Consider the following 115343-nt stretch of genomic DNA (forward strand, 5'->3'; position numbering starts at 1 on the left):
CCGTCCCGAACACGTCCACGTACGCGCTGACCAACGTCACGCTGCGCTACGCGGTTTCACTGGCCAACCTCGGCGTCCAGGCCGCGTTTGAGCGCAACGCCGCCCTCGCCGCCGGCCTGAACATCGCTGCCGGCCAGGTCGCGCACCGCTCGGTGTCCGAGGCGCACAAGCTGCCTCTCGTCGCCGACTGGCACCAGCTGGTCTCCGCCTAACATCTAATCCGCAACCACATTAAGCGCCGAGAAGGGAACCAACGTGAAGAACCGCAACCGACTACAGCAGGCCCGGCTTGCCGACAACGGAAGGTCGCAGAATCCGCAGACAGGAGACCATTGCCCCGTCAACGGATGGTGGGCACCCCTCAACGACGAGGAAGAAACGCAATTCATAGCCGAGGGGAGCACTATGCCTTCCGTTAGCGGTAGGCGGGGGACATGGACGCTGGCGGGCAGGGGCCACCTCGATGCACGCAGTCGCGACATTCTCCCGAGGCGAGTCCCGGTGGACACTATTTGAGGGCCGCCCGAAACCACGTGTAGGCACCAGACAAATCACGTCCCTTATGGTCCCTCCCACTGGCAGCGAAGCGACGAATGGTGTTCCTTTGGATGACTAGACCGGTCGATCACGAGCTATCGACCGGTCAGCTGTCAACGGCAGCTGGAGCGTCTACGGCGGGAAAACGCGCAGTTGCGGATGGATGCGATTTCCTGGGAGAAGCCGCATCTTTCTTCGCGTCCAAGCAGCAGAATCGGAATGGTGCGAGCTGATGGAGGCCGAGAATGCTAACGACCCGGTCCTGCGAATGGCCCCGCTTTTAAGAGTGTCCCGGCCGGGTTCTGCCCCTGGAGCCGTAGAGGCTTTCGGATTCCCCGGCGCGTGCGGTGGTGCGGGCAGAGCTGGATGCAGAGGTCCGGAGCGTTCATGCGGACTAGCTCATGCGGACTAGCTCATGCGGACTAGCTCATGCGGTCGATCCTAACGATGTGAGGCGTCCGGACCGGCCGGTGCTGGGAACCGGCAGGGTCAGCGGCTGGGGCCGTTCCTTGATTTCTGCGCATCCAGGGCGGCAGCCGACGTTGACTTCCTTGGCTTAGCCGGACCATTGCCAAGTGCGAGAGCGGTGCTGGGGTGTGTGCCCTCACTGCGGGCAGCGGCCAGTCGGCCCTGCACTTGGTTTTCGCTGGCGGTTCCGGCAAGCGATGCGGCGAACGCCTGGTGATGGTCAGCAGACCCGTACTCTGCAGCCGAGCCGGTCATCGCTTCTTCGACCTGGTCTTTCAAACTGTTGCTGGCATCGCCGGTGACTCGATTCTCCAGCTCACGTCCCATGCCTTCGATGCGGGCGAACAGTTCCGCTTCGAAGCGTTCGTAGCGCTGTTCCAGCGGCTGATCCTGGGAGCCGTGGAAGCCGCCCTCGGCGAGGAGCTTCGCTTCGTGCCATTCCTTGGCGGCCTCCACAAACGAGGCGTCCTTGAAGTGGTCCGCTTCGGCACCGTTGAAGTTCGCTGTGGTTTCGTCCCGCAGCTGGTCGATGGTGGGACCGCTCAGACCGTCTTTCCCGATCAAATACAGGCGTTCCTTGACGGCTGTGTCGGCGGCTTCTATGGCCGCCGGCGTTCTGGCGTCGTGGACGCCCTGCAGTGCCTCGGACAGGGCCGGGTTAGTCAGGTGCTCGATGGGGACCTGGTGCCGTTCCATTTCCGGGGCAAGCGTCCGGGCTTTGGCGCGAAGCTCTTCGGCCTGTGCCGCGGCGATGAGTGCCATACCTTTCTGGTGCTCTGCGACAGCGGAACGGCGTGCCTGTTCAGCGCTAATCGTTTCGATGCCGGATTCCAGGTACTCGGCGTCCGCACCGACATCCCGGGTGTCGATCCCATAGCGCCGCTGGACCTCGGTCCGGATCCGCGTCGATGCGGCCAAAGCAGCCGGGTCGTGGTCCTTCCACCCATCGGCGAGGGCGTGAACCCGGGCGATGTCATCGGGCTGTGCGTGGTCCCACCACTGGTCCTTATGGACCGGTGCGAGAGCACCCTGCACGGCGGTCCGTTCGGCGGTAGAGCGGACGCGCGCTTCGTGGGCGGTTTGGGTGTCTTGCTGCTCGCGTTGGCGCAGGGATTCCTGCCGGCTCCGGGCGATAGTCTCGGCAAGCCGTGAGGCTGCCATCAGGGACTGCCTGAGGCTGCCGTCCACTACTTCGTCAATGCCGTCTGCTTCGGTCATGGGTCGGTACTCCCCCTCGTAGGTGTTCTGATCTCGTACAGGTTTTAGCGGTCCAGGCCCGGCCCGTTCTCGGGGCCGGTGCGCTGGCGGGTCTTGGCCTTTTCGGCTGCGGAGGGCACCACGGAACCTGGGCGGACCGGGGCCATGCCCCGGCGTCCGATGTCCGCAGCGGTGGTCGCTGCACCGACACCCGGCGCCGGGGCCGCACTGGCGCCGACCAGGGCGGGTTTGGGCATGGTGGCAGTGAATGGTGCGAGTTGCTGGGTGACCACGTCGCGGATGCGCTGGGCCTCCCGGGTGCGGCCGGCCTGGGCGTGCATTTCATACACGGCGAACGCGGTGTTGATCAGCTGCACCATCAGTGCGGTCTGCGCCGCGGTTTTGTCCTTACTGGCAGCCGCCATGAAGAGCATCGCGGTTCCCGCGATGGAGGGCAGCGGGACCGGTTTCCCGTGCGCCCTGGGGGCGCGCAACTGTGCTGTCCGGGACAGTTCAGCAGCGGTTGCGGCCAGCGGCCCGGGAACAGCTTCGATGCGGTGGGACCATGCCGCGAACGCACCGGACGCGTCACGGGCGGCCTTCGCCCAGGTCGCGTGATCGTCCTTCGGCAAGGCGCGCAGACGCTCCGCCAGTTCGGTGGCGTTGCGCGTGTACTCGACCCACACCTCGGGACCGGGAACGGCGTTCTCCGGACCGGTCGTTGTGACCTTGCGCTTGTTCCTCGCTGCGGCATTCCATTCGGCTGCAGCGTCCATCGCGGACTGCGGTGAGTCCGTCCATTCCTGCCTGAGCGCACCGAGCTTCAGGTCGGAGGCGAGGGTTCCGCCGCCGAACCAGACGGGCCGTTCCCCGCGCGCCGGGCGTTCCGCTACGGAGTAACCCACGACGACGTCGGTGGTGTTCTTCGCATAGCGCGGCCGCACCAGCAGTCCGGTGTCCCGTGCCCGGCGGACGAACTCCGCTTCACTCACCGACGCGCTGGCGCTGGCGCGCACCTTCCGGGCCAACGAGGAACGGTGCATCTCGCGGTCATCCCGGATCGCGGTGGCCTTCTCGGCACGTTCGTAGCCGCGGGTCGCGTGCACAGAAGAGAGCTCTTCCAAACTGTACTTGGTCTCCAGGGCGCGGCAGATTTTCTGCGCCCGCTGGTAGTCGCCGTGAGTGGACGCCTTCGTGCCGTCATCGCGGACCAGGGACACGGCCAGGTGGATATGGTGGTTGCCGTTCTCGGATGTTCCGTGGTTGATCGCGGCCCAGCGGCACTGTGCCTTGCCGCTCGCTTCCGTGAAGCCCATCCCGTCGACGAAGTCGTTCGCGATGTCACCCCACTGCTGATCCGTCAGCGCTCCTTCCTCGGCGCGCAGACTCAGCGAGCAATGCCACACATCGGCCTGTTTGTGACCGTTCGGCACCCGTTCCTTCCGGACCGGATCCCAGCGGAAATCCTTCTGCACCACCTCAACACCGAAGCCCTTGCGGGGCTGATCCAAATGTCTGGCAATAGCCATCGCGTCGTCGCGGTCCAGAACCCCGTCGTCGTACCACGCCATGACCGCCGCGTCCCCGGCAACCAGGTGCGGATCGCTGTGCACGTTCTTCGTCTTATCAGTGTCGGTGGAGGCCAGGTACAGGATCAGACCCGTCATGCGGGATCCGCGGGTGATGTTCGGAATCATCCCTACATCAGCCCCTCGATCGTGCGGTCAATCCGCATCGCCACGTCACGCACATATGCCAACGCCGCCTTCGCATCCAGCGGGAACTCATCCCCGGCGTTGGCGTGCCGGGCGATCTGGTTCACGTTGTTCGACACCCGCGCCAACAAGGTGTGGATCGCCATCAGTTCAGCCATCGCCGCCTTCCGCTGTGTCGGCGTCTCGGACTCCTCACTAAGGGCCGCGGTAAGAAGCAGGTTCGGCACGGTCACCTTCTCCCGGGCAGCCCGGGCAACCAGAGCCGCTTCCTCCGCCGCGGTGACCCACACATCCCTGCGCTTCTTCGTCCCCGCCGGAGAGTTCGCCCGGCGCCGCCTGCTGATCGGGGAACGCGCCTCACTCGATTCGCCCACCGCTCCCCCAATCCCCGCAAACAGCCCAGCGCAGCGACCCCGGAACCGGGGACCACACGACCAGTGTGCCAAGCAAACAACCACAGGGCCGTGAGCGACACACCCATTTACACCCGTGTAAATGTATAGCTTGCTCCGCTCCGTCGGTCTCTGTTTGATTGCTTTTCAACGCTTTTGCCTCTTCCGGCGATTCCGATTGGGGCAGCACTGCGCGTCGTTGCCCCAAAATAGGCGAGGCCTGTGGTTACGGTGGGTGCATGCCAACCATTGATATCGAACAGACACGCAACCAGGCCCGGGCGCTCTTGGACTCCCGTATCGAGTCCGTCACGAACCTGGTCACCACCAGGCAGCGGATCACCGACCTCCGCGAACAGCTCGCCGCCGCCGAACGCGACGACAAACGCGCCTACGTCCGCGCCACCAAAGACGGCTGGAGCCCCGAAGAACTCAAGAAACTCGGACTCGAATCCAGCACCGCAACGCGCCGCCGGAAATATGCAGGCATCCGCCCCACAGACGAGGGCTCCGCGGCCTCGCAGAGTGAGGCTGCCGGGGCCCAGTAAGCTTGCCCCTCGCCCACCCGGGCACGGCAAAAGCTAAACCTCCGGGCTTTTCCCGCACCCACGTGGACGACCGGACCCAACCAACCGGCTGCACACCATCGCCGGCTCACCGCAGGCGTGTATCTCACCGCAGGGACCGGCGATCCTGCACAGCCTCCCCTGACCGTGGTACAGAACAAATCCCAGGGCTGGCGCCGGAGAAGCTGGTACGTCCTTTCGACGACGCGGCCTACGATCACCTTCTGCATGGACGGCTGGAATCCGTGGCAGGTCCGTGCGCCGTAGGGGATGGCCCGTAGACTCGCCTTCGAACGGAAACCGGTGACGACAGACAATGACCCACAACGCAACTCCTCGTCTTTTGGGCGCTCTCCATCCTCCCGGCAGCCGCGTTTATTGTGCGGTGTTCTCATCCACAGACTGTCATCCCGCCCACATCGGATGACCCGCCATCTCTTCAACAGAGTTGGCGGATCGATTCTTTACGCAATGCTCGCCGGCGTCCTCGCCGCACGGATATTGCCGCCGCCGTTCGACCCTTACTTCTCCTCAGGGCGGGGACTCGATCTGCGTGGAGTCGGTTTCGTCCTGGGCGGGCTTTGCCGGCGGAGCCTCAGGAGCCACCACAGCGTTTATTGCCTTCGTCACCTCAAAGACAATGACATGGCACCAGCGACGCAAAGAGCCCCATTGCCGGGCGACGCCGTCACCCGGCAATGATGAACCCCTCTACCCGCGCTCAACACACCTCTGGATCATCCACGCCCCATGGCAGCCGGGCGCCGAATGTCCGGTAGGGTCCACACCGAACAACCCACCAACAGAAACGAGAACCACCCCATGGCAGCCGACTACGACGAAGTGAGACCCGACGTCGCCGAATCCCGCAACGCCTCCATCGACGCCCTCAAAGAGGCCAACTCCCCCGATGCCCGCAGCGTAGGGCTCGAACTCGACGAAACAGACACCGTCGACGGCGTCGAACTCCCCGGAGCAGACCTCTCCGGCGAAGAACTCATCATCCACGTCATCCCCCAAGCCCCGGACGAATTCACCTGCTATTCCTGTTTCCTCGTCCGCCACAACTCCCAAATCGCACGAACCAAAAACGGACACAACTACTGCATCGACTGCGAAGCCTGAATCGCAACCACGCCACCGGCCATGCGATCTACGTCGCGGGACCTGCATCAGGGGACGGGGTGGAAATCCTTCTTCTACGTCCTCTACGGAGTCGTCAGAGCCGTCGTTCAAGACGGCAAGTCCAGGCGCAGGAACGCCGCAGCACAATGAAACAATCAGCCGGCTGAACGGAATCACCCTCTGCCGTGACTATGCAGCACAACTGCACCAGAATCGACGCCGGACTACTCCCCGGAAACAAGATAGGTTGCAAGGTTCCCGGCTGAAGCACGGGCAGGCGGGCGGGTGGGAACCAGAGTGCTGTGGCCTCGGTCGATGAGGTCTAAGACCAGGGTCTTTCGAGTCCTCGCCGTCTACGCTGCCGGGTTTCGTGCCTTTTACATTGTTCCGGCATTACATCGGTGCCGTGCAGGCTTTTCTCATCGGGGCAGTTGCCGCAGCGGCCGCCGCAGCGATCGTTCGCCGGCTGGAAGCGAAGTCCGGCGAACCCCGCTAGCGGCATGGGCGGCCAACCGTGTTCCGCCGTTTCGCGTCCTGCACCTTTAGCCACCAATTCTCAACTCATGCTTGCTCCAGCACCTTGGACGGACGTCTCAGATACGACAGTCATCAAGGACTTATCCCGGCGGGGCAAACCGCCGGGTACCTTTGAGAAGTTGCCGAAAGGTTCGGCAACCCATTCAGGAGGCGACGTGGTCGTAGCACCGAAGACCGTGGACGGCGGAAAAGGCAGCGTCGAACTGCGCGAGGACGGCTTCGTCCACTTGCAGTGGTTGTCCGGGATCAACATTGAGGTTGAGGACGCCAGGGCCGCAATGGCGAAAGTCAACGAGGTATGCCAAGGTGTGGCCCACCCGATGCTGGTCGACATGGCTACTGTCGCTTCGGTCAGCCGGGAAGCCAGGGGCATCTGGTCCATTCCCTGCGATGCCTCCCGTATCGCCCTGTTGGGGCGGTCCCCGGTAGACCGGGTACTGGCGAACTTTTTTCTCGGCGTACACATACCTCCCTGCCCGACCCGGTTCTTCACCTCCCGCAGCGAGGCAACGGACTGGCTCGATGCCGTCCGGTAGGCGCCGGGATCTATCTGGTAGGACGGAGTCCCCGACGAGCACTTCACGGCGCCCACCGGTAGTGCGGGACGCATGAATCCAGGGGAAGGCGTTGAGGACCCGCGCCTGGAACAGCTGGTTGACGGCATTGTCCGGCTGGCCGCCGGAGAGCTGAACGCACGCATCGAGCCCTCGGAACAAGGCGATGCCATTGACGCGGTCATTACCGGAGTTAACCTCCTGGCAGAGGAGCTCGGGCATATTTACGCGGATCTTGAGGAACGCGTGGCCGTCCGAACGGCCACGTTGCGTCGAACGCAAGTGGAGCTGGAACGCATGGCCAAAACGGACGCCCTAACCGGTCTGGCCAATAGGATCATGCTCAACGAGCGGATCCACGACGCCATCCGGACCGGCACAGACAACGGACATGCCCCGGCCGTGCTCATTCTGGACCTGGATTCCTTCAAAGCTATCAACGACACTCTGGGCCACAGCGCCGGCGATGCCGTGCTGGTCGAGGTTTCCTGTCGCCTCCGCTCCGTCGTCCAGGCCTCGGACACTGTGGCCCGCCTCGGCGGAGATGAATTCGCAGTCCTCATCACCGGAGCGAGCGATGACGAAGTCATGCTCATTGCACACCGTTCGTGGGAAGCCCTGCAGGAAGGCGTGGAGATCGGGGCAGAAACGGTCTGGGCCACGGGCAGCATCGGAATTTGCCTCCACGACCCGGGACAGTCAGCAGAGGAACTGGTCCGTGATGCCGATATCGCCATGTACCAGGCCAAGGCCCAGGGCCGGAACAGGGTCCAACTTTTCCACCCGGATATGCTCAACGTCGTTCAGGAACGATCCCGAATCACCGGCGAATTGCGAATGGCAGCTTCCAGCGGTCAGCTGGCGTTGCACTACCAGCCGGTCATTGAATTGGCATCCGGCAAAGTCACCGGCATCGAAGCGCTCCTCCGATGGCACCACCCCGTCCGCGGAACCATCATGCCGGACAGCTTTATCGGCCTTGCGGAAGAGACAGGCCTGATCCTGGAACTTGGACGGTGGGTCCTGAACGAGGGGATAGCTCAGCTGGGCCGGTGGAAACAAGAGGCCCCCCAGCTAACGGAGTTCCGCTTGCACATCAATCTCTCGGCAGCCGAACTCCTTCGCAGCGATCTACTCGCAGACGTCAACGAGACCCTGACTAAAAACGATATTGAGCCCGCCCGCTTGGTGCTGGAGATCACCGAGAGCGTCCTGATGTCCCGCAGGACGGGGGAACAACAGGTACTTGAAAAGCTCCGCGCCCTGGGCGTCGGACTACATATCGACGACTTCGGGACCGGCTATTCATCCATCAGCTATCTGCGGGCGCTTCCCGCTGACACTGTCAAAGTCGACCGTTCCCTGATCAAGAACCTCGAAACCGACCCCCGGCAACAGAAATTCGTCTCTGCCATCCTCCAGCTAATCTCAGCAGCCGAACTCGAAGCAATCGTCGAGGGCATCGAAACCGCCGAACAGGCCGCCCGGCTCCAAGCTATGGGCTGCCTCTACGGGCAGGGCTACTACTTCGGGCGCCCTGCCCCCGCCGCGGCAATTCTCGACCGAATCAGAGGCTCCGAACCCCGGTTGTAAGGTGTGATTATGTCTAAACTATGGGACCGGATGCTGCTCGTCCCAACAGTTGTGCGCCTTACCTCCCACGCGCCACGAAACCCGCATGCCGCCTGGGAAAGATACTGGAACGGCATACAAACTACCGGTCATGACGGAGACGTGCTCTGGGACTCCGACTCCCCGGCCGAGCGCAAACAGTACACAGACCTGGTTCTCGCGCACTTTGATCCGTCCCTTCCCGTCATTGACATCGGCTGCGGCAACGGCACCTACACCCGGTGGCTTGCCACCTTGTTTCCGACGGTTCTCGGGATCGACGTTTCCGCTGGCGCCGTAGCAAGGGCCACCCGGGAAGCCAGGGACATCCAAAATTGCTCCTTCACAGTCCTGGACGCCACAAAGGCGGACGCCGGGGACCTCCTCCTGGAGCAGATGGGACCCGCGAACGTCTTCGTCCGCGGAGTGTTCCACGTCCTGAAACCAGGCAAACAGGCTGCGCTGGCGGCAAACCTCAAAACAGTAGTCGGAAAGACCGGGCGCGTGTTTCTAGCAGAAACCAATTTTCCCGGAAACAGCCTCGACTACCTGGCCGGTCTTGGCGCAACAAGTGACCATGTGCCCAGTCAGCTGCAGCGGGCCCTGGAAAATCTACCCCGCCCGGGGCGTTTCGGCGCCCGGGAACGACGCAGTGTCTTTTCCGAAACGGACTGGCGCGTCATCGCTGACGGACCGGTCAACATCGACGTCGTCCCAATGAACCCCGCCGGCCAACTGCAACGGGTACCAGGTTACTTCGCCCTCATGGCCGGGGCCCACCTCCCAACGGCCGAACCTAACCTCACGCACAACCATCCACCCCTTCACTGATCGGTTGGCCCCCAAGGGTTCCGCAGGCCCCTCGGTGAGCGCCCGGATCAACAAAAGCGGGCCGGCAGCGAAGTCCCGCGAACCCAGTGAGCAGCCGACGCGAAGCACCGCATAGGCCCCTCATGTCGTTCCTCGCGTACTGCGCCGCGCTTCACCAGCTCTCGACACATGCATGGTTAGAGTGGTGGTCATGACGTTGGGGGACGCGGCGGAGCCGCTTGTACACATCAAAGACTTCCGGATGGACTTCGGGGACACGACCGTCATCAAGGACCTGTCCTTCGATGTCCGGGCCGGGGAAACCTTCGGGTTCCTCGGCAGCAACGGTTCCGGGAAGACCACCACGCTCCGGGCGCTGCTGGGGATCTACCAGCCCACCGCCGGGACCCTCCACATCGGCGGTAAGCCCTTCACCCCGGCGGACGGGGCACGGCTCGGCTACCTCCCCGAGGAACGCGGCCTCTACAAAAAAGAAGCCGTCCTGGATGTGATGGTCTACTTCGGCCGGCTCAAAGGCCTGGACAAAGCCCGCGCGAAAACCTGGTCCCGGGAGTACCTGGAACGCGTGGACCTTGCCGACAAAGCCACCACGCGGATGGATAAGCTCTCCGGCGGGCAGCAGCAGAAAATCCAGCTCGGGGTGACGATCATGAACGACCCCGAACTACTGATCCTGGACGAACCCACCAAGGGCTTTGACCCGGTCAACCGGCGCCTGCTGATGGACATCATCGACGAACAAAAGCTCGCCGGCGCGACCGTCGTCATGGTCACCCACCAGATGGAAGAAGTCGAACGCCTCTGCGACCGGGTCATCCTGCTCAAAGACGGCACCGCCCGCGCCTACGGCACCATCGCCGACGTCCAGGAACAATTCGGCGGGACCCTCTACCGCCTCACCTACACCGGCACCCTCCCGCCCTCGGCCCTGTTCGACGTCGTTACCGACGCCGGCGGCAACGCCGAGCTCTCCCCCCGCCCCGGCGCGGACGAAACCACGGTCCTGCGCGAACTCATCACCCACGGCCTCGCCGTCCGGTCCTTTACCACCGCCAGGACATCCCTCGACGAGATCTTCATCAAGGTCTACGGCGAAACCCACAATATGGCGGAGGCATAAAACCCCATGACACAACGCACCAGCACACAACTCCCCTCCCCCGCGGGCCCGGCCACCCCGCCGCCGGCCCCGAAGCGCCCCTTCGCGCAGCACAACCTCCGCACCGTCGTCGGGTTCGAATTCACCCGCACCATGAAAAAACGCAGCTTCTGGATCGCGACCCTCGCCATCCCCGTCGTCATGGCCATCGTGTTCGCCCTCGTCTACCTCAGTAACTCCTCCACCGCAGCCAGCGCGGATGCCCAAAAGACCGCGACCATGGCCTTCACCTACACCGACGACTCCGGACTCATCGCCCCGCAGATCGCAACGGCGATGGGCGGGAAAAAGGTAACCGACCCCGCCCAAGCCCTGCAGGACGTGAAAAAAGGCCTCACCGACGCGTACTTCGCCTACCCCGCCAAGCCAGCCACGCAGCCGGTCAAGGTCTACGGGGCGGACAAGGGGATCTTCGAAAACGGCAAATACGACGCCGTCGCCAAACAACTCCTCACCGCCTCAGCCCAGGCCACGATCGGGTCCCCGCAGCTCACGGCCGCGGCCAGCGGCACCGTCAAAACCGAAGCCACAACCTTCAAAGACGGCCAACCATCCGGAGGCTTCGGCGCCGCGATCCCGCCGCTGATGTTCCTGCTGATCTTCTACGTCTCGATCATTCTGCTCTCCAGCCAGATGCTCAACAGCACCCTGGAAGAGAAAGAAAACCGGGTCACCGAAATGATCCTCACCACCCTGAACCCCACCACCCTGATCATCGGCAAAGTCATCGCCCTGTTCATGGTCGGCCTCCTCCAGATCCTGGTCTTCCTCACCCCCATCGCCATCGGATACCTCTTCTTCCGAGACAAACTCGCCCTCCCCGACCTGGACCTGTCCACCCTCAGCTTCGAACCCGGAACCATGCTCGTCGGGGCGCTCCTGCTCCTGGGCGGTTTCACCGTCTTCACCGGCGTCCTCGTCGCGATCGGCGCGATCATGCCCACCGCCAAAGACGCCGGCACCATCTTCGGGCCCCTCATGGCCCTGATCTTCGTCCCGTTCTACGCGATCAGCCTGATCATCTCCGACCCGCACGCCCCCATCGTGCAGATCTTCACGTACTTCCCCCTCTCAGCCCCCGTCACCGCCCTGCTCCGCAACGGCTTCGGCACCCTCACACCGCTCGAGGCAACCATCGTCATCGCCGAACTGTTCATTGTCGGGTTCCTCATCCTCCGCCTCGCCGTCCACCTCTTCCGCTACGGATCCATCCAATACTCCGGCAGACTCTCCATCGCCGGCACCTTCCGCAAACGCACCCCGCCCGCAGGCAAATGACCCCGCGGCCAGGCCGCGATGGCCCTCGGCCAGACCCAAAGGGCATCGCAACCTGCGGCGGCAAAGGAATGAAAGGCCAGAGGAACCAGGGCCGAAGACGAACCAGGGACCTCACCCCATCAAGGCCGGGGCGTTCACCGGGATCGGCACCGCCGTACCCGTGATGATCCCCTCCGTGTACCGGGCGGCAACGGGGCTACCGGATCGGCGCGACGCGGCGCTGATCACTTCCACCCCCCGCGCTCGTAGCGGCCCACTCCTTCATGTACCGGATGGCATCGGCATTACTTACGCCCGCCGCGGCACGAACGGTCGACACGGTCGGACGCCGCTCCGCACTGATCTTCTCGGCGGCGGCGTACACGCGGTCTTTCACACTCTGCGTCATCATTCCTACCGTCCGGAACAAGAAAAGTAGCGGGAGTACTACTCCTACTAAGACTTTTTCCGCCGCAATAGTTCCAGAACTTCAGGCCCACCCAGCTGCCACCCCCGCACAGAGCCGCAAGGACAACAGCGAGAAAATGCCCTGAAGCACACAGGGCCAAGGGGTCCGGAACTCTGCGACGTCGCTCCCTGGACCCCGACCGCCGGCCGCGGCAGCGGACGCCCGACGAGGGTGCGAGCCCCTGCGAGCACGAACTCCTCACGGCCCGTTGGCGGGAACGGGCGGTCCGCTGCCAGTAACCACCCACCACCCCGGCCACCCGCGGCGGATCGCCCGGAGTGGCCAGCCACCGGATCGGTCTAGCTGGCGAGCACTTCGGTCAGTTCGGCCGTTCGGCTTTCCAGTAACAAGGAATTCAGCGGCCCTAGGGCGTGCCGTTCGTCGAAGCCCCAGTCCAGACAGTTTCCGATGATCACCGCGCCCTTAGAACGGTGGCGCCACACGGGCTCCTCCGCGCGCCCGTGAACGTCCGACGCCCGTGCTTTCGGTTCAGGAACTGTTATCGCCGATTGCCTGGAGTGGTCCGGGTCGTCTCGAGGTAATGCTCCAGTGAGGAGAGCCGCGGCTGTGAGGAAGCATCTCTTACGGCGTCGGAGCCTACCGCGTTTGCCGCCGCGAGGGCCCGGTGGTAGTCATGTCCTGTGCGCAGTGCCAGGACCAGCGCCGAACAGAAGGCGTCGCCGGCCCCGACGGTATTCACGACGCGGGTGGGGAGAGCGGCTGCGCGAGCGACCAACGTGCCGTATTCGTATATGGCAGAGCCTCTTTCGCCGTAGGTCACGGCCACGAGCCGTGCGTTCGATAGCTCGGGGAGCAGTGCGAATTCGGTTTCATTGACGATCACGAGGTCGCACCGTGTCACGAGCTCATCGGGGAGGGATTCGGCTGGGGCGGCATTGAGTGCAAAGTAGCCCCGGTGCTGGCGGCTGGCTTCAAGCACCACATCGACTCCGTTCTCCAGTTGGCAAAGGACGCTTTCGTCATCGGCGAAACTTATGCCTTCGAGTGACAGCTGGGAGTTGGCGCCGGGGCAGACGACAATTTGGTTCTCCCCAAAGCGGTCAACGACAATCAGGGCGGTCCCGGTCGGTTGGCTGCTGAGCAATATGTCAGCGACGTTGACGCCTGACGCTGCGAGCGTACCGAGTAGTTGTCTGCCGGCTTCGTCGTTCCCGATCGATCCGATTAGCCGCACACCTCCACCGAGCCGAGCCGCGGCCGTTGCCTGGTTGGCGCCCTTTCCGCCAGCCTGCCGGTGTAGCAGTCCGCGGCCGACGGTCTCGCCCGCGGCGGGCAGTCGGTCAGTGGAGGCGATCAGGTCAAGATTGATGCTGCCGATCACTGTGAGAGGTGGCAGGAGTGGCTGGTTCATGAGAATCCTTGTTCCGGCAGGCCCTGTGCTGCGTGGATGGGAAATGGATGGGACAAGAGAGGTGCCTGACAAAACCCCTCGTACTGCAGCCCGTGATGGGGGCCTATTTGCTCAGGCGGCCATGCGCTGGGGGCTGAGGGGTTCCTGGAGTTGAGCGTGGGCGAGGAGTCCGTGTTCGAGGACGAGCTCGGCGACGCCTTTGCCGGTGGCGAGGGCTTCCTGGGCGGTGGCGGTGGCCACAGCACGGGGTCACTGGCGGTTTGCCGTTGTTCGGCAGTAGGCGGCCCAACACGGGCGGTCTACTGCCGGACAGCTGTTGCGAGATCGATTGTCGGATCGGAGTGAGCGCGCGGGAAAATTGAAACTTGATTACCCAAGCATTCAGAAGCGTCGGCGGTTACTACGCCCTGCCGACGGATAGGACCTCGGACTGGAACTTTTTTTCCAAGGCATCAAGTTCGGTGAGGAATCGGGCCCGCAATTCTGCCTTTTCACGCTCGGGTAGCCAGCAGGCGTCCACTCCGTTCAGCGAGATTTCGCGCATGGTCTCGCGATCCAGTCCCAGCTGGAAAGCCGCGATCCTATACTCGCTTGCGAGTGTGGTGGGGAACATGCCGGGGTCGTCGGAGGCGATGACCATCTTCAGGCCGGCGTCGAGCATTGCCTTGAATGACGCACGGCGCCACGGACGCCAGGAGCGGCGTGAGGTGGTGAAGACACCTGTGAAAGGCACTTGTTGTTCGCGGAGCCGGGCCAGGACTTCGTCGTCTTCGAGCACGAAGTACCCGTGATCGATTCTGTCGCAACCAAGTAGATCCAGGCACGTGATGGTGTTCTGCGCCACCGGCGCGTGCTCAGACGAGTGTGCGGTGCGCTTGAGTCCGTGAAGTCCCGCAAGTTTGTAAGCAGTTTCGAAGCGCTCAGGCGGCCCCGACGTCTCAAGGTTGTCCAAGCCGATGCCCACCACGTAAGAGTGCGGATTATCCACCATAGTCTGCACCAGTGAGAGGGCGTGTTGGGCCGACTTGCTGCGGTCTATGCCAGCAATCAGTCGACCCGTCATACCAAAGTCGGCCTCGGCGCGGCGGATACCCTCGGCCATCGCCTCGACGTATCCGGCGTATCCCAGATTCGCCGCGTTCGGTGGCAGCTCATCGAAGAACAGCTCCAAGTGTCGGGTGGCGCTGGAGTGTGCGTCTTCGAAGGCTTCGTAGACGATTCTAGTGAAATCCTCTGAGGAGCGCAGGCAACTCAGCACCCATTCGGAGGCCTGAAAGAGCGAGTAAGAAACCTCGGGCTCATCGGCGGACGGTCCCTGGGTCACCGGGATGCGCGTGGATCTGTAGAGCGCCGGGTCCGGGGGGCGGGAGTTGATGTTCTTGAAAATCGTCAATGGATCGTCCGGGAGCTGCAGGCCCTCTCGGGCCGCAAGCTCGGCGAAGGTTGCGGCCCGCACGGTTCCGGTCAGGTGGACATGAAGGTCGGTCTTCGGCATCTGGTCCAAGTAGTCGCCGTAAGCGAGGCTGTTGGTCATGAAGTTGTTGCTTTCTCTATGGTCTGGCACAGGCCGCTGAGATGTTCAGTCAGCATTTCCAGGAAGGGCCCCACCAGCACGTCCGACCCGTAACGCAGGTTCACCGGCCGTCCGGAGACGCCACGGACGTCCGCGACAACGGCGCCGCGGGTCAGTGTCCCGTCAAGTTCCACCGTGGCGGTGGCGTCTTGCCAGATGATAAGTCCGGGGTCCATGACGGCGGCGGCGGCAAGGGCGTCATGCATGACCGCAACATCCGGACGGCCGCGGCTGACCATGTTGTCGCACATGTTAACGAGCATGGACCCGAAGACGCCCGTGGGTGCTGGCATCCCGGCGAGCTCTGTCGCCATGGCCCGACTCACGGCAGTCTTCCGGGTTACGTCGACCGGAACGAGATCGATCCGCTGGCCTTGCTCCAGCACCTGCGCGGCGGCCTCCGGGTCCGCGTAGAAGTTGAACTCGGCGCTGAGGGTGTAGTTTCCTTGACTGAATACGGCCCCGCCCATGATGACGAGGCGGTGGATCGCCGCAATGGTCTCCGGGTAGTCGGTGAACATACGGGCGACGTCGGTCAGCGGCCCTAGCGCGAGCACGGTAATTTCCCCGGGTCGGGAGAGGATGAGTCGGGCCAGGTGTTCCACAGCTCCCGGTTCCACGCTGCGCGTGGACGGGGGAAGCCGGACGCCGCCGAGCCCGCCCTTGCCGTGGACGGGCTCGTCCGGGACCCGGATGCCGCCAGCCAGCGGGCCGACGGAACCCAGGTACACCGGGAATTCCGGCGATACTCCTAGCAGGTCAAGCAGGGCCGTTGCATTCGCGGAAGCCACCTCCAAGGAAACATTGCCCGCGGTGGCCGCGACGGCCAGAACATCCAGCTTGGGCGAGCCGAAGGCCAAAGCCAACGCCACGGCGTCGTCGATCCCGGGGTCGCAACTAATGATGACTGGAACCGTCATTTGGACGACACCTCCCGGGCGTAGCGCTCAACCCACTTGGAGCGGTTCTCCACGATCGGCGCCGGGTCCAGGGCTGTGAAGCCGGCCGCGACCGGGTCCTTGGCGGCCGGGCCGGAAATCTTGGTCAGGAGTTCGGGAAAGGTGGCCGCCGGGTTGACCGGCTTGTCGCCGAGAGCCTGGGCCGATGCGGATTGCGCTTCGGACGAAAGCAGGTAGTCAATGAACTTCGCTGCGTTGGTCGGATGCTGTGTGCCCTTAACCACCATGGCACGGTTAGTGGTCATGTATTTGCCGGTTGCTGGGGGTGTCCATGCAACGGGGGCGCCGGAGCGGACAAGATTGTATGCAAATCCATCCAGCGCGGGGGCAAGCACGATTTCCTTCTGCTGGATCAGGTTGGTGACCTCAGTGGATGCCGTGTAGAACTTCAGGGTCGACGGCGCCAGCGCGCCGAGTTTGGCAAAGCCTTTGTCCACGTCGAAGGGACCGGAACCATAGGTGGCGGACACGCCTGACAGAGTCAGCTGACCCGATGACGCGGCGAGGTCGGGCAGTGCGACCTTGCGTGCATTGGCTGGGTCAGCCAGCGTTTCCCATTTGGCGGCTTTGTCCGCGCCCATGACGTCGGTGCGGTACATCATGCCGTTGAGCTGGAACGTATATGCCGGGCCGTTGAACTTTTCGTCAGAAGCGAAAGGGGAAATCTTGGCCATGTTCGGAATCTTGGAGGCGTCGACCTTGGCAAAGAGGTCCTTGGCCTGACCGAGTGCTGCGTAGTAGTCCGCAATCAGCATGACGTCGATTCCGGAATTCTTATTCAGCTCCAGTTTGGACAGGCGGTCCGCGTTGGAGCCGCTCTCGATCTCTACCTCGATGCCAGTGGCTTTGGTGAAGGGCTCGATGACGGACTTCTTGAGGTCGTCGACGCCAAAAGCGAAGGAGCTCAGCACGAGCTTCTTCTCTTCTTCGCCGCCCGGGCTGCCGGACTGGCCGCTTCCGCAGGCCGTCATGGTCAGCGCTGCGGCGACGAGAGCGGCCCCAAACGCGAGGCCTTTCATTCGGTTGATCTTTTGCATGGGTTCACTTTCGGGGAGGGATGTACGGGAGTTTGTCAGGAGGATTATCGTCAGCCGGCCAGCGGCACAAGATCAACGGCCCGGATTCCGGCTGTGATCTGCTCACCAGGCTGGAGTCGGAGTCCGGGCTGTGCCGCAGAGTCCCCTCTGATGGCGGCCAGCAGGTTCACGTCTTTGCCGGAGGAGTCGGTGCCGGTTGCCCGTACCATGAGGTCGACGCCGCGGTATGCCACCTGGGTGATGACGGCAGGAAAGTTGTCAGCGCCACTGTTGAGGTTCTGTCCACGCGGCAGGAGCTTAAGGTTTTCGGGACGCACAGTGGCGTGGTCGTGTGCGGTCGTGGAAAAGAAGTTCTCGTATCCCATGAACTCCGCCACAAAACGGTTGGCGGGGTGTTGGAAAACTTCCAACGGCGAGCCCTTCTGCATGATCCTGCCGGCGCGCATGAGCACCATGATGTCGCTCATTTCCAATGCCTCTTCCTGGTCGTGTGTCACCAGCACCACCGTGAGGCCCGTCTCCTGTTGGATGCGGCGGATCTCGGCGCGCATCTGGATGCGTAGGCGGGCATCCAGGTTGGAGAGGGGCTCGTCGAGGAGCAGGATGTCCGGTCGAATGGCGATAGCGCGCGCCAGAGCAACACGCTGCTGCTGGCCGCCTGACAGTGCCTTTGGCTTACGGTCAGCGAGGTGGCCAAGGCCCACCATCTCCAAGGCCTCGGTGACGCGCTGCTTGCGCTCCTGTGTGGGCACCTTGCGCAGCTTCAGGCCGTAGCCGACGTTGTCGCCGACTGTCATGTGCGGGAAGAGTGCGTAGCTTTGGAAGACCATGCCGAGGTTCCGCTTTTCCGGGGGGAGCTTGGTGGCATCCTTGCCGGCGATCTCGATGGTTCCTGCCGTCGGCCGCGAGTAGCCGGCGATCATGCGCAGGGTGGTGGTCTTGCCGCAGCCGCTGGGACCCAGCAGGGTGGTCAGCTTGCCTGCTTGGATGTCTAGATTGATGCCGTCTACTGCGGTGAAATCGCCAAAGATCTGGCTGACGCCGCGAAGTTGGGCTGCAGTGTTCATTTGTTGATACCTCCGAAGATTTTGGCGAAACCGACGGTGCGTTCGGCTACCAGTGCAAAGACGATGGTTACGGCCAGAATGAGCGTTGACATAGCGGCGATCATCGGGTCGTAGGATTTCTGCACGTAGTCCAGCATGGAGACGGGCAAAGTGTTGAAGGTGCGCCCCTGCAGCAGCAGGGAGAGCGGCACATTGTTGAAGGAGGTGACAAAACTGAGCAGCGCAGCCGAGACGATCCCCGGCCTCAGCAACGGCAAGGTCACCGAAATGAAGACCTTGGCCGGTCCTGCGCCCAGGCCGCGGGCGGCTTCCTCTACAAAAGGATCGGCCAGAGCCAGCGAGGCTCCGGTAACGCGGACTGCGTAGGGGATCAGCAGCGCGGTATGCCCCAGTAACAGGGTGAGGAAGGTCGAGACACCGAGGCCGGCTATCAGTTGCTGGTATAAGGCCAGGCCAACGACAAGTTCAGGAATGACCAGCGGGGAGAGGAAAAGGCCCTGGATCCACGATTTGCCGGGGAATCTTCCCCTCTGTAGCCCGATCGCTGCCGGGACACCGATCAACAGTGACAAGAGCGTGGCCAGGACGGCTAGTTCTGCGCTGGAGAGAAGCGCCGTCATGAAGGGCTTGTAGGAAGCGGCTGCGCCAAACCACTTCAGAGAGAAGCTTTCGGGGGGAAATTTCAGGCTGTCGCCGCCGGAAAAGGCGGCTACAACGACGAACATGATCGGCACGATCATGACGATGTAGCCAAGAACAGCCAGTGACGTCATGATAGGACCGCGGTTAGGGTTTCCCTTCATTGTGGGCAGAATCGAGATGATTGTCCGGGTGCTCATGAGATGCTCCCCTTTCGAGAACCGATGGCACTCGACACGGCCGACACCAGGAACACCAGCACGGTCATGACTATCGCGACGGCGGAAGCGGCGGCCCAGTCGATGCTGACGGTGGCGTAGTTGAACAGCTGCGTGGCCAGCGTTCGATGGGTACTGCCGCCAAGAAGGTAGGGCGTGGTGTATGCCGTGATGGACCCGGCGAAGACGAGCGTCGCGGCGACGACCACTCCGGGGAGGGAGAGCGGGAGGGTCACGGTCCACAGGACGCGCGTGCGCGAAGCACCCAGACCCTGCGCGGCTTCATCGAGGCCGGCATCAACCTGGGCGACGGCCGAATAGCAGGAGATGACCGCCAGGGGCAAGAACAACTGGAGCAAGCCCAGTATGATCGCGGTCTCGGTGTACAGCAGTTGCGGTGCAGGCAGCCCGAAGGACGAGAAGATCTGGCCGATCACGCCGTTCTGGCCTAGCAGCACGAGCCAGCCATAAGTACGCACGACGTTGCTTAGCAACAGCGGGAAGATCGCCAGTGCCAGCAGTAGGCCGGACCAGCGCGACGTCGAGCGGGCCAGCAGAAGAGCTATGGGGAAGCCGAGCAGCAAGGATAGCGCCGTGACGAGCAAACCCAGTCCCACCGTGCGCCCGATGATGGCCAAGTCATAAGGATCCTGAAGAAGTCGCAGCATCCTGTCAAAAACCTGCCCCGTAGTGACGCCCGGCGGCGCCAGAAGCATTGTCAGCGCAGGCAGGCAAAACCCCGCAACGATGAAAATCAGTCCTGGCGCTAACAGGAATAGCGTCGATTTCTTGGAAAGCATCCGAAAAGTCTCCACATCCGGTAGCAAAATCAGTACGATGAAACCGTGTGTACAACCGGTTTCATCTGAATTATCTGTACGATACATCACAAACGCTCTACGAGGGAGGTCCCGGCAAAATGATTACGTTGGCAGATGTCGCAGCCAAGGCGGGAGTCTCCAAAGCAACTGCGTCCCGTGCTTTGAATCAACCGCAACTGCTCGCACCCGAGACGCGCGACCGGGTCATTGCAGCAGCCTCAGCACTCGGGTTCTCTGTAAACCGGGCGGCCAGAGCACTGGCTAAGGGGTCCACAGGGATTGTCTCCATCGTCGTCCCAACCTTGGAAAATACGTTCTTCACGCCCATTATTAAGGGGGCGCAGCGCGCGGCAGAAGAGGGCGACCTCCACGCAACGATCACCGTCCTGGCCGGGGATACTGAGGCCGATCAAAGCCGCCTCATGTGGCTGGCCGAGCAAGTGGACGGCTTTGTCCTGGCGTCTCCACGGGCTCCCGGGGCCTTCCTGAAACAACTCGCGCAACGCAAGCCGCTCGTGACCATCGATCGGCAGGTGGAGGGAATCCCGTCCGTCATAGCTGACACCCCCAGATCCCTGGGAGAACTTGTCTCAGGACTCATGGCAGCGGGTCACCGCCGGCTGACTTATGTCGGCGGGCCGGAAGGCTCCTGGATGGACCAGCGCCGGCTCAAAGCCATCCAGACTGCCGCAGGAGAAGGATGCGCAGTGAGCGTCATCGGACCACTTCCGCCGGCGTTCGCCTCGGGAGCGAGCATTGCCCGGGAAATCGCCGATTCCGAAACTAAAGCCGTAGTCGCTTACGCCAGTGAAATCGCACTAGGTCTCTACTTCGAACTTCAGCGGCTTGACCCAAGCAGCCGCGGCGCCATCACGATGGCAAGTGCCGATGATTTAGCTGTTGGTCCCCTGGCCGGGCTCGACATAACAGCCTTGCAGGTAGACGGCGATGCCGTCGGCGAATCGGCGATGGCGACATTGGTCAAGATGCTGAGAAACGGTCAGGACACGTCCCCACTCCGTCGCCGGGTACCGGTTCCAATTCGCTGGGCATCCAATGGAGCGATAAATGTCCCTGCTAGCGCCGCGCCTCCCTAAGGCAACAAACACTACGTTCGATGGTGTCTCCGTTCTTCCTGCACCAGGTATCCGGAGACGTCCACCGTTTCCCCGGCGCCAGCCAACGTATCTGCAGCCAGGGGGCCGCTGGCTGCCCGGGAAAGCGTTATGACCCGCATCTGGCGGGCCCCATCACCGACCACACATTTCACTCGCCTGGAGGCTTTTATGCAATGGCCGCTAACAATGACCGACGCCACCGTAAGTGAAACGGCCGGCAGAACCGAGACCGCGCCGCCCGCAACATGTCAGAGTGCACAGGAGATCATTAGTCTCAGGCGATCTATCCACCGGCACCCGGAACCTGCCTTCGTTGAAATTCGGACTGCAGCCTTGATCCTGGGTTATCTTGAACGACTCCCATGCCGGATCTCCATGGGTGAAAGGGTCTTGAGCGCCACGTCAGTCCCGGACTACCCGTCCAAGGGCCAGCTCGATGCAGCTGTCGATGCTGCAGTCGCTGCAGGAATCGACCCCGGCGAGGCCGCCCGAATCGCCGAGGCCGGAACAGCCCTCGTCGCCGAAATCGACGGCAACCGTCCCGGTCCCGCTTGGGCATTTCGATTCGACATGGATGCTCTACCAATTCGAGAAAGTCAGGATCCAGGACACCGGCCCTTTGAACAAGGTTTCGCGAGTGTGAACGGCAACATGCATGCGTGCGCACATGACGGCCACGTCGCCGTCGGGGTGGCGCTGGCGACGCGGTTATCTGACGGGAATTTCGCCGGCAGCGTCAAGATCGTATTTCAGCCCGCCGAAGAGGGATGCCGTGGAGCGGCTGGGATGATCGCGGCCGGAGTGGGATTGGGCATCGACAGGTTCGTCGGCCTGCATCTTGGCAACTCGATGCCTGCGGGATCGGTGGCAGGCAGCGCCTATGGCCTGCTTGCCACAACCAAGTTGAGGATCCGTTTTGAAGGCCTGTCCGCTCACGCCGGATCGGCGCCCTCCCATGGACGAAATGCCTTGCTGGCGGCCGCCACAGCCACGCTCAACCTTCATGCAATATCCCGCTTTGCCGGGCACGAAACAAGGATCAACGTCGGCAGACTGACCGCCGGTGATGCTGCCAATGTGATAGCCGGCAGTGCGGAAATGAGCATGGAAGTCCGGGCCGACGACGGGGATGTCAACGACGAACTGGTACGACGGACGAGGCGAATTGTTGAATCCGCTGCCGAGATGCATGAGGTCTCGGCCACCGTTTTTGTTGTCGGATCCGCCACATCGTTCTGCCCGGATGATGAGATCGTGGATGAAGTCGTAGCAGCCGCCCAAGCTCTCGGCGTCCAGGACAGACGGAGTCGGCACCTACTCACTTCCAGTGACGACTTCTCCCTCTGGGGTCAGAAAGTGCAGCAAAATGGCGGTCGGGCGGCCTTCGTCCTGGTCGGTGGAGGAAATACGTTGCCGCACCACCACCCGGAATTCGACATCGACGAGTCCTGCCTCCCAATTGCCGCGGACGTCCTCGAACGCTTGGTGCGCAGATAGGAACAAGGCCACGCAAGCCACCCGACAGGAAACCGGAAGGGTCGTCTTCCGGACGCCTGGGGCGCCGGTGACACCGCGATGCGCCGGCTCACGGCAGCGCAGCTGGCGGACCAGAAGTCCGGCACTATGAACGATATTTCCGCCGCGATCGGTGTTGAACCCTCTATGGCGGTGGCGCAGGCAGTTCGGCGAAGCCGGAGTGACCGGGCTCGCCGGAGACAAGCCCGGGCCCAAAGGGCTCAAAGATCCTGACGGAAACGGTCACGGCCGAGATCCACCGGCGCCGTAAGGCCGTCCAGTCCTTACGGAGCATCGGTGCTGCCGTGGGATGTCGGCCTCCCGCTTCAGCAGGGCCCTGACGGCCCGCACCGGCAAGGGCGGGACGGAACAACCGCCCGGGCAGGGCGGCTCGATTGCGCCGCCCCGGTCTTGGCCCCGGCCGCTCGGGTGCCCCTGGCCGGATTGTTGCTGGCTTTCCCGGCACTTCAGAGCAGGGGTCTGCACTCCTGTGCGAAGAAGATTTTCGGGGTCCTGCCCCAAGGGTTATACGATCTGGAAATCATGCTCAGCGAGTACGCGGTTCGGGCCCTGGCCGGGGAAGCGCGCGCCGAAGGGCCCCCCGGATCGATTAGGCTGCCCCGGGGCAGGGTCCTGGGCCTGGTTCGCGCCCCGGTAGTGAAGACCATCCGCTGCAAGCTCGGGATCCTTGCCGGATCGGGCCAAGGCACCGGATGAGTATTCGTTCTTGAGGGGTCCATGTATGGTGCGGGTTGGCGCCGGGGTCCGGGCCCACGTTTTGCGCTGGTCAGCGCCGGTGTTGGTGTGGTTGAGCCCCACCTGAAGTACTCCTTCCATCGCGTGGGGGCCACGTGGTGGAAGGAGTACCGGTAATGTTCACCGGACCATGATCCCGGCGGGTCACTGGCCGCGGTGCTCGATGTTCAGCAGGGTGCGGAGTTGCCTTGACCTGCCATGCGGGCTGAAGGCTGCCAGTGGGATTATCAGCGGATCCACACCGGGCAGACGGAGAGCGGCGTCGCCAATGGCCTGCTGGACCAGCACCACGAGATCCCGACGCCATGGCGGTCTCGGACACGGCCCGGCCTGAGTCGATGACCGCATCCAGTTCGGTCTCACGCAACCGCCGTGTCGACCGTGCCCGGCTCGGGACCTACGGCGTCGCCTCACAGAACGATTTCCGCTCACACAAGTATTCGTCACAGAACCAGCGCCGCTTGTCCCAGAGGAGCACCACCGCGCCGGCAACCGGGATGTCCGGCAGCCGCTGGCACCGGCGTTCCTTCACCCGCGAAGCGATGACCCCACAGCTCGGACAGCCCGGCGGGAAAGTGGACTCCACCGTGACGTGGCGTGCGCCGCCCGGAGCGCGACGGTGCCGGTGCCGGTAATCGGGCAGGTTGAAGATCATGCTGGCAGCATCATGGCCAGCCCCAGTAGGCTCTAACAAGCCTCGTGGTTCCTGTTCAGGTTGGATGCGTAGTAAGACTCACCCCAGCAGGACCACGAGTCCTCCGCTAGCTACAACACGAACCTATTTCCCCGGAAACCTTAAAGAGCCGTGCTTAACGGGGTGAGGCCGGCCCCCGTAGGGGTCGGCCTCGGTTTTCCCTCAGCAAAAAGGAAACTTGTGTTGCAGCGTGGTCGCTGCGGGAGTTATTGGTTCAGCGGGGATTTTTCCCAGGACATGTCCACGACGGAACTCCCGCGTCCCATGGTGAGCAGGGACAGTTCCAGCACGTCCTGGGTGTGGGTAGCGCCGGCGGGTGCGTCGTCGTCGTCCGTGAGGATGAAGTCCTGGCTCATGGTGCTGCTCCCTGGCGTGAGTGGTGTCCGTTGTCCTCTGACTGTAGCCCGGCGGAAGGTTCTCGCCCCTGGTGTGGTGCTGCGCCCGCGGCAGCGTTGACCGGCGGCCGGAGGAGCGCCAGCGGGGGAGGCCGCCGCCGCACCCGGGGGGCCGGAACCGTTGCCGGTCCGGCCCCTGCGTGGTTTAGCGGTTCCGCTTGTGGGCGGTGTTCTGGTCCTGCGCGACTGGGGCGATGGTGCCCCGGTTCACCAGCTGTTCCATGAGTTCAGCGAGCCGGTAGCCGGGTGTGTCGGTAACGGCGGCGGTGAAGTGATCCGCGGCCACTGAGGACTGGCCTTTGAGGTACGCCAGCCAACCGATCAGGGTCAGCAGGGGCGCACGGTAGCCTTCGGGCGCGGCGCCGATCAGGGCCCGGGCCGTTTCCTGCGCCCGGTCTACCCGGTCCCAGTCCGGGGTGATGCCCGTACCCGTCAGCAGGTCCCCGCTTCCCTCGGCGTCGGGCCGGTCCGGATCGATCACGTTGCAGAACAGCACGTCGCGCAGGTCCGGGCGTTGGAAGCATGCCAGCAGCTCTACCGTCGTCTTCGGGTCTGTCCGGCCGCCCCGGGTCAGGGCCTCGGCCCATAGTTCCCGCCCGGTGTGCAGCTCTCCGGCGAGCACTCCGGGCAGCGCCTGACGGATGCGCTCCGCGGTGTCCGCCCGGCCGGTGAACGGCGGGTAGGTGGTGCCGGGCTGGTCTTGGTAACTGCTGCCCCGGAAGACCATTTCCGCGTTCAGGTGCCCGTCGGTGATGGATTCCAGTGGTTCGGGCGGGCAGCATCCGGCGTCGTTGTCGCACAGCAGGTTCTGCCAGTGGTCCGGGGTGACCAGCCACGCATCTTTCAGCGGGGTTCCCGCGCCCTCGAGCGCGTCAATCACGGCTTCTACGTGGTCGTGGAACGGCCGCGGTGCCCCGGCGGCCGGGGCTTCGGCGGTGTAGACGGCCAGCAGCACCGCGGTGGCCTGCGTGTCGACCGCGAGGTAGTCCACCATGGATGCGGCGAATCCGGTCGGGGCCCCGACCGTGGGGGCGTCGACGCGGAGCGTGGCGCCGAGAGCGTTCTCCCGCAGGGTCAGGAACACGAAGGACTCACGCGGGACGAACCCGAGCGCGTGCGGGATGAAGCCGAGGATATCGGCGGGGCTGGAAATACGGATTGCGTCATTCATGGTTCAAAGTCCTTTGCTGAGGATCCGGCGGCCGGGGCGGCTCAGGTGACCGGCCAGCGTCCCCACTCCCCCGACGCTTCTATGTCTGTCAAGCGGTGGAAACGGGTGCGGGCGCGGACCAATTGTTTTGCCGGTGGCGGGGCGGCTCATGGTGACCGGCCAGCTCCCCTTCTCCCCCGTTGTTTTGGCTGCTGGCGAAGCTTGCGGAGCTGTGGCCGACGGAGGCCTGTCTACCCCTTAAGGGCAAGGGGCGGGAAATTCCCGGAGGAAATCAGCGACGAAGGAGCGCCGCAGGGAAATTCCCGGACCGCAGGCTCCGACGAAGGAGGGGCTAGACGGGCCGGAGCGGACACGTACAATCCGTCAGGACAGCAGCTAAAACGTCGTAGACAGAACAGGGCCAGGGGGTCCGGAGCTCTGCGACGGTGCGCCCTGGACTTAACAGCCGGCCGCGCCAGCGGACGCCCTTTCCTGATGAGCCCTGCGAACCTTCGATCAGACTTCGGCGGCCGCGCGCCCCCGGTCGCCGGCACCGAGTTTGCGAATGGCGGTCCGCCGCTGCCGACCCACCGCGCAAGCCGGCCACGACGGCGGACCGCCCGCGGTGACCGCCCCGGCAACGGGACGGCCACCTGAAGGGACTAGTCTGCGAGGAGTTCGGCCAGTTCGGCCGTATCGGACACCAGCACCGACGCGCCTTCTTTCAGGAGCCGGTGACATCCTGCGGAGTTGGCGCTGTGGATGCTGTCGGGGATCAGCGCGGCCGTGAGGCGGCCCGCGCCAGGTACTCAAAGTGAGGCGTGGCGCGCTGGCGGCACGGCGGCCCGCTGGCCGGACCATAACGCCGCGCGACCGTAGCGGCGATCTACCGCCGCTGGCCTTGGCACCGGTCCCGGCTACGCCCGCTGATGCCCTTGCCCTGGCTATCACCTGGGCGGACGATCACGCCGAGCACGGCGCGGAGCGCGCCCTGGTGAAGGTAGCGTTCCGAGCGATCCTGGGCGCGGTCCCGGCGGTCCAACGGGCCGACGTCGTCGCCCGTTCGGCGGGGACGGACGTCCTAGGCGCTCACCCGCTCGTTCCGCTGACAATTAGTAGTTCCAGATATCCTGGCTGGATTCTGGGTCGGGCGGCGTCGCTATCGACGGCCGCCCGACCCAATAGTCCGCGCATCGTTCCTCGCGTGAACCGTGGCCTCTTCATTCACCTGGCGCAGAACGCAACCACCTGGAGGCCTTTTCGCAGACTTTAGGCCTTGATGCCAACTGCCTTGGCGAAAGATTCTCCGAAATCCGTGGGCCTGATAAACCCTTTGTCGAAGTCGATAGTGTGACCGCCGTGCGGACCGAACGCGCTCTGGTGTCGTGCAACTTCGGGCCGTCCAGCCATCCAGTCGTAGGCGCCTTCGCGGGTGAGGTAGTCGCCATAGTTGACCTCTACGAGCCCCAGGCGAATCCAGTTGTCGATGAAGGTGCCAAGCTGAGAGTTCTCGACCGGCTCCTGTGTGCTGACATTGACGAGGGGCAGAATGTGTTTCTGCAGCAGGACCGCTCCTTCCTGCCCCTCGGTCACTCGCTTTATGGTTGAGATTGGCGAAGGAATCCCCCCATTCAAGATGTCGTTCAATAGGCCAAGTTCGGCAGAACTCAGTTGCTTGATTACCTCGACAAACGACGGGTGGGCAGTATCTTTCTTGCGATCATCCGAGGCGGTCGCCAACAAGGAAAGATACATCTCTTTCAGATCAGGTTCGTCTAGGCTGAAGCCCAATTGCTGCATGGCGGGGGCCGCCACTGATGGCTTGGGCGAGACAACGTGTTCGTCGGGAACGTCTTTCAGCTTCTCGGCCATGTCCCGGCCAAAATCATCCTCGAAGTACTGATTGGCCACCCCGAAAAGCCGGGCAATGGGCAAGTACATCTTTGTGAGGATGGCTTGCTTGATCGCTATGCGCTTTGCGTAGTTCGATGCCCCATCCGCCATGTAGGGCGAATCCTTCGCTGCCGACAGCAGTTCCTCGTTCACAGACTTTTTATCTTCCGCCATCTGCTCACCTGCATGCTTGACGACTTCTCCGACCAGTGCGGCGACCGCAACTTCCCCGCCCGTCACCGCTTGTTGTCCCTTCCTGCGCCGTTGCGGGTCGGATCCACCGGCACGTAGCCCTGTCCCGACTTCGGCGTGGGGGGCAGCGTGCGTCCCCGTATCGCAGTTCGTTCGTCGCCAGTGCGTCCGCCTCGCGGGCCGACGATCTCGTACTGGCCGGACAACGGGGCGTCCCGCCCCGGTTTCAAATTAGCCACTTTTGAGCCTCCTTGCTTATAAGGTGGCACCAACTGGACGGGCGGCGAGGCCACTTGCTTCGCTCCGCCGCTCGCGTTGTAGACTCGTATCCTCTTGCCAGAGAAAAATGCCTCAGTCGGTACCTGCGTAACTCAGCGCTTGTGCCCTGAGGTTTTTTCTATGTCGATTGGACATACCAGATACTACATGTAGTGCAAGAGCCCGACGAGGACCCCAAGATGATGTATTACAAGGTTGTCATTTAGTGCACACGTAGTCCTAGGCGGCGGCACCCGAAATAGCCGGAATTGCGCAGCTAATCGACCCACTATCCACAGCCTGTGGAGTACTTAGCCACGAAAAGTCGCGGGGCGTGTCGTGAATCCCTTGGCGTGTCGCAGGGCGCCGGGCTTCTTTGCAGTTACCGTTACGCCTCTAGCCCTGGGCGGTGTATGTTTGGCCGCCAGGGGCCGCCGGATCGCGCAGAGTGTCCAGCATGAAATCGCACCAAGTGCGGGCGGCCTCGAAACGGACAGTGCGGCCGAGATCTTGACGTCATACTTGCATTTTGCAAGTATGAGCCGCATGAGCCTTTTCATCACCTGCCCGGTCGAGAGCGCGACCGCCTTCTATACCGCCCTCGGCTGGACCCTCAACGCCAAGATGTCCGATCACAACGTGTCATGCTTCGCGATCGCGCCCGAGCAGTACGTCATGCTCGGCAGCCGCGAAATGTACGCGAGCGTCGGCGGCGCCGAGGAGCTGGTCGGCGGACCCGACACCCCCTCGAAGGTCACGGTTTCATTCGACCTCGGCAGCCGAGAGGCGGTCGACGAGATCACCGAACGCGCCCGCGCCGCTGGCGGGCGGATCGGTGACACCGACGATTACCCCTTCATGTACCAGCGCCAATTCGACGACCCCGACGGCTACCACTACTCGCCGTTTTGGATGAAACCGGACACCGATCCGACCGCGTGAGCAACCTCGCCGCGGCCCTCGACATCGTTGGAGCACGGTGGGCCCTGCTCATCGTGGAGCGGCTGCTCGACGGGCCACAGCGCTACGGCGATCTGCAGCGCGACCTTGGAGTGCCGACTAACATGCTCGCGAACCGCCTGCGCGAGCTCGAAGCGGCGGGGGTACTGTCCCGTCTCCCCTTCCGGCACAACGCCCGGGCCTATGCGCTGACCGATCGCGGGCTCGCCTTGCGCGAGGCGATCATCGCGCTAGCACGCTGGGGCAGCGATGAGGCCTAGGCGTGGCGCGCTATCGCGATATGCTGCGACGAGTTGGCTGGGCTCTGCCCCTGCAACACGTGGGCGGGCTGGATCCGTAGAGGCGTAAAGGGAGTTGAGTTGGCGGTAGAGGGTTCGGGCGATGTAGCGCTTGAGGGATCTGCGGATTTCGCGGTAGCTGCGGCCTTCTTGGGTGCGTTTGGTGACGTAGTCCCGCGTTCCGGGGTCATGGACCATCCGGGTCATGGTGATGGTGTGCAAGGCTCGGTTGAGGCGTCTATCACCGCCCCTGTTGAGCCGGTGACGGACAGTGTTACCGCTTGAGGCTGGCAAGGGACTCACCCCTGCCAGTGAGGCGAAGGCGGCTTCGCTGCGAACCCTTCCTGGATGCGACCAGGCTGTCAGGACAGCATCGACTGTGACAGCCCCGGCGCCGACCATCTCCAACAGCGGCGCCGCGGGGCTTTGCTGGATCAGCTCTGTCATGCGCTTGTGGTTCGCAGCCAGCTGGGTGGTCACTTCGAGAACGCGGCGCGCCAACCGAACTGCTTCCCCGCGCGCGATCGATAGTTCGATCTGCTCCTGTCGTTCCCGCCATCTGGTAATCGTGGCGATCTGGGCTGGAACCAGAGGTTTACGAGCGTCGATTCCCAGATCATGTGACCGGAGGAGGGCGATGAGTGCATCGATGTTCATTGTTCGGTCCCGGGTCAACTGATCCCGGGCTGCGCTCAGGATTCTGAGTCCGGCACGGGTTCCTTCATCCCGGCGCGGGGCTCGAAGCTGGGACTCCTCTATGGCCAGGACTGCGGTTCCGATGGCGGCGGCGTCCAGCGGGTCGGATTTGCCGATTCCTCGGCGCCCGCGGGCGTTCATTCGTGGTGCTTCGGCGACGTCATAGCCGGCGTCGGTTACAGCCCTGGCCAGACGTGCCCCGTAAGAGCCGATACCCTCAACGGCCCATAGAAAGGCCATATCGCCGTCTGCCCGTCGGCCTACCCAGGCAAGTGCGCGGGAAATCCCTGCCGAGCTGGTCGGGAACTGCTCGCACGCAATCTGTCGCGTGGTGCTGGCCTCGATGATGGCGTTGGTGTGGGTGCGGGCGTGGCAGTCCACGCCGATGACGAATGGGCGGGTCTGCGCAACGATAGTCAACGCGGCCACCCTCCTTCCCTTCGAACGGGCAAGACTGGTCGCATCACGACCGGCACTGGACCTGGGAGGAGTCACTTCGAGGCAATACTGTGATGAGCCACAACCCCAAAGGGGCTGGGCAAGCTTCTAATCAAGCCACCGTCGTGGGACAGGTCAACGCCGGCCGCTCCACCCAGCGCGGACAAGTCGGGGGAAATGCACCCTCAAGGGGGCAATTGTTTTTTCGAGTCACGCGCCAGGCAGAACGACCGGCATCAACACTGCCAGCTAGTCCCAGACCAGCCACTGCAAGACTCACAGTTGATGCTCCTATAGTCGTCAAATCCCGATTTGGTGTTGACCCTCCTGGTTTAGCTGCTCGCTCGGTCAACCATTGGCGGAAGGGCGTGTGTCATCGCGGAGGAGTCCTCGTTCCAGGAGGGAAATCTTGGAGGGCCACGGACCAAGTCCACGGGCTGCGAGGTGGTGATGGTGACGCCGAGTTTGGTGCCATTGGGCGCAGGTCAGTGTTGTTGGGGGCTGGCTGGGGGTTGATGATCTGGCGGTAGTTCTCCCGAGCTGCGTAGCGTTTGAGGCAGCGTATCGTGTCCCGTTTGCTCTTGCCCTCCGCGGTGCGCTTGTTTGGGGTGCTCCAGTGTGTCCGGCTCATGCCCCACGACATGATGACTACCGCGGCGTGCATATGGATTCACACGCTGTGTACCTCACGTTTGCGTGAGTAGGCGCGTGCCGCGCGGACTCGGTCGCCGCAACGGGTTGAGCACCATTGCCGTCGCGCGTGGGTGCGGAGGAAGAATCGCTGGCACGAGTCCGCTTCGCAGGACGCTAGAAGTGATGCCTGGTCGCCGCTCAGTAGTGAGGCGGCATCTTCGGCGATGACTGCCATGACGTGCTCGACGACCTGTGTCACGGGATGGTCGGCGCTACGGGTGAAGCCCACCGTCGGGTCGAACCTTAACAGCAGCGCGCCGGGGGCGCGGGTCAGCGCACGGTTAACAGCCTGCACTGCCTCTATTGTGGGGAGGTCTCCGGTGGTGTGCGCGGTCAAGAGGTCGCGAAGATCTGCGCGGAGCGCTGCGAGCCTGCCCCGGCAGTGTTCGTGCAGCACGGACTCCCGTGCAATGAGATCGCGTGCTAGTAGCCACGCCGCCGCAGCCTCAGGGCTGCTCAATTCGTCGTAGCGTTTGCCTGCGGGCAGTTCGCTCGCGCTGTTGACCAGCGCGAGGCAGGGATGCTCCTCGGCACCTGGTGCGGCAGTTAGCAGTGTGTCCAACATGGTTCTCATGGTATCAGTTTCATTTAACCGTGAGGTAACTGATACGCTCCAATCACGGCAAAAAGCACATGTTTCCATGAGGAGTTTGTATGCAGTTCGGAAGACCATCCGGCACGGCCCCGTTCACGCTGTCCGTGCTCTCCGCGGGCGGCACCGGTGTCGGAACGACCGCTGAGGAGGGGCTCGCGGGTACTATCTCGCTGGCGCGGACGGCGGACCGGTGGGGTTATCACCGGTTCTGGATGTCTGAGCATCATGCGATGGGAGCAACCTCGGTGTCTTCACCACAGCTGATGATCGCCCGCCTCATCAGTGAGACGACGCGCATCCGCCTTGGCACCGGAGGGGTAATGCTGCCTAACCACTCCCCGTTGCTGATCGCCGAGCAGTTCGGGATGCTGGAGGCTTTGGCCCCTGGCCGGATCGATCTCGGGCTAGGACGCGCCCCGGGCACTGATGGGGCGACTGCTGCGGCTTTGCGGCGGGGCGCGGATGCCAACGATGGATTCCCACAGCAGGTGCTCGAGTTGCTCGGGTTCCTGGGCGACGAGTTCCCTCCCGGACACCCATACCGGCACGTCCACGCGGTGCCCGGCCCCTGGCAAGCAATGGAAAACCGGGTGCCTGCGCCCTCGACCGCTCCGGAGGCGTGGGTGCTGGGCTCCTCGCCGTACTCAGCGCAGCTGGCCGGGCAGCTCGGCCGACCGTATGCGTTCGCGTTGCAGTTCGGCGACGCTGACATCGACACGGCCATGCGTCTCTACCGTGAGAGCTTCCAGCCCTCCGAGGTGCTCGCCGAGCCACACACCCTCGTCAGCGTGCCCGTGGCGATCAGCGACGACCCTGCCGAGGCGAAACGGCAGGCGGCAACGTCGGCGATGGCGATGCTGCGCATGTTCAAAAACGAGGGCTACCTGCTCCTGCCTCCGGACGAGGTCGAGGCCTACCAAGCCACGACGCAGGAACGGCAGATCCTCGACGCCTACACAAGCCGCAGCTTCCTCGGCACCGCCACTACTGTCGCCGACCGTCTCGAAGCCCTGCATAAGCGCACGGGCGCCGACGAGGTGATGCTCGTCGTCGGCGGCCACTCGGCAACCCTCGACCAGCGCGGGATTACCCTGATCGCCGATCACTACGCACTGCCCCACCTGGAGTCACCGCTTTCGCCCGCCCTGCAGTAGCACCCATACCAACTTCGCACACGTTCACAACCACCCCTTGAAGGAGAACCCCATGACCGCACCGCACCGAGCCCTGATCGTCATCGACGCCCAACAGGAATACTTCGACGGACTCCTCCCGATTCAATACCCGGCCCGGGATGAATCAATCGCCAGCATCCAGACCGCGATCAACACTGCCCAGCAAACCGGAACGCCTGTCGTGCTCGTCCAGCACGAACTCCCGGCAGAAGCCCCGGTCTTCGCGTCCGGATCGGCGACCTGGCAGAACCACCCCGAAGTAGCCGCCCACGAGAACGCCGCAACCAAGCGCATCAGCAAGCAGTTTTCCAGCATCTTCGCCGGCACCGAACTTGAAGCCTGGCTGCGGGAAGAAGGCATCGACACGATCACCCTCGTTGGCTACATGACAAACAACTGTGTGATCGCCTCCGCCGCGGCCGCCGAGCCCTTCGGCTTCGCCGTCGAAGTCCTCTCAGACGCGACCGGAGCAATCGACCTCGCTAACGACGCCGGCACCGCGCCTGCACGCCTGGTCCACGAGACCCTCATGGCGCTGCTGCACTCGAACTGGGCCGCCGTCACCGACACCGCGACTTGGACCGAAGCCTTGCGTACGAGCGTTGCGCTGCCCAAGAGCGACCTCATCACCTCCGCCGCGCAAGGCCGCAGCTCCCGATAGAACACCCGCCCGCCCTCCCGGGACGAGTAGCTTTCCGGACTCTTCGCACTCGCCCGGTCCAATCTGCCTCAAACCGGAATTTTGGCTGTTTCCTTGGCCAGCCATTCGCGGTAACTCGTGGCAAGTGCATCGTTACGGACAAGGCCTCGTTCCAGACTGGAAATTTTGGAAGGCCAATGACCGAGCTCGCGGGCTGCGGTCGTAATAGTGAAACCGAGCTTGGTGCGCATCTGGCGCAGGTCGGCGTTGTTTGGTGCTGGCTGAGGGTTGGTGATCTGGCGGTAGAGTTCCCGGGCTGCGTAGCGTTTGAGACACCGCATTGTTTCTCGTTTGCTCTTGCCCTCCGCGGCGCTTGGACACGTAGTCCTTAGTCCGCTGGCACGAGCCCATGCGGACCAGTACCACCTGATGCAGGGCACGGTTGGCATTGCGGTCACCGCCTCTGCTGAGCCGGTGACGGGTCGTTTTGCCCGAGGAGGCGGGTATGGGCGCGACCCCGACGAGGGCGGCGAACTGGGCCTCGTTCCCAAGACGGTCCGGGTTGTCCCCAACGGTGACCAGGAGCTGGCTGGCTACTTCCGTTCCCACACCTGGAAGGTCACAGAGCATCGGCGCGTAGGTATCAAGGATTTCCCGGAGCGCGGCGTCCGCGGCAGCTATTTCTGCCGCCAGGGACTGGCAGCGTGCGGCCAGTGCCTTTAACGTCAGCAGGCATACGTACTCAGGGTCAGCAATATGGCCCGAAGGTCTGGAGCGCTGGAGGGCCGTGATCATCGCTGCCCCTCCCATCCCTCGGTATTTCGCCCGGAGGTTATTCGGGGCCGACACGAGAAGGCCCTTGATCTGATTAATGGCTGCGGTACGGGCCTTCACTGCCGATGTGCGCCCGGCACGCAGGATACGCAGGCATTCCACGGGACCATCCTTGGCCTTCGGGATCGATTTGGCCCGGCCGTCGAGTACCGATTGAGCGGCCTGGTAGGCGTCCAACGGATCGGATTTGCCCTTAAGCCGGCGCGCGGCCCGGTTCGGGCGGTTCACCTCCAGCACACACAGACCTTCACCGCGCAGGGTCCTGGCGATTTCTGCGCCATAAGAACCTGTCCCTTCGACCCCTACGGCGGCGACAGGGCCGTAGCTGGTGATGAACTCCACGATCTTCCGATACCCGGAACCCACGGCCAGGAATTCCCTGTCCGCAATGGGCTTGCCATATTCGTTGATGACAGCCACATGGTGCGTGTCGGCATGGGTGTCGACACCTGCGATGACTTTGGTTGTTTCGTTTGCCAAGATGGAAAGGTGCCCCTGAGTCGAGTGTTCAATGCTGACGGAATGGGGTGCGGGCCAGGTGGGCAGACAGAACGGTAATGGGACTGGTCGAATCAGGCTCCTATGAAGTCATGTCCGCATGGCTCAACACCCCTTTGGTGCACCTTGAACCGGCGGACAGATCAACAGCAAGACAGCGCCCGAAGGCACGTCAGTTTTTTGGGGAGTCACACCGGCCCAAGAGCGTTTCCAGTATTACCGTTTTTTGGTTGCTGGCAAGCTCGCTTGCTCGGCGGCCGACGGAGCCCTGTCTACCCGCAGGGCAAGGTGCAGGAAATTCCCTCAAGGAAATCAGCGACGCAGGAGCGCCGGAGGGACATTTCCTGCACCGCAGGCCCCGACGAAGGAGGGGCTAGACGGGGTGGAGCGGACGCCTAGAATCCGAAGGACAGCAACCAAAAGACGTCGTAGACAAGACAGGGCAAGGGCGGGCCGGAGCCCTGCGACGGACAGCACTGGACCCCACAGCCGGCCGCGCCAGCGGACGCCCGTTCTGATCTTTGGCCTAGGCTGGGCGCATGAATAACACCATGAGAGCAACGCTCATTTGGTCGCTGGGGGCAGTTATTTTCTCTCTCATCGGCGTCTACACCGCACTGGCTTCCGACGGCGTTTGGTACCTGATCGGGTCCGCCGTCGTTCTCCTTCTTGCCGGTGTTGTCTTCGGGTCCAAAGCAATCCTTTCCGCGCGAACTGCCGGCCTGTCCGGCCGGCAATAGCGGGCCCATGCTGCCCCGCAAAGTTCTGCTGTTCCTCGCTGTGGTGTTCACGGTCGCCGCAGCGGGGGCGCTGGCGCTGGTGGTCCTCGATCTCGTGATCGCCCGGCCGCCTGCGGGCGATGTCTTCATTACAGTCCTCAATGCCCTGGCGGCGTTGCTGTTGTGGCGCCGGGTGTTGGCACAAACCCGGGCATGAGGAAAGGCCGGCACCGAAGTGCCGGCCTTTCGCCGTTTCCCTCTGCAAAGGAAATCTGGGTGGGCAGCGTTTCGCTGCCTGGTGGTCAGAGGTTGTGGTGTTCCTGGGCCCACCCGATGTTCGCGGGCCCGGTTGGTTCGCCGGCGGTGAGCAGACGAATTTCGATGACGTCTTCAGCCAGGCTGGGGTCGGCCGCCGGCTTGTCATCGTCGGTCAGGATGTATTCGGTTCCCATGCTCACGCTTCCTGGTCGGTGCAGTGTTCCTGGGGTTCACTGTAGCCGTGGTTTCTACACGCCAGCTGGGTTTCCGGGCTGCGCCCGCGCGAGCGTCAGGCGGCCGGCGGAGCGAAGCGGGGGAGGCCGCCCCGCCACCGGCAAAAAGGGCCGGGCCGGGATCTCATAGTGATCCCGGCCCTGTCCGTTTAGTTGTTGTGGCGCTGGTAGGAGGTTTCCGGGTCGCGGGCGACGTCTGCGACTGAGCCGCGGTTGATCAGTTCCAGCAGCAGCCCTGCCAGCCGGAACCCGGGGGCGTCCGTGTCCGCGTGCTGGAGGTACCGGCCTGCCTGGGTGCCGTTGCCTTTGAGCCATTCCAGCCACCCCATCAGGGTCAGCACCGGTGCGCGCTGGCCTGCCGGGACTGCCTTCATCAGCTCGAACGCGATGGCCTGGGCCCGGTCCACCCGGTTCCAGTCCGGGACTCCGGTGAAGGTCCCGAGGATGACGTCGGCGAAGTTGCCGTTCTGGGTGGTGATGGTCTCGCGGAACAGGAAGTCCCGGACCATCTTGTGCTGGAACGCTCCCGCGATGTTCCGGGCCGTTTCGTGGTCGGGGGTCCCGGTGCTGTCCAGCACGGCCGCCCACGCGGCGCAGGCTTCCTCAATGTCTGCTTCGGTGCCCTCCGGTGCTTGCACGGGCATGGCCCAGGCGCCCAGAAGGGCGGGGTTGTAGACGTCGATGTCCGTGGCGCTGCCGAAGAAGGTAAACGTCGCGTTGGCGTGGCTGTCGGTGATCTGCTCCAGCGGGTGCTCCTCGTCCGTGCCGAACTCCGTCCAGTGAGTGGAGGTCACGAGCCAGACGTTCCGCACGGGCATCCGGGCTGCGGCCAGCTCGGACACCAGCGCGGCGACGTGCGCGGCGTAGGGGTAGCTGTCCTGGTTCTCGTCGGTGTAGACGACGAGGTAGGACGCCGTGGCCTTCTCATCGTTGGCGGCGTGGCTGGTCAGCGTCTGCGCGTAGTTGACCGGCTCGACGTGTTCGGGGGCGTCCACGCGCAGGGTCGCGCCGAGGGCACCGGCCCGGGCGGTGAGGACCACGAAGGACTCCGAGGGTGTGATGCCCAGCAGGTGCGGGATGGTCGCCAGCAGGTCAGCGGGACCGGTGAGGTTGATCTTTTCAATCATGGTGGTGCTCCTTTTGCAGAGGATTCCGGTGGGTGGGGCGGCTCAGGTGACCGGCCAGCTTCCCCTTTCCCCCCGTTGTTTTTTGGTTGCTGGCAAGCTCGCTTGCTCGGCGGCCGACGGAGTCCTGTCTACCCGCAGGGCAAGGAACGCGGAATCTGCGGAGGAAATAAGCGACGCAGGAGCGCCGCAGCTGATTCTGCGGGCCGCAGGCCCCGACGAAGGAGGGGCTAGACGGGGTGGAGCGGACGCCTAGAATCCGAAGGACAGCAACCAGAAAACGTCGAAGACGTAAGACAAGGGCCAGGGCGGGCCGGAGCCCTGCGACGGACAGCACTGGACCTAACAGCCGGCCGCGCCAGCGGACGCCCGAAGGGGTGCGAGCCCTGCGAGCATGCCCTTCCTACTGGGGAGGGTGAGGCCATGAGTGATCGACCACCGCGTTCCGGCCGCCCACACCGTGCGCCGCACGGTGCCGGGTTGGAGTCTCCGCGGGTCCTGAATGCCCAGGCGGCATTCGTGTTGTGACGCTAGATTTCCGAACAAGCGCGGACATGAGGAAAGGCCGGCACGTGGCCGGGCCTACCTGGTAGGCAGGCCCGGCCGGACCGGCCTAGGTGTTGTGGCTGCGCCGGGTCTTGGAGAGGGCGCGGTAGGTGGTGAGGAAGGGCCTCGAACGGTCCGGGAGCTCGGGTAGGGGCCCTCCCGCCCAGCTCAACGCCCGGGGTTCCGCTACTGGCTCGCTCGGCCCTGGCCGTTCTTGTCCGGGGTTTCCGGCACGATGCGCTGCAGGAGCGCGTCGTGGGCCGTCTGCAGGGTCTCTGCCCGGGCCTCGGCCGCGGCCACCCTGGCCGCCGCGTCGGCTGCGGTGTTGCTGGCCTGCTGCTCGGCCGCCCGTGCCTGCTCCAGCTGCGCCTGGATCGCCGCGGCCTGAGTATCCATTGCGGTGACCCGGGCGGTGAGTTCAGTGACGGCGGCGTCTTTCTCGGCAGTGACCTTGTCCAGGTCCGCGACGAGCTCGGAGATCTCCAGACCCAGATCCTTCTTCTCCTGCGCCCAGACCGCTTCCGCAGCGGCGTGCCGCTCATCCGCCACAGTGGACGCCTCGGCCCAGCAGGCCCCTGCCAGACGCGCGGCCTGTTCCAGCACCGCTGCCGGCGTCGCGGCGAGACGGCCTCCCGCGGCCTGCTTCTCCTCGACCCACTCCTTCAGATAGCGCGTGGCGTCGGCGTTGCTCACACCCGCAGCCGCCCGCACCGTCGAGACGGTAGGCCGGCGCTCGGCACTGATCTGCTCCGCAGCAGCAAACACACGGTCTTTCACACTCAACGCCACGGCGACAACCTCAAAAATAGTAGGAGTAGTAGTAACAAAACTACTACTCCTACTACTTTCTGACAATACCGCCGCCGAATTCCCATGGCCCGGCGGCTCTCTCCGCTCCGCCAGGAGCTCCGGGGGGCCCGGCGGTCGCCCGGCTGCGCCGCCACGTCGCCGGCCTGCCTGGCGGGGTGGTCGTGGCAGGATGGGCTCCATCATGGACAGGCGGTTAAGGCGCGCTCCGGACGCGGAATGGGTGTTGATGTACCGGCTCGGACTGAGCCGGCAACGCATCGCTGACCTCGTGCGCGCCGAGCCGGCCACCGTCGGGTATCACCTGGTCATCGCCCGTCGCCAGGACCCGGGACTCGAGACCGCACACCACGCCGCTGTCGTGACCAGGGCCGGCGGACCCTCCCCCGCGGACCTTGCCCGCATGGAGGAGATCATCGCCTGGATTAGGGCCGAGGGCCGATTGCCCCGTGACCGCTCGCAGGATAAACGTGAACGGTCGATGGCGCGGTGGCTCTCGGATCGCCGGCGCGAAGCAGCCGACGGCACCCTCGACCCGGCATACCGGGCCGGCCTCGCCCGGGTCCCCGGGTGGGAAGGAAACCCCAGGGCAGCAGCGGATGAGTCCCGGTGGCATGACCGCCTCGCCCAGCTGGTGGACTTCCGCGCCGAAGGCAACAACTGGCCCCGCCACCACCACTACGCCTCAGAACGGGAACACACCCTCGGCGTGTGGATCCACGCCCAGCGGTACAAACACCACCGAGGCGACCTCACCCCTGACAAAGTCAGCCTCCTGGACGCCGCCGTGCCCGGCTGGCAGACCGGCCGGACCCGCGGCCGCCGCCCCCGGGTGTGACCGGAAGCTCCCGGTTCCCAGCAGCGTGACGGCCAGGGTGGCCAGTAGAATTGCCTTGGTTCTCCAGTCCCCCAGCTTGGAGAACCGGGAGCCTCCACGTTTGAGTCCTTGATTCGCGCGGAGGCTTCCTTATGCCCCACCAACAACGGTTCCGCGTCCCGACTTTCCCTCCGTACAGCGTGCCGCGCGGGCCGGGTTGTGCCCATTGGGGTCAGGTGGAGCCCTCCGCACAGCTCAAGCTGTCCCCGCTGGCGTGCAAACCGGCCCCCGCCACAGGCCCGACCTGGCGGGCGGCGGTACTTTCTGTCGGTCCCAGGAGCTAGACTAATTCGAACATATATTCGAATAAAAGGTGTGTTGTGGGCGTTCTTATTGGTCCCCGTGTGATAGATGCGGGTGCGTCGTTGTTGTCGGTGCTGATCTCTCCGGTCGCTGTCGCGGCCGGGTATCCCTCGCCCGCGCAGGACTACTTCGACGGGCGGATCGACCTGAATGAGCACCTGATCAAGGACGTCACGTCCACCTATGTGGTACGGGTGTCCGGGGACTCCATGACCGGCGCCGGGATCAGCGACGGCGACGAACTGATCGTCAACCGCGCCCTGGAACCGGTGGACGGGTCCGTGGTCGTCGCGGTCCTGGACGGGGAACTGACCATCAAACGCCTCCGGATCACGGCCACCGGGGTCGTGCTGCAGGCAGAGAACCCCGCGTACCCGGACATCCGGGTCCCGTCCCTGTCCGATCTCGTGGTGTGGGGCATCGCCACCCGATGCCTCCACCACCTCTAAGGACCCGGCCGTGTCGAAGCCTGCGGCCATGCGGCAGTTGCCGCAGATCGCGCACGTGGACGTGAACTGCTTCTACGCCAGCGCCGAGCGGGCGTTCAACCCCGCCCTGGAGGGCCGGCCCGTCATCGTCCTGTCCAACAACGATGGCTGCGCCGTCACCCGCTCCCCCGAAGCCAAAGCCCTGGGTATCGCCATGGGTGAGCCGTGGTTCAAACTCGCCCCCCGCGCCAAGGAATGGGGACTCGTTGCCCTCTCGAGTAACTACGAGCTCTACGGCGACATCAGCGCCCGCGTCATGGAACTCCTGGGCCGGTACTCCGCATGGCTCGAGGTCTACAGCATCGACGAGGCCTTCCTCGGCGTCAAAGGCACCCCGGACGAACTCCTGGCCCTCGGCCGGGACATGAAAGCCACCGTGCGGCGCAACGTCGGCGTGCCCGTCTGCGTCGGGATCGCACCCACCAAGACCCTGGCGAAACTGGCCAACAAATGGGCCAAGAACAACCCGGCCTTCGACGGCGTCTGCCACTGGGACTCCGTCCCCACCCCCGAAAGAGAAGGTCTAATGCGGCGCCTGTCCGTCATCGATATCTGGGGTGTCGCCACCCGGCTGACCAAACGCCTCAACGCCCTGGGGATCCATTCCATCCTTGACCTGTCCCGGGCGGATCCGGTGATGATCCGGGACCGCTTCTCCGTGGTCATGATGCGCACCGTGCTGGAACTGCAGGGAACCCCCTGCATCCCCATGGAGGAAGAACGTATCGGCCGGGACCAGCTCATCTTCTCCCGATCCTTCGCCACCCCCATCACCACCGCTACCGGGATCCGGCAGGTCATGAGCGTCTATGGCCAGCAGGCCTCGGCGCGGCTGGGCAAACACGGCCTCCAGGCCAAAGTCCTCACCGCGTTCGCCGGGACCTCACACTTCAACCCGAAAGACACCTCCTACCCCTCGGTCTGCGTGCCGCTCCCGATGCCCACCGCAGACCCGGTCCTGCTCACCAAGGCCGCCCACGCTCTCCTGCCCCGCATCTGCGAGGGCATCCGGTACGCCCGGGCCGGGATCATGGTCACCGACCTGCGGCCCACCGGCAACCAGGCACCCCTGGCCCTGTTCGAAAACCCGCACGAGGAACGCCACGTGGGCACACTCCTGGAAGACATCACCCGCCGGTACGGGCGCGGCTCCATCGGCCTTGGCCACGGCGGCATCCGCGGCGGGCCGGACTGGACCATGAAAGGAGACATGCTCTCCCCCCGCTACACCACCCACTGGAACGAACTCCCCCTCGTCAAAGCCGCCTAAACCACCCGCACGACAGCACCACGAAAGAACACCAACTCCATGAGCACCATCGCCGAAGCCGCCCCGCAGACCCACGACACACTGGTCCGACTCGACGCGGCAGGCAAACCCCTGGCCATCCGCCACGACGGCCAAATCTGGCTCGTCGATCCCGACACCGACTCCCAACACTGGTACGGACGGGACGCGTGGTGGGACACCCGCCGCACCGCCGCCGTCGGCAGCGGCGACCTGGTCAGCATCGAATACTGGCGCCTCCAGGTCCGTCTTGACTCGACCTCAGCCCTTCGGACTGTCACGCTGCGCCGGGACCCGCTTTCGACCCAGTGGCTGCTGGAAGACATCAGCGACGGCGGAGAGACAGCCCAAAATTGAACCGCCAAACCATCAACGACCAGACGTGGGAAGCGATCAGGGCAGAATTCACGCTGCCGACCCTGCAACAGGTATACCGCCGGCTCTCCGAACTGATGGAGGACCCGGAACCGGTCATGCGTCAGCTCGTGCGCGTCTTCATTGACGACGGGACCTTCTGCCCGGGCTTCCAGTTCCTCCCCGACGGGCAGCTCCAGACAACCGTCACGGCCCTCTTCCGACGGGCCATGGAGCTGGAGATCCCGCACAACTACTTCACCCTCTGGATGATCACCCCGTCCCGGCCCCTGGCCGGGACCCGCCCCGTCGATCACCTGAAGAAGGACCCCGCTCCCCTGCTCCGGGCGCTGGAATCCTACCGCTGGCGCTAGCGTGGCTCTTGACGGAACCAATGGGGTGCGTAGCGTGGGGCCATGGGACTCATCTACGACAACCCAGACCTGGCAGCCCTGACACTGACGCGGCTCGCCGCGGAAGAATCCGAAGGTCCCGGCGCCCTGGAAGGGCGCATGCGGAACTACCTCGACGGCCTCGTACAGCGCAACGGCACCGCGTACCTCGAACTGGTGGCCATCACCCTCGCCCGGGTCCACTTCAAATCCCTGGACGACCTGGCCCGGACCACCGGGGCCGCCGCCGAGGCACTTCTCGACGCCGCGGAAGTCGAGGCGCTAGAGGGCTCCTAGGCGCCACCCGGCATACAGTGTTCAGGTGGAAATTACCGGCACGATCCAGGCACCCGACGGCCGTCACACACCCTCCCCCCGCATTGAATTTGGGCGGGTATCTTCAGCCGTGGAGACCAGGGATTGAGGGCACGCAGCGAAGGCCGGCACCTTTTCGAGTGCCAGCCTTCACTGTTTCAGGAGCTGTTGATCAGTCTTTCGCGGCTACGGCGACTTCCGGGATCTGTGCTGAAGCAATGCATTCAGCGGCTCCTGCAAAAGGCGCGTCAGTTGGCTTCCCACTCGGCCGTCTTAGCCTCCAGCTCCACGAACCTGGCCGCCATTGTCGCGTTGCCTCGTGTGAGCTTCCTAATTGTGAGGTCTTCGGCCTTGGCGTTCGCAAGCCGCAAGTTGTTGGCCGACTTGTGCAGGGCCTCTTTCGTCTTCTCCAAGTCTTTGATCGCTTCGTCGATGCGCTTGATTGCCTCCACGAAACCGTCGGAGGCGAGCCGCCAGTTGCGGCCGAACGCGTCCTTGAAGTCATCGATCTGCTGCTCGAAGTTCGTGATATCGAGGTTCTGCGCCTTAACCAGCGCGAGCTCGGTTTTGTACTTGAGTGAGTTAATCGCGGCGTTCCGCAGCAGCGTGATCAACTGGATGAAGAACTGTGGCCGGATGACGTACATTTTCGGGTAGCGGTGAGAGACGTCAACGATCCCGGTGTTGTAGAGCTCGCTGTCGGGCTCGAGCAGAGAGACGAGCACGGCGTACTCGCAACCCTTCTCGGTGCGGTCTTTGTCGAGCTCCTTCAGGAAGTCTTCGTTCTTGTGCTTTGTCGCGGTGCCGTCGTTCTCGTTCTTCATCTCGAACATGACCGAGACAATCTCAGTACCAGCACTGTCGGAGTCACGGAATATGTAGTCGCCCTTGCTACCGGCCCGGGCATCGTTGTCCTTCTCGAAGTAGGAGAGCGGGAAGGCTGTGGCACGTATGCGGTTGAACTCGATTTCGCAGTGCTGTTCAAGGGTTTCACCGACCATCTTGGTCGACAGCTTCGCCTTCAGGTCCCGCAGTCGCTCAATCTGTTCTTCACGGTCCTTGATCTGGGTTTCGTACTTGTCCTTCAGGGACGCCTCGCCGAGCTGTTTCGCAAGTTCGGCTCGTTCGAGACCACTCTTGAATTCGTCCCGCTCCTTTTCGACAGTGCTGACTGCCTCGGTGATCGCAAGTTTCTGCACGATCTCCATGGCCTCGAGCTTCGCCGTGAGGTCTTGGATCGCGGTGTCCTTCGTCGAGGCGGCCTTCTGAAGTTCGTTGACGAGCTTCGCTTCGGCCAGCTCCACCGATGACTGTCTCTCCTGCTTCGTCTGTTCGAGCTCGTTCACGAGCGCGTCGCGCTGCTTTTCGACGGCACTAAGCGCCTCTGCTACAGCGAGCTTCTGTGTGACCTCATGGGCATCGAGCTTCGCCTTCAGCTCCTGGATCGCGGCATCCTTGGCCGCCGCAGTCTTCTGAAGTTCACTGGCGGCCTTCGTCTCCGCGAGTTCGAGGGCCGTGGCCTTGTCTTGCTCGGCCAACTCGAGCCGGTCGTGGAGCTGCTGTTCGAACTCAGCATCGCGAACCTGCTTGACGATGTCGGCGTAGCCGGCCTCATCGATAGTGAATGTTCGTCCGCAGTGCGGGCACTTGATTTCATGCATAGCTGGAACCCCAATCAGGCTATGTCGGCCTCGAAAGGCCGCACTTGTGTGCCCCTCTGGTCTTTCAGAGGGGAGAAAAATTGTCGAGATACGCCGGTCTCCGGCCTCCTGGCGGCATGCGAACCGACTGCCGGAGCGAATAGCAGCGTGCTGGGCTTGTTACGGCGCGGCGCCGAGTTGCCCGTAAGTCATTGACCCCCAAACCATCCCCCAGGGTGGCACCGTTGCGCCTTGCGTTCGCGGGGCCGGAGTCCTCCCGAGAGATTTCTAACACCTGATGTACATGTCTGTCGAGAAATTTGAGAATCGTTCCGCCCCCGAGGCGATGGAAAATCCTTTACCCGACAAAGCCGACGTTCGGCCCACACACTGGTGATGTCTCGGGAGCTGCAAACCGTCACCAGCCCCATAGGTTTTACCCAGGTATCTGGATCCGTGCGGATTCCTGCATGAGCGTGTTGGAGATCATCACCGTTGATGCGCCGGGAGCGATGTCGAAGGCGATGAAGCCCCGTGCTTTGTCACCGGGCAGGACGTCTCCGGAGGGGAGCTGGTTGTCCGCGAAGAGATCGAGATCGGCTTTGCGCCCGTTGGTGTCCTTGGCGGAGAAGTAGAAGGGATTGGAGCTGGTTTTGCCTGACTCGGTTTCCCAGAGTAGGTCCAGGAGCAGATAGCTTCCGTTCTTCGCCGGAGTGGCGAACGCGGTGGTGCTTACGCTGGCCGTCCGGACGGCGGAAAGGATCGTGATCTTGGCGATGTTGCCGTTGCTCATCTTGACACTGAACGGAACACCGACGACGGGTGCGGCAGCCGGAGGTGCGCTGGCCGGCGCGGGAGCTGCCGGAGCCGGGGCTGCGGATGAAGCCGCTGACGATGCGGCGGCGGATGACGGCGCAGCGGGGCTCACGTCACTGGCCTGCTTGGTGCCCCCCGAGCAGGAGCCCAGGGCGATGCCCAGCACCAGGACACCGGCCGGGATCAGGAATCGCTTCTTCTTGAAGAACGGCCGCCGCTGGGGCGCTGCAGTCGTGCCTGCAAAGGGCTGTTCGGAATTCTCGTGGGACATGTTGTGCCTTTCAATCGTGAATGAATGATGGGAATGCTGGCAGTTACTGTTTTTCCCATTTGCCGCACTGGGTGGACTTGAAGTCCTGCCCGCTGTTCAGTGCCACGGTGGGCCGTCCACCGCCGGGGAGGTCGTTTTCGATGATGTTGCTGCCGTTGCTTCCGGTCGCGTAGATGCCCCAGTAGCAGGAGGATCCGACGTCTGCTGCCGCCCTATAGGTACCGGCCTCGATGTCCTTGCCGACCGTCCAGGTGCCGTCACCGATGGTGTTGGCGGCTTTGGTCTTCTCGGCGCCGGTGACTGCGTCCTCGCGCACCTTGACTGCGGCTTCGGCTGTCTTCACGGCTGCATCAGCCTTCCCGACCTCTGTTTCGCGGGCCGTGACCTTGGCTTCGCGGTCCGTAATGCCGTTCTGCAACGTGTCGTACTTCGATTTCATCGACTCGTAGCTGGACTTGGCTGAGTCGCGCTCGGACTCCACGGATGCCTTCTCCCCCGCCAGCGCCGCATAGGCTTCGCTGGACGTCGGGTCCGGCAGCGTGGTGCCGACGGCGGCCGCTCCAGCGAGCAGGGCCAGGCCCGCAACTGCAGCGACAATCCGCCGTTTCCGCCCCGGCTTTGCCATTTTGCTGGCCGGTTGCGTCTCCTCCGGTAGGTCATCGGTCGGCATTCGCGCCGGTTCGTCGGTCTCGGTGTTCAACATCGTGTCTTCCTCTGTTCAGGGATGGCTGCTGAGCGGCGGCGGGATACCAGTCCCCCAATGCGTGGTTCCCCGCCGCCGTCGCAGCTCCGGAGGAATCCTTCGACGCTGCAGAACGAAGCTATGGCTTCGCAACGATTTGATGACCAAAGACGCTGATAACCCCTATTATCAGCACCTGACCAGGAAAAGCGCCCCACACAACTAGGCTGAGGGTCGACGTCGTAAGGAGGCGCAAAGTGAACGAAGCAGAAGCCCTGCGCATGACCCTTTCGGACGTTGCCGCCCTCGCGCAGGTCCAGCGCCCGGTCGTTTCCATGTGGCGCAAACGCAGCGCCGGGTCTGCCCACCCATTTCCGGAGCCTGCAGCGCTCGACGGCGGGCGGGAACTCTTCGACGCCGACCACATCGCCGCCTGGCTGACCGTCACTGGCCGGGGCAATAACCCGGAGGCCGTCAACGATGTCGCCGCCTTCGCCCGGATGCCCGGCCCCGCTGCCGGTACCGGTGGCGGTGGCGGTGGCGGTGGCGGCCAAGGAAACACGTTCGACGCTCTCACGGCTCTATTGACCCTCAAGGCAATGACCGGCAAGACGCTTGGGTCACTGAGCCCGGACGAACTGCTGGACATTGCAGACGAGTGCGATCCCGATGATCTGTCCCTGTATTCGGAGCTGGAGGTCCTGGGACCGGCGCTTGCTTCCACGGCAGCATTCGCGGACCGGTTGGTGGACAGTGCCTACAACGCAGCCGCCGCCTTCGAACAACTACTGGCTGCACGCTTCCGGGCAGGGCTCCGGGAGCATTCGGATACCGCCCTCGCTGAATCCGCCGTGGGCCTGATTGCCGGGGCTGCCGTCGAGCTGGCCGCGACGCTGAGTGAGAACTCCGTGTTTGCTGATTCCACCCGCGGCGGCAGCGACCTTCTGATGGGCGTCGTGCGCGCTTCCGGTGAGAGTGCTTCCTTCACCTTTCTGACATCCGACGACGGCGGCGGCGCAGGCCGCCTGGTTCGTCGCCGCCTGCGCGTCCACGGCGTGGACGGCGGACAGATCCGGGTCAACCCCAGCGGCGAGTTCGCCGTCCAAGGACCCGTGGTCCATGTGGCACAGTATCCGTCCCCCGGCGCACCGGTCAGGGACGCGACGCAGATCCTCTCAGCTGTGGAACACCTTGCCCTGCAGATGGACGACCAGCAGCGGGCAATCATCATCGCCCCGGCGCGGGTTCTCTGCGATGCGCCGCTGGCCGGCGGGGCCGCGGACCTGCGTTCCGGGCTGCTGCGGACCGGCCGGGTACGCGCCATCGTCCGGCTGCCCCAGGGCCTGCTGCGCTCCAAGCCCCGCGAAGCCCAGGCACTCTGGGTGCTGGGACCGTCTTTCGCCGAGGTTCCCATCGCCGAACGCTGGACCATGGTGGCGGACCTCAGCACCCAGGACCACACAGAAGACGTCACGCAGGACCTGGTCGGCGACATCGCCGCGTCCATGGGAAACCGCGCCACGGTGCGCGCGCACTCCTTCCGCTTCGCCCGCCTGGTGCAAACCAGCGCACTGCTCGCCAGCAGGGGTTCCCTAGTGTCCATTCAATCCCGTGGTCCGGTCCGGAGTTCCAGCGCCGCGGAGGCAGCCCTGCGCGTGGAGGAACTCCTGCGCCTGCTCCGTAACGGCAGCCAAGAACCACCCGGGGATGTTGTCGTAGGCCCGCGAGATCCGAGCACGAAGGCGCAACCTGCCTCCGTCCAGGAACTGATCACGGCCGGCACCCTCAGCTACATCAAAGGGAACCGGCTCCATGACACCGATCTGACGTCAAGGACCGGGACCCCCGTCATCGGCCCCGCCGAACTGCTCCACCCGCACACCGCAACGCCCCGGCACATCAGCCTGCTGGACTTCGCAGCCAAGTACCCCTCCGGCCGCCTCACCCGGCCCGGCGACGTCGTCTTCTGCACCAGCCCCCGCCCCGCCGCGATGGTCGACGCCGACGGCGGCTCCATCGTCGTTTTCCCCGCCCGGGTCCTGCGGATCGACGCCGGGGACCCCGGCGGCCTGCTTGCCGACGTCGTCGCCGCGGACATCAACGCGCTGCCCGGCCGCGACAAGAACTGGCGCCAGTGGCGCTTGCGCCGCACACCGGATGCCCAGCGCCATCCGCTGGCCGCCGCACTGGCACACCTGCAACACGAACGCCAGGCAACCCGCGAACGCCTCAACCACCTCGAAGAACTCGCTAATCTGATTCTGGACGGCGTAGCGGGCGGAAGCCTCACCCTGATGGAACCCAGCAGTATGCCCGCCGCCTCACCAACCGAAGGAACCCGCTAATGCCCCCGAAGACGAAGTCTGCCCTCAAGGCAGACACAGTCCCGTCCACCATGAAGGAACTCAAGGACACGCTGTGGAAGGCCGCGGACAAGCTCCGCGGCTCCATGGACGCCTCCCAGTACAAGGACGTCATCCTTGGCCTGGTGTTCCTGAAGTACGTCTCGGACGCCTTCGAGGAGCGCCGCGCCCAGATCGTCACGGAACTGGAGGCCGACGGCCTCAACGAGGACCAGATCGCCCAGCTGATCGACGACGCCGACGAGTACACCGGCCGCGGCGTCTTCTGGGTCTCGGCCCGCGCCCGCTGGGACTACCTCGCGGAAAACGGTAAGGGCCTCGCCGCGGAAGCCGGCGAAGCCCCGAAGAGCATCGGCGAACTCATCGACGAAGCCATGGAGCTCATCATGGCCGCCAACCCGAGCCTGGCCGCCACGCTCCCCCGCATCTTCAACCGGGACAACGTGGACCAGCGCCGCCTCGGCGAGCTGCTGGACCTGCTGAACTCGGCCCGCTTCACCGGCCAGGGCGTCAGCAAGGCCCGTGACCTGCTCGGTGAGGTCTACGAATACTTCCTGGAGAAGTTCGCCCGAGCTGAGGGCAAGCGCGGCGGCGAGTTCTACACCCCCGCCGGCGTCGTCCGCGTGCTCGTGGAGGTCCTGGAACCCAACCGCGGGCGCGTTTACGACCCCTGCTGCGGCTCCGGCGGCATGTTCGTCCAGACCGAGAAGTTCCTCGAGGCCCACAGCGAGGAGGGCTCGGACATCTCGGTCTACGGCCAGGAGCTCAACGAGCGCACCTGGCGGATGGCTAAGATGAACCTCGCCATCCACGGCCTCAACGCCAACCTCGCCTCCCGCTGGGGCGACACCTTCGCCCGCGACCAGCACCCGGAGCTCACGGGCAATAACGGCGCGGACTTCATCATGGCCAACCCGCCCTTCAACATCAAAGACTGGGCCCGATCCGAGTCCGACCCCCGCTGGAAGTACGGCATCCCGCCGGCCGGGAACGCCAACTACGCCTGGATCCAGCACATCATCTCCAAGCTGGCCCCCGGCGGCAGCGCCGGCGTGGTCATGGCGAACGGCTCCATGTCCTCCAACTCCGGCGGCGAGGGCGAGATCCGCGCCCAGCTCGTGGAGGCCGACCTCGTCTCCTGCATGGTTGCGCTGCCCACCCAGCTCTTCCGCAGCACCGGCATCCCTGTGTGCACGTGGTTCTTCGCCAAGGACAAGACAGCCGGTTCCCGCGGGTCCATAGACCGGACCGGCCAGGTGCTGTTCATCGACGCCCGGAACCTGGGCTACATGGTGGACCGCGCCGAGCGCGCTTTGTCTGATGAGGACATCGCCAAGATCGCCGGGACCTACCACGCCTGGCGCGGCACTTCCTCTGCGGTTGAGGCAGGTCTGACGTACGACGACGAACCCGGCTTCTGCTACTCGGCCAGCCTGGCCGAGGTCAAGGCTGCTGACTACGCGCTGACGCCCGGCCGGTACGTCGGGGCGGCCGACGTGGACGACGACGGCGAGCCGATCGAGGAGAAAATCGCCAGGTTGTCCAAGGAACTGTTCGAGCAGTTCGAGGAATCCGAGCAGCTGGCACAGGTCGTGCGCGAGCAGCTGGGGAGGGTTTCATGACCACACCATTGGGGTGGCAAATGAAGCCGCTCTCTGAAGTTGTTTCGCTACAGCGAGGGTTCGACCTACCGCATCATGCACGACAGCACGGCGCCTTTCCGGTGCTTACGTCCGGCGAAACAGGCGGCTTCCACGACGAAGGTCCGATCAAAGGACCTGGCGTCACCATAGGGCGAGCGACGAACCTTGGCCAGCCCAAGTGGTCAGATGGGGATTTCTGGCCCCACAACACCACAATGTTCGTAACAGACTTCATGGGAAACCTGCCCCGATGGGTCTTTCACTTCTTTGAGAACACCGACCTCGCCGGATATGATTCCGGCTCGGTGCAGCCTATGTTGAACCGAAACTACATCGCGCAGGTTCCTGTGCTTGTGCCCCCACTAGACGAACAGCAGGCGATTGCGGAGGTGCTGGCGGCGCTCGACGACAAGATCGCTGCCAACATCACACTCGCAGAAACCGCAGACAAACTTGCGTCAGCCGAGTTCCACCAGCGAGCTAGGAACCTCCCATTTGCCGAACAATCGTTTGGCGACGTTGCAAAGGTAAGCGGTGGCGGGACTCCGAGTACCTCGGTCCTCGAATTCTGGAACGGAAATGTGTTGTGGGCGACCCCAACCGATGTGACGGGGCTTCAGGGACCCTACTTGTCCGCTACCTCACGTCGAATTTCGGAGGCCGGCCTACAGGCCTGCGCCTCCGAACTCTATCCATCAGGCGCAATTCTCATGACCTCGAGAGCAACCATTGGGGCGTTCGCTCTGGCGCGGGAACCGATGGCCGTCAATCAGGGGTTCATCGTTGTTCAGCCTCAAGACCCTGATCTGCGTTTTTGGCTCTTTCATGAAATGCGGAGTCGTGTTGGCGAGTTTATTTCCTTGGCAAACGGGGCAACCTTTCTTGAATTGAGCCGCGGCAACTTCAAGAAATTTAAAGTCCGGCTTGCCGAGGCACAGGTGATGAAGGAATTTGCCGGTTTGGCGGAACCTCTTCACGCCGCAGCCGCGCACGCGCTGTTGGAAAACTCGATGCTGGCGGCCACCCGCGACACCCTCCTCCCCCAGCTGATGTCCGGCAAGCTTCGAGTCAAAGAAGCAAATAAGTTTCTGGAGGAAGCCGGCGTATGAATCCGGACCAGGGTGCCATCGAACCGGGAACACGGAAACACGCCGCTGCGTCATTTCCCGGCACTCCGGCGCGCAGCTCCATGCCGGAGTGGTACCCCGAACTGCTCGCCTCCGTTACCCGGCAGGTCGACACGGGCCGCTCGAAAGCCATCACCGCAGCAAACCAGGAGCTGCTGGCTTCCTACTGGGCGATTGGGCGGGAGCTCGCCGAGCGCGAAACCGAACAAGGCTGGGGATCCAAGGTCGTCACCCGGCTGGCGGCCGACGTCCGGTCCGCTTTCCCGGCCGCCACCGGATTCTCACCCCGGAACCTGCGCTACATGAAGAGCTTCGCCCAGTCCTGGCCGGACTTCCCAATGTTGCAACAGGCTGTTGCAACATTGCCGTGGGGCCACAACGTGATCCTCCTGGACAAGCTAAGGGACATCGAATCCCGCCGTTGGTACGCCGCGGCCGCCGTCGAGAACGGCTGGTCGCGGGCGGTATTGGTCCACCACATCGAGACGAAACTCCACGAACGCAGCGGCAAGGCGATCACCAACTTTTCGGCGACCCTGCCGCCGTCGGACTCCGACCTTGCCCAGCAGTCCTTCAAGGATCCGTACGTCTTCGACTTCCTGTCCCTGACAGAGAAGCGCAACGAACGCGAGCTCGAAACGCAGCTGGTCCAGCACATCGAGAAGTTCCTGCTGGAGCTGGGCCAGGGCTTCGCCTTTGTCGGCGAGCAGGTCCGGCTGGAGATCAACGGGGACGAGTTCTTTGCGGACCTGCTCTTCTACCACCTCAAACTCCGCTGCTACCTGGTCATCGAGCTGAAAGCCGTCAAATTCGAACCGGGCTTCCTCAGCCAACTGGGCATGTACATGGCCGCCGTAGACGATCTGCTGGCCCATGCCGATGACAAACCGACCATCGGACTACTGCTTTGCAAGTCCAAAAACAACCTGGTGGCCGAGTACGCGCTGCGCACCACGTCGATGCCCATCGGCGTCTCGGAGTGGAAGGCCGAGATCGTCGAGTCACTCCCCGAGGAGTTCGCCTCCAGCCTGCCCAGCATCAGCGAACTCGAAGCCGAACTTTCACACGAAATTTCAGAATGACATCCGGTCAACCAGGGGGAACCACCGTGACAGCAGCACCCGCAGTAGCCTTTTCCGAAGCCGACTGGGAGGGCATGGCCCTGGAGCTCCTGGCCGAGCCGCTCGGCTGGCGTCCCGCAGCCGGGCAGGAGATCGCCCCCGGCACGGGCGAGCGGGACTCCTGGGATGAGCTGCTGATCCGGCCCCGGCTCCTGGCCGCGCTGCAGCGTTTCAACCCGGCTGTTCCCGTCCAGTACCTGCAGCAGGCCCTCGCCGAGATCGCCTCGCCCAAGTCCAACGACGCCATCACCGAGAACCACCGCATCCACAGCTACCTGGTGGACGGCTACCGGCTCAGCTACATCGACTCCGACGGAAACGAGACGAACCCGACCATCCGGCTGCTCAGCACGGACCCGGACCAGAACGACTGGCTCGCCGTCAACCAGGTCACAGTGGTGCAGGGCGACTACAAACGCCGCTTCGACCTCGTGCTCTACTGCAACGGCATGCCGGTGAGCATCATCGAGCTCAAGAAGGCCGGCAGCTCGCACGCCGACGTCGCCGCCGCGCACGCTCAGCTGCAGACCTACCTGCGCGAGTTCCCGATGGCGTTCCGCTTCTGCGTTTTCACACTCGCCTCAGACGGGATCCAGGCCAAGTACGGGACGCCGTTCACTCCCCTGAACCACTTCTCGCCGTGGAACGTGGACGACGACGGCCTGCCCGTCGCGCCCGGGTACATGGTGGACGGCGAGGCCGTGACCGCCTTGGAGACCGCGCTCCATGGCCTGTACAACCAGTTGCGCTTCCTGCAGTTGACACACAGTTTCACCGCGTTCGACGGCGGCGCCGACGGTCTCACCAAGCGCATCGCCAAGCCGCACCAGTATTTCGCGGTGACCAAGGCCGTGGGCAGCACCATCGATGCGGTACACAGTAACGGTAAGGCCGGCGTCGTCTGGCACACGCAGGGCTCGGGCAAGTCCATGGAAATGGAGCTCTACGCCAACCTCGTGGCCCGCAGCCCCCAGCTCAAGAACCCGACCATCGTTGTCATCACGGACCGCAACGAACTCGACGGCCAGCTGTTCGAGGGCTTTGACCGCAGCCTGCTGCTGGCCGAGTCACCCAAGCAGATCAAGAAGCGCTCCGAACTCCGGGAAGAATTGAGCAACCGGACAACCGGCGGCATCTACTTCACCACCTTGCAGAAGTTCGGCCGCAGCAAGTCCGAGAAGGACGCCGGCGCCGAGCATCCGCTTCTCTCGGACCGCCGCAATATCATCGTGGTGGTGGACGAGGCGCACCGTTCCCACTACGACGATCTCGACGGCTACGCAAGGCACCTCCGCGATGCGCTGCCGCACGCGACGCTGATCGCGTTCACCGGCACGCCGATTTCCTTCGATGACCGCAACACCCAGGACGTGTTCGGTGAGTACATTGACGTCTACGACCTCTCCCGGGCGGTGGAGGACGGCGCCACGGTCCCGGTGTACTTCGAGCCGCGGCTGATCAAGGTGGGGCTGGCCTCGGCTATCACGGAGGAGATCCTGGACAAGGCCGCCGACGAGGCCACGCTGGGCCTGGACGACACGGAGCGGGCGCGCATCGAGGCGAGCGTTGCCGTCGTCAACGCCGTCTACGGTGCGCCGCAGCGGATCGCGGCGCTGGCCGCGGACCTGGTGGCGCACTGGGAGAACCGCCGCGCGCGGATGGGCAAGTTCATCGAGGCGCCGGGCAAGGCCATGATTGTCGGCGGGACGCGGGAAATCTGCGCGAAGCTGTACGCGGCCATTGTTCAGCTGCGGCCCGAGTGGCATTCCGATGACATGGGCAAGGGCAAGATCAAGGTGGTCTACTCCGGCACCGCATCGGACGTGCCCCCGGTTTCCGACCATGTGCGCCGGGATTCCTTGAACGCCACGGTAAAGGAACGGCTCAAAGACGTGGACGACGAGCTGGAGCTTGTGATCGTCAAAGACATGATGCTCACCGGCTACGACTCCCCTCCCCTGCACACCCTGTACCTGGACCGGCCGCTCAAGGGGGCGCTGCTGATGCAGACCCTGGCCCGGGTGAACCGCACGTTCCGCGGCAAGGAGGACGGGTTGCTGGTGGCGTACGCGCCGCTGGCGGAGAACCTTGCCAAGGCGCTGGGCGAGTACACCCAGTCCGACCGGACGAACAAGCCGGTGGGGAGGAACATCGACGAGGCCGTCGGTGTGACGCTTTCGCTGGTGGACTCCCTGCGGGAGCTGCTGACCGGGTACGACTGGAAGGCCGTGCTGATGAAGGGCGGACCCAAAGCATTCCTGAACGCCGTCACCGGTGCAGTCAGTTACCTGCGGAGCCCCGGCACGCCCGGGAGCCAGCCCGCCGACGGCGAAGAGACCCTGGCCGCGAAGTACCGCAGGTTCTCCAGCCAGCTGTCCCGGGCCTGGGCCCTTTGCTCAGGGTCCGAAACGCTGGCCGAGCTGCGGCCCGAGATCCAGGTGTACGAGGAGATCCGCGTTTGGATGGCAAAGTACGACGCGGCCGACCGGCAGGCCAGCGGCGAGCCGGTGCCGGAGGAAATCCAGCGTTTGCTGGGAGAGCTGATTGCCTCCGCAACTTCGTCCGGTGACGTGTTGGATATCTACGAGGCGGCGGGCATGCCCAAGCCGTCGCTGGATGACCTGACGCCGGAATTCATCGCCACGACCCAGCAGGCGCGAAATCCGCAGCTGGCCATCGAGGCGCTGCGGAAGCTAATCGCTGACGAGTCCGCCAAGACGACACGGAATAACGTGATCCGCCAGCGGGCTTTTTCCGAGCGGATCAGCGAGCTGATGAAGAAATACACGAACCAGCAGCTCACGTCCGCGGAAGTGATAGCGGAGCTGGTGGAGCTGGCCCGCGAAGTGGCGGCCGAGGGGCAGCGCGGTGCCCAGTTCACTCCCCCACTGAACTCCGATGAGCTGGCGTTTTACGACGCGGTGGCCCAGAACGAGTCCGCGGTGGAGGTCCAGGGAGAAGGGAAGCTGGCCGAGATCGCTCGGCAGCTCGTCGGCGTCATGCAGCGCGATGTGCGCACCGACTGGACGGTTCGGGACGACGTCCGGGCGAAACTTCGCGCGTCGATCAAACGGCTTCTGGTGATCAACGGGTACCCACCGGACAAGCAGCCCGAGGCAATCAAGCTGGTCATGGAACAAATGGAATCGATGGCGCCGCGGTTTGCAGAGGCCCGGCTTTAGCTCAACACTGGCACCCTGCCACGACTTACCTTGGGGGAAAATTGAACGTACTGGGCATTCAATGCGAAAAAAACCGAATCATTTGGGCGGTAGCGTCCGGTTCAACACGCGCCTCGGCCAACCTTTTGGGGGCCGGAAGCTCGGGGCCGCCCTCGGACGTCCGGTCAGAGCAGCTCCTGTGGGTTTACAAGGAAATCAGCGAGATGATTGCGACGCACGCTCCGGACGTGATTCACCTCAGCGAGGCTGAGGCCGGTCAGAGCATGAAAGCTTCGACGCTGGAACGGGCCCAAGTCGATGGCATCGTACTCGCCGCGGCCGCTCAGTCGAGAACACCGATACACACCTTCAAGTGGGCAACATTGCGAGCACGGTTCAAGGTGGGTGCGAAGGAACAGATGTTGGCCTACGTCGCCGAACTCGCCGTCGCGGGGGGTATTCCCAAAAGTCGCCTAACGCCGGTCGTTGCAGCTATAGCGACCATGGACGCGTGAGCCCGTGGCGTATCAGCGAATCAGGACCTTAGGGCGCGGCCATTTCGGTGTTGTTGAACTCGAGAGGGACCTGAGTCTGGATCGGCTTTGTGCGGTGAAGTACATACGCGCTGATGCTCTGTCCGGAGGTGTTTACGACCATAAAGAAGCAAAAGCCATGCTGCTGGCTAAGAACGAGCACGTAGTGGACGTCTTTGCAGCCGACGTCGTCAAGGGCCAGTCAGTGATCAGAATGGAATACCTGCCTGATGGCAGCGTGGAATCCAGGTACTCCGGGGCTGCGGTTCCGGTCCAGACTGCCATTCAAATAGTCGAGGACGCCTGCCGCGGAGTACAACATCTCCACACACAGGGGTTGCTTCACAGAGACATCAAACCTGCCAATCTTCTCTTCGACGCATTCGGGCGCGTAAAGGTCAGCGACTTCGGCCTTTCAGGGATGGCCAACGACCCGGAAACTCTTCCCAACATGGGCTACCTGAAGCTACTCCCGCCGGAGGCCTGGACGAGTGGCTCGTTCATCGACACTGTCGCAGGCGACATCTATGCCTTAGGTGGCACGGCCTACAGACTGCTAAATGGCGATGAAATGATGCACAGTTCGATCCCTGGAGACGGGAACATAGGTCAAGCGACTCAGATGGGCACATTCCCGAATCGGAAGCTCTGGCAACCATACGTTCATCTGCGCCTACGGAAGGCGATCATCTCGGCCATGAACGTTGATCCAAGAAGACGACCGGGGACGGCGACGCTCCTAAGGAACACGCTGGAAAAGGCCCGGCCAGTTGTGTCTTGGGCGGAGCACCCTGGCGTGCCCGACCGTTGGATAGGACGAGGCCCCAATCAAACCCACTGGGATGCAGCCATTGAAGGCGTTCACACCGAGTTCAGTTTCACCGTTAGACGCGGAAAAAACGAGCTGGCATTGCGCGAAGTCCGCGGCGACCGCATAAAGACCTCAAATATCCAGGATGCCCTGAAGCATGCCGGCCGGGTCCTTCAACGGATTGCACAGGATGGCGTGTAACCCACGGCAGAAGCAGCTTCGCAAAACGATCCGTTTGTGAGACTGAAGTGTGTCAAGGAATTCAGGTCGTTGGAAGGCCACTGACCACCTTTGTCAGCAGAGCGGGTTAGCCTGCTGGTAGGGCAGAAAAAGGAGATCTAATGTCCGCAGTAGAAAGCAATGCACGTCGGTTGCGCCTCGTTATCGAACTGCTTGCGGGTCATCCTGACGGCCTGCCGAAGACATCCGTCTTTCCAGAGGTCTTCTCCCGGATCCCACAGGATGAATCTGAGGCCGAACTGGTCAAGAGCGGCCTCTCACGCGCTGAGGCCTACATGACGTGGACGACCGTGGACCTGGTCAAGGCCGGTTGGCTCGAAAAGAGCGGCACGGGCCAGTGGAAGATCACACCTGAGGGCCGGAAGGCACTGGAGGACTATCCCGATGCGACGGACTTTGCGGCGGAGGCCCGTAACCGCTACAACGCGTGGAGCGCCCTGAGTAACGAACAAAAGCAGGAGCAGCTCAGCACCACCATCATCGCTGTGGACAAGGACGAGGAAGCGATCCGTCTGGCCGCGCTGCCCTTTGTTGAACGCGGACTGCAGGATGGTGATTCTGTGTTTGCCCCCGGCCGGGCAGTCTGGGGACAGGGCCCGGTGGATGAGCTTCGCTCAGTTTTCGTTGATGCCCCCGACCCCGAGACGGGGAACTTCGTGGACAAGCTTAAGGTCCAGATGACCGAGGTATCCGACGACGCCCGCCTGCTGATGGCTGAGCTGGTGTGTTGGCAGCTACTTCCAATCAGCGCCGGAACGATCGGCGAACGTGCCAAAAAAGAGCGCATCCAGACCCTCCTTAGTTACATGGATCATCCTGTCCAGATACCCGTGGAGGTCGCCAAAGCATTCAAGTCCGGCAGCTTCAATCCCGGACTCGCCATGAACAACAACCTCTACCCTGCGCTCGTGCTGATCATCCGACTGCTGGACGCCTGGCTCAAGAAAACCGAGACTGACAAGGAGTTGCTGCTGGGGGACGCATGGGCCTGGCGAGATTTCGTGAACGGCTTGCCTGGCCATAGTTTTCCCACGCAACGGAACTCACTGGCTTACATCGTCCACCCGCAGCTCATCACGTCGATTGTTTCCGAAAAGCATAAGCTCGCGATCCGGACGGCGTTTGTCGGTGAGATCGGTGAAAGCTCCTCGGACGTCGACCGTGACCTCCTGGCAATTATTCTGAAACTTCAGCAGAAGACCGGCCGTTCAGTGAATTTCTACGAGGAACCGTTCGCCCACGAGTGGAAGCAGCAGCCCGAAGTCGCCGCTGACCTGGACCCCCAGCCGGATGTCGAGACCGCAGATCCTGCCCAGGTGGGGTCCAGCCAACGACGCCGCTTTCGTCCGGTCGACGCCCAACTTGCCGACTCGCTGTTCTTCGATCAGGACTGGCTGCAAAAGCAGCTAGATCTGCTTGAACGCCGCGGACAGATCATCCTCTACGGTCCACCAGGGACCGGTAAGACCTTTGTAGCGATGAAACTCGCACAACAAATCGCTGGCGATGACAACTACACGGAAATCGTCCAGTTCCATCCGAGCTACTCGTACGAGGACTTCTTCCAGGGGTACCGTCCCGTCACCTCAGCTTCAGGGTCACTTTCATACGAACTCAAGGACGGACCGCTGCGCCGGATTGTGGACCAGGCCGTCAAGAATCCAGAGTTCAACTATGTCCTGGTCATCGACGAAATCAACAGGGGTAATCTGGCCAAGATCTTCGGCGAGTTGTACTTCCTGCTGGAATACCGCGACCAGCCCATCAAACTGCAGTACAGCAAGGACGACGAAGATTTTTTTGTTCTGCCGGCCAACCTCTTCCTCATCGGCACGATGAACACCAGCGACCGATCCATTGCATTGCTCGACGCCGCTATGCGCCGGCGTTTTTCATTCGTCGAACTCCACCCGGACAAACACCCCACCAAAACCGTACTCACGCGGTGGCTGGACCGCCACGGGCTGGACAACGAACCGGCCGCCCTGCTGGCAGCGGTCAACGGCAAGATCAGTAACACGGACTTCAGGATCGGACCGAGCTACCTGATGCCCAATGACTGCCAGTTCCATCCGGGCCAGCTGGAGGACATCTGGGAATACGATATCCTGCCCCTCCTCAGCGAGCATCACTACGGCGAACGAGTTGACATCGAAAAGGTCTACGGTCTCCAGACCCTCCGTAACCAGCTGAAGACCCCTCCGCCGGCCCCGACGGACCCCGTGGATTCACCGGCTGGCTAGCAAGATGAGATGGCTACAACTGCGTGAAAGCAGCATTCCCGAACGCCACAGCATTCCCCACGATGTCGCCACGGCCCTCAACCAGCTCGACATCGCTACCGTCACTCCGGCTGGCGGCGGCGACTGGACGATAGCCAACATCCGCAAAGTAGGAGTAGTCCAGGTGGCTGACTTCCAGATCGTCATCCACCCCAAAGTGCCGGTCGCCAGGCTCTTTTTCATGATGAGCTATTCTCTGGACCGTGAATTCTGGCGTGACGAGGACATCACCATCAGCAGCGACCCTGACAGCGATTTGGTGACCACCATCGCTGCCATGTTCCTCCAACATGCCGCCCGAGCAACGAGACAGGGACTCCTCCAAGGCTATGAATCCTACGAAGAATCCCTGCCCATCGTGCGCGGCCGCCTCAACATCCCCGCCCAAATTGGCCGCCGCGGCGGCCTAGCCTTCCCTGCGCAAGTGGTCTTCGACGAATTCACCGTCGACATAGCCGAAAACCGGCTGCTCCTGACGGCAGCCCGCCGACTGCTGAATCTGACGACGCTGCCACATCAGATCAGGACAGACTTACGTAAAATGACGCAGTCACTGGACGGGGTCACCACTCTGACCAGCGGCCACGAGCGGCCTCACATCCATTTCACGAGACTCAACTCCAGGTACAGGTCGGCCCTCGTCATTGCAGAGATCATCCTCAAAAACTCCTCTCTCGAACAAGACCGCGGAGAGATCACTACCACCGCATTCCTGTTTGACATGTGGAGGATCTTTGAAGACTTCGTCACCACCACCCTGGCCCAGAGTCTGGAGCACAGAGGAGGAACAGCCCAGTCCCAAGCGACCGGGACATATCTCGATGTTGGTTCAAAGGTGGCCCTCCGACCCGACCTTCTGTGGCACGACGGCGATCTTCCACGGGCGGTCATCGACGCCAAATACAAAGCCACGAAATTCGCCAACTACCCCAATGCAGATTTCTACCAGATGTTGGCCTACTGCGTGCGCTTCGACCTCGACACCGGGCACCTCGTCTACGCCAAGGGTGAGGAAGAACCCCAGATCCACGAAGTCCTAGGAAGCACAGTGTCTATCCACTGTCACGCGGTCGACCTCAACCAGCACCCGCCCGCCCTCCTGGAACAAATGTCACGGTTGGCCGAAAAAATCGCCGAACATGGCATGACAACACCCATCCGCTAAGTGTTGCAATCACCGCAAGAACCCAAGGTGCCCGAAACGCGACACCCAAATGTCTTCAAACCTATACGTTATGAGGCACTTTAGTTATGAGACGCTTCCTCGGCGATTTTCGGGCTGTTTGTCTCATCCTCCGCGGGGGCTGGATGATTGCCAGTCGCAGGGGCTGCCAGTTGGTTGGCTGACAGTAGTTACGGCCTGACGGAGTTCCGGCTGCCACCGCAGCAGATGGCAAGAAAGTCCTCCACCCGTCGGATCGGGTCACTGAGTGCCTCCCGCAACTTGTCATCCAACGCGCGGTCAAAGCCCGCTACATCTTCCCCCCAGGTATAACCGGCAAATGCCTCAAAGGCGAGGCGTGATCGATGGTCATTCAGCAGCTTTGTTGCATTGGCATATTCAACTCTGAGAAACTCCGTTGCCGCCGACTGGATGGTGATCAGGTCCCGGGCAGCGTTTCTTGCACCATGCCGGTCCCAGGGATCCTTGTAGGTCTCAAGCAGGCCCTGCTCAAGTCCTTCCTCTGTTGTCCAGAAACCGTTGAGAAAGAGGTCGTTCTGTAGCGGGGCCCCGCTCGCAATGTAGGCAACCTCAGTCTCCTGTCCGAATCGGTACCCGAAAGAAACACGAGGGAGCCAATTGAAACCGAAATCGATGTCGGGGAAAAGGTCCTTGTAGTCCGGGAATGCAACAAGGATGGTGTCCGCAAACGGCCGGCGACGTTCGCAGGCATCCGTGAAGACTTGGAACGTTGCTTCCGCGGCATCCTCGCCGGGCGAGGATTCTTCAACGGTGACCTTGTCGCAGAGTTGGGTCATATGTTCGCCCTGGCTGAGCTCCTCATAATGCAGAGCTGTTGAGATCGCGGCGTTTATGGTTGCGTAGAGGTCCAGAAAGGCTGCCAGAGCAGCGTCCCAAAAATTGTCGTCCATCTCGCTGCCGACAATCTCCATGAAATCATTGATGCTGGTTCCAGGCGCCGCGGACATCCACTCGTCAATGTCCACGTACGCGCCCTCCATGTCTTGGGCGCGGCCGTCCACGACTTCAACAAAGGTGAAGTCGTCAGGCCCGGATGCGCCGAGCAGCATGAGGTAGAACGCCCGGCCGCTCAGCGGATCCACTGCAAAGGCCCGGACCATGCGGGTCTGCCCTTCGACGAAGAAATCTGACAAACCCTTCAGCTTGCACTCCAGCACCTTAGCCGAGACGTCATCGGCGTCGGTGTCACCCATGTAGCCCATCGCTGGTTCTCCTGCTCGAACGGAATTTCTGTACAAACCATACTGGCGAGGACAGACTGTGAACCGCGTTGCGACTACCAATTGGGTCTCATTGTGCCGGTGAAGGCAGCGGGTGACGACACCCAGATGCTCAGCTCGGCCAGTTCGGGGACGACGATGTCTGGATAGTCAGGGTTTTCGGCTCGCAGCCTGACGCGTCCATGTTCGAGCCGGAGACGCTCGATGGTCAACTCCCCGTCCACGATTGCGACCACGACATTGTCGCCCGCGGGTGTGTGCAGTCAGCTGAGGATCAGAGCTACTCCGCCAAACCGATGCCAGGACGCGATCTCGCTACCGGCACTCGCGACCGTCTCGATGGCCATTTGCGCAGTCGCCACAACGTCTTGTATCCCTTGGGATGTGAGACGGTCCGGTGAGACAACAGTGCTGTCAGTTTCAGAAGTCGCCTGCACTGGATCCCGCGGAAGTACGGGGCGAGTGCAGAGGACTGTTGACATCGGGTTGTCAGAAGTCCCGTGCACTGTCATCCAAATCTTCAGAAGTCCCGTGCGCCAACCGCAGCAGCTACGGAGTTGAAACCTTGGCGGTACTTGTTGCCGGGACCCAGCGGTAGAGGGTAGGTACAGAGACTCCGAGGTTCTTGGCGACTTCCGTGGGCGGCGTGCCCTCGCTGAGGAGCTTTCGTGCGGAGCGGATTTTGGAGTCCGTCATGACGCGTTTGCGGCCACCGACCCTGCCTTGTTCCCTCGCCGCCCGCAGGCCGGCTTGGGTACGTTCGACCATGAGCTCCCGCTCCATCTGGGCCAGGGAGGCCATCACATTGAAGAAGAAGCGCCCGGAAGCGGTCGTGGTGTCGATCGCGTCGGTCAGGCTGATAAAACCAATGCCGCTGTCGCTTAACCCGCCGGCGAAGTCCAGCAGGTCTTTCACGCTCCGCCCGAGACGGTCCAGCTTCCATACGATGAGGGTGTCACCATTGCGTAGTTGGTCCAGTGCCTGGGCGAGTCCGGGGCGCGTGGCTTTGGTTCCGCTGATGGTGTCCTCATAGATGCGGTCGCATCCTGCAGCCCGCAGCGCATCGCGCTGGAGGTCAAGGTTCTGGTCCCGTGTGGAGACTCTGGCGTATCCGATGCGGTGAGTAGTCATGCGGGGCGGTTCTCTTTTCTCAAAACTCGATCCAGCCTTCATGCTCGACTGTACAGTTTCGAGAACTATTTATGAGAACAACGGTCCATGGTCGGCGATTGCCGTCGCAAGGACGGTTTCCCACGGAACGGCGCCGGTGTGCAGCAGTGCGGGGCAGGCACCACCATTCTCGAATCAACCTGTTCTTGAAATCCTTCGTTATCAAGAAGGCCGAGGGATGCTCCTCTCCGCGGTCGCCCCGGTGCGGGTGCGCTCCTTGGGCCTGGGGAATTCAGTCGAGAACTTGCGTTGGCCTGGGTTCTGGTTAGAGGTAGCTGCAGATGCGTTCGGGGTCGCAGGCGGCGGGGTCCCCGGCGGCTGCGGCGTCATGGAATTCGGCGACGGTTGCCCGCAGCGCCGTGAGTTCTGCGATCCGGGCGTCGAGGTCGCGGAGCTGTTTGGCCAGCAGGTCGCGGACGTGTATGCAGGGGGCCTCGCCGATGTCCCGGACGGAGAGGATGTCTCCGATCTGGGCCAGGGTCAGTCCGGCGGTGCGGCCGCGGCGGATGAATTCCAGCCTGCTGACCGTTTCCTGGGCGTAGTCGCGGTATCCGTTCGGTGCCCTGTCGGCGGCCGGGAGCAGGCCCCGGTCCTCGTAGAACCGCAGTGTCTTGGCCGTCATGCCGGCGGCTGCGGCCGTTTCGCCAATACGCATCATGCACCTCTTGTCCCGGGGAGCTCCCGCTTGACCTTCCAGTTTAGTGGAAGGTCACGAACGGATACAGGAAACCGTGCGTGCCGGCTTGGGACAGGGAACGCCGACCTTTTCCGGGTGGTCTTGAGTCCGGTGAGGACTCCACGGTTTCCTGTACCGGGGGGGCATGGGACTCTTGACCTTCCCCCACGGTGGAAGGTGCAGACTGGGGACGAACCCATACACGAGGCACTGTTTGCGGGTATTGCGGGACGGCGCTGCTGTACGACTTTGGAGGATTTCATGTCTGAACCAACACCTGATTTTGATCTGGCCGTCATCGGCTCAGGCGGCGGAGCGTTCGCCGCCGCGATCCGGGCGACCAGCCTGGGTAAACGCGTCCTGATGGTCGAGCGTTCCACCGTCGGCGGGACCTGCGTGAACACCGGCTGCGTGCCGTCCAAGGCACTCCTCGCGGCGGCAGAGGCCAGGCATGTTGCCCTGGACGCATCCGGCCGGTTCCCCGGCATCAGCACTTCAGCCGGGGAAGTGGACATGACCGGGCTGATCGGCGGGAAGCGTTCCCTGGTGGAAACGATGCGTTCGGATAAATATGTGGATCTGATCGCGGACTACGGCTGGGAGCTGCGTCAGGGCAATGCCGTGTTCGCCGGCACCCAGGACGATCCTGTCCTGGAAATCACCGGAGGCGACGGGGCCCGGGAATCCGTGAGGGCCGCGCATTATCTGGTGGCCACCGGCTCCGCCCCGTGGGCGCCCCCGATCGAGGGGCTGCAGGACACGGACTACCTGACCTCGACCACGGCGATGGAACTCGAGGAGATCCCCGACTCCCTGCTGGTCATCGGCGGCGGGTACGTGGCCCTGGAACAGGCCCAGCTCTTCGCCCGGCTCGGGTCCAAGGTGACCATGCTGGTCCGCTCCCGCCTGGCCTCGGCCGAGGAACCCGAGGCCTCGCGCGCCCTCATGGGTGTCTTCGCCGGCGAGGGTATCCGTGTCGTCCGCCGGGCGTCCGTGTCCTCGGTGCGCACGGACCCGGCCACCGGCGGGATCGTGGCGACCGCGGCCATCTCCGGCGGGCAGCAGGAATTCCGGGCCGCCAGGGTGCTGGTCGCCACGGGCCGACGGCCGGTCACCGAGGGCCTGAACCTGGCCGCGGTCGGCGTCAAGACCGGGGACGGCGGCGAGATCCTGGTCAACAGCCATCTGGCCAGCTCCAACGCACGGATCTGGGCCGCCGGGGACGTGACCGGTCACCGCGAATTCGTCTACGTCGCTGCTTCCCATGGTTCCCTGGTGGTGGAGAACGCTTTCAACCAGGCCGGCCGTGAGGTCGACTACCGGCACCTGCCCCGGGTCACCTTTACCAGCCCGGCCCTGGCCGCGGTCGGGATGACGGACAAGGAAGCCAACGAGGCCGGCATCCGGTGCGAGTGCCGGGTCCTGCCTCTGGAGTATGTGCCCAGGGCCCTGGTGAACCGGGATACCCGCGGCTTCATCAAGATCGTCGCCGACGCCGGCACCGGACGGATTCTGGGAATCACCGCCGTCGCCAAGGACGCCGGTGACCTGGCCGCCGCCGGGGTCTACATCCTGGAAGCCGGGATGACCGTGGAGCAGGTGGCAAACCTGTGGAGCCCGTACCTGACCATGGCCGAAGGAATCAAGATCGCCGCCCAGTCCTTCACCACGGACATCTCCAAACTCTCCTGCTGCGCCTCCTGACCCCCTACCCCCTCCACACCGGAAGAAGACCCACCATGAACACGAACTTCATCGACCTCACCGACCGTCTGACCTCACCGGACACCGGCATCGAACCCGCCCTCTGGCTGCCCCTGCTCCATCTGCTCTCGCTGGGCGATCCCGTGGCCATCGCGGACCTCGCCGCCGTCACCGGCCGCACCGTACCGGAGATCAGTGCCGCGCTGGCCGCGGTCCCGGACACCGAGTACGACGGAGACGGACGCATCATCGGGCAGGGCCTGACTCTGCGCCCCACCCCGCACCGGCTGGAACTCGGCGGCGAACAGCTCTACACCTGGTGTGCCCTGGACACCCTGATCTTCCCGGCCCTGCTCGGCACCACCGCACGGATCGAATCAACCTGCCACGCCACCGGGACCCCGGTCCGGCTCAGAATCGGCGCCTCCGGCGCGGCCGGCGTGGAGCCGGCCACGGCCGTGGTCTCCCTGGTCAACCCCGAGGACATGAGTTCGGTACGGTCGGCGTTCTGCAACCAGGTCCACTTCTTCGCCTCACCCGAGGCGGCACAGCCCTGGCTCGCCGCCCACCCGGGCGGCTCCGTCGTTCCCGTCGCCGAAGCCCACCGGATCGGCACGGCCATGGCCGGGGCCCTGCTCGATGAAACCCTGCCCGCACAGCCTGCCGCCCCCGGAAAGGGAGCACACCGCTGCGCCTGCTAAGGACCCGGCCGGCCTCTGACCCGGAACGGACACCTCAGGACGCCTGCATGCCGGCCCCGGGGCGTCCGCGGCCCGAACCACGGTTTGAGGAACAGCACCCGAAATAACATCCGAGATCAAGGGGAGAGTTATGAGCGAACATTTTGACGTGGCAGTGCTGGGCATGGGACCCGGCGGGGAAGTCGCCGCGGGCCGTCTGCTGAAAGCCGGGAAGAAAGTCGCGGTCATCGAGCGCGAGCTCATCGGCGGGGAATGCGCGTACTGGGCCTGTGTGCCGTCCAAAACCGTGCTCAGGCCACCCGAGGCCCGGACGGAAGTCCAACGCGCGGCCGGGGTGTCCGGTGCGGAGCTGGACTGGGCGGAAACCAGCGACTACCGCGACTACATGATCCGGCATCTGGATGACAAGGACCAGATCGACGGGTACGCACGCCACGGGGCGGTGGTGGTCAAAGAGGAGGCCCGGATCATCGGCCCCGGACGGATCCTGGCCGGAGACCGGGAACTGAGCGCGGAACACATCATCATCGCCACCGGCTCCGAACCGGTCATCCCGGCCCTGCAGGGCCTGGATCAGATCACGGCCTGGACGAACCGGGAAACCTACACGGCCACGACCCTCCCGGAGCGCGCCGTCGTCGTAGGTGGGAGCGCCGTCGGGATTGAGACGGCCACGTTCCTGGCCCGTTTCGGAGTCAAAGTCACCCTGATTCACCGCGGGGACCGGCTCCTGGAACGTGAAGAACCCCGGGCCGGTGAATTGGCCGGCAAATACCTGCCCGAAGCCGGGATCGACATCCGTCTCGGCGTCAGCGCCCGTCGGGGCCGGCGGGCAGGGGGGCAGAGCGTCCTTGACCTCGACGACGGTACCGAGGTAGCGGGCGACGTCGTCATCTTCGCCACCGGCCGCACCCCGCTCACCCAGGACCTGGGGTTCGAGCAGGCAGGCGTGGTCCTGGGTGACCGCGGGCAGGTACACGTCGATGAACACTGCCGCGCCGCCGGCAACGTGTGGGCGATCGGGGACGTCACCGGCATCATGGCCTTCACCCACGTCGCGAAATACCAGGGCCGGATCGCGGCCGACGCTATTCTGGGCAAACCCCGGAAGGCCTTCTACGAGGGTATTCCCCGTGTCGTGTTCGCCGACCCGGAAATCGCCGCCGCCGGCCTCACCCGGGACCAGGCCGGACAGCAGGGCCTGAATACAGCTGCGACGGAGATCGAACTCGCCGCAGCCATTACCCGACCCTGGACCTACGAACGGGATCCCCGCGGGCACCTGGGCCTGCTGGCCGATACCGACCGCAAGGTCCTGATCGGGGCCTGGGCGGTGGCTCCGATGGCCGGGGAATGGATCCACCAGGCCTCCCTGGCCATCCGCGCAAAGATCCCCATCGACACCCTGCGGGACCAGGTCGCCCAATACCCGACCTACAACGAGGCCTACCAGGCTGCCCTGGACAAACTCGACATCTAGCCGGCCGCACGCAGCCCCGGGACGCCGGTGGTCCCGGGGGAATCATGCATTACGGGCTCGCGCTGAGCTGGTCACCCCTGTATGTGCTGCTGCGCCGCAGGACAGGCATGGGAGTGGTCGGCGCCGGCCTGCTCACCGGGACGGCGATGTCGCTGATCGCGGATGAAACCATGACACCTCTGGCCGGGTTCAGCGCCCCCAACGGCGCCTACCCGCTGGTGACCCATCTACGCGGTTTTGCCGCCCACCAGGTGTTCGGGCTCGCCGTCGCGGTTACCTGCGAAGCGGTCTGGGCGCTGCGCGGACGCCGCCCATGAACCCTCTAACGATCTCAAGCACCCCAGGGCGCAGCTGAGCGCTGGCCGGTGCATCGACGGCGCCGGGGCCGGGGCCTGTTCATCAACGCAACGACCCGGCGCCCGCTGAATCCGGCCTCACGCCGGCGGGACATCGTGTGAGACGGGCGGGGTCGTGCGGTTCAGTTCGGCGTCGGTGTCGGAGCGGGTGGCGTCGGCCGCGTGCAGTCCGGTTGCGGGTGCGCAGCAGTCGTCTTCAGGCTCCTTCCGCATCGGCCCGGCCGTACGCCGGCGCGTCCAGAGGGCCGCCAGCAGCACGGCCGCGGCGAGGGAGATGGCGAGAACAGCGATGACGGCGGTATTGGCTCCGATGAACCCGGTCGCTGCCGAAGATAAGATGTTCATCCCTCCGGCGATGCCCTGGTTGGGCTGGCCGGTGACCAGCGCCGGCGCCCAGTACGCGACAAGATAAGCCCCGGAAAGCACGAGCACGGCTCCGCCGACACGGGGCAGGTAGCGCGATGCCCGGTGCAGTCCTTTGGCCAGGGCGCCGCTGGCCAGTGCCGAGGAGAGCGCCAACAGGATCAGGACCATGCTCGCCCCGGCGGCGTAGGCCACAAACACCGAAACCAGGGCAGTGATGCTGTTCGCCGCCAGGGCCTGGGCGATGACCGCGAGCAGCACCGCCAGCGTGCAGGAGAGCGAGGCAACGGCGTAGGCGGCCCCGAAGGCAACCATCGAGCCCGGCCCGCGCCCCGGGCGGTTCATCCGGTTCGAGTTCAGGCTCAGACCCACGCGGCGGCCGGCGAGCATCGCGATACCGACCCCGGCGAGCAGGACCCCGATCAAGACGGCCACCCACGGTACGGCGCCGATGATGCTGCGCAGCCCAAACGCAACGAGCAGGCCCGTCACGGTGAAGATCCCGGCGAATCCGAGGCTGACCAGCAGCCCAGCGCCAAGGCCGCTGAGTGCCCGGCGGAGCAGCCCCGGACCTCCGGAGCCGGGGGCCGTGTCGTCACGACCGATGTAGTAAGCAAGGAAAGCCGGAAGCATGGCAAATCCGCACGGGTTCACGGTCGAAAGCATGCCGGCACCGAAAGCGAAGGCGAGTGTTCCTGTCATGCGGCGGTCCCTCCTAAGAGCCGGCGGCCGCGATGGCCTTGGCAGTTTCGTCGGCCGAAGGATCCACGCCGCGGTAGATCTCCTTGCCTGAAGAGCTCAGGACGACCGTCGTCCCGAGGGAATCGACGCTGAAGTGTTTCAACAGGGTTCCGTCATCCCGCACCAGCGTTACCGGCGGGTTGCCGACAGAGACGATGAACTGGTTCAGAACCTCGGTCGGCTCGCTGGGATCAAGATCGACGGTAATGACCTGCGCGCCCGGGGCGGCCCTGGCCAGGCCCGAGGCAACATTCTTGACCCCGGCGGCGCATGGCCCGCAGGAGGCTGTGAAGAAATAGATGACGGTCGGGTGACCCGTCGGAAGCGTCAGCAACGAGCCGTTAAGGGTCTTCACCGTGACGGACGCAACCGAGGACCCCGAACCGGCACTGGCGGGGTCGGCGCTTGACGAAGCCGCGGCACCCGGCGGCGCGCCGGTACCGGTAGTGGAGCTGCAGCCGGCCAGCAGTATTGCGGCCAGCACGGCGCCCATCAGCGCGGCAGCCCGCATGGCCGGTCGGTGGCGGAGGTAGCGCCGTGTCGGACGGGCTGCTGACGGTGCTTTGGGAACGGTCATGGTCGGCCGTTTCTTCCGTTCGCGGATGAAGTGCCCCGGCCCCCCGGTTGCTGCCCGGAACCATTGGCCCCGGTCTTCTCCGGGCCGCAGCAGTCAGCCATCTTCGGGGAAGGACCTTCAGCAGCGGATAACCCGCCGTCGGAGTGCCCGTTCAGTACTTCACTTGCCCGCGCACGGGCGCGACGGCGGCGGCCCACAGTAAACGCCACGGCTCCTGCAACAATGAGCGCGCCGAGCCCAAGGACGACAGGATTGCCAAGCACCCCGCCCGCCAGGGCGAGACCACCCCCGGCGATCAGAAGCGGGCCGGCACAACAGATGACGGCCAGGGCCACGGCCCCGACAGCAACCAGAATTCCACCTGTTCCCCCCGAAGGGGCTGACGGACGATCAGACATACGGTTTCTCCTCAAGACGGAAAACAATTCCCCAACACCAGTGTCGACCTTCCACCAGAGGGGAAGGTCAACCCCTTTGCGGGGCGAGCACTCCAGCGAACCAGCGAATCCGTGGCTTCCCGAACGCAACGAGCCGGAGTTAATAACCACCAGCCGCCCCTTTACGACGGCCTGACACGAAGCAGCAATCAAAGCTGCGGGACGCTTGTGTCATCGGGCTCCGCGAGTCACGCTCCTGACAACGGCTTTGTTTCGTCCTGGTCCCTGCGCACGTGCTGGGGTGTTGCCGTTTGGACGAGCAGTTCAGACGACTTCGGATATTCCGTGCAGTCGTCTTCTGAAACTGACAAACGCATTCCCCCGGCAGCACGCACGCAACCGCACTGCCGGGCATGGCTGCCGGTTTCCGATTCGAACCATCCTTGGAATCCTTCGTTTCCAAGAACGATGACGGCGCCGTTGTGCCAACGAAGCTACCAGTGGACCTCGGCCTGTCGGGGCGGGGACAATACATGCATGAGACTAGAGCTGCTCCATATTGATGAGTGTCCCAATGCGGTCAAAGCGCACGAGCGACTTGAAGCAGCTTTGACCGCCTTGGGTCGCACCGATGTTGAAGTTCTGATGCAACTTCTAGAGTCCGAATCAGATATTGAGGGCACCGGATTTGCGGGTTCGCCGACGATCACTGTCGACGGATCCGATATCTTCCCGGATGGAGCATCCACCAACGATTTGCCTGCCGTATCTACATGACTCCCAGTGGCTATGCCGGCCTGCCCACGATTGAGCAGCTAACGAAAGCCCTCAGGGATCGTGGACTCTGATTCCGCCACTTGCTCGTGCTGCGGCAGAGTGCTGCAGCGCCGGAAATTGCATGCCCTTGGGTCTGAGCCTTCCTACATATGCCGGCGGTGTGGCCTGTGGGTTGCCATCCGGCTCCATCGGGATAGCCCCGGGCAACACTGAATACGACGCTGCACTGGCCGGGTAGCCACTCCACATCGGGCAAGATGCCGGCGTCCGGCTGCGGTAGCGACCGGCAGGCGATGATGGATCCATGACGATCGCAAAATCCGTACTGCTTTTCATTCTTGCCGCTGCTGCCGAGATTGGCGGGGCATGGCTCGTATGGCAGGCCGTGCGGGAGGGCAAGCCATGGTGGTGGGCAGGGTTCGGGGTGATCGCCCTGGGCGTATATGGATTTGTTGCCACGCTGCAGCCTGACGCCCATTTTGGCCGGATCTTGGCCGCCTACGGTGGAGTGTTCGTGGCAGGGTCTCTTGCCTGGGGCATGGTTTTTGACGGTTTCCGCCCCGACCGCTGGGATTTAATCGGTGCCGTAGTCTGCCTGGCAGGTGTCGCCATCATCATGTTCGCACCCCGGAACGCCAGCTGAATTCGAGGAGCCGCTGGACAGCGCCTCCCTTGTCCGAAGATGGCACAGGCTCAAGGCACCGTCCGGTGAAATACCTGACCAGCCGCCTGTCTCGGTGCAGCTCCAGCTGCGAAGGGTAGGTCATGTATATCGCTAGATAAAGGGGATCCCTATACCGACTTGCCCGGCTATCGGATCGGTTGGTTGAGGCTTAGCTGCCGGGCCTGGAAGTCGAAGTGAAGTGTGGGGTATGCGTAGACGTTATTGAGTGTCATGGTCGGGGCGAAGAACGGGTCCCATCTGTCCGGAAACGGCATTGCCCGGGTCAGGGACCTGGTGCTCTCCCGTTCGAGCCGGCGGGTGATGGCGGCGATGGTCTTGTCGAGTTTCCGGCCCATCCGATGCTTGTTGTAGACGAGGGCTGCGGCCCGGGAGCCCCAGTAATTCACGGCGTCGAACGGGCGCGTTCCCGCGTTGAGGACGGCGGCGAAGGCCTTACCGACGGGCGTGGGGAGCCTGCTGATGACATGGACCATCGGCAGCAGGGCGCGGACGATCATGTATCCGAAAACCATGTGGAAGAGCAGTTCTTCGTTGGTTCACCGGGTTCCGTTGCTCCTGCGTCGAAGATCCGCGGCCGTCGCGCTCTCCAGCCAGGCGTCGAGGGCGTGGAGGGCGCGGCTGTATCCGGCCAGGATTTCTGCCTTGGTTGGTTCCACGTCGTGCCGTCCCCTTCGTCAGGCCGGGATCCGGATGAGGTCCGGTAGGTCCAAAATACGTTGTCTCTGGCCTCATTATGGGTCGTGACAGGGCGACGCCGGAGCGTTTGACAGCAATAAGGGCATAGACGGTAGCCGGCGGGTGCAGACGACTTCTGACATTCCGTGCAGACGACTTCTGAAACTGACAAGTGCGGCTAGGAACTCCGGCGGCTCCGAGTGTCTTGCCACCGTGTATCGCAGCCTCCTGCTAGTTTTGCTGACATGAGCATTGGTTGCAAGACACTTGCGGGGTTTACATGGGAAAACTGATCGGATACGTCCGCGTCTCGACCAGGGCACAGGACTTCGACCGGCAGGTTCGGGACCTGCTCGCAGCCGGTGTGCGACGTGATGACCTCTACACCGACCACGGGGTCAGCGGCGCCCGGGCATCGAGGCCGGCATTCAAGAGGGCGCTGGAAGCACTGCACGAGGGGGACACGCTGGTGATCACCACGTTGGACCGGCTGGGAAGGTCCACGGTGAACATGCTCGGCCTTGCCGAAGAGCTGCGGGCCAGGGGCATCAACCTTCGGGTGCTGAACCTGGGCGGCGGGAACGTGGACACCGGCACCCCGATGGGATCCATGGTCTTCACCGTCATGGCGGCCCTGGCCCAGATGGAACTCGAGATTAAGCGCGAACGCATCAACGACTCCGTCTCCAAACGCCGGGCCGCGGGGAAGGATCTGGGCGGGCGGCGGCAGCAGTTCAGCGACAGCCAGATCAGCAACGCCCGCCGCCTCATCGACGCCGGAGAGGCAGCCACCCACGTCGCCCGTGACCTGGGCATGTCGCGGGCGACCCTGTACCGGCGGATCGGAGAGCTGGATGCCCGGCAATGGATCACCTCTCAGACGCCCTGAGGCAGACCGGCACCGTGGCCCCCGCACCGGCCGGCTCACCCTTTCGGCCCTTTCGGCCCCAGCTGATGCCAAGCCGCCACGGCGCCTTCCGCATTTGAAGCCAACTGTTGCCCCTGCCAACGATCGCCCATAGGCTCATCCATGTGAGTGGCGGGGACGGTATTCCGAGAAGCGGAACCGCCCAGCGACCCGTGAAGGAAATCAAGCATGGCAACAGGTACTGTCAAGTGGTTCAACTCCGAAAAGGGCTTCGGTTTCATTGCCCCTGACGACGGAAGCGCTGACGTGTTCGCACACTATTCGGCAATCGCATCCAGCGGTTACAAGTCCCTGGACGAGAACCAGAAGGTTCAGTTCGACATCACACAGGGCCCCAAGGGCCCCCAGGCTGAGAACATCCAGCCGCTCTAGCAGTCCCCGAGAGACTGGTCAGCCCTTGCGGCCGGCCAGTCTCTTGCTGTGTCCGGGGGCGAGAGTAAAACATCTGGCACGATGACGTTAATCCGGGCGATAACCGCCGCACAGCCTTTGGACCCGTTGCGACAAATCAGGCGACACTAGGCTGATTCCGGAGAATCGTCATTCAGCGCCTCATCCTCGAGCTGCTGGAAGGTCCGGCCCGTGGCAGTCTTCCAGGTAATCCTTCCGTTGATGCTGCCGCCTAAAACCACCGCGCCAGCGGTGCTAGGACTGCTGAACAGCTGGTCCTTAACGAAGACGTAATCGTCACCGCGAATATCGACCACGCCCTGCTCAACTAGGTCAAGGCGCCGGCGCAGGAGAGAGGCCGGCAGCGAGGGGCGAGCCACAGCCTTGCCCGCCGACCCGGCGAGAACAAGGAGACCTTCCGTAGTTGGCCTTGCTCGGGCTTCAGTCCCGCCTTCCCGGAAGATCAGCGTCTCGACCGCATCGTTGCCGCCGCCGCTGGGGCCGGCCAACCGGATCTCCCGGACAGGCTCAAGAATTGGGTAGCCGAGGGTTGTTAGGAGGACGGAGATGGTCTCCAGATACTCGCGGCAGTCCGATTCGAGAGGCGCCGGCGTATGCGGGTTTGAGGCGTCATTGGCGTTGTGCAGTTCGTAGCGCCCGGCTTCCGTGGCCCTTCTTATGGCTTGCCATTCCATGTATCCCGTGTGTGTGTTCGTCCAGGCATTGGTGAGAGACACAGCAACCAGGGCGTGGTCCCAAAAATCCTTTTTGTCCGAGTGCTGCTTTAGCCTGTCGCCGATGTTTCCGCTCTGGCCTATGTAGCAGGATGGCCTGCCCGAGGGCGATGACCCAAACAGGAAGTAGACGCCCACCTGCTTGGATTCAGGCATTTCCCGGAAATCGCGGAGCAGAGGGCGCGGCACCTCGAATACGCGCACCGTTCGCGTGGTGATCTCAGCCATGCGGATGCCGGCAGGGTCACCCTGCGGCAGGTAGATCTGAATTGTCTGGGGTAGCGCCCTATTCCGAAGCATGCGTAGATCCTTCCACAGCGGGAGTAAGGAAGCTGTTCGTTCGTGGTGCGGGTGCCGTCATTTCGACACGAAAGATCGACCGCTGGTTTAGGCGGCTCCGGACACGGAGGCACTCGATGTCGTCAATATCGGCCGTCGTTTTGACCGAAGTCGCCTGCCCCAGGCGTCATGTTATGCCGTCCCAGACTTCTATTTATCCCGCAAGATTTGTCGATTGGAGACTACTTGTTGTTGGACGGGGTTTTGAGACAGCAAGGGTACGTGTTGATCCGCGAGTTCCTCGGCCCTCCCGACGCCACCTCAAAAGGGGCCCAACTGTCTAAGTAATGGATCGTTTTTGAGAAATGCATCGCGGTGTATCCGTGCCCGCGACAGCGACCGATTCGGACCTTTTACGCACGTCGAGGTCCCTCGACAGTACGGATGCCTCCGTTTGGATGCGTCACACCAGACACAATCAACTGCGGATAGTCGGTCCTACTGTGTAGATTGACCTTGTGGCAAGAGTCTCTATCAATCCGAACGTTTTACGTTGGGCAATAGCGGACGCCGGTGTGGAACTCGCCGAGATTTCCGAGGAGACGCACAAGCCCTTGTCCCTGGTGGAGGGGTGGCTTTCGGGAGAGGTAGAGCCTCACGGCGGCGACCTCAAGGTAATCGCCCAAGTTGTGGGCCGATCACCATTGTTTTTCTCCCTAAAGAATCCCCCTATTCGTTCCCTCCCATCCGCTTCGTTCCGCAAGCCAATTGGCAGGGATGCCCACGAACGACCGCTAAGCAGCGTGGAACAAAAATTTCTGCGATTGGCCGAGCGACAGCAAAAAATTGCTGTCTGGGCCGCCGAGAAGCAGGGTGAAGACCTCCTCAAACTCCCTCCACTTCACCTGTCAGATGAGGAGACCGCCGAGGCAGCACGAATTTGGCTGCAGTGGTCCCCAGATGAACAAGTCCGCGCTTCATCCAAAGCAGGTGCGTTCTCGGCCCTGAGGAACCGGGTCGAAAGTCGCGGCGTGATGGTGAGTCTCCAGGACATGGGGACCGATTCCTGTCGAGGTTTCTCTATACCCAGCTCCCTCATCCCGATGATCGTTGTGAACAAGAGCTTCAAGCTAGGTTCGGTCAGAAGCTATACGCTGCTTCACGAACTCGCGCACCTCATACGGGGTGAGGAGGCGGTCTGCGACTCTCCGGATGACCGCACTGAAAAATGGTGCGACAAGTTCGCTGCCGTATTTCTCATGCCTGAGGACCATCTGCGCAGGTACAGCGACAAGTGGCTGAAGAAGAGCTGGTTCGAAGCGAACGATATCGACAGCGTCCGAAGAATCTCCAAGAGGTACAAGGCCAGCTATCACGCTGTTGCCATACGTCTCAAAGAGCTGGGGATGGCGGGACAGGACCTAGTTGACGCAGTGCGTCGGGGCCAACTGGAGCTTCCGGAGTCCGGCGGTGGAGGTGGCGAACCGCAGACGACGCCCGTAATTCGTCTTCGTCAATATGGGGCAGTTTTCACTCGTCTGATCACCACCAGCGTCGAGCACGGCGATATTAACCCGTTGGATGGCCAGAAGTACCTTGACGTGGCACGAAGCGAGTTCCTGGAGATGTCCTCGCGCGTTAGGCGGGCCGAGTGACCCACCGCTTCATCATTGATACACATGCCCTCCGATATCTAAGCAACGCTGCAGGATCAAATCTTGCCTTCTTCGAACCCCTGACGGACCTCGTGGACGCCCACCGGCTCTCGTTTCCCCACGCTGTGGTCAAGGATTGTAAGAAGTTCTGCAGAGATGAAACCCTCTGGGTTTGGGTCAACGTGGCAGAAAAATTGCGTGTGAACAACGGCGATGTCAAGCAGTCATACACGGAACAGGTTCTGGACAAGTGCTTGAACCTTTTTGACGAGGACGACTTGAGCGAAGACCAGGCACCCGTAAGAGCAGCGGCGATGGGTCTTCATTTTCAGGATCTTTATGGTGCGGACAACGTCACCGTAGTAACTGAAGATCGGCTAGATCATCCGTTGCGCATGAACCTACCTGCAGCCTGCAAAGTACTAGGACTCGCGACCTTCAGCGCAACCGAGTTCCTCGCGGAGCTGACTTAGCGTCTCTCCAGTGGTGCCCAGGGAGTATCCGATGCCAAGACGTGCTGTCTTTGTCAGGTAGTGCGATATCCAACTGCCATCAGCGGCCTCGCTCGTTGCCAATCGTCGCAAGAGAGTCTCGCAAAAAAGGAGTAGTGCCCGGGAAGGTTCCGCGACAACTCTCTCTGAGGTCTGCTTCCCAATCCTCGTAACTGGGTACCCCACGTTATCCCGCAGCGCTACCGGGGGGCGATCGTCCGCTTTGGCGTAATCCCATCCATCATTCAGATGCCGTGGGGTCAGCCCAATGCTTAGCCGGTCCCCGCCTATCTCTTGTTCGCCGAAAATTCCAGGATCCACAACGGCGAGAAAATCCGGACGTAGATCCCTTTCAAGTTCGAGAAAATATCGGCTCGTAGTCATTGGCAACGCGCCACTGCCGTATCCGAAGAATGCCAGCGGAGGAACAGGTTTGCCGGAGCGGAGGGCTAGATGGTTATGGGCTGCCTTCTTCTCCGCGAAGTCCGCAACATCCCGTTCAGCCACGGTCGACTTGACCTCAATGGCAAGCAAGACAGTCTCTACAGGATGTAACACCTCGATGGTTTGGGCAAGGAGGGCAGGCTGTTTTCCAGTGTGACTAATGATCAGATCAGTCTGGTTTGACTCGTTGCCATACGAGTCAATAATGATCCCAGTCCCCACGGACACTGAGGTTGGGAGCATACGGCTGAGTAGTGCTGACAGTGCCAGTTCATTTTGCCGTCCCTTTTCACCGTTATGTTGTACCAACCGGCTAAACGAATCGACTTCGATTTGAAGTCGCCTCGAAACCCCAGACCAGTACTTTTCCACTACATCACTCAATCGAATCTCCTGCTCCTAGATTCGACCAAGCTATCTCAGTGATGCCTGATTCGCCTGCTGCGGTCATTGCACTTAAGCCAAGACGGTGACTGTGGCAGTTTGAGGGATGATCATCCCGGCCACATCGACCTCGAATGCCCGGGGTCAAAACCCGAATGAGTCCCTCGACGAGGACGATCTAAGTTGGCGCGGGTTCCCGTCTTTTGAGTGCAGGTCACGCATTGTCCGGGTGCAAAGACTTGCAATTGCGTCGAAGTCAGCGCCGTATCCAAGGCCTCGCAGGTGGGACGGTTTAACGCCCGAGGTTTGATGTATCTTGTTTGGCAAAGGGTATCCATCGCTGTCGTACAGGGGCGACCCGTCATCCCAAGTGCTGTACCCGAGATGCGCCCCGGTATCCGGCGTTTCTGTGGTTATCACGTCAGACTCCACGGCAAGCACAACCGCCGCCCGGCATCGGTGAGAGATCCCACTTGGATAGTCGGGGTCAGGCTGGAGCGGCCCCCGTGGCTTAACACGGTAGAGCGCGGCGGGACCGAGCTTCGCATTCAAAATCGAGTAGTCCAACGCCAGATTGCGATCGATGGTGATGTAAACAAAATCGGGTCGTTGTTGAGCAAAAATCTCGGAAGTCATTTCATCCACGCCGTGGCTAATGCCTGGTGCTTCAGTCCCAGGAATCAGTAGATCCCCAACCGCGCGGCCAGCCGGCCCACCATGCCAATACTCGACTGCCAGATCCTTCTTGTTGGTTCGTTTCTGCTTACCCATGCTGCTGCCTCCTAATGGCCGTCAGTAGAAGTTTGGTGGTTTCACTCCGGGCAACCAGAGAAGGACCTGCACTTAGCACTGCGTGTCGACACTTCCCTTCTTCTCGGACTCAGATCTTGGTATCGCCTCAACAGCATCGTGATACCGGCCTTATATGCCCTGCACAGCCAAGCTGTGCAGGGCTCTCGTGCGTTCGGGACGAGGCCTTAGCGCCCGTATTCGGGTTGTTGCTGGCGGCGCTGTTCCGGCGTCCGCGGTTGGGCGGCTGTGGTGGTGGTGGCCGCCGCGCCTGGTTGTGGCGGGAATGAGGCGTTCATGAGCCGTTGCATCTTTTCCATGCGGCGGTCGATGTCGGCCGGGGGCTCGGGCTGTGCCGGTTCTTCCGTTTTCGCGGCGTCGGCCATGAGCTGGTTGATCCGTGCCGAGTCCGCTTGGGCGGCTTTGAGCGTGTCGGCGTGCTTGAAGGGTTCCGCCAGGGCCTTCTCTGCTTGTTCGACGTGGGTGAGTGCTTCCTGCCGTCGTGCTTCGACGTCGGCTGCCAGCTTTGGGAGCGATGAGACCCTGTTTTCAAGTTGCCTTACGGTGCCAAGGTCGGCGGACAGGAGGCTGCGGCGGGCTATTTGTGTGGTTGCCCTGGGCACTCCTTCGATGCGTACTTCGACGGTTGCCCGGTCCAGGTCCCGGGCCGGCATGAGCCGGGCGCGGAGTTCGTGACCGCCGAGGGTGGCGATGGTTCCGAGCTCGTCGTAGCCGTAGAGATTCATGAGCCGGTGGCCGTGCCTGCCGGCCCACGCCCGGAGCGCTTCGGCCGCGTCCCCGCGGTTCTCGAGGGACTTGCCGTCGATGGTGGCGTTGAAGGCATCCGCTGTGGTGTCGGTAGTCCGCGCCGCTGCTGCCTGGATCAGGGGCAGGTCCTGGGCGGCGGCGTCCGCTGCGGATTGTTCGCCGCGTTTGGTGTGGGCGACAGCAACCATGTTGCGGTTGTAGGCCCGGTCCAGGCGGCTCAGGCGGGCCAGTTTCTGGTCGGCGACGGCTTTCTCCAGGACCAACGGGTTACCGCTGGTGATGGCTTTCGCCTGGGCGAAGTTCAGGGTGTTGTCCCCGATGTCCTCGATTTCGCGCACGTCCAGGCGCCCGCGCATGATCTGGTTGATGAACCGGGACTTTCGTTCGAGCCCTTGCCACATGAAGGAATCGAAGGATTCCTTGGTGACCACCTGGGAGATGCGGACCTCGGGGTTCTGGTTGCCTTGGCGCAGAATGCGGCCGTGGCGTTGCTCGACGTCGGAGGGCCGCCAGGGGGCGTCCATGTCGACCAGGTGCACGGCGCGTTTTTGAATGTTGGTGCCGACACCCATTTTTGAGGTCGATCCCATGAGCACGGCGATCTGGCCGGAGCGTGCGGCGGCGAAGAGCCGGCCTTTCTCGGTGTCGTTCTTGGCGTCGTGGATGAACCGGACCATGTGTTCGGGCACGCCGCGGCGGCGTAGCTGGTCTTTGAGTTCGCCGTAGACGTTCCACCGGTCAGAGGGTGTGCCGAAGTCGCAGAACACCAGTTGCAGGGCTCCGGGCACGGGGTCCGGTTCGCCGGTTTTCGGGTCGGTGTAGATGCGGTCCTTGTGCTCTTCGTACACGCTGGCCAGCAGGTCAACGGTGGCGCTGATCTTGGTCGGTCCCTGCTGGGTCAGTGCGGGATCAACGAGTCTCATGTCCAGGGCGGCTTTGCGGCCGTCTGAGGAGACTTTGAGCATGTTGTCTTCCTCGGCGTCCACGAGCTTTTGCTGGATGCGGTCCACCCGCTGGCCGATGTCCTGGATGTACTCGCGCAGTTCGGGGCTGGGTTCCACGGTGAGCATGTTCGGCTGCCGCAGCCCGTCCCCGGCCCGTGCGGCGAGGGCCGGGACGGGGAGCTTCAGGTCTTCGGCGGTCTTCACGTCCGCGAAGGTGTGGAACATTTTCAGCAGCTCGGGGACGTTCTGGAATTTCGCGAACCGGCTCTTGAGCTTGAACCGGTCACCGCCGGCGACGGAGAGTTCCATTTCCTCGACAACCTGCCCGAAGGTCGCCGCCCAGGTGTTGAAGTCCTGGATTCCTGCAGCCTGGAGCAGGTCCGGGCGCAGGTAGCGCTGCATGACGTACATTTCCGTGACGGAGTTGGCGATGGGTGTTGCTGTGGCTCCGGTGATCACGCGCCGGCCTTCGCGTTGGCGCAGGAACTCTGTCTTCATGTGCAGGTCCGATGCACGGTTGGAGCCCTGGATTCCGGCGCCGGGGATGTTGCTGGGCGTCTCCAGGTTCTTGTAGTCGTGCAGCTCGTCCACCACCAGGTAGTCAATGCCGGTTTCCTCGAAACTGATTCCCTGATCGGCGGGGGTATCGAGCTTGGCTTTGAGGCGTTCTTCCCGTCCCAGGACCACCTTTTCGAGCCGTTTGACGATACTCGCGCTGGACTGTCCGTTCTCCTGGCGGCTGTCCCTGACTGCTTCCAGCTCGGTCCGCGCCTGGGCGACTTCGGCCCTCATGTACGAGGCTTCAGCTTCGGGGCTGAGGCTCACGCGCTGGAACGCGGTGCGGGTCATGACCACGGCGTCCCACTCGTTGGCGGCCGCGCGGGCCACGAACTGCCGACGCTTATCCCCGGCAAGGTCACTCGAGGACGCCGCGAGGATGCGGGCCTGAGGGTAGATCTGGAGCCATTCGCGGGCGAACTGTTCGAGCATGTGGTTGGGGATCACGACGGCGGGCTTGTTGACCATACCCAGACGGCGCAGTTCCATCACGCCCATGACCATCTCGGCGGTCTTTCCCGCCCCGACCTGGTGGAACAGTCCCACGGCAGGCTCGGAGAGCATCCGGGCCACGGCCGCGCGCTGGTGCGGGCGCGGGGAGAAGTCCTTGGCCATACCGGGCAGGGTCAGCCGCTCCCCCTCGGTGCTGTAGTCGCGCAGCACGATGGAATTGAAGCGGCGGTTGTACTCGTCAATAAGACGGGTGGCCCGTTCGGGTTCTTCCCACACCCATTCGCTGAATCGCTCCTGCAACAGCTGGGCTTTTTCCTGGGCCGCAGCGGTTTCTATGGGGTTCAGGATGCGACGCTTGTCCTCGCCTTCGTCCGTGACCCGCACGGGCCGCTGTTCCAGGACCTGTTTGAGGACATCGGAGGCCGACATCCGCTGCGTGCCCCAGTTGCTGGTGGCGGCCAGGGTGTGGCGGTTGGCTTTGACATCCCACATGGAGCCGGCGGCGTTGGAGACGGTGGCGTAGGGATCGTTCAGGATTTCCCGGACAAACTCCTGGTGCGTGCCGGCCTCGATCCAGACCGCACCGAGGCGGGCTTCCACCTCATCCATGCGCAGCGGTTCCGGCATGGCCGAGGCGAGGGCCCGGACGTTGACGGCGAACCGGTCATCGGAGAGCGCGGCCGCCTGGGCCACTTCAAGCTTCTCCCGCACGTTCCCGGACAGGTATTCGGCCCGGGTCTGGAAAGTCTCCTCGGCGCCGGGGATCCGGTAGATGCTCTCCCCCAGGGCGGCCCGGGCGTCGTCAGGGCTGATGCCCAACAGGGATGCGGCGTAGTCCAGGTCAACCTCGCCTACGGTGTCGAGGGTGACGGTGAGGGCTTCTTCTGCCGTGTCCACGCCAAGGACCGGTCGGCGCGGTTGGACCTGACGGGTCGAAAGCAGGGCAGCCGGTGAAGCTGTCTGCGTGGCTTCATCAAAGTTCTCCAACGCCATCACCAGAGGACCGAACGGGTCACGGGAGACGATAGTGACTGCCTTGGGCGTCATGCGGGCCTGGATGGGCTCCTGCGTCTCTTCATCCACGCGCCCTGTGTTCCGGAGCGTGTAGCGGTTGATCGGCCCGTAGGTTTCCGCGTACTGGCCGTAGGCACCCTTCAGGTGCTCACGGAGTCCATCAATGCCGGCGGTGTCCTCGCGACTTTCGGCCTCGGCGGTGAGCAACTGCCGGGCACTGTCGCGCAGCCCCAGCAGGGCCCGGAGTTCAGCGGCCTGCGTCTTGGGCACGGCGAGTTCGGTGTGTGAGCCTTTTTCGACAACGGTGAAGCCGTTGTCGGCGGCGCTGATGTGGCCGTCCCACTCGTGGGCGGCCGCCGGAACATAGGCCGCCCGCTGGCGCTCCTGGTCCGTCGTCCGCTCGGTCATCACCATTCCGGCGGTCCGGGCCTCGCGTACGACGTCGGCCAGGGCTGCGTTCAGCCGGTCCGGGACGGTCGAAAGATCATCGGTGGTCAGCTGCAGGGTTTCGGCCCCGTACATGCCGTGGCTGACGTGCAGCTCGCCCAGGAGCCGTTCGGGGTATTCGTCGAAGTAGGAGTTCAGGCGGTTGATGGTTCCGTCGATCTGCCGGGCGGTGACGGTTTCCCAGAGGGTGGAGGCCGGTTCTTTTCCGGGTTCCCGGCGGCGGAAGATCAGCAGGTCCGTCATGGCATCGGTGCCGGCTGCCTTGCGGTGTGAGCCGGTGGGCAGCCGGACGGCTCCCACGAGGTCGGCCAGCTGGTTCATTTCCCGGCGGGCTGACGGGTTCGTTCCGTCGAGGGTGAAGCTGGACGTCAGCACGGCGACCATGCCGCCGGGGCGGGTTAGTTCCAGGGACTTGAGGATGAAGTGGTTATGAATCGAGTGGCCCCCGGCGTTATGGCGGGGATCGTGCAGGGTGACGTTCGCGAAGGGCACATTGCCGATAGCCAGGTCGAAGTGCCCGGCCGGCAGCTTGGTATCGGCAAAAGACTCGGCCCGGACGGTGGCCGCGGGGTAGAGGGCCTGGGAGATGGCCGCGGTGGTCGGATCCAGTTCCACACCGGTCATCTCGGCGGCGTCCGGGGCAAAGCCCATGAACGTACCCACACCGGATCCCGGTTCAAGGACCGTGCCCCCGGTGAAGCCCAGCTCCTGGACGGCGGACCACATGGCCCGCACGTAAGCGGCGTCCGTGTAGTGGGCGTTGATCGTGGTCCGGCGGGCCGCGTCGTACTCGGCCTCGCTCAGGAGGCTGCGAAGATGCTCGCGGTCCCCGGCATATTCCTCGCGGGTCTCATCGAAAATTTGGAAGACGCCTTGCGCTCCCCAACTCCCCCACCGCGCCAGTGACGCTTTCTCAGCCTCCGTGGCCGGACGCTCCTCGCCGTGCAGCGTCCGCAGCACGTCGAGGGCTGCAAGGTTCGCCCGAATGCGGCTCCGGGCACCCGATGGTGCAAGGTCGTCTTGGGATGAGGGGCGGAACCTGTGGGGATCGGTGTCTAGAGTTGTTCCCTGAGCTTCTGCACCTCGGCCATAAACTCCAGGTGTTCCTGGATACTCGGGTTCACGTACTCGTCCGCCTCGTCCTCCGTCTCCGGTGGCGAGAGCAGGTCGTAGCGGACGATCTCCTCTGCCTGGTTCCGTGCCACGTTCAATCGGCCGACCTTCTCCAGATATCCCTCGTCCTGCGGGTCCGGTCCTGCGATCTTCAGCAGCAGCCCGTCCACCTGTTCCTGGGCTTCCTCCCCCAGCTTGGTAAAGAAGTCCTCCGGGTCCTGGATCTGGCTGTAGCGCGTCGGGCTTGCTGTCTTCCAGGCTTCCTGAGCCTGCCTGCCGTATTTGTTCATCACGATCCTCCTCTGGTGCCGCCCACAGAGCCTCAAAGCTCAACTGGCCATCTACTTGCTTCTCTCTTCCTCCCACGGTTCCACTCTACTGAAACATTTTCAGTAGAGTGGAACCCTGGCCTCAAACAGCGCCGGCAGTCCGTGAGTCTGTCAGTCCGCGACTCCGTGAGTCTGTCAGTCCGCGACTCCAAAAGTACGTCTGTCTAGAACTCACAGAGTACGAGCATCCCGCCAAACGCCGCGAACATACAGACTCCGCGACTCACCGACTCACAGACGCCGAATGGCCCGCAATGCACCAGGCACCCCTGCACCCCGTAAAGCAGCAACTCCCGAAATCCCGGAGTCGGAGTCGGAGTCTGTTAGTCCCCGACTCCGGAACTCTGTCAGGCTGGGAACTCACAGAGTACGAGCATCCCGCCAAACACCGCGAACAGACAGACTCCGCGACTCACCGACTCACAGACTCCGAATGGCCCACAATGCACCAGGCACCCCTGCACCCCGTAAAGCAGCAACTCCCGAAATCCCGGAGTCCGTTAGTCCCTGACTCCGGAACTCTGTTAGTCGACGAACTCACATTGTGCGAGCACGCCGCCCCAACGCCGCAAAACAGACAGACTCCGAGACTCACCGACTCACAGACTCACAGACTCCGAACGGCCCACAATGCACCAGGCACCCCTGCACCCCGTAAAGCAGCAACTCCCGAAATCCCGGAGTCGGAGTCGGAGTCTGTTAGTCCATGACTCGGGAACTCTGTTAGTCGACGAACTCACATTGTGCGAGCACGCCGCCCCCAATGCCGCAAAACAGACAGACTCCGAGACTTACAGACCAACAGACTCCGAATGGCCCGCGATTCACCTGGCACCCCTGCACCCCCATAAAGCAGCAACTCCCGAAGTTCCGGAGTCCGTTAGTCCCCGACTCCGGAACTCTGTTAGTCGACGAACTCACAGAGTACGAACACACTGCTCCCAAACGCCACCTATAGGCAGCTCCCACCGCAACCACGCCACCGACAACTCGTGTCGATCGTCGGGGATTCGGTGACTAACAGAGTCACAGAGAAACGCACTCAGTGACTCTGTGCCTTTACGGCGATTCTTCCGTCGATGGGGGAGTAGTGCTGGTATTTTTGGCGTAGCGCTTGCCGGCGACTGGAGACGGACGTTTGTTCCGTTATTTGCTGACCCTCGTGGTCCTGCAGTATTGAAGATCTCTTCTACCCGGCGTCGGTCCGAGCGCTCTCAAATCCGATATTAAGGAAGCGATCATGCGGGTTGTAGCAGTCGTCAATCAAAAAGGCGGCGCGGGGAAAACCACTACCGTGATGAATCTTGCCGCCGTTGCCGCGCAGAGCTCGAAAGTTCTCGTCGTCGATGCCGACCCTCAGGGCTCGGTGACGATGTGGGCCACGAATGCAGAAGAACTTCCGGAAAAGGACCAGTTGCAGTTCGACGTCGCAACGGAAACAGATCCTGAAGCGCTCACACAAATGCGTGATCTCGACTACGACACGGTCTTCGTCGATACGCCAGGCAACTTGGAAAACATTCAGGTACTCAAGGCCATTGTTAGCCAGTCTGACTTCATCGTAATGCCGACTGAAGCAACTCCATTGGCACTGCTGCCTCTCGTCTACACATTCGAGAAGATAGTTCAGCCCTCCGGGCTGGACTACAGGGTAGTGGTTACAAAGGCCGATTCGCGTTCCCCACAAGATGCATTGGACGCACAGGAAATGTTGCGAGAGCAAGGGATACTCGTCTGTAACTCCTTCGTTCGTGCATACAAGGCACACGAGCGGGCACCAATGTACGGGACCGTGGTTACCTCCTACGAGAAGAGCCGCAACTCCGAGAAAGCAACTATGGATTACAAAGACGTCGCCCTCGAACTGTTCAGTCTCTGGGCCAAGACCAGGAAGGGCTGACCTCGATGGCTCTCAAAGGTGGATTCAAGAACTTTGCCAACCAGACTCGTGAGATAAAAGACGCTCCTCCAATTGACCTCGGTGTGGAGGCTCCCGCTCTCCATATTGTTCATGAGGCCGCGGCACTGCACGGTGGCTCTAAATCACACTCGCCGACGCAAGTTGCGCCGGCTGCTGAACCTGCACCGCTCGAGGTTAACGGGGGAGTGGAGTCCGAGTCCGAGCAGAAGCTAAAAGACGCGGATGAGGACCCTTTATCACGCCAATCCGCACAAAAGGGCACGGAACCCGTTGTGTCGAGCCATACCCATTACACCGATCTAGTCCGCAAGGAACTAAGGCTGCACACAGACCAGGCCGACCAGCTGACGGTGCTCGCTTCCAAGGTTCAACGCGCCCGCAGGCAAAAGGGGGAGCGAATCACCGACAACACGCTGATCCGTGTTGCCGTAGATCTACTGCTGGAGCGCCAAAAGGAACTTGTGGGTTCCACAGAAGATGAGCTTCGTCTTGCATTGGGCCTAAAACAACGTGCGTAAGTCGAGTTGATGGCTCCTAAGTTATTTAGGCGCACCCGACCTCAGCGAAAGACTGAATCACGTAGTCTGTGAGTCTGTTACTAACGAGCTCACAGACTACGGTACTACCAGGCTACCCATGCTCATTTCGACCAATCATCGTGTGAAAGCCGCGTCACTGAGGGCCCAGTCATCCGGTGGGCCCTCAAATGCTTCCCAGGGATAGTCCTCGCCGGGGGAGAGGAGCTCCGCGACGGTGTTGACGTTTTTGGCCAGCCATTCGCGCCAGAGCATGCGCTCGATCCGGTATCGCTGCAGTTGCGCGGCTACAGCTTCCAGGACCCCGAACTCTTCAGCAAGCTGCCTCAGCGACGTCGCCGCGACGATTGACCAGGCGCGGACGGCGTTCCGTGAGATCAGGTTCCAGGCGGCCAGTATTTCCAAGGCCTCGTGCACGGCGGACCGCGACAGCCGGGTAACCCGGACGATCTCGGCCGTCGACAGCGCGGGGGAGTGCTCCAGTGCTTCATAGACAAACGCAGCCGGCAGGCCAAGTTCCCGGAACACCGGACGCAGGGCGTGAATCTTCCCCTTCTGCCAGGACGCATCTTCAGCCGCGGTCCTCAGTTCTTCGGGGACGGTAAGCATATAGAGGTCCCCCTTCGTCCCGCGACCTTCTTCCACAAGTGTGACCAGAGGATCCCTTTCCGCCCGGAGTGCCCGCAAGTGCAGACCGACCGTGGTGTGATCCAGGCCGGTCGCCACCGCAATGGAGCGGACGCCGAATTCAATGAACCTCGAAGCGGTCAGGTGAGCTGCTTCCCCCAGTGCCCGAAGCACCATTCTCCGCGCCAGACCCGTGCGCGATTCCTGGTAGCTGACTTCCCTGATGCGCAACGCATTGCGCCAGGTCCGAATGAAGCGATGCTCAGCATCGGGACTGGACGAAATTTTGGTCAAGCCTCGTAGTACCGGGGGCTGTGTATTTGGCGGGCTTGTGGGGGATCTACGGACATTGTTATTTCCGCCCCTGATCCCGGGGTTTTTACTCAGATAAGCCATCGCGTTCAGCCAGTCCCGGCGCATCGCCGGAAGCCGGTGCCGGGACGCGTAGCGGGCGTAGAAGGAGGCCAATCCGGGCCAGGTCCCCTGCAGCATCCTGCGTTCGACGTCCACGAGTTCCAGGCCGGCGGCCGCGGCCCCGGTGATAATGGCCTGGCGGGCATCCGAATCGGAGGCATAACGGTTTGCGTCGTAGAGCCCGGTCTGGGCCATCAGCTGCATAGTCCGAGACATCCGCCCGGCGGGGTGCGCGACTTTCGGGGTTTCTGCTGACGAGGGCGTGAAGGTCTGCTCGAGGCGCAGCGCCCGGACGGCGGCGATCTCCCGCGTAAGGTCGGCAGTCATTGCCGCCCAAACGGCGGCGGCGTTGGGCCGGCGGGCGATGTCGTAGGCCATGTTCAGGCTCATCGCCAGTTCCTGGTGGCCGCCGCGCTTGTGCGGAGAACCGGGCGTGCGCATGCAGCCATGCAGGAGGTTCTGGTGCGGGGTCTTGTCCAGGCTCCGGTACCGGGTGCCCAGAGCCTCGACAAGATCACGCGCTTCAGAAAAGGTCACCCGCTGCTCAAGCGGGATGTAGACGTGCCGGCCGCCATTGGGGGAGTAGTCCTCGATCCATCGCGCTCCGCAGGAATGCAGCCATCTCTGCACGGCCCTAACATCAGCCTCGACCCAGTCACGACCGGCAACTGAGGAGTCGAAGTCAAGGAAAATCGCCGCACACGTGCCGTCCTTGCCAAAAATGCGGACCGCCGCCGGGAAAGTAGGGAGCCCCTCCGTGAGAGCCCGCTCATGCTTCTGCGGGTACGACTTTCCCCCGTCGCGGGAAATACGAACGCGGGGCTGGCCGGCAAGCAAGTGAGCTAATGCGGTCCAAGCCTCGGTCGGACGACATGGTGCATACGGCGCGCCCGGACTCTGTGAGTCTGTGCATGCGCGCATCTCGTGGGGTACGATGATGCTAGTCCTCTCAAGGGATAGGAAAATGCCCGGACCGCAAGGTCCGAGTTGATTCTTAAGGGCTCTCTACCTCGTCGCCGGCAAGCAAAAAAGGTATTGAGTCAAATGCTTAGAAGGCCCGCCTCGTGCGGGCCTTCGTCATTTAAGAGGCGATGCGGCCAATGGGCAGCTCCTCCTGAAACTTGTGGTGGTCGTGACGCTCTAGATCGACTTCAAGCTGCTTTGCTACAACCGAGGCCACGTAGTCCGTGATCGTGACGCCCTCCGCTTCCGCCACCTGAGCAACTTGGTCTGCCATCTCGGCAGGAACACGGAAACCAATGTACTTGCGGAGGCCCTTGCTTGGGCGTCCGCCTCCCCGGTGGGCAACAGCAGTCATGTGTCATGTCCTTTGAATCTCGTACAGACTGTCTCCACCTGTACTGGCTCAGTGCTGTAAATCGTCGGTGGCCCTCAACAGTTTTTGGTTACTGTTTTAGGTTCCTCCGAACCTAGCATTCAAGAAACCCGGCCGAGTGGATTTGGTTACTGTAACTAGGGCGTGTCGCTTCAAAAGGGTGGGGTTCCCTGCAGTGAGGCGAAGGCCACTACAAGCCCCTTCGCTCCCGGATCGTGGAGGCGACGAAGCCTGAAACGCCGACTCGAAGTGCGCTCTCCACGGTAGTGACGTCAAAACCGTGTTGTCGCTCGAAATCATTTTTGGCCACATATGGCTTCTGATGTCCTACGAGTTGGGGAGGCGCTGCAGGGCGACGTCCGAACGGGGTCAACCAAAATGCGTCGAGCTCGGTGGTGCTGAATGTGTCCAGGTCTGAGGTCACCGGGCGTTCCTTTCCTTCTTTGACTGCTGCCCTTTTTGGAAGCTTGGTAGGGTGGCTCCTTGCTAAGGCGCGTTTCGCGCTGATCTTCATAGTACATATTACTGAAATAATTTCAGTGGATTACCGGAGCAGACAGGGACATGAAACAGGCCTCACTGACCGCGGATGTCATCGACACCCTGGGACTCCCTGAGTATCCGGACCTGAGCGACTTGGTGAATGTGGTTGAAGCAAAGTACGGCAAACGTCTGGTCTTCGAGGAAGGCACTGTGGACAGCCTTGGGGAAGGTGTCACCGGCCACTGGATCGATACTCCCAGCCATGGCATCGTCCGTTACCTGAAGGGTGCCAGGGCTTGGAGTGTTCACGTCGTGCTGCATGAACTTAGCCACATCCTCTTGGGCCACCAGGGGAAGCCTCTCGACGGGCTGGTCGCAGGGTCATTCTTTTCCGGCATAGGTAAGCGGAACGGTGTCAGCTGGATGTGCCGTGCAGTGGACGTTCCCCTGGACGAGGCTGAGGCTGCAGCCGAAAATCTGGCCTTCGGCCTGGCACGGGTTCTGCATGCCACTCCTGCCAAGGAAGCCACGAAGGCCGAACGCGTGTTTGGCCTATGACGGCCGCGGCGTTTTGGATCCTGGCAACCGTGTTTGCCTTTCGCCTGTATTTTGTCGCTCGGTGGGGCTCCTCAACGGCCTTTCTTGGTGCGATCGGAATAGGTGTCCTGGGCCTCTTTTCGACGGGTGTAGTCGTACCCGAGGCAACCCTTGATGCTGCCCTTGGCGGCGTCAACTTCCTTCATCTTGTTCGCAATTTGTGTGTCACGAGCGCGGTCTGGCTGATACGGGAAGGAATCTTCGCTGCCTACTCTCCGGATGAGAGCTTCCGTTCCCGCTTCAGCCACCGACCCGTTGCTGCTGGCCTCGGAGCAGTTGCGATCACCGTTCCATTCCTGTGCCAGCGCTTCGTCCCGACTTCCTTGAGCTTCGTGCCGGAAAATGTCGAGCAGCTGCCTGTCTTCATCTATGCCGGCGTCTACATGAGCATTTTGGCATTGTTGGCTGTTTCGGTCCTTCGAATTTGCCTCCGGCCTCAGGAAAGCCTGCCCGTCCGCGTGAGTTCCCGGGTTGTTGCATCCGGCATGGCTCTGGTCGCAATCGCGTCCGCCGAAGAGATCGCCTATATGACCGCCATGCACATTGGTGCGGGAAACTCATCTCTCCACCAGGTTCTGTACGTCCTGTTCAGTCCGCTGTTCTACGGCGGGGTTCTGCTGACTTCTCTAGGGCTGGGCGTCCCTCCGCTGGTTAGGGTGTGCCGCCGGCTTCAGCTTTGGGACCGGGCTGCCTTGGTCTTTCTCACGGTCACGCTGGGTAGAGCCTATTGGGGCTTCTCACGTTCCGCGTGGATTGCGGGCATTGCGAGCAGCTTCTTTGCGAAGTACCCCTCCATTCGCCTGTACGAGTACGTGATTCGCTCCAGCGATCACAAGATTGCCCTCTCCGGGCAATCCACACCCCTGCTTGCCGGCCGTGTCTTAGACGCGGTCCAAGCACGATTTGATGGCGGTGTCGGTTCCCTGGAATCAGTGCTGCCGGTAAAGGCACCTCAGTGACAACAGCAACCACGACCCTGACCGCAGAGAGGTCCGCCACGGCCATCGGACGTGTGGCCCGGTCCGCCACCGAGATCGCGCAGCCGCCCCTGGTGTTGTCCCTCCTGCTGATTTTGGCTTCTCTGCTCAGTGACCAGTGGATGGTCTCCGTCTGGTCGGGCATCATCGCTGCCCTTTTCATCTGCCTGGTGCCATTTGGCGTCGTACTGATCCTGGCCAAGAGAGGCCAGCTGACGGACCACCATGTTGGCGACAAGAAACAACGCCGCCCGGTCATGCTCTGGACCTTGGGCTCGTCGCTGCTTGGCTGCGCAATCCTCTCGATCACGGGTGCACCCCAGCCCGTCTGGGGACTAGTTGGTGGCATTCTCTGCGGGATTGTGGCCCTCATTCTGGTCAGTCCGATCTGGAAGATATCGGGCCATGCAATGACGTTGGGCGGCGCGACCGTGTCAGCCGTGCTGATGTTCGGCTGGCTGGGGCTTCCCTTCGTGGTGGCGGCTCCGCTGGTCTGCTGGTCCAGGGTCTATCTCCGGGATCACTCAGCGTCTCAGGTCATCGCCGGGTTCATAACCGGCGTAATCGCCTTCGGAGCCTCATATACTCTCATAATCGGCTGATTTTCACGTGGCATCCCACGAAGCCGCCGAGGCCTGACAAATGGCATCAACGAACACGGAATTAAAAGGAGGGCTGTGACTTCGCTACCGCTGGCAGAGCGCCGCCCTCGGGATGTGGCCGCCCTCGTTGGCCGGGAGCAGGATCACGCGTGAATTCGAACGACAACCCTATAGATCCTCGCAGCGATAAAGAGGTTCTCGCGTCGAAAATCCAGCTTCTTCTGGACATCGTGCATGCCAAAGACGCCGACAGCTTCACATACGAAGACGTTCGACAGGGCCTGGCGAAGCAGGGGCTCACACTCACCAGAACGCGCTGGCACCGGCTCCTGGCCGGCTCTCCTGATAACCGCTGGGATCCGGAACTGCTTAAGGCACTGGCGTACTTTTTTGACGTTGACGAGAACTACCTGCTGCAGCGCAGCGGGCCCATCCCGGAACGGGTCGAGGCTGAACTCCGCCTGATAGAGGCTTACCGCATTGCCGAAGTAGAGCACTTCGCAGCGCGGGTTCTGGGAGAAGTGAACATCGACGCCCTTCGCGCGGTGACTGAAGCCCTCCGAAATCTTCCACCCAGGCCCGAGAGAAAAAGCCCACCTAACTGAAAAATTTTCACTACTGAACTTTTTTCAGTAGACTCTGGAATATGACATTCTCCAGGCGCCCTCTACTGCCTGACCATGCACATTGAATGGCATCACAGGTGTAGCCCCTACAACAGGTTGGGGGGGTAGTAGGGGCTACACCCCCGCAGCGAGTGCGCCGCCGTACGCTCTAGCCGCAGCCCCCGGATGCTCAACTCCCGGCACCCCCGACATCGATCCAAAACATCCCGGCGTCGGCCGTCTTCTCGACTGCGGCGACATTCGGCACTTACTCTCCCGACAGATACCTCATGTAGTTGAGGCCCTGCTCCCTCAGCCTCCCCAAGTCAAGGGAGTACTGCACGCGCTGCCCGTTGCGGATCCCAACTTCGCCCGCAGCCGAGACCAGCCCCTCGGCCTCAAGCGTCTTGATATGCGTGTAGACCTGCCGGTAGTCCACGCCGATGCGCTTTGCGATGTTTCCGGTGGTGTCGCCGCCAGGATTCTGGGCCAGGTCCCTGATTACGGCCGCCCGCAGAGTGTTGGCATTGAACACATTCAAGGCTCTTTCAGCCGCGAGCGGCTGTCCGGGAAGGGGCTTGTAGATGCGGGGCATTCGTCAATTCTCGCCCACCGCCTCATCCTCATGAAGTACCAACATATTTTTGATGATGTTAGCATCACTTTAAAGATGTTGCTCATGCTTATGAGGATCCACAAGAAGTGCCGAAAGGGGGAACTGCCGTGAAGGCGTCCAAGATGCTCAGCACCGGAACCGTCGTCGCGGTACCCGCGGTGCTGATCGGCCTTGCCTTCTCCATGCTGCTGCTTTTGGCCCCCGCGAAACCCGCCGCGGCCGACTGCGGGCCGGCCGTTTCCGTCGTCATCGACGGCAACACGAAAGTGGAGGGTTACACCCAGGTGCAGCTGAAGAACGCCGCCGCGATCATGGGCGCCGGCAAAGCGCAGGACCTTTCGGTCAACGGGCAGATGATCAGCGTGATGGTGGCTCTGGGGGAGTCGGGGTTGCGCGTGCTGGATGCCGGCGACGAAGCGGGCCCGGACTCGCGGGGGTTGTTCCAGCAGCGCGATAACGGTGCGTGGGGTTCCTATGCGGACCGCATGGACCCCACTAGGAGCGCGACTAACTTCATCAAGGCCTTGCAGGGTGTGGCCGGCTGGCAGCTGTTGGAACCGACCATTGCCGGGAACAAGGTCCAGCGCAACGCCGACCCGTACCACTACCAGAAGTACTGGCCCGAGGCCGTCAAAATCGTTCAGGCGCTCTCGAGCTCGAAGTTCTCCCTGGAAGGCAGCGACTGCGCCATCCCGGGACAGTCCGGCGCGGGGGATGACTACCCGTGGAAGAACTCCCCGACCTGGCTGCAGGTAGGAGCGAACACAACCAGCACCTCGCCGCTGGGCATGCACTACCGCGAGTGCGTGGACTTCGCTCTGTGGCGGGTGAATCAGCAGATGGGATCAACCGGCGCGCCGTTCAAGTTCCTCAACGGCTCCTTCCGCCCGGACGGGCAGCGACTCGGCTCAGCCCTGACGTGGAAGGCCGGCTGGGATGCCAAAGGCTGGCCCACCGGCAACACACCACGGGTCGGCGCGGTCGTTTGGTACGCACCCGGAGCCGGGGGAGCGGACCCCACCTTCGGCCACGTCGCCGTGGTCAAGGAAGTCAAAGACAACGGCACCTACGTCGAAGAGGGCTACAACGGCAACCCGGCCCCTGCCGACCACACCTACTACACCCGGACCGTGGCCAGCACGGTTCCCTCCGCCTTCCTGTACCTGCCCACCCAAGAGGAGAAGAAGTGAAAAAGCCCTTGACCCTGCTCGCCGTGGCGCTGCTCTGCGTTTCCTGCGCACCGGCCGCATCAGCCACCGCCCGCCCTACGCCGTCCGCATCAGCCACCGCCCGCCCCACGCCGTCCGCACCGGTCTCACTGAGCGCCAACAGCGGACCGCAGGCGCCCGGGGGCACGGTCCCGGCCACCCTTGGCATCGGCTGGGATCAGGCCAGTAAAGACAAAGCGGTGGAAGTCGCCGGGAAGGCCATGGCGGACTTCGCCCGCCCCACGGTGGAGGAAAAGCAGTGGGCCAATGACCTGGCCCGGTGGCTGACACCGCAGGCGACCGCCGATTACTCGGCAGTGGGCCCGTCCAACATCCCGGTCAGCCGCGTCACCGGCCCCGCCACGTTGAGCGTCGATGAAGCCAACGGTTACGGCGTTATGGCAGCGGTTCCCACCAATGCCGGGACCTACACGGTGCAGCTGCTCCGCACAGGCAAGGACGCCCCGTGGAAGGTCAACCGGCTCACCCCGCCGTCGCCCTAAGCGCCGCACCTCCATCTCACACGTAAGGAAGAAGCTCATGGGTACCACACCAACGCAAGTTCTGGCCTTTCCCAACATCCGGGCCATCGTCCGGGACAACGGCACCGCCGAGGTCGTCGTCGCGGGCAACTCCCGCGTCGTCCCTGCCGGAGACTCCGTGCAGGAACTGCGCAACAACGCCCTGGCACTCATCGTGGGCGAAGCCCAGACCCTGCAGCGCCCCGTCCGGGTCCGGATCGAGGACCCCGACGGCCAGGGTGAACTGATCGTGCATCCGGATAACAGGATCGAATCCGTCTCCTATGACCCCCGGCAGACCCGCCGCCGGGCAGAAGCCCCCGAAACCACACCGAAAATAGTCACACCGGCTCTGATTGATACCGTTTCCCCTCCCGCACCGGAGCCCGTGGCCGCTCCTGCAGAGCCCGTGCCGGTTCCCGCCCCTGCAGCCGCCGCCGACCACGCGCCGGCCAGCCCGGAACCGCAGACAGCTGTCGTTACTGAGGAAGCGGTGCCGACGCGGCGCAGCTTGAAGGAAACCTCGTTTCTGGTCAGCGCCCCGGTAATGGAACCGGCCACCCAGGGCTGGCGGGGAACGCTCACGCGCCTGGGATTCCGGATGAACCCCTCAGAGGAAGAACTCACTGAACGCGAGGATATTCGCACGGTGAGCCAGCACTGGCCCGGTCCCCGGACCATTGCCGTGGTCAACCGCAAGGGCGGGGCGAACAAGACCCCCACCGTGGTGATGCTCTCGGCCATCCTCGCCCGCTACAGCGGGGCCGCCACCGTGGCGTGGGATAACAACGAATCCCAGGGCACCCTGGGCTGGCGGACCGAAAAGGGTTCCCACGACCGGAGCGTCCTGGACTTGATCGACGCCTCCACCGAGTTGCTGTCCCCGTCCACGAACGCGGCCGAAATTGCGAAGTTCGTTCACCACCAGACCGCGGATAAGTTCGATGTGCTGCGCTCGGATGAAAACGAGGAAGGCGATCACGAAGTGACCGCCGAGGAAGTCGATATCGCCCACCAGGTCCTCACCCGCTATTACCGGCTGGTGGTCATGGATTCGGGCAACACGGCCCGGGCCGCGAATTGGCGTCGGATGATCGACCACACCAACCAGCTCGTCGTCCCGGTCACGGCCATCGAGGACCGCGCCGAAGCCGCGCGGCTGACCCTGCAGACGCTGGAATCCCGGGGTGGCCACGACGCGGAGCTGGCACGCAACGCCGTCGTGATCGTCTCGGAGTCCACCGACGCCAAGCGCAGCATGAGCGGGGACGCCCTGAAGCGGGCCAAGGACGAAGCGCAGCGGATCGCTGACGGCTTCGCACCGTTCGTCCGCGCCGTTGTCCGGATTCCTTACGATCCGGCCCTGGTCAACGGACCCATCCGCTACGAAGCCCTCCAGCCCGCAACCCAGCGGGCCTGGCTGGCCGCCGCGGCCGCCGTCGCCGCCGGCTTCTAAACCATCCACCCAACGGACTCTGAGAGGAGGAAATCGTGCAACAGTCCCTGAACCCCTGGATCACCCGCCCGGCGCCCGCTGACGGCGCGGACACGGCAGCCCCGGAGAGTCACGTGCCGGCGCCGGCCGTGATCAATGCCCCGTTGAGGGGGATAGTCGAACCGGACGCCGCAGACCGCCTGGCCCGCCGCTCCGTCTCTGGCTCCGCAGCGGTGTGGGTCACCGGCGCCCACGGCGGATCCGGTGAAAGCCGCATCGCGGACCTCCTCAACGGGGCACGCGCCACCGATCACTGCTGGCCCATTCTCCAGGACGGCAGCACGCCGCGGGTGCTGCTGGTCTGCCGGGCAGACATGCGCGGCCTGACAGCCGCCCGGAACGCTCTCACCCAGTGGGCATCAGGCGCGGCCCCCGACTTTGAGCTGCTCGGCCTCGCCGTCCTGGCGGACGCACCAGGGAAGACCCCCAAACCCCTGCGGGACTTCGCCTCCATCGTCGGCGGAGGAGCACCCCGGCTCTGGACCCTGCCCTGGGTCGAGGCCTGGCGGCACGGAGACACTGCCGGGCCGCCGGGACGCGACTATCAACGCTGCGCTACAGACATCGCAACCCTCGCCACCTGACCACCAACCCCACCACTGCAGCACCTCCCGAAAGGTCTCATCATGCAGAACATCGTCGCCCGGCTTCCCTTCGACGCTATCCCGAACCCGACGCCCACCGTCCCGGAACAGGCCAAAGGCCTGCTGACCATCCTGAACTGGGCCTCCGGCATCGGCCTCGTCCTCGGCGTCCTGGGCGTGATCATCGTGGGCATCGGCATGGTCATCCAGCTCTCCCGCGGCAATGGCGGGGAACATCTCGGCAAGCTCGGCTGGGTCCTCGGTGGTTGCATCATCATCACCGGCGCCTCCGGCATCGTCCGCGCCTTCGCCTAAACCGACTACCGGAGAGGTTCATCATGAACGAATCCACCCAAAGCAGTACCGAACGCAGCCCGCTCACCAAGCCCGGATTCATCATCTCGGCCGCCCTGGTCATCGCACTGATCGCTGCCGTCGTCGTGATCTTCTTCCTCCCCGAGGGAGGTAGCCCCGCCCAGCCGGGCCCCGCCGCATCGCCGGACAGCGCCTTTGCAGCCCCCGCCAAGGGGGCCGACGCTGCCGGCAAGAGCGTCTGCGGCCTGCCATCAAGTACGGAAACGGCATTGGGAGCAGCGCCCAAATCCAAGTGGGAGCTGGTCGGAAAAATGGCTGCGCCCACGGATCCCAAAACCTCCGGCCCGGGCGTGACAGACGGAGATGGATTCCGCTCCTGCTTCGCAGATTCCCCCACCGGCGCGCTCTACGCGGCCGCCAACATGATCGCCCTTGGCTCGTCCGGGACGCAGGATGAGCTCGAGCTCGCCGAAAAGATTCTGGTGCCGGGCCCCGGACGTGACGCGGCCATCAAGGCGGCCAAGACGCGGACTTCGAATGCGGGGAGCGGTGAGACCGCTCAGGTCAGCGGCTTCCTGCTTAAGTCCTACAGCCCGGCTGAGGCAGATGTCGATCTGGCTATCAAGCTCCCGCATGGTGCGCTGGCGCATTCAGTCCTTTCGCTTCGCTGGGTAGCCGGAGACTGGAAGGTGAAGGCTTCTGATGATGGTCAAGTATTCAATGGTGTCGCCCAGCTCAGTGATCTGAGCGGTTTCATCCTCTGGTCAGGCGTCTGACATGGCTGAGTGCAGCTTGGGGGACATGACGTGTGTGGTGGGCAACATCGCCTCCGGGGCAATCAACGACGCAATAACGAATCTGGCGAAATCCATCATGGAGGGCATGAGCCAGATGGTGACCACGCTCTCCACGTTCTGGGTGTCCATGCCTACGGCCAACCTCGCATCCCAGGATGGGGTCACCCCCAGTCCTGTGGTCGGTTTCGTCCATTCGGAACTGGGCTACTGGACCCTGGCGCTGGCGGTTTTGTCGGTCATCCTTGGCGGCACCCGGATGATCTGGGAGCAACGCGGGGCTCCGTTGAAGGAACTGCTCCGGTCCCTGTTGACCCTCACGCTGGTGTCCGGGCTCGGGCTGGCGGTGATTTCCATTTTGGTGATCGCGGCCGACGCGTTCTCGGCTTCGATCATTGACCGGGCAACCGACGGCAAGGGCTTCGCCCACGCGATGGGCATCCTGGTGATGACGAACCAGACCGGGGTCGGGGTCTTCATTCTGATCATCCTGGGCCTGGTGGGCCTGCTTGCCTCGCTGGTGCAGATCGTTCTCATGATCGTCCGCGGCGGCATGCTCGTAATCCTCGCCGGCATCCTGCCGACCACGGCGTCGTTCACCAACACCGAGATGGGGCGGCAGTGGTTCCAGAAGGCCGTCGGCTGGACCATCGCGTTCATCCTCTACAAGCCCGCTGCGGCCGTCGTGTACGCCGTGGCCTTCAAGCTCATGGGATCCTCGGGCGGGAACGTCCTGCTGAGATCCATTACCGGGTTCGCCCTCATGATTGTCGCGTTGCTGGCGCTGCCGGCACTGATGCGCTTCGTCACCCCGATGGTGGGAGCGGTCGCGTCCGGTTCCGGCGGGGGAGCAGGAGCTGCGGTGGGGGCCATGGCCACCGGTGCCGTCTCGATGGCCCGGTCCGGCAGTGGACGCGGCAACGCATCCCCCACACCGGCCAGCCAGCCCGGCCAGACGAGCGCCAGCGCCCAGGGCAGCAAGGGCGCCGGCGGCAGTAACGGCGGCAATGCCAAACCCACCCCTGGCTCACCGGGCCCAGGAGGCGCGCCCGGCAAGGGCACCACAACAAGCGCCGCTACTGCCGGGGCGGGCAGCTCCGGCTCAGTCGCAGGAGCCGGCGCGGGCACCGCCGGTGCAGGCGCCGCGTCGGGAGCGGCGAAAGCCGCCGGCCCGGCCGGACTCGTCGTCGCCGCGGGAGCACAAGTAGCGTCCAGGGCCTCTCAGGCCGCACAACAGACCGCACAGGATTCAACCGGCCAATCAGTAACATCGGAGGGCCCCAGTGGCAGCAATTAATACCGAATACAAGGAACCGTCCTACGGCAACTGGCGGGTTCCCCGCTCCGCCGGGCTGGGCAGCCTGGGCGCGATCGGCACCGGCATCGTCATGACCGGCCTGTTGGCCGGCATCATCACCTTCGCGTTTCTCGGGCTGCTGCCGGGCCTGAGCGTCCTCGCTCTTGCCGGACTGCTCGTGCTGCTACTGAGCCTCAAGGACAAGCACGGACAGTCCATCGTGGACCGGTTCGCGACGCGAATGAACTTCCGTCTCGCCCGTCACGGCGGGACCAACCTCTACCGTTCCGGGCCGCTCGGGGTCACCGGGTGGGGGATGTTCCAGGTTCCCGGTCTGGCCGCGAAGTCCCGGCTGTACGAGTTCAACGACTCCTACAACCGCCCCTTCGCCATGCTCCATGTCCCCACCACGAACCACTTCACCGTGGTCTTCTCCACCGAACCAGATGGTGCGTCCCTGGTGGACCCGGAACAGGTCGACGCGTGGGTCGCTAACTGGGGCGGCTGGATCGCCGGACTCGGGGATGAAGCCGGGCTGGAGGCCGCGGCCGTGACCGTGGAGACCGCACCGGATTCCGGCTACCGGCTGCGCAACGAAGTCGAAATGAACATCCACCCCGACGCCCCGGCGGCCGCGAAGGCGATCCTCCGGGAGGTTGTCCGCACCTACCCGGAGGGCTCGGCCACCGTCCGGGCCTGGGTGTCCCTGACCTTCACCGCCGCACTGCGCACAGGGTCCCGGAAGCGCGAACCCGAAGGCGTCGCCAGGGACCTGGCATCCCGGATCCCCGGGCTCGGTGCCCGGCTGCAGGCCACCGGCGCCGGCATCGCCCGGCCCATGTCCGCGCAGGAACTCTGCGAGGTCGTCCGGATCGCCTACGACCCACCCGCGGCATTGATCATTGACGAAGCGCACGCCGCCGGATCCCCGGTCGCCCTCACCTGGGGCGAAGTCGGCCCGTCCGCGACGCAGGCAGGCTGGGATGACTACCGGCACGACGGCGCGTTCTCGGCCTCCTGGACCATGACCGGCGCCCCGCGCGGGTCGGTGAACTCCTCGGTTCTTTCCCGGCTGCTGGCCCCGCACGGGGACATCGACCGCAAGCGCGTTTCCCTGCTCTACCGTCCGATGGACTCGGCCCGTGCCGCCGCCGTGGTCGAACGGGACCAGAACAATGCCAACGTCCGCATCACCTCCGGGAACCGCCCGTCGGCCCGCGCCCTGGTCGATGCCCGCTCCGCCGCGCAGACCGCGCAGGAGGAAGCCCAGGGTGCCGGGCTGGTGAACTTCGGCATGGTCGTCACCGCCACCGTCACCGACCCCGCCCGGCTCCCCGACGCCGTCGCCGCCGTGGAACAGACCTCCGGCACCGCCCGGGTGCTGCTGCGCCGGGCCTACGGCTCCCAGGACACCGCCTTCGCCGCGTCCCTGCCGCTCGGGCTGGTCCTGCCCAAACACATCCTGCTGCCCACCGAAATCAGAGAGGCCCTGTAATGCGGAAGCTCTTTCGCCGGCAGAAGAAGAATCCGCTCCTTGACGGTGTGGCATCCGAAGCCCGTGACCTCCGCGCAGCCACATCACGTCCTGCCCGGTTGCGTGTCCCTGGGTCCCGTGGCTGGGGCGGCCGCGGGGGAGGGGCTGCCGCCCTGATCCCGGCCGTGCGTGAGTACCGTGGGACCACGGTGCAGGTCTGCGGGCTGTGGCCGTTTTCCTCCGGCACGTCCTCGCCCATGGTCGGTGTCCCGCTGGGCCGGCACGAGGAAACGCAGGCCACGGTCTGCTGTGATCCGATCAGTTGGTTCCAGCGTGCCCACCTGATTTCCAACCCCTCCGCGTTCATCCTGGGCAAGCCCGGTCTGGGTAAGTCCACGCTCGTGCGCCGTATGATGCTGGGCCTTTCCGGCCAGGGCGTCCACCCGCTCGTCCTCGGGGACTTGAAGGGCGAACACGTGGACGCCATCAAGGCCCTTGGCGGGCAGGTCATCGAACTCGGCCGCGGCCGCGGGTACCTGAACATCCTCGACCCGGGACAGGCCATTGAGGTCGCCCAGCTCCTTGAGGAACAAGGCCACCACGAAGCGGCCGTCCGGGTCCGGGCCGACGCCCACGGCCGGCGCCTGAACATGGTTGTTTCCCTCATCACGATCAGCCGGAACAACCCGCCTACCGATCAGGAACAGACCATCCTGGACCGCGCCCTGCGCGTCCTCGATGACACCTTTGACGGGGTGCCGGTCCTGAAAGACCTCCTGGACGTCATCACCGCCGCCCCCGACGAGTTGCGCCAGGTCGCACTGGACCGGGGAGATATGAGCGTCTACCAGCAGGAAACCCGGGCGCTGGAAGCGACCCTGCTCGGCCTGACCGGGGGCGGGAAACTTGGAGAAATCTTCTCCCGGCACACCACCAACCCGATGCGGCGCGACCGTGCCGTCGTCTTCGATGTCTCCAGCATCGACGAAACCGAGACGGACCTGCAGGCCGCCGTGCTGCTGGCGTGCTGGTCCTACGGCTTCGGCACCGTCAACGTCGCCAACGCCCTCGCCGACGCCGGACTGGAACCGCGCCGGAACTACTTCGTCGTCCTGGACGAGCTCTGGCGGGCACTGCGCGCCGGTAAGGGCATGGTGGACCGGGTGGACGCCCTGACCCGTCTCAACCGCTCGGTCGGTGTCGGGCAGGTCATGATTTCCCACACCATGTCCGACCTGCTGGCGCTCCCGGCAGAGGAGGACCGGATGAAGGCCCGTGGCTTCGTCGAACGCTCCGGCATGGTCATCTGCGGCGGCCTTCCCGCCTCCGAGATGCCGCCGCTGGCCGCAGCGATCCCTCTCTCAGGTGAGGAACAGCAGAAGCTCATCTCTTGGCAGGACCCGCCCGCCTGGGACTCCCGCGGCGGCAACGTCGAACCCCCGGGCCGGGGGAAGTTCCTGATCAAGGTCGGCGGCCGCCCCGGCATCCCCGTCCAGATCGGCCTCACATCCATCGAGACGTCCCTGAACGACACCAATAAAAAGTGGAATGGTCTGGCCAAAGCCATGTCGGCGGTGGACGGGCCTGTCGGGCTCAGGGGAGGGGGTGTAGCGTGAGCGCACCGAACCGCAAAGGCGCCGGGCTCGGCGACGGGCTGGAAATCTGGGTGGCCATTGGCGCAGCTGCCGTCGTTGGGGGCGGCAGCTGGGTCGCAGCCCAACTCGGGTCCTGGCTGGCCGGCATCGCCGCACCCCCGGCCCACCCGATTGATCTGATCGCCGGACTGGTCAAGGGGAAGGTTCCGTGGCCGGTCCAGTCCACAGTCGTTGCCGGCGTCCTGGCAGTACTGCTGGTTGTCGGCGTCGTCCTGGTGTTTGTTGCCCGGGCCACGGGTGCGGGCAAAAGGGCCAGGGTGGACAAAGCCGCACGCTACCTCGGCCGCGGCAAGTCACTGGCCGCATTTTCCGAAAAGGGTGCCATGGCCACCGCCGAACGCCTCGGCGTCAAAGACACCCCCGGGATTACGGTCGGCCGGGTGGTCTCCACCGGGCAGAAATTCATCCAGCCGTGGGAAGACCTCAGCATCGACATCTGGGGCCCCCGGACCGGTAAATCCACCTCCCGCGTCATCCCGGCCATTCTGGACGCCCCCGGCGCCGTGGTCTCCACCTCGAACAAACGCGACGTCGTGGACGGCACCCGCAGCGTCCGGGCCCAGGCGGCTCCGGTGTGGGTGTTCGATCCCCAGAAGATCGCCCAGGAGGAACCCACCTGGTGGTGGAACCCGCTGTCCTATGTCACGGACGAAGAGAAGGCCTACAAGCTCACCCAGCACTTCGCCGTCGGCTCACGGACCCCCGGGTCCAAACCGGACGCGTACTTCGACCCCAAAGCCGAAGACATCCTGTCCTCCTACTTCCTTGCCGCCGCACTCGGGGAGCTGCCCATCACGCAGGTCTACCTGTGGGTCACGGAGCAGGTCAGCCGGGCCCCCATCGAAATCCTCAAAGAGCACGGCTACGAGCTGCAGTACAAGGGCCTGGAATCGACTCTGAAACTGGCCGATAAACAGCGCGACGGCATTTTCGGGACCGCCGAAAAAATGGTCCAGTGCGTCAAAAGCAGAAACACCCTGCGCTGGGTCGCCCCCGGGGCCACCGTCACCACGGACTCCCGCCCGCAGTTCAACCCCAAAGACTTCGCCCGCTCCGGGGAGACGATCTACATCCTGTCCAAGGAAGGCGCCGGCTCCGCCGCGCCCCTGACCACCGCCCTCACCGTGGCCATTGCCGAGGCCATGGAGGAACGCGCCGAGCGCCAGGGCGGCCGCCTGGACCTGCCCGCCTTATTCGCCCTGGACGAGCTGGCCAACGTGGTCCGCTGGGCGTCCCTGCCGGACCAGTTCAGCCACTACGGCTCCAAGGGCCTAATCGTGATGGCGATCCTGCAGTCCTGGTCCCAGGGCGTGGAACTGTGGGGCGAGGCGAACATGCGCAAAATCTGGTCCGCCGCAAACATCAAGGTCTACGGCGGGGGAGTGGCCGAAGACGGCTTCCTCCGCGCCCTCTCAGACCTGATCGGGGACTACAGCTACACCAACGTCTCCCTCTCCTCCGGCAAATCCGGGCGCAGCCGCTCCCGCCAGGAAGGCAAGGAACGGATCTTCGACGTCTCCAACCTCGCTGAACTGGACCGCGGCCGCGCCGTCGTCCTCGCCTCCGGCGCACCCGCCACCCTCGTCCGCACTCTGCCCTGGTACACCGGCCCTCACAAAGACGCCGTGGAAGCATCCATCAAAGCCAACAGCCCTCGCCGGGACGACGACGCCGAACCGGTGGCCGCCGGCGAAACCGCAGCGGTCAATCCCTGGGTCGCCAGGTAGGAGAGAATACATGGCAGAGGAAATCGGGCTCTTCGCTGAGGCCGGCAACGACACAGCCGACAGTCACGACGCGCCGGCAGCTGAGGCGGCAGAAGCTCCTCAGCTTGTCTTCGGCTCGGCCGAAGATTTCCTGCACGAACAGCTGCTCCCCACCTACGTCCGCGACGTCGACGACCGGAGCGCCAAATGGTGCAGGGAATGGTACTTCCACCCCGAAGCCGTCTCCCGGGTTGAAGCCCTCTGGCGGGCATGGGAGCACATGCGCCTCGACGGGGCCACCGGCATCAGCGTCTGGTGGCGTGACCACGCAGACCACCACATGCGCGTCCTCCTGGACCCCCACGGTCCCTTCTACAACTGCGACAAAGCCGGGCACCGTGACCCCGCCCGCTTGGAATCAAAGCGCGCACCGGCAGGATGGTTCCCGGACGTACGCTTGTATTCCTAGAACCCGTCAAGAACTGTTCACAAGTGACCTGCAAGACTTCGGCAACCCCTATTACAGCAATATAGTTGGAGGAATTACCTACGCCTTCCCACGCTTCGACAACAGCATTTGCGGCTAGGTACACCGTAGACTGGGCACGCCGGCGCTATGCCCCGGCGCCTCCCAGAACGGGCTTGGGCATGGTTGCGGTGAACAGGGGCAACTGCTGTGTGAGCACGGTGCGGATGCGCTGGGCGTCACGTGTGCGGCCGGCCTGGGTGTATCTCGTACACGGCGAAGGCGGTGTTGATCAGCTGCGCCGTCTGTGCCGCAGTTTTGTCGTTGCTCGCCGCCGCCATAAACCGCATCGCGGTACCCGCGATGGGACCGGATTGCCATTGCCCCTGGGTGCGCGAAGGCCCGTGTCACCGCACTCGATACCCAGGCCGCGGCGATTCAGGCGCAACGGGAGCAGGCACGCGCGGCCGAACAGCAGGCCAGCAATACCGCAGCCGACGCGGCGGCCAGCGTGGCCGCGGCCGAGGCCCGGGCCGAGACCCTGCAAAGACCGGGGCCAATCGAACCAGTAGCGGACCCCCCGGCGTTGAGCTGCGCGGGAGGGCCCCTACCTGACCTCCCGGACCGTTCGAGGCCCTCAATCATCACCTACTGGGCAGTCTCCACGACTCGGCGCAGCCAAACACCTAAGCCGGTCCGGCTGGGTTTACCCACCATGCAGGCCCGGCCGAGTGCCGGCCCTTTCTCATGTCCGAGCTTGTTCCAACACCCTCCGCCACAGCACGAGAGCCGCCAGGGCATTCAGGACCGTGATGACGACACGCCGCCCGGCGGCGTGCCGATGGCGCGATCGAGGACCACCGGCACCAGCGATCCTGCTGCGGCGACCGTGAACACCACGGCCAGGAATCTTGAGGACCCGCGGAGACCGCAACCCGGCACCGTGCGGCGGACGGTGTGGGCGGCCGGAACGCGGTGGTCGATCACTCATGGCCTCGCCCTCCTCAGCAGGAAGGGCATGCTGAGGAGGGCTCGCACCCTTTCGGGCGTCCGCTGGCGCGGCCGGCGGTTGGGTCCAGGGCGCTCCGTCGCAGAGCTCCGGAGACCGTGGCCCTATCTTGCATAACGGCGTTTTTGTTGCTGTCCGTAAGCTGGCGCCCGTCACCCGGAGTCGGGAGCCAGGCGCCTGGCGCCGCCTTAAATCGGCGGATCTTCCGGTCTTTCCTCGCTCCGCCAGTTGCACCCTGAGCCGTTCGATCTGCCGTGCCAGCAGCTGGGCGAGGGCCTGTCGGACCTAAAGCCACACGGTGATCGCAAAGCCCACCGGGACTGGTTTCCCGCGAACGTCTGTTGCCGGCTGCTGGGCGTCAGCAGCCCCAGGTACTACAAGTACCGCCATGGGCCCCTGTCGCCGACAGTGATGCGTCATCGAGTTGTGGCCACGGGCTTGGAGTGGCCTGAACCATGGATCACAAATCCAGCACGAGCCGATCTGTGGCGGCACGCCCGACGCAGATTATCATCGTCTTATTAGTGGCGCGTTCTTCCTCGGTGAGCAGGCTGTCGCGGTGTTGAGGGATCCCTTCAAGCACAGGCGTTTCACAGGTGCCGCAAATTCCCTCACGGCAACTGCTAGTGGGCCGAATCCCGGCAGCTTCCAGCGAATCGAGGATAGAACAGCCGACCGGAACTGTTGTCGAGACGCCGGAACGGGCAGCCAAAACCTCGAACGGTCGATCCGCGGAAAGGATTACCGCCGGCACCGCAGCGAAGCGCTCGAGGCGCAAACTGCCCGTGGGCCAGTGTGCTGTCGCGACCTTAGCGGCATCCAGCATCGGTGTAGGTCCACAGCAGTGCACGGCCATGTCGGGTGTCGGCTCGGCCAGTTCGGCAGCCAGATCGAGGAATTCTCCGTCGTCGTTGGCGAATATGCGCACTCGATCACCATAGGGCGCGAGCTCCGAAAGAAATGCCATCGAATCCCGGGAACGGCCGGAGTAAAGCAGCTGCCAGTCGCGGCCCTCTCGTTCGGCTTGGCGCAACATTGGCAGCAATGGAGTAATGCCAATGCCCCCACCTATCAGGAGAAGCCGTGCAGTATCGGCGAGGGGGAAATTGTTACGTGGTCCCCGGACCGCAAGCAGGCTGCCCGGAAACACTCCGTGCAGAGCAACCGAACCGCCGCGACCATTGTCGGAACGTAGCACAGAAATCCGCCAGGTGCGTCGATCTTGGGGGTCGGAGTTAAGCGAGTAATGACGCGGGCCGACTCCTGGAACCTCTACCTCGATGTGCGCACCAGGGTCCCAGACGGGGAGGAGATCGGTAGTGCCTGGATTCTCCAAGACGAGGGAGAGGACTCCGGCAGACTCGGGCACAATTCGTACAACGGCAAGTTTAAGCTCGGTCACTTCCGTGAGCATCATGCGTCCTCCGGTCTGAGGGGTGGGTCACCAATATTATGAACAGTGTGCATTCTGAGTGCACACTTCGTCAAGACTTTTGAGGACTTTGGAGAATCACGAAGCCGCCGCGCTTGCTATGAAAGCTTCAGTTCTCCTCAGTATTTATGGAGTATTGCAACCCGGTGAGTGCGGCCGCCATCTACGTTCTCGGCGACCGGGAGGGTGAGGGTGATGCTTGACACGCAGGCATGCGTTCATTCACAATGACTATTGTCCATTCCAAAGTTATTGAAAGTGAACAATATGAGCCTCAAGACAAAGCGTGTTCTCGTCCTCGCCGCCGACTATTTCGAGGAATCGGAGCTCATTTACGCCGTGTACCGCCTCAAAGAGGAGGAGATCGAGGTCGTAGTCGCTGGTGTGACCGCAGCGAATGTGAAGGGCAAGAACGGAATGGTGGCGTTCCCAGTGGACGCATCGGTCGAGGACATCGACACCACGACCTTCGACGCCGTGGTGATCCCAGGAGGGTTCGCACCGGACCTGTTGCGCCGTTCGACCCGGGTTCTCGATGTGGTCCGGGAAATGGATGCCGCGGGTAAGCCGGTTGCGACCGTGTGCCACGGCGGTTGGGTGACGATTTCCGCCGGCATCGTTTCGGGCCGCAAGGCGACCAGCGTCTCGGCAATCAAGGATGACATGGTCAATGCCGGTGCGACTTATGTCGACGAGGCCGTCGTCGTTGACGGTAACCTGATCACCTCTCGGGTGCCTGCGGACATGGGACCGTGGATGAAGGCGGTCATCGCAGCGCTCGAGGAGGCATGATTCGATGAGTATCGACTTGGCACTTCCTGCCGAATTCGGCCCCCTGGAGTTGGCCATCGAGCAAGCCCACGCGGATCTGGACCAGGGCGGGACAATTCCGTTCTCGTGGTATACAGATCCGGATATCTTCAGGCTCGAGCAAGAGCGAATCTTCGCGCGTTCCTGGCAGTATGTCGGTCACCGTTCACAGTTGGCGAAACTTGGCTCGTACTTCACCGCGCAGCTGGGTGATTTCCCTGTCGTGGTTACCCTTACCACTGACGGTCAGATGGCTGCCCACGCGAATGTCTGCCCCCATCGGGGCAACATTCTGGCGAAAGGCTGTGGTCCGGCCCGCACCCTGACTTGTGGGTACCACAGCTGGACCTTCGACCTGGATGGCACCTTGAAGTCGGCCCCACGTTCACAGAGTGAGAGCGACCTCGACCCGTCACGGATCCGGTTGTCTCCGTTGGCCGTGGACTCTTGGGGGCCGCTGATCTTTGTCAACCGCGATCCCGAAGCAACACCACTGGCAGAGGTGCTCGGCGGCATCGCCGTCGTGTGTGAAGAGCGCGGGTTTGACTTGGAGCGGCACCCTCTACGAGCGTCCCGCTCGTGGGATATATCCGCTAACTGGAAGGTCACGCTCGACAACAACACCGAGTGCTACCACTGCCAGACCGTCCACCCAGAGTTCAGCTCTAAGTACCATGTGGACTCCGAGAACTACAGGGTCACCACTTTCGATCGTTGCTTTTCCCACGAGTCGCGGGCCAAAGAGGAGGCGCCAGATACGGGCGAGTGGCTGGACTTCCACCTCAACTATGTCTTTCCGAACTTCATGATCTCCGGGCGGGGGAACGACTACTTCTACACGTATACCTATGCGCCGATCGATGCCCACACCACGCGGCAGTACAACGACTTCTACTTCCCGGCGGCGTGGTCTGAGACCGAGGTGGAAGAGGCCATCGAGGAGATACTGGTGATCATGAAGCAGGACTGGCATGTGTTCGAAGGCGTCCAGCGCGGCCTAGTTTCGGGCGCACTGTCTCATGGTCGGTTAATGCCCGAAAACGAGGCACTCCTAATCCATAACCAGCGATTAGTCATCGACGGCCTGCGGGGCACCGATGGCGGACGGGAACGACGGTGACAGAATCCAACCAACGTCTGCTGCCTCAGGTGGTCTCACTGCGAGACCGACCAGTCGTAGCGCGTGAGGACAGCGCGGTCGCGATGTCCTTGGCTAGGACCCTCACACACGCAGAGCATGGGTCCAGCATCATGGCCGGGGTCAGCTGGATGAAGCCGGGGGAGGTCAGTACCTGGTGGTCCACAGAAGAGGAGCGACCCGACGACGAGTCCATCCACTATCTCGGACCAGTGCACGAATTCTTCTACTTGATGCGGGGTGAATGCACCATAGAGTGGGCGGACCGTCATCTTGACTTCGTAGCAGAGGACACCGCCTTCTTCGCACCAGGTTGGCGTTACCGCATCAGTAACACAGGTGTCGAGGACGCAGTCATGGTCTATGCCGTGACACCTCCGCTGGGATGAATCGTTCGGCCCACGGCGCCATGCCGTGTAGCCGCGACTAGGATCCCCAGAGCACCCGGCTCGACCAAGCGTCGTGCCGGGTGCACACCTGTGTTCACTGTTAGGCTATGGCTATGAGCCAGCTGCCGGGAGATGACGCCGAGACCGATACCCTCGGTGCCCGGATCCGCCGGATCAGATTCGCCCAGAATCTCAGTATTCGACAGCTCGCAAAGGACATCGGCTGCTCTCCAAGCCACATCTCCCAGATCGAGCGGAGCCTCTCCGAACCTTCGATCAGCATGTTAACGGCGATTGCCTCGCGGCTCGGGAGGCCGGTCGACTCCATCCTGACCGAACAAGCTGAGGAGTCCGAGCGCCGGACGGAAGGTGAAGCTGCCACCGCTATGAGTCTGGCGATCGTCCAAAGGGCTGCCCGGCGCCAGAAAATTCACATCCAGGGCGGGGTCACCTCCGAGCTCCTCCTTCCTGCGGTGGAGAGAAAAGCCGACTTCTGCGAATACATCTACGAGCCAGCGCAGGTAGCAACCCAACGCCAGGAACTGCTGCAACACCCCGGCCGGGAGTACGGAGTCGTTCTGGAGGGAAGGCTCCACATGACTTTGAAGTTTGAAGACTTCGAGCTGGAAGCTGGCGACTCCATCGCATTCGACTCGTCCATCCCTCATGCCTTCTGGAACCCCGGCAACGTGCCAGCCCGAGTAATCTGGTTCTCCTCACCAGTTCTCTGAATTGCCATGCGACAGGCGCTGCCGACTGTCATCGCGAACCGCTTCACCTGTGTCGTGGGAATGCTAAAGCTGATGTTTACGGCGTAGCCTAACCTACCTCTGTGAGAACGATCTGACTGCTGTTGATCCAATCGGCTGCCCAACTCACGGCCTCGACCAGGTAAGCGGGTGCTCTCCCACATCGCTGAGGCCAAGTCCAGTGTGGTGTAACGCGGTTGCCGTCGGCCCGAGCGAATTCCCGCCGCAGGAACGCATTGACGTCCGCCCCGGTCAGTTCCGCCGGAGCGAACACGCCACCCACAGAAGACTCCTGAAGGAAGCGCCGCGCAGTGTTCTCGTAGCGAAGCACAGTAGTCAGCGCCAAGCCATGCTCCTGGACCATCCACGATCGGTAGGAGGCCAAAGCGCACCCAACGGTGACACCAAAGGCGCTCTTCCCTGGACGGCGCCCGCCTCCCGCACTCGATCTGTGATGGTGTCCCGGTCATGAGGCCACCGCCAGGACCAGGTTCGGCTTCTGGCCGAGGTCGATGCCGAAGATCTCGTCGCCGGCGGCCAGATCCCGCACCTGCACCGCTTCCTCGCGTTCGGGGCGGTGCACCCGCTGGGTCCGGAAGTCCCGGCGCATTATCGCCGCGCGGACCAAATGGGCCAGATCGGTGAGGACCAGGTGCCGTGCCCATGCCCGGACGTGGGAGGCGATGATGACACCCTCATGGGTGACCCAGACGGTGTCCAGATCAGCAGTGACATCCGCGATCCTCCCAATGAACGAAGGGTCGACGGAACAGTCGTTGGAGAACACCCGCACGTAGTAATCCCGCGGCAGCCGCACCGCGTTGCGGAACACCGCTTCTTGGGTCACCGGCGGCAGTTCCCGCATCCTCTCCCGGTCCAGGACGATCAGCTCGTCAGAGCGGCCGTGGCGGGACCGCGAGTACCGGTGATTGGCCTTGGGCAGCTAGTCCTCCAGCTGGCCGTTGAATTCAGCCGGCAAGAGGAAATCCCGGCCCGGTACGAAGCACTTCCGGAAGAACCTGTTCATCCGCTCGACCATGCCCGTGGACTCCGGATCCCGCGGCGGAAGCAGCTTGATCTCCAGTCCCACGGAACCGTCGAACGCGGCCACCGGCTCCGTGGGCCGGCGCCTGCCGATGGCCGGACGCGATGTCCCATGGCAGCCTGGACGGAACCGCCTGAGCGTCCTGCAGCAGAGTCCACATTCCGCCCAAAAGGTCGGGCGTCAGCCGCGTCGGCAGCATCCTCGCCTGGATGAAGCCCGAGAACGCCGAGGGATTCCCCTGCACCGGTGGCGTAACGTCCTGACCCGCGCCGGCGGGCGGCGGCTCGTGCGGGAACCAGGGATCGCACTGGACCTGGAACCCGGATCATGGACCAGACGGTCGGCCGGGTCAGGCGGGGCGTATTCAGGCCGGATCGCGGCGACCCTGGCCCGGAGCAGCGAGGTGTAACCGGACCAGCCCACCCGTTCTGCTTGCCAGTCGAAAACAGGTGGCGTATTTCCACCCAATCATCCAAAAAATGATCATTTTCCATAATGGTCGGTGGCCCTATTTTCAGTCGGCGTTAGCAGGCAGCGTTGCCATGCGGCTCCGGGCAGCGTCGCGCCGATCGGCGCGACGGGCGGACGTTCGCTTCGGAGGTGACGATTCTGACCCCGGACGGGCCCCGGGCGGTATGACCGGGGAAACCCAGCCAGCCGGCGCCGTCGTCCGTGGTGGAGGCGTGGATACCAGGGACTTTGCGGTGACCGCCGGCATAGAGCCGGTGGCGACCGACATGGACGTTGCCCGCCTTCCCTGCCCTTGCACCAAGGCCTCGGCGGCGACGAACGTAGACGGCCGGCGTGCAGCAGGCCGGTGCGGAACGCCTCGAGTCAGCATGGGGGCCCAAACCCGGGGAGACCTTGGCCACGTCGCGTCAGGGAGCAACACGCCCGTGCGGGGCCACCGGACGGTACTGTCGCTGCTTCTCCCCGAGTCGCCCGAATGGGACGATCCCGAACAGTCCATTGTTCACTAAAAAAAGACAGTGTTCTCTCTGAGGGGTCTTTTGGGTGGCGCATTGTGTCGCCACCAGGCAAGGTTCGGTCGGCTGGCCTAGATCCATTGGCCCTAGTCAAGCCGCATCCTCCGCAAGAATCCGGCCTTCTGGCCCGTCATGAAGTGTCGAATAGAAATTTATTGTCAAAAGGTGCTTGACGCTCTGTTCATTTTAAGTGAATACTATGTTCATCTTCACTTACTGTGATGAGTCCCACATTGTGACATTGCCCATTGGGTTGAAGGGGACCCTGGGGCGGGCCTTGCGGAACCAAGGACCTTTTCCACGGCATACACCAAAACTCAGTGGAGTGTGCCAGTAGGTATGGGTCCCAAACTCCATCACGCCCTCGCTCACTAGACGAACCACCTATGAAAGCGGCCCCGTCCCGGTTTCAGCCAACACACATCCCGAGCCAGGTCCATTGAAGCAGAGCTCTCGAAGGAGGGCTTCGGACTAAGGTGCGGCGTCTCGCGCGGACAACGCACCTACTCAAAATTGTTCGGCAACGAAGCCGAAAACCCGCATCCGAGAGGTGTCAGATGATCCGATCTCTATTCAAACTCGAATCTCGATCCATCGAATTCATTCCCGAAGGCGAACGGCATGGTACGAGCCGCAGTCTGCTTACCGTTTGGTTCGGCGCCAACATGCAGGTGGCTACGGTCATCACAGGAGCGCTCCTGGTAACGATAGGCCTTCCATTTTTCTGGGCATTTATAGCCATTGTCATCGGCAACGTGATCGGCACGGCGATCATGGCATTGCATTCAGCACAGGGCCCCATCCTGGGCATGCCCCAGATGATTCAGAGCAGGGCACAATTCGGGTACATCGGTGCGATCGTGCCCGTACTGCTGGCCGCACTGATCTCAATCGGTTTCTACGCCGGCACCGCCGTCCCCGGCGGTCAGGCAGTGAGCCAGCTTCTAGGACTTCCCTCAGACATCAGCCTTGTCGCACTATCGGTCCTCTCGCTACTCCTTGCACTGGTCGGCTACCGACTGATACACCGCCTCGAACGGTGGACGAGCGTGATCAACGGTGTCGCGTTCGTATACCTCACTATCAAATTGCTTTCCACGTACTCGTTGAGCGCGGCGCTGGAAGATCGTCAACTTCCCGTGGGAATCTTCCTTCTCGGAATCGCGATCGCCGCTACCTGGAACATCAGCTTCAGTATCTACGTCGCAGACTATTCCCGTTACCTTCCGACGAACACCAGCCGTCGGACTACTTTTTGGTACACCTACGTCGGTGGGGGCTTCAGCGCGATTTGGTTGTTCGCGTTCGGCGCCCTCGCTGCCGCTGTGGCCCCGCAGAGCTCCGGTGACATGGTGGGCCTACTTGGCACCCTCGCGGGCGAAGGTTTGGCAAAAGCCATATTCGTCGTAGTTCTCTCCGGTGTACTCTCAGTCAACATCCTCAACCTCTACAGCGGTGCGCTCGCCCTCGCGATGATCGTGTCGACAGTCACTCGGCGCGCGGCCACCGCAGCTTCTCGCACGGGCGCCCTGATTCTCGCGACCGTAATAGGCACATCTCTTGCGGTCTGGGGCCAAGGCAACTTCCTCGCCAATTTTGAAAGCTTCATTCTCTTCCTGTCCTACCTCATCATCCCCTGGTCGGCGATCAACCTTCTCGACTTCTACCTGGTCCGCAAAGAGCGTTACAACCCCGCCGCGATCTATGATCCCAAGGGTGTCTACGGATTGGTCAACCGCCGGGCGGTCGGCGCGTACCTCCTCGCCGTCGCAGCCGAGGTCCCGTTCATGTCCACTAGCGTGTATACCGGTCCGATGGTCGACCAAATGGGAGGCGCCGACATCTCGTGGGCCGTGGGCCTGGTGGTTGGCGCGGTCCTCTACGTCATCTGGATGCGCGGTCATGATGTAACCCGCGAAATAGATTGGGTAAGTCCGCAGACAACCAAGGACGACCGCGACGAGGAAATGGTGCTTAGCTAGTGCCGGTCTGATTCCATGGCGGAGTATGGCCAAGTTGGTGTAGGCATCGGCTTGGCCATGCTCCGTGCGAGTTGAATGGCACGGCTCCTCCGTGGAGAACAATTGTTTCGGGGAACCATCTAGGCGTCACCGTCCTGCCGTAACTCACCGGCACGCGCAAGTACTGGACAGACAGCAGATCGGCCCACCCTGAGTCACGGCGAGGCAAAACCGACGAGACTATTGGAGCCACATCATGAGCATAGCCCCCAAAGACGATCCAAATGAGGCATCCCATTTTCCTTCCACAGGCGATGAGCGAACCCTCGAAATGGGCCTGGTCCACACGGCATGGGCCGGATGGTATTACGAAATAGCACCTGAAATTGAGGGCTCGTTATAGTACAGCTTCCCCGGTGATCCCTTGCATGTGAGCAGACTAGCGGCCCGATCGCGTTTTCACGTGATCCGCACGGCGGGGTCGCAATTGGAGAACTATGTGCGATTGCACCTCTTCGTTGGCCAGCGTGCCTTGCACTATGCGGTACACAATGCTTCGTGCCACCTTGAAGAGTCCGGCGATCTCGGCGGGGGTGTCGGCTCTTTCCATATATTGCGGACACGAAGTGGGCTTCCTGGCGCTTGGGACTGCCCCCGGAATTTGTTGACTTTCGGAGTTTAGTGTTGTTAGGCGGCTTTGAGGCCGGTATTGCCAGCAAGCCGCCCGGACACTGAAGAAGAAGTACGGGCTGAACGCTGTCGGGACCCAGCGTGCCGAGCGCGGATTTACCCCGGTGGGAGAGCACCCCGGAGTCAGCGGCTACCGCTGTCGCGGAATGGAACGCCGCGGCCCGCAACTGCCGGCCGGTAGGCCCTGGCCGGGAGATGCTGCAGCCATCGGCTGAGCTGTGGAGCAAGTACGTTAATGACGTCAGATCCCTCCGGGAGAATCTGGCAACCACACCGCAAGACGATCATGCCGTCTGGGCTCAGGCAGCACGCGAAACATCCGCCGCTTTCGGTGCATGTTCCAAGCGGATTGAATCGAAGCCGGGACCGCTGGCAGACGCCGCCAGAGAACTCGCCAAGTCCGCCCAGCTGCGCCGTTACCCGGCACGCCCGGCAGTGTCCTTGCCGTCGGCACGGGGGCCACCATGATCCTCCTGGCCGCCACGTCCAAGAGCGACCGCGCCGCCTACGCCCTCATGTTCCGGCAGCTCGCCCAGACGGCTCGGTCTATCCACGACAGGCACAACGTCACCGACGATCTGCGCCGTGTCCGGGGACTTGCCACAGCCGTCCGGGCGGCCAGCAAGGTTGTCAAATCCAGCGCCACCGCCCAGACACTCAAGGCACAGCCGATGTCGATGGAGACGCTGCGCCAACAACACCCGGAAGCGTCCGAGGAAGCCCTTAAATCCAGGCTCTTGGTCGAACGTTCACCCGGCGGATCACCACTGCCTCCGGCTCTGAACCGACCGGATGCAGCCCAGCTGCAGGGAGCGCAGTCACTGACCGCAGCTCTTGAACTTCACGCTCAAGCTCCTTCAGCCGGGCCCGTTCCGACACCGTCAGATCCTCCTCCGTGCCGCCGTTGGCCTCGCGGTACTTGACCAGCCAGTTGCGGAGCGTCTCGGGGCCGACACCATACGCGGTGGCCACGTCCTTGATCGGCTTGGACGTGCTGATCACCTCGCAGCACAGCTCGTCCTTGAACTCCTGGATAAATCGCCTGCGTGATGCTGTCATGCTGATCTCTACTTTCAGTAGACCCCCATTTTAAGAGGGCCCACTGTCCGAGATCCCCGCGGCAGCTCAGACACCCATCCCGTCCCGACAAGCAGCCTCATCACCGGAAGTGGAACCGGCGCCAACTCCCCGGCGCACCAACGG

At 63.2% G+C, this 115343-nt stretch carries 107 protein-coding genes and 5 pseudogenes; 64 read left to right on the forward strand and 48 right to left on the reverse strand.

Going from position 1 to position 115343, the window contains the following annotated elements:
• Positions 1-212: pseudogene (locus tag ABIB14_RS09565) on the forward strand (alanine dehydrogenase); the annotation flags it as partial.
• Positions 213-1026: 814 nt separating this feature from the next.
• On the opposite strand, the gene ABIB14_RS09570 reads toward ABIB14_RS09565, so the two are convergent.
• The 3 genes from ABIB14_RS09570 to mobC are packed head-to-tail and all read right to left on the reverse strand — an operon-like array spanning position 1027 to position 4207.
• Complete coding sequence (locus ABIB14_RS09570) at positions 1027-2223, reverse strand: hypothetical protein (protein WP_354235647.1); 1197 nt, start codon at positions 2221-2223, stop codon at positions 1027-1029.
• A 44-nt stretch (positions 2224-2267) separates the two neighbouring features.
• Positions 2268-3899: a relaxase/mobilization nuclease domain-containing protein gene (locus tag ABIB14_RS09575; protein ID WP_354235648.1), complete on the reverse strand. Its 1632-nt coding sequence runs from the start codon at positions 3897-3899 to the stop codon at positions 2268-2270.
• Positions 3900-3901: 2 nt separating this feature from the next.
• Positions 3902-4207 carry a plasmid mobilization relaxosome protein MobC gene (gene mobC, locus ABIB14_RS09580; RefSeq protein ID WP_354235649.1) on the reverse strand — a complete coding sequence of 102 codons (306 nt, stop codon included), beginning with the start codon at positions 4205-4207 and terminating at the stop codon, positions 3902-3904.
• A gap of 341 nt (positions 4208-4548) precedes the next feature.
• On the opposite strand from mobC, the gene ABIB14_RS09585 reads away from it, so the two are divergent.
• The 8 genes from ABIB14_RS09585 to ABIB14_RS09620 all read left to right on the forward strand — a co-directional run bounded on the left by ABIB14_RS09585 (position 4549) and on the right by ABIB14_RS09620 (position 11970).
• A complete protein-coding gene (locus tag ABIB14_RS09585) occupies positions 4549-4857 on the forward strand; it encodes a hypothetical protein (protein WP_354235650.1) in 309 nt (102 codons plus the stop codon).
• An 840-nt stretch (positions 4858-5697) separates the two neighbouring features.
• Positions 5698-6000, forward strand: coding sequence for a DUF4193 domain-containing protein (locus ABIB14_RS09590; protein WP_354235651.1), 303 nt, complete (start codon positions 5698-5700; stop codon positions 5998-6000).
• Positions 6001-6370: 370 nt separating this feature from the next.
• Entirely contained in the window at positions 6371-6496 is a 126-nt protein-coding gene (locus ABIB14_RS09595) for a hypothetical protein (RefSeq protein ID WP_354235652.1), read from the forward strand.
• A gap of 196 nt (positions 6497-6692) precedes the next feature.
• Complete coding sequence (locus ABIB14_RS09600; RefSeq protein ID WP_354235653.1) at positions 6693-7073, forward strand: DUF7793 family protein; 381 nt, start codon at positions 6693-6695, stop codon at positions 7071-7073.
• A gap of 72 nt (positions 7074-7145) precedes the next feature.
• Positions 7146-8684: a putative bifunctional diguanylate cyclase/phosphodiesterase gene (locus ABIB14_RS09605; protein ID WP_354235654.1), complete on the forward strand. Its 1539-nt coding sequence runs from the start codon at positions 7146-7148 to the stop codon at positions 8682-8684.
• Between the two features lie 141 nt (positions 8685-8825).
• Positions 8826-9533 carry a class I SAM-dependent methyltransferase gene (locus tag ABIB14_RS09610; RefSeq protein WP_354235655.1) on the forward strand — a complete coding sequence of 236 codons (708 nt, stop codon included), beginning with the start codon at positions 8826-8828 and terminating at the stop codon, positions 9531-9533.
• 190 nt (positions 9534-9723) lie between these two features.
• Positions 9724-10653, forward strand: coding sequence for an ABC transporter ATP-binding protein (locus ABIB14_RS09615; RefSeq protein ID WP_354235656.1), 930 nt, complete (start codon positions 9724-9726; stop codon positions 10651-10653).
• A 6-nt stretch (positions 10654-10659) separates the two neighbouring features.
• The gene (locus ABIB14_RS09620; protein ID WP_354235657.1) at positions 10660-11970 is read left to right on the forward strand and encodes an ABC transporter permease; all 1311 of its coding nucleotides are present in this window, start codon (positions 10660-10662) and stop codon (positions 11968-11970) included.
• A gap of 947 nt (positions 11971-12917) precedes the next feature.
• Here the strand turns inward: ABIB14_RS09620 and ABIB14_RS09625 are convergent.
• From ABIB14_RS09625 to ABIB14_RS09660, 8 genes and pseudogenes are all read right to left on the reverse strand, one after another.
• Positions 12918-13790, reverse strand: coding sequence for a ribokinase (locus ABIB14_RS09625; protein ID WP_354235658.1), 873 nt, complete (start codon positions 13788-13790; stop codon positions 12918-12920).
• Between the two features lie 111 nt (positions 13791-13901).
• Positions 13902-14033 (reverse strand): annotated as a pseudogene (locus ABIB14_RS09630) (hypothetical protein); the annotation flags it as partial.
• 157 nt (positions 14034-14190) lie between these two features.
• Positions 14191-15324, reverse strand: coding sequence for an adenosine deaminase family protein (locus ABIB14_RS09635; RefSeq protein ID WP_354235659.1), 1134 nt, complete (start codon positions 15322-15324; stop codon positions 14191-14193).
• The gene (locus ABIB14_RS09640) at positions 15321-16283 is read right to left on the reverse strand and encodes a nucleoside hydrolase (RefSeq protein ID WP_354235660.1); all 963 of its coding nucleotides are present in this window, start codon (positions 16281-16283) and stop codon (positions 15321-15323) included. The genes ABIB14_RS09635 and ABIB14_RS09640 overlap by 4 nt, the downstream gene beginning before the upstream one ends.
• Complete coding sequence (locus ABIB14_RS09645) at positions 16280-17359, reverse strand: ABC transporter substrate-binding protein (RefSeq protein WP_354235661.1); 1080 nt, start codon at positions 17357-17359, stop codon at positions 16280-16282. Before ABIB14_RS09645 ends, ABIB14_RS09640 begins: the two co-directional genes overlap by 4 nt.
• 50 nt (positions 17360-17409) lie before the next feature.
• Entirely contained in the window at positions 17410-18426 is a 1017-nt protein-coding gene (locus ABIB14_RS09650) for an ABC transporter ATP-binding protein (RefSeq protein WP_354235662.1), read from the reverse strand.
• A complete protein-coding gene (locus tag ABIB14_RS09655) occupies positions 18423-19265 on the reverse strand; it encodes an ABC transporter permease (protein WP_354235663.1) in 843 nt (280 codons plus the stop codon). The genes ABIB14_RS09650 and ABIB14_RS09655 overlap by 4 nt, the downstream gene beginning before the upstream one ends.
• Positions 19262-20083 carry an ABC transporter permease gene (locus tag ABIB14_RS09660; RefSeq protein WP_354235664.1) on the reverse strand — a complete coding sequence of 274 codons (822 nt, stop codon included), beginning with the start codon at positions 20081-20083 and terminating at the stop codon, positions 19262-19264. The genes ABIB14_RS09655 and ABIB14_RS09660 overlap by 4 nt, the downstream gene beginning before the upstream one ends.
• A 47-nt stretch (positions 20084-20130) precedes the next feature.
• Between ABIB14_RS09660 and ABIB14_RS09665 the strand changes: the two genes are divergently transcribed.
• Entirely contained in the window at positions 20131-21201 is a 1071-nt protein-coding gene (locus ABIB14_RS09665) for a LacI family DNA-binding transcriptional regulator (RefSeq protein WP_354235665.1), read from the forward strand.
• A gap of 207 nt (positions 21202-21408) precedes the next feature.
• On the forward strand, positions 21409-22719 hold the full coding sequence (locus tag ABIB14_RS09670; protein WP_354235666.1) for an amidohydrolase: 1311 nt from the start codon (positions 21409-21411) through the stop codon (positions 22717-22719).
• Between the two features lie 918 nt (positions 22720-23637).
• On the opposite strand, the gene ABIB14_RS09675 is transcribed toward ABIB14_RS09670, so the two are convergent.
• The 7 genes and pseudogenes from ABIB14_RS09675 to ABIB14_RS09705 form a co-directional block, all read right to left on the reverse strand.
• Positions 23638-23781, reverse strand: coding sequence for a hypothetical protein (locus tag ABIB14_RS09675; protein ID WP_354235667.1), 144 nt, complete (start codon positions 23779-23781; stop codon positions 23638-23640).
• A gap of 109 nt (positions 23782-23890) precedes the next feature.
• Positions 23891-24148: a transposase family protein gene (locus tag ABIB14_RS09680; protein ID WP_354235668.1), complete on the reverse strand. Its 258-nt coding sequence runs from the start codon at positions 24146-24148 to the stop codon at positions 23891-23893.
• 245 nt (positions 24149-24393) lie between these two features.
• Positions 24394-24543 carry a hypothetical protein gene (locus ABIB14_RS09685; protein WP_354235669.1) on the reverse strand — a complete coding sequence of 50 codons (150 nt, stop codon included), beginning with the start codon at positions 24541-24543 and terminating at the stop codon, positions 24394-24396.
• A gap of 184 nt (positions 24544-24727) precedes the next feature.
• Positions 24728-25753 carry a DUF4192 domain-containing protein gene (locus tag ABIB14_RS09690; protein ID WP_354235670.1) on the reverse strand — a complete coding sequence of 342 codons (1026 nt, stop codon included), beginning with the start codon at positions 25751-25753 and terminating at the stop codon, positions 24728-24730.
• A 641-nt stretch (positions 25754-26394) separates the two neighbouring features.
• Positions 26395-26529, reverse strand: a pseudogene (locus ABIB14_RS09695) (DNA-processing protein DprA); the annotation flags it as partial.
• A gap of 472 nt (positions 26530-27001) precedes the next feature.
• Positions 27002-27865, reverse strand: a complete 864-nt coding sequence (locus tag ABIB14_RS09700) for a DUF4393 domain-containing protein (protein ID WP_354235671.1) — start codon at positions 27863-27865, stop codon at positions 27002-27004.
• Entirely contained in the window at positions 27862-28056 is a 195-nt protein-coding gene (locus tag ABIB14_RS09705; RefSeq protein WP_354235672.1) for a YjzC family protein, read from the reverse strand. Before ABIB14_RS09705 ends, ABIB14_RS09700 begins: the two co-directional genes overlap by 4 nt.
• Positions 28057-28621: 565 nt before the next feature.
• Between ABIB14_RS09705 and ABIB14_RS09710 the strand changes: the two genes are divergently transcribed.
• Together ABIB14_RS09710 and ABIB14_RS09715 are read left to right on the forward strand one after the other, a co-directional pair.
• Complete coding sequence (locus ABIB14_RS09710) at positions 28622-29017, forward strand: VOC family protein (protein ID WP_354235673.1); 396 nt, start codon at positions 28622-28624, stop codon at positions 29015-29017.
• The gene (locus tag ABIB14_RS09715) at positions 29014-29295 is read left to right on the forward strand and encodes a winged helix-turn-helix transcriptional regulator (RefSeq protein ID WP_354235674.1); all 282 of its coding nucleotides are present in this window, start codon (positions 29014-29016) and stop codon (positions 29293-29295) included. Before ABIB14_RS09710 ends, ABIB14_RS09715 begins: the two co-directional genes overlap by 4 nt.
• Positions 29296-29382: 87 nt before the next feature.
• Here the strand turns inward: ABIB14_RS09715 and ABIB14_RS09720 are convergent.
• A pseudogene (locus ABIB14_RS09720) lies at positions 29383-30429 on the reverse strand (IS110 family RNA-guided transposase); the annotation flags it as partial.
• A 688-nt stretch (positions 30430-31117) separates the two neighbouring features.
• Positions 31118-31705 carry a CGNR zinc finger domain-containing protein gene (locus tag ABIB14_RS09725; protein ID WP_354235675.1) on the reverse strand — a complete coding sequence of 196 codons (588 nt, stop codon included), beginning with the start codon at positions 31703-31705 and terminating at the stop codon, positions 31118-31120.
• 89 nt (positions 31706-31794) lie between these two features.
• On the opposite strand from ABIB14_RS09725, the gene ABIB14_RS09730 reads away from it, so the two are divergent.
• On the forward strand, positions 31795-32889 hold the full coding sequence (locus ABIB14_RS09730) for an LLM class flavin-dependent oxidoreductase (protein ID WP_354235676.1): 1095 nt from the start codon (positions 31795-31797) through the stop codon (positions 32887-32889).
• Positions 32890-32941: 52 nt separating this feature from the next.
• Positions 32942-33571 (forward strand): cysteine hydrolase family protein, encoded by a 630-nt coding sequence (locus ABIB14_RS09735; RefSeq protein WP_354235677.1) that lies wholly within the window; start codon positions 32942-32944, stop codon positions 33569-33571.
• Between the two features lie 132 nt (positions 33572-33703).
• Here the strand turns inward: ABIB14_RS09735 and ABIB14_RS09740 are convergent, their stop codons facing one another.
• Entirely contained in the window at positions 33704-34864 is a 1161-nt protein-coding gene (locus tag ABIB14_RS09740) for an IS110 family RNA-guided transposase (RefSeq protein WP_354235678.1), read from the reverse strand.
• Between the two features lie 557 nt (positions 34865-35421).
• Between ABIB14_RS09740 and ABIB14_RS09745 the strand changes: the two genes are divergently transcribed.
• Both ABIB14_RS09745 and ABIB14_RS09750 read left to right on the forward strand, forming a co-directional pair.
• Positions 35422-35622 carry a hypothetical protein gene (locus ABIB14_RS09745; protein ID WP_354235679.1) on the forward strand — a complete coding sequence of 67 codons (201 nt, stop codon included), beginning with the start codon at positions 35422-35424 and terminating at the stop codon, positions 35620-35622.
• 7 nt (positions 35623-35629) lie between these two features.
• Entirely contained in the window at positions 35630-35818 is a 189-nt protein-coding gene (locus ABIB14_RS09750; protein ID WP_354235680.1) for a hypothetical protein, read from the forward strand.
• A gap of 85 nt (positions 35819-35903) precedes the next feature.
• Here ABIB14_RS09750 and ABIB14_RS09755 read toward each other — a convergent pair whose 3' ends face one another.
• The 3 genes from ABIB14_RS09755 to ABIB14_RS09765 all read right to left on the reverse strand — a co-directional run bounded on the left by ABIB14_RS09755 (position 35904) and on the right by ABIB14_RS09765 (position 38551).
• A complete protein-coding gene (locus ABIB14_RS09755; protein WP_354235681.1) occupies positions 35904-36053 on the reverse strand; it encodes a hypothetical protein in 150 nt (49 codons plus the stop codon).
• Between the two features lie 188 nt (positions 36054-36241).
• Positions 36242-37219, reverse strand: a complete 978-nt coding sequence (locus ABIB14_RS09760) for a DUF4192 domain-containing protein (RefSeq protein WP_354235682.1) — start codon at positions 37217-37219, stop codon at positions 36242-36244.
• A gap of 729 nt (positions 37220-37948) precedes the next feature.
• On the reverse strand, positions 37949-38551 hold the full coding sequence (locus ABIB14_RS09765; protein WP_354235683.1) for a DNA-binding protein: 603 nt from the start codon (positions 38549-38551) through the stop codon (positions 37949-37951).
• A 202-nt stretch (positions 38552-38753) separates the two neighbouring features.
• Between ABIB14_RS09765 and ABIB14_RS09770 the strand changes: the two genes are divergently transcribed.
• From ABIB14_RS09770 to ABIB14_RS09795, 6 genes are all read left to right on the forward strand, one after another.
• Positions 38754-39407, forward strand: coding sequence for a helicase associated domain-containing protein (locus tag ABIB14_RS09770; protein WP_354235684.1), 654 nt, complete (start codon positions 38754-38756; stop codon positions 39405-39407).
• Between the two features lie 359 nt (positions 39408-39766).
• Positions 39767-40198, forward strand: coding sequence for a LexA family protein (locus tag ABIB14_RS09775; protein ID WP_354235685.1), 432 nt, complete (start codon positions 39767-39769; stop codon positions 40196-40198).
• Positions 40199-40226: 28 nt separating this feature from the next.
• A complete protein-coding gene (locus tag ABIB14_RS09780; RefSeq protein WP_354235756.1) occupies positions 40227-41507 on the forward strand; it encodes a Y-family DNA polymerase in 1281 nt (426 codons plus the stop codon).
• A gap of 39 nt (positions 41508-41546) precedes the next feature.
• On the forward strand, positions 41547-41882 hold the full coding sequence (locus ABIB14_RS09785) for a hypothetical protein (RefSeq protein ID WP_354235686.1): 336 nt from the start codon (positions 41547-41549) through the stop codon (positions 41880-41882).
• Entirely contained in the window at positions 41879-42253 is a 375-nt protein-coding gene (locus ABIB14_RS09790) for a hypothetical protein (protein WP_354235687.1), read from the forward strand. The genes ABIB14_RS09785 and ABIB14_RS09790 overlap by 4 nt, the downstream gene beginning before the upstream one ends.
• Positions 42254-42295: 42 nt before the next feature.
• Positions 42296-42568: a hypothetical protein gene (locus ABIB14_RS09795; protein ID WP_354235688.1), complete on the forward strand. Its 273-nt coding sequence runs from the start codon at positions 42296-42298 to the stop codon at positions 42566-42568.
• Positions 42569-42834: 266 nt separating this feature from the next.
• Here the strand turns inward: ABIB14_RS09795 and ABIB14_RS09800 are convergent, their stop codons facing one another.
• The 3 genes from ABIB14_RS09800 to ABIB14_RS09810 all read right to left on the reverse strand — a co-directional run bounded on the left by ABIB14_RS09800 (position 42835) and on the right by ABIB14_RS09810 (position 46016).
• A complete protein-coding gene (locus ABIB14_RS09800) occupies positions 42835-44247 on the reverse strand; it encodes a DUF2130 domain-containing protein (protein ID WP_354235689.1) in 1413 nt (470 codons plus the stop codon).
• Positions 44248-44662: 415 nt separating this feature from the next.
• Positions 44663-45313, reverse strand: a complete 651-nt coding sequence (locus ABIB14_RS09805) for a DUF4352 domain-containing protein (protein WP_354235690.1) — start codon at positions 45311-45313, stop codon at positions 44663-44665.
• 43 nt (positions 45314-45356) lie between these two features.
• Positions 45357-46016 carry a PspA/IM30 family protein gene (locus ABIB14_RS09810; protein ID WP_354235691.1) on the reverse strand — a complete coding sequence of 220 codons (660 nt, stop codon included), beginning with the start codon at positions 46014-46016 and terminating at the stop codon, positions 45357-45359.
• Positions 46017-46252: 236 nt separating this feature from the next.
• Between ABIB14_RS09810 and ABIB14_RS09815 the strand changes: the two genes are divergently transcribed.
• The 9 genes from ABIB14_RS09815 to ABIB14_RS09855 all read left to right on the forward strand — a co-directional run bounded on the left by ABIB14_RS09815 (position 46253) and on the right by ABIB14_RS09855 (position 60441).
• Entirely contained in the window at positions 46253-48340 is a 2088-nt protein-coding gene (locus tag ABIB14_RS09815) for a hypothetical protein (RefSeq protein ID WP_354235692.1), read from the forward strand.
• Positions 48340-49980, forward strand: a complete 1641-nt coding sequence (locus ABIB14_RS09820; protein ID WP_354235693.1) for a class I SAM-dependent DNA methyltransferase — start codon at positions 48340-48342, stop codon at positions 49978-49980. Before ABIB14_RS09815 ends, ABIB14_RS09820 begins: the two co-directional genes overlap by 1 nt.
• On the forward strand, positions 49977-51110 hold the full coding sequence (locus tag ABIB14_RS09825) for a restriction endonuclease subunit S (RefSeq protein WP_354235694.1): 1134 nt from the start codon (positions 49977-49979) through the stop codon (positions 51108-51110). The genes ABIB14_RS09820 and ABIB14_RS09825 overlap by 4 nt, the downstream gene beginning before the upstream one ends.
• Entirely contained in the window at positions 51107-52210 is a 1104-nt protein-coding gene (locus tag ABIB14_RS09830; protein ID WP_354235695.1) for a PDDEXK nuclease domain-containing protein, read from the forward strand. Before ABIB14_RS09825 ends, ABIB14_RS09830 begins: the two co-directional genes overlap by 4 nt.
• On the forward strand, positions 52207-55431 hold the full coding sequence (locus ABIB14_RS09835) for a type I restriction endonuclease subunit R (RefSeq protein WP_354235696.1): 3225 nt from the start codon (positions 52207-52209) through the stop codon (positions 55429-55431). Before ABIB14_RS09830 ends, ABIB14_RS09835 begins: the two co-directional genes overlap by 4 nt.
• A gap of 41 nt (positions 55432-55472) precedes the next feature.
• Positions 55473-55925 (forward strand): crossover junction endodeoxyribonuclease RuvC, encoded by a 453-nt coding sequence (locus tag ABIB14_RS09840; protein ID WP_354235697.1) that lies wholly within the window; start codon positions 55473-55475, stop codon positions 55923-55925.
• A gap of 4 nt (positions 55926-55929) precedes the next feature.
• Positions 55930-56955 (forward strand): serine/threonine-protein kinase, encoded by a 1026-nt coding sequence (locus ABIB14_RS09845; protein ID WP_354235698.1) that lies wholly within the window; start codon positions 55930-55932, stop codon positions 56953-56955.
• 140 nt (positions 56956-57095) lie between these two features.
• Positions 57096-59237, forward strand: a complete 2142-nt coding sequence (locus ABIB14_RS09850) for an AAA family ATPase (protein WP_354235699.1) — start codon at positions 57096-57098, stop codon at positions 59235-59237.
• 4 nt (positions 59238-59241) lie between these two features.
• Positions 59242-60441 carry an McrC family protein gene (locus ABIB14_RS09855; protein ID WP_354235700.1) on the forward strand — a complete coding sequence of 400 codons (1200 nt, stop codon included), beginning with the start codon at positions 59242-59244 and terminating at the stop codon, positions 60439-60441.
• Positions 60442-60629: 188 nt separating this feature from the next.
• Here ABIB14_RS09855 and ABIB14_RS09860 read toward each other — a convergent pair whose 3' ends face one another.
• The 4 genes from ABIB14_RS09860 to ABIB14_RS09875 form a co-directional block, all read right to left on the reverse strand.
• A complete protein-coding gene (locus tag ABIB14_RS09860; RefSeq protein ID WP_354235760.1) occupies positions 60630-61673 on the reverse strand; it encodes a hypothetical protein in 1044 nt (347 codons plus the stop codon).
• An 83-nt stretch (positions 61674-61756) separates the two neighbouring features.
• Positions 61757-61936, reverse strand: coding sequence for a LexA family protein (locus ABIB14_RS09865; protein ID WP_502909641.1), 180 nt, complete (start codon positions 61934-61936; stop codon positions 61757-61759).
• A gap of 313 nt (positions 61937-62249) precedes the next feature.
• A complete protein-coding gene (locus ABIB14_RS09870) occupies positions 62250-62831 on the reverse strand; it encodes a recombinase family protein (protein ID WP_354235701.1) in 582 nt (193 codons plus the stop codon).
• A 304-nt stretch (positions 62832-63135) separates the two neighbouring features.
• Positions 63136-63525: a heavy metal-responsive transcriptional regulator gene (locus ABIB14_RS09875; RefSeq protein ID WP_354235757.1), complete on the reverse strand. Its 390-nt coding sequence runs from the start codon at positions 63523-63525 to the stop codon at positions 63136-63138.
• 282 nt (positions 63526-63807) lie between these two features.
• Here ABIB14_RS09875 and merA point away from each other — a divergent pair, with 282 nt between their 5' ends.
• From merA to ABIB14_RS09895, 4 genes are all read left to right on the forward strand, one after another.
• On the forward strand, positions 63808-65250 hold the full coding sequence (gene merA, locus ABIB14_RS09880) for a mercury(II) reductase (RefSeq protein ID WP_354235702.1): 1443 nt from the start codon (positions 63808-63810) through the stop codon (positions 65248-65250).
• 35 nt (positions 65251-65285) lie between these two features.
• A complete protein-coding gene (gene merB, locus ABIB14_RS09885; protein ID WP_354235703.1) occupies positions 65286-65951 on the forward strand; it encodes an organomercurial lyase MerB in 666 nt (221 codons plus the stop codon).
• Positions 65952-66081: 130 nt separating this feature from the next.
• Positions 66082-67431 (forward strand): dihydrolipoyl dehydrogenase family protein, encoded by a 1350-nt coding sequence (locus ABIB14_RS09890; RefSeq protein ID WP_354235704.1) that lies wholly within the window; start codon positions 66082-66084, stop codon positions 67429-67431.
• A 44-nt stretch (positions 67432-67475) separates the two neighbouring features.
• Positions 67476-67748 carry a hypothetical protein gene (locus ABIB14_RS09895; RefSeq protein WP_354235705.1) on the forward strand — a complete coding sequence of 91 codons (273 nt, stop codon included), beginning with the start codon at positions 67476-67478 and terminating at the stop codon, positions 67746-67748.
• A gap of 117 nt (positions 67749-67865) precedes the next feature.
• Here ABIB14_RS09895 and ABIB14_RS09900 read toward each other — a convergent pair whose 3' ends face one another.
• From ABIB14_RS09900 to merT, 3 genes are read right to left on the reverse strand one after another with little or no spacing between them, the layout of a single operon-like run.
• The gene (locus ABIB14_RS09900) at positions 67866-68852 is read right to left on the reverse strand and encodes a cytochrome c biogenesis CcdA family protein (protein ID WP_354235706.1); all 987 of its coding nucleotides are present in this window, start codon (positions 68850-68852) and stop codon (positions 67866-67868) included.
• Between the two features lie 13 nt (positions 68853-68865).
• Positions 68866-69468: a TlpA family protein disulfide reductase gene (locus ABIB14_RS09905; RefSeq protein WP_354235707.1), complete on the reverse strand. Its 603-nt coding sequence runs from the start codon at positions 69466-69468 to the stop codon at positions 68866-68868.
• A complete protein-coding gene (gene merT, locus ABIB14_RS18760) occupies positions 69465-69866 on the reverse strand; it encodes a mercuric ion transporter MerT (RefSeq protein WP_502909642.1) in 402 nt (133 codons plus the stop codon). Before merT ends, ABIB14_RS09905 begins: the two co-directional genes overlap by 4 nt.
• Positions 69867-70382: 516 nt before the next feature.
• Between merT and ABIB14_RS09910 the strand changes: the two genes are divergently transcribed.
• The gene (locus tag ABIB14_RS09910) at positions 70383-70622 is read left to right on the forward strand and encodes a thioredoxin family protein (RefSeq protein ID WP_354235708.1); all 240 of its coding nucleotides are present in this window, start codon (positions 70383-70385) and stop codon (positions 70620-70622) included.
• 304 nt (positions 70623-70926) lie between these two features.
• Positions 70927-71265, forward strand: a complete 339-nt coding sequence (locus ABIB14_RS09915) for a YnfA family protein (protein ID WP_354235709.1) — start codon at positions 70927-70929, stop codon at positions 71263-71265.
• A gap of 167 nt (positions 71266-71432) precedes the next feature.
• On the opposite strand, the gene ABIB14_RS09920 is transcribed toward ABIB14_RS09915, so the two are convergent.
• Positions 71433-71819, reverse strand: a complete 387-nt coding sequence (locus tag ABIB14_RS09920; protein ID WP_354235710.1) for a hypothetical protein — start codon at positions 71817-71819, stop codon at positions 71433-71435.
• Between the two features lie 443 nt (positions 71820-72262).
• On the opposite strand from ABIB14_RS09920, the gene ABIB14_RS09925 reads away from it, so the two are divergent.
• Together ABIB14_RS09925 and ABIB14_RS09930 are read left to right on the forward strand one after the other, a co-directional pair.
• Positions 72263-72871: a recombinase family protein gene (locus ABIB14_RS09925; protein ID WP_354235711.1), complete on the forward strand. Its 609-nt coding sequence runs from the start codon at positions 72263-72265 to the stop codon at positions 72869-72871.
• 207 nt (positions 72872-73078) lie between these two features.
• A complete protein-coding gene (locus tag ABIB14_RS09930) occupies positions 73079-73282 on the forward strand; it encodes a cold-shock protein (RefSeq protein WP_069951488.1) in 204 nt (67 codons plus the stop codon).
• A 146-nt stretch (positions 73283-73428) separates the two neighbouring features.
• On the opposite strand, the gene ABIB14_RS09935 is transcribed toward ABIB14_RS09930, so the two are convergent.
• Positions 73429-74262, reverse strand: a complete 834-nt coding sequence (locus ABIB14_RS09935) for a GIY-YIG nuclease family protein (RefSeq protein WP_354235712.1) — start codon at positions 74260-74262, stop codon at positions 73429-73431.
• Positions 74263-74831: 569 nt separating this feature from the next.
• Between ABIB14_RS09935 and ABIB14_RS09940 the strand changes: the two genes are divergently transcribed.
• Together ABIB14_RS09940 and ABIB14_RS09945 are read left to right on the forward strand one after the other, a co-directional pair.
• Entirely contained in the window at positions 74832-75968 is a 1137-nt protein-coding gene (locus tag ABIB14_RS09940) for an ImmA/IrrE family metallo-endopeptidase (protein WP_354235713.1), read from the forward strand.
• The gene (locus ABIB14_RS09945) at positions 75965-76441 is read left to right on the forward strand and encodes a hypothetical protein (RefSeq protein WP_354235714.1); all 477 of its coding nucleotides are present in this window, start codon (positions 75965-75967) and stop codon (positions 76439-76441) included. The genes ABIB14_RS09940 and ABIB14_RS09945 overlap by 4 nt, the downstream gene beginning before the upstream one ends.
• On the opposite strand, the gene ABIB14_RS09950 is transcribed toward ABIB14_RS09945, so the two are convergent.
• The 4 genes from ABIB14_RS09950 to ABIB14_RS09965 all read right to left on the reverse strand — a co-directional run bounded on the left by ABIB14_RS09950 (position 76391) and on the right by ABIB14_RS09965 (position 83663).
• Positions 76391-77287, reverse strand: coding sequence for a DUF6602 domain-containing protein (locus ABIB14_RS09950; protein ID WP_354235715.1), 897 nt, complete (start codon positions 77285-77287; stop codon positions 76391-76393). The two genes, ABIB14_RS09945 and ABIB14_RS09950, sit on opposite strands and share 51 nt — an antisense overlap.
• 144 nt (positions 77288-77431) lie before the next feature.
• On the reverse strand, positions 77432-78058 hold the full coding sequence (locus tag ABIB14_RS09955; RefSeq protein ID WP_354235716.1) for a hypothetical protein: 627 nt from the start codon (positions 78056-78058) through the stop codon (positions 77432-77434).
• Positions 78059-78264: 206 nt separating this feature from the next.
• Positions 78265-83220: a helicase-like domain-containing protein gene (locus tag ABIB14_RS09960; protein ID WP_354235717.1), complete on the reverse strand. Its 4956-nt coding sequence runs from the start codon at positions 83218-83220 to the stop codon at positions 78265-78267.
• Between the two features lie 95 nt (positions 83221-83315).
• Complete coding sequence (locus ABIB14_RS09965) at positions 83316-83663, reverse strand: TnpV protein (protein ID WP_354235758.1); 348 nt, start codon at positions 83661-83663, stop codon at positions 83316-83318.
• A 1279-nt stretch (positions 83664-84942) separates the two neighbouring features.
• Between ABIB14_RS09965 and ABIB14_RS09970 the strand changes: the two genes are divergently transcribed.
• Both ABIB14_RS09970 and ABIB14_RS09975 read left to right on the forward strand, forming a co-directional pair.
• The gene (locus tag ABIB14_RS09970; RefSeq protein WP_354235718.1) at positions 84943-85602 is read left to right on the forward strand and encodes a ParA family protein; all 660 of its coding nucleotides are present in this window, start codon (positions 84943-84945) and stop codon (positions 85600-85602) included.
• Positions 85603-85607: 5 nt separating this feature from the next.
• Complete coding sequence (locus ABIB14_RS09975) at positions 85608-86141, forward strand: hypothetical protein (protein WP_354235719.1); 534 nt, start codon at positions 85608-85610, stop codon at positions 86139-86141.
• 135 nt (positions 86142-86276) lie between these two features.
• Here the strand turns inward: ABIB14_RS09975 and ABIB14_RS09980 are convergent, their stop codons facing one another.
• Complete coding sequence (locus ABIB14_RS09980; protein WP_354235720.1) at positions 86277-88121, reverse strand: helix-turn-helix domain-containing protein; 1845 nt, start codon at positions 88119-88121, stop codon at positions 86277-86279.
• A 160-nt stretch (positions 88122-88281) separates the two neighbouring features.
• Complete coding sequence (locus ABIB14_RS09985; protein ID WP_234754203.1) at positions 88282-88518, reverse strand: hypothetical protein; 237 nt, start codon at positions 88516-88518, stop codon at positions 88282-88284.
• A 582-nt stretch (positions 88519-89100) separates the two neighbouring features.
• On the opposite strand from ABIB14_RS09985, the gene ABIB14_RS09990 reads away from it, so the two are divergent.
• The 4 genes from ABIB14_RS09990 to ABIB14_RS10005 all read left to right on the forward strand — a co-directional run bounded on the left by ABIB14_RS09990 (position 89101) and on the right by ABIB14_RS10005 (position 91800).
• Complete coding sequence (locus ABIB14_RS09990; RefSeq protein WP_354235721.1) at positions 89101-89577, forward strand: hypothetical protein; 477 nt, start codon at positions 89101-89103, stop codon at positions 89575-89577.
• Positions 89574-90575, forward strand: a complete 1002-nt coding sequence (locus ABIB14_RS09995) for a hypothetical protein (protein WP_354235722.1) — start codon at positions 89574-89576, stop codon at positions 90573-90575. The genes ABIB14_RS09990 and ABIB14_RS09995 overlap by 4 nt, the downstream gene beginning before the upstream one ends.
• Positions 90572-91195 (forward strand): phosphatase PAP2 family protein, encoded by a 624-nt coding sequence (locus ABIB14_RS10000; RefSeq protein ID WP_354235723.1) that lies wholly within the window; start codon positions 90572-90574, stop codon positions 91193-91195. Before ABIB14_RS09995 ends, ABIB14_RS10000 begins: the two co-directional genes overlap by 4 nt.
• Before the next feature lie 149 nt (positions 91196-91344).
• The gene (locus ABIB14_RS10005; protein ID WP_354235724.1) at positions 91345-91800 is read left to right on the forward strand and encodes a hypothetical protein; all 456 of its coding nucleotides are present in this window, start codon (positions 91345-91347) and stop codon (positions 91798-91800) included.
• Between the two features lie 268 nt (positions 91801-92068).
• Here ABIB14_RS10005 and ABIB14_RS10010 read toward each other — a convergent pair whose 3' ends face one another.
• Entirely contained in the window at positions 92069-92395 is a 327-nt protein-coding gene (locus ABIB14_RS10010; RefSeq protein WP_354235725.1) for a helix-turn-helix transcriptional regulator, read from the reverse strand.
• 143 nt (positions 92396-92538) lie between these two features.
• On the opposite strand from ABIB14_RS10010, the gene ABIB14_RS10015 reads away from it, so the two are divergent.
• Genes ABIB14_RS10015 through ABIB14_RS10065 form a run of 11 tightly spaced genes read left to right on the forward strand, consistent with a single transcriptional unit; the run spans position 92539 to position 103934 of the window.
• A complete protein-coding gene (locus ABIB14_RS10015; RefSeq protein ID WP_354235726.1) occupies positions 92539-93606 on the forward strand; it encodes a CHAP domain-containing protein in 1068 nt (355 codons plus the stop codon).
• Positions 93603-94127 (forward strand): hypothetical protein, encoded by a 525-nt coding sequence (locus tag ABIB14_RS10020; protein ID WP_354235727.1) that lies wholly within the window; start codon positions 93603-93605, stop codon positions 94125-94127. The genes ABIB14_RS10015 and ABIB14_RS10020 overlap by 4 nt, the downstream gene beginning before the upstream one ends.
• 37 nt (positions 94128-94164) lie before the next feature.
• Positions 94165-95601, forward strand: coding sequence for a chromosome partitioning protein ParA (locus ABIB14_RS10025; RefSeq protein WP_354235728.1), 1437 nt, complete (start codon positions 94165-94167; stop codon positions 95599-95601).
• A gap of 35 nt (positions 95602-95636) precedes the next feature.
• Positions 95637-96224: a DUF6668 family protein gene (locus tag ABIB14_RS10030; protein ID WP_354235729.1), complete on the forward strand. Its 588-nt coding sequence runs from the start codon at positions 95637-95639 to the stop codon at positions 96222-96224.
• Positions 96225-96266: 42 nt separating this feature from the next.
• Positions 96267-96539 carry a hypothetical protein gene (locus ABIB14_RS10035; protein WP_354235730.1) on the forward strand — a complete coding sequence of 91 codons (273 nt, stop codon included), beginning with the start codon at positions 96267-96269 and terminating at the stop codon, positions 96537-96539.
• Between the two features lie 23 nt (positions 96540-96562).
• Positions 96563-97315: a DUF8175 domain-containg protein gene (locus ABIB14_RS10040; protein WP_354235731.1), complete on the forward strand. Its 753-nt coding sequence runs from the start codon at positions 96563-96565 to the stop codon at positions 97313-97315.
• Position 97316: 1 nt separating this feature from the next.
• A complete protein-coding gene (locus ABIB14_RS10045) occupies positions 97317-98630 on the forward strand; it encodes a TrbL/VirB6 family protein (protein ID WP_354235732.1) in 1314 nt (437 codons plus the stop codon).
• A complete protein-coding gene (locus ABIB14_RS10050) occupies positions 98617-100125 on the forward strand; it encodes an SCO6880 family protein (protein ID WP_354235733.1) in 1509 nt (502 codons plus the stop codon). Before ABIB14_RS10045 ends, ABIB14_RS10050 begins: the two co-directional genes overlap by 14 nt.
• Positions 100125-101720 carry a helicase HerA domain-containing protein gene (locus ABIB14_RS10055; protein ID WP_354235734.1) on the forward strand — a complete coding sequence of 532 codons (1596 nt, stop codon included), beginning with the start codon at positions 100125-100127 and terminating at the stop codon, positions 101718-101720. Before ABIB14_RS10050 ends, ABIB14_RS10055 begins: the two co-directional genes overlap by 1 nt.
• Positions 101717-103486: a type IV secretory system conjugative DNA transfer family protein gene (locus ABIB14_RS10060; RefSeq protein ID WP_354235735.1), complete on the forward strand. Its 1770-nt coding sequence runs from the start codon at positions 101717-101719 to the stop codon at positions 103484-103486. Before ABIB14_RS10055 ends, ABIB14_RS10060 begins: the two co-directional genes overlap by 4 nt.
• Positions 103487-103496: 10 nt before the next feature.
• A complete protein-coding gene (locus ABIB14_RS10065) occupies positions 103497-103934 on the forward strand; it encodes a DUF4913 domain-containing protein (RefSeq protein WP_354235736.1) in 438 nt (145 codons plus the stop codon).
• A 798-nt stretch (positions 103935-104732) separates the two neighbouring features.
• Here the strand turns inward: ABIB14_RS10065 and ABIB14_RS10070 are convergent.
• Together ABIB14_RS10070 and ABIB14_RS10075 are read right to left on the reverse strand one after the other, a co-directional pair.
• Entirely contained in the window at positions 104733-104918 is a 186-nt protein-coding gene (locus ABIB14_RS10070; protein WP_354235737.1) for a hypothetical protein, read from the reverse strand.
• A gap of 482 nt (positions 104919-105400) precedes the next feature.
• Complete coding sequence (locus ABIB14_RS10075; protein ID WP_354235738.1) at positions 105401-106357, reverse strand: PDR/VanB family oxidoreductase; 957 nt, start codon at positions 106355-106357, stop codon at positions 105401-105403.
• Between the two features lie 282 nt (positions 106358-106639).
• On the opposite strand from ABIB14_RS10075, the gene ABIB14_RS10080 reads away from it, so the two are divergent.
• The 4 genes from ABIB14_RS10080 (at position 106640) to ABIB14_RS10095 (ending at position 109440) form a co-directional block, all read left to right on the forward strand.
• Positions 106640-107164, forward strand: coding sequence for a type 1 glutamine amidotransferase domain-containing protein (locus tag ABIB14_RS10080; RefSeq protein WP_354235739.1), 525 nt, complete (start codon positions 106640-106642; stop codon positions 107162-107164).
• A gap of 4 nt (positions 107165-107168) precedes the next feature.
• A complete protein-coding gene (locus tag ABIB14_RS10085) occupies positions 107169-108302 on the forward strand; it encodes an aromatic ring-hydroxylating oxygenase subunit alpha (RefSeq protein WP_354235740.1) in 1134 nt (377 codons plus the stop codon).
• Positions 108303-108385: 83 nt separating this feature from the next.
• On the forward strand, positions 108386-108709 hold the full coding sequence (locus ABIB14_RS10090; protein WP_354235741.1) for a cupin domain-containing protein: 324 nt from the start codon (positions 108386-108388) through the stop codon (positions 108707-108709).
• A 113-nt stretch (positions 108710-108822) separates the two neighbouring features.
• On the forward strand, positions 108823-109440 hold the full coding sequence (locus ABIB14_RS10095; RefSeq protein ID WP_354235742.1) for a helix-turn-helix domain-containing protein: 618 nt from the start codon (positions 108823-108825) through the stop codon (positions 109438-109440).
• 484 nt (positions 109441-109924) lie between these two features.
• Here the strand turns inward: ABIB14_RS10095 and ABIB14_RS10100 are convergent, their stop codons facing one another.
• Both ABIB14_RS10100 and ABIB14_RS10105 read right to left on the reverse strand, forming a co-directional pair.
• Entirely contained in the window at positions 109925-110305 is a 381-nt protein-coding gene (locus ABIB14_RS10100) for a Mu transposase domain-containing protein (protein WP_354235743.1), read from the reverse strand.
• Positions 110306-110401: 96 nt separating this feature from the next.
• Complete coding sequence (locus tag ABIB14_RS10105; protein ID WP_354235744.1) at positions 110402-110569, reverse strand: hypothetical protein; 168 nt, start codon at positions 110567-110569, stop codon at positions 110402-110404.
• Positions 110570-112046: 1477 nt separating this feature from the next.
• Between ABIB14_RS10105 and ABIB14_RS10110 the strand changes: the two genes are divergently transcribed.
• Complete coding sequence (locus tag ABIB14_RS10110) at positions 112047-113471, forward strand: purine-cytosine permease family protein (RefSeq protein WP_354235745.1); 1425 nt, start codon at positions 112047-112049, stop codon at positions 113469-113471.
• 1482 nt (positions 113472-114953) lie between these two features.
• Here the strand turns inward: ABIB14_RS10110 and ABIB14_RS10115 are convergent.
• Positions 114954-115199, reverse strand: a pseudogene (locus tag ABIB14_RS10115) (transposase); the annotation flags it as partial.
• Positions 115200-115343: the final 144 nt, after the last annotated feature.

Source organism: Arthrobacter sp. UYEF3 (genome assembly GCF_040546245.1).
Taxonomy (GTDB): Bacteria; Actinomycetota; Actinomycetes; order Actinomycetales; family Micrococcaceae; genus Arthrobacter.

Bases quoted from the DNA above. Each gene is read 5' to 3' on its own strand.
- ABIB14_RS09570 (WP_354235647.1), bottom strand. From the start codon at position 2,223: ATGACCGAAGCAGACGGCATTGACGAAGTAGTGGACGGCAGCCTCAGG.
- ABIB14_RS09575 (WP_354235648.1), bottom strand. From the start codon at position 3,899: ATGATTCCGAACATCACCCGCGGATCCCGCATGACGGGTCTGATCCTG.
- ABIB14_RS09585 (WP_354235650.1), top strand. From the start codon at position 4,549: ATGCCAACCATTGATATCGAACAGACACGCAACCAGGCCCGGGCGCTC.
- ABIB14_RS09590 (WP_354235651.1), top strand. From the start codon at position 5,698: ATGGCAGCCGACTACGACGAAGTGAGACCCGACGTCGCCGAATCCCGC.
- ABIB14_RS09605 (WP_354235654.1), top strand. From the start codon at position 7,146: ATGAATCCAGGGGAAGGCGTTGAGGACCCGCGCCTGGAACAGCTGGTT.
- ABIB14_RS09615 (WP_354235656.1), top strand. From the start codon at position 9,724: ATGACGTTGGGGGACGCGGCGGAGCCGCTTGTACACATCAAAGACTTC.
- ABIB14_RS09620 (WP_354235657.1), top strand. From the start codon at position 10,660: ATGACACAACGCACCAGCACACAACTCCCCTCCCCCGCGGGCCCGGCC.
- ABIB14_RS09625 (WP_354235658.1), bottom strand. From the start codon at position 13,790: ATGAACCAGCCACTCCTGCCACCTCTCACAGTGATCGGCAGCATCAAT.
- ABIB14_RS09635 (WP_354235659.1), bottom strand. From the start codon at position 15,324: ATGACCAACAGCCTCGCTTACGGCGACTACTTGGACCAGATGCCGAAG.
- ABIB14_RS09640 (WP_354235660.1), bottom strand. From the start codon at position 16,283: ATGACGGTTCCAGTCATCATTAGTTGCGACCCCGGGATCGACGACGCC.
- ABIB14_RS09645 (WP_354235661.1), bottom strand. From the start codon at position 17,359: ATGCAAAAGATCAACCGAATGAAAGGCCTCGCGTTTGGGGCCGCTCTC.
- ABIB14_RS09650 (WP_354235662.1), bottom strand. From the start codon at position 18,426: ATGAACACTGCAGCCCAACTTCGCGGCGTCAGCCAGATCTTTGGCGAT.
- ABIB14_RS09655 (WP_354235663.1), bottom strand. From the start codon at position 19,265: ATGAGCACCCGGACAATCATCTCGATTCTGCCCACAATGAAGGGAAAC.
- ABIB14_RS09660 (WP_354235664.1), bottom strand. From the start codon at position 20,083: ATGCTTTCCAAGAAATCGACGCTATTCCTGTTAGCGCCAGGACTGATT.
- ABIB14_RS09670 (WP_354235666.1), top strand. From the start codon at position 21,409: ATGACCGACGCCACCGTAAGTGAAACGGCCGGCAGAACCGAGACCGCG.
- ABIB14_RS09680 (WP_354235668.1), bottom strand. From the start codon at position 24,148: ATGATCTTCAACCTGCCCGATTACCGGCACCGGCACCGTCGCGCTCCG.
- ABIB14_RS09685 (WP_354235669.1), bottom strand. From the start codon at position 24,543: ATGAGCCAGGACTTCATCCTCACGGACGACGACGACGCACCCGCCGGC.
- ABIB14_RS09690 (WP_354235670.1), bottom strand. From the start codon at position 25,753: ATGAATGACGCAATCCGTATTTCCAGCCCCGCCGATATCCTCGGCTTC.
- ABIB14_RS09710 (WP_354235673.1), top strand. From the start codon at position 28,622: ATGAGCCTTTTCATCACCTGCCCGGTCGAGAGCGCGACCGCCTTCTAT.
- ABIB14_RS09725 (WP_354235675.1), bottom strand. From the start codon at position 31,705: ATGTTGGACACACTGCTAACTGCCGCACCAGGTGCCGAGGAGCATCCC.
- ABIB14_RS09730 (WP_354235676.1), top strand. From the start codon at position 31,795: ATGCAGTTCGGAAGACCATCCGGCACGGCCCCGTTCACGCTGTCCGTG.
- ABIB14_RS09735 (WP_354235677.1), top strand. From the start codon at position 32,942: ATGACCGCACCGCACCGAGCCCTGATCGTCATCGACGCCCAACAGGAA.
- ABIB14_RS09745 (WP_354235679.1), top strand. From the start codon at position 35,422: ATGAATAACACCATGAGAGCAACGCTCATTTGGTCGCTGGGGGCAGTT.
- ABIB14_RS09750 (WP_354235680.1), top strand. From the start codon at position 35,630: ATGCTGCCCCGCAAAGTTCTGCTGTTCCTCGCTGTGGTGTTCACGGTC.
- ABIB14_RS09755 (WP_354235681.1), bottom strand. From the start codon at position 36,053: ATGGGAACCGAATACATCCTGACCGACGATGACAAGCCGGCGGCCGAC.
- ABIB14_RS09760 (WP_354235682.1), bottom strand. From the start codon at position 37,219: ATGATTGAAAAGATCAACCTCACCGGTCCCGCTGACCTGCTGGCGACC.
- ABIB14_RS09770 (WP_354235684.1), top strand. From the start codon at position 38,754: ATGGACAGGCGGTTAAGGCGCGCTCCGGACGCGGAATGGGTGTTGATG.
- ABIB14_RS09780 (WP_354235756.1), top strand. From the start codon at position 40,227: ATGCGGCAGTTGCCGCAGATCGCGCACGTGGACGTGAACTGCTTCTAC.
- ABIB14_RS09785 (WP_354235686.1), top strand. From the start codon at position 41,547: ATGAGCACCATCGCCGAAGCCGCCCCGCAGACCCACGACACACTGGTC.
- ABIB14_RS09795 (WP_354235688.1), top strand. From the start codon at position 42,296: ATGGGACTCATCTACGACAACCCAGACCTGGCAGCCCTGACACTGACG.
- ABIB14_RS09800 (WP_354235689.1), bottom strand. From the start codon at position 44,247: ATGCATGAAATCAAGTGCCCGCACTGCGGACGAACATTCACTATCGAT.
- ABIB14_RS09805 (WP_354235690.1), bottom strand. From the start codon at position 45,313: ATGTCCCACGAGAATTCCGAACAGCCCTTTGCAGGCACGACTGCAGCG.
- ABIB14_RS09810 (WP_354235691.1), bottom strand. From the start codon at position 46,016: ATGTTGAACACCGAGACCGACGAACCGGCGCGAATGCCGACCGATGAC.
- ABIB14_RS09820 (WP_354235693.1), top strand. From the start codon at position 48,340: ATGCCCCCGAAGACGAAGTCTGCCCTCAAGGCAGACACAGTCCCGTCC.
- ABIB14_RS09825 (WP_354235694.1), top strand. From the start codon at position 49,977: ATGACCACACCATTGGGGTGGCAAATGAAGCCGCTCTCTGAAGTTGTT.
- ABIB14_RS09830 (WP_354235695.1), top strand. From the start codon at position 51,107: ATGAATCCGGACCAGGGTGCCATCGAACCGGGAACACGGAAACACGCC.
- ABIB14_RS09835 (WP_354235696.1), top strand. From the start codon at position 52,207: ATGACATCCGGTCAACCAGGGGGAACCACCGTGACAGCAGCACCCGCA.
- ABIB14_RS09850 (WP_354235699.1), top strand. From the start codon at position 57,096: ATGTCCGCAGTAGAAAGCAATGCACGTCGGTTGCGCCTCGTTATCGAA.
- ABIB14_RS09855 (WP_354235700.1), top strand. From the start codon at position 59,242: ATGAGATGGCTACAACTGCGTGAAAGCAGCATTCCCGAACGCCACAGC.
- ABIB14_RS09860 (WP_354235760.1), bottom strand. From the start codon at position 61,673: ATGGGTGACACCGACGCCGATGACGTCTCGGCTAAGGTGCTGGAGTGC.
- ABIB14_RS09870 (WP_354235701.1), bottom strand. From the start codon at position 62,831: ATGACTACTCACCGCATCGGATACGCCAGAGTCTCCACACGGGACCAG.
- ABIB14_RS09875 (WP_354235757.1), bottom strand. From the start codon at position 63,525: ATGCGTATTGGCGAAACGGCCGCAGCCGCCGGCATGACGGCCAAGACA.
- merA (WP_354235702.1), top strand. From the start codon at position 63,808: ATGTCTGAACCAACACCTGATTTTGATCTGGCCGTCATCGGCTCAGGC.
- merB (WP_354235703.1), top strand. From the start codon at position 65,286: ATGAACACGAACTTCATCGACCTCACCGACCGTCTGACCTCACCGGAC.
- ABIB14_RS09890 (WP_354235704.1), top strand. From the start codon at position 66,082: ATGAGCGAACATTTTGACGTGGCAGTGCTGGGCATGGGACCCGGCGGG.
- ABIB14_RS09895 (WP_354235705.1), top strand. From the start codon at position 67,476: ATGCATTACGGGCTCGCGCTGAGCTGGTCACCCCTGTATGTGCTGCTG.
- ABIB14_RS09900 (WP_354235706.1), bottom strand. From the start codon at position 68,852: ATGACAGGAACACTCGCCTTCGCTTTCGGTGCCGGCATGCTTTCGACC.
- ABIB14_RS09905 (WP_354235707.1), bottom strand. From the start codon at position 69,468: ATGACCGTTCCCAAAGCACCGTCAGCAGCCCGTCCGACACGGCGCTAC.
- merT (WP_502909642.1), bottom strand. From the start codon at position 69,866: ATGTCTGATCGTCCGTCAGCCCCTTCGGGGGGAACAGGTGGAATTCTG.
- ABIB14_RS09910 (WP_354235708.1), top strand. From the start codon at position 70,383: ATGAGACTAGAGCTGCTCCATATTGATGAGTGTCCCAATGCGGTCAAA.
- ABIB14_RS09915 (WP_354235709.1), top strand. From the start codon at position 70,927: ATGACGATCGCAAAATCCGTACTGCTTTTCATTCTTGCCGCTGCTGCC.
- ABIB14_RS09920 (WP_354235710.1), bottom strand. From the start codon at position 71,819: ATGGTTTTCGGATACATGATCGTCCGCGCCCTGCTGCCGATGGTCCAT.
- ABIB14_RS09925 (WP_354235711.1), top strand. From the start codon at position 72,263: ATGGGAAAACTGATCGGATACGTCCGCGTCTCGACCAGGGCACAGGAC.
- ABIB14_RS09930 (WP_069951488.1), top strand. From the start codon at position 73,079: ATGGCAACAGGTACTGTCAAGTGGTTCAACTCCGAAAAGGGCTTCGGT.
- ABIB14_RS09935 (WP_354235712.1), bottom strand. From the start codon at position 74,262: ATGGCTGAGATCACCACGCGAACGGTGCGCGTATTCGAGGTGCCGCGC.
- ABIB14_RS09955 (WP_354235716.1), bottom strand. From the start codon at position 78,058: ATGGGTAAGCAGAAACGAACCAACAAGAAGGATCTGGCAGTCGAGTAT.
- ABIB14_RS09965 (WP_354235758.1), bottom strand. From the start codon at position 83,663: ATGAACAAATACGGCAGGCAGGCTCAGGAAGCCTGGAAGACAGCAAGC.
- ABIB14_RS09970 (WP_354235718.1), top strand. From the start codon at position 84,943: ATGCGGGTTGTAGCAGTCGTCAATCAAAAAGGCGGCGCGGGGAAAACC.
- ABIB14_RS09975 (WP_354235719.1), top strand. From the start codon at position 85,608: ATGGCTCTCAAAGGTGGATTCAAGAACTTTGCCAACCAGACTCGTGAG.
- ABIB14_RS09980 (WP_354235720.1), bottom strand. From the start codon at position 88,121: ATGCGCGCATGCACAGACTCACAGAGTCCGGGCGCGCCGTATGCACCA.
- ABIB14_RS09985 (WP_234754203.1), bottom strand. From the start codon at position 88,518: ATGACTGCTGTTGCCCACCGGGGAGGCGGACGCCCAAGCAAGGGCCTC.
- ABIB14_RS09990 (WP_354235721.1), top strand. From the start codon at position 89,101: ATGAAACAGGCCTCACTGACCGCGGATGTCATCGACACCCTGGGACTC.
- ABIB14_RS09995 (WP_354235722.1), top strand. From the start codon at position 89,574: ATGACGGCCGCGGCGTTTTGGATCCTGGCAACCGTGTTTGCCTTTCGC.
- ABIB14_RS10010 (WP_354235725.1), bottom strand. From the start codon at position 92,395: ATGCCCCGCATCTACAAGCCCCTTCCCGGACAGCCGCTCGCGGCTGAA.
- ABIB14_RS10015 (WP_354235726.1), top strand. From the start codon at position 92,539: ATGCTCAGCACCGGAACCGTCGTCGCGGTACCCGCGGTGCTGATCGGC.
- ABIB14_RS10025 (WP_354235728.1), top strand. From the start codon at position 94,165: ATGGGTACCACACCAACGCAAGTTCTGGCCTTTCCCAACATCCGGGCC.
- ABIB14_RS10035 (WP_354235730.1), top strand. From the start codon at position 96,267: ATGCAGAACATCGTCGCCCGGCTTCCCTTCGACGCTATCCCGAACCCG.
- ABIB14_RS10040 (WP_354235731.1), top strand. From the start codon at position 96,563: ATGAACGAATCCACCCAAAGCAGTACCGAACGCAGCCCGCTCACCAAG.
- ABIB14_RS10045 (WP_354235732.1), top strand. From the start codon at position 97,317: ATGGCTGAGTGCAGCTTGGGGGACATGACGTGTGTGGTGGGCAACATC.
- ABIB14_RS10055 (WP_354235734.1), top strand. From the start codon at position 100,125: ATGCGGAAGCTCTTTCGCCGGCAGAAGAAGAATCCGCTCCTTGACGGT.
- ABIB14_RS10065 (WP_354235736.1), top strand. From the start codon at position 103,497: ATGGCAGAGGAAATCGGGCTCTTCGCTGAGGCCGGCAACGACACAGCC.
- ABIB14_RS10075 (WP_354235738.1), bottom strand. From the start codon at position 106,357: ATGATGCTCACGGAAGTGACCGAGCTTAAACTTGCCGTTGTACGAATT.
- ABIB14_RS10080 (WP_354235739.1), top strand. From the start codon at position 106,640: ATGAGCCTCAAGACAAAGCGTGTTCTCGTCCTCGCCGCCGACTATTTC.
- ABIB14_RS10085 (WP_354235740.1), top strand. From the start codon at position 107,169: ATGAGTATCGACTTGGCACTTCCTGCCGAATTCGGCCCCCTGGAGTTG.
- ABIB14_RS10090 (WP_354235741.1), top strand. From the start codon at position 108,386: ATGTCCTTGGCTAGGACCCTCACACACGCAGAGCATGGGTCCAGCATC.
- ABIB14_RS10095 (WP_354235742.1), top strand. From the start codon at position 108,823: ATGAGCCAGCTGCCGGGAGATGACGCCGAGACCGATACCCTCGGTGCC.
- ABIB14_RS10110 (WP_354235745.1), top strand. From the start codon at position 112,047: ATGATCCGATCTCTATTCAAACTCGAATCTCGATCCATCGAATTCATT.